Below are 115,343 nucleotides of genomic sequence, written 5' to 3' on the forward strand. Positions count from 1 at the left end.
AGAACAATTGCCAACAGAAGAAAATCAAGATTCTTATATCTCATGGAGACCTGCCAAATTTAATGCAGCAATTAAATATAGTTTTGGTGAAAAAAGAAGCAAATATTGCTATGATGACACGTATAAAGACTTCTTTACCGATGCTTTTGGTGCGCAATTATATTCAGTTTTTAGACCTTTAAGTCAGCAATTCGCTTTTACAGGTTTTTACGAAAAATCCTTTTCAAATAAACTACATGCAAAACTAACATATACTGTCGACGATTTTTCATATTCGAATATTGGCTTTGGAATTTCTACCCAAATATGGAAAATTAATTTCTACGGATTAGTAGATAATATCACAGAATTATCTGATATTTCTTCTGCAAATAATGTTTCTTTACAATTCGGTTTTAACCTTTTATTTAATTAAAATGAAAACAATTTATACACTTATATTTATATTAACTTTTAGTTCGGTATATAGTCAACAGAAAAAAATAAACAATTATAAATACTTAATCGTTCCAGAAAGATTTAGTTTTTTAAAGAAAACAGATCAATATCAAACTAGTTCTTTAACAAAATTTCTTTTTAAAAAGAATGGTTTTAATGTTATGTTAGATTCCGAAGAATTGCCTTTAGAGTTAAAAAATGATCCTTGTAAAGCATTAAAAATTATTATTCAAGATAAATCATCTATGTTTAAAACGGCGGTTCTAATTGAATTAAGAGATTGTTTTAACAAGGTTTTATACACTTCTAAAGAAGGTGGTAGTAGAATTAAAGATTACAAAAAAAGTTACCAAGAATCAATAAGAAGAGCGCATGCTTCGATGTCTAATTTTGTTTATGAGCCAAGTTTAGAAGTTACAATTACTAATAATAATGAAATATTAGAATCAACTAATAATAAAAAGGTAATTGTTAAAAACGATGTAGAAAAAGAAGTAACAGATATAAAGCCTGTAGTTAAAATAGATAATACAGTTACAAAAATTAAGAATAAAGTAAAAAAGGAAACTTTACCTAAAGTAACTAATACTATAAAAACACTTTATGCACAACCAAAGTCAAACGGATTTCAGTTGATTAATTTAAAACCAGAGGTTGTTTTCATCATTTTAAATAGTAAAGTGAAAGATGTATTTATTATTAAAGATAAAAACGGAATATTCTACTTAAAAGATAATCTTTGGATTGCAGAATACTACGAAAACGACAAGTTAGTTCAAGAAAAATATCAAGTAAAGTTTTAATAATCGTATCTATTTTTCCATCTATTTTTTAATATTTCTTTAAATTGATTTTCTCTTTGGTTATTGCCAGGTTCGTACAATTTTGTGCCAGAAATTTCTGAAGGTAAAAACTCTTGATCTATAAAGTTATTAGGATAATCGTGCGAATATTTGTAATCTTTACCATATTCTAAGTCCTTCATTAATTTTGTAGGCGAATTTCTTAAATTTAAAGGTACAGATAAGTCACCGGTTGCTTTAACTAAATTTTGTGCGGCTCCTATTGCCATGTAAGACGCATTACTTTTAGCTGAGTTAGCAAGATAAACAGCAGTTTGACTTAAAATAATTCTCGATTCAGGATTTCCGATAACAGAGACTGCTTGAAAAGTGTTATTTGCTAAAATTAGTGCAGTTGGATTTGCATTACCGATATCTTCAGACGCTAAAATTAGCATTCTTCTAGCTATAAATTTTACATCTTCACCACCTTCAATCATTCTTGCAAGCCAATAAACCGCAGCATTAGGATCGCTACCTCTTATAGATTTAATAAATGCAGATATTATATCATAATGTTGTTCCCCAGTTTTATCATATCTAGCTGTATTTTTTTGAATTTTAGATAAAACCAGTTCATTTGTAATTTCTATTTCCTCATCAGCAGAAACCAATAATTCGAAAATATTTAAAAGTTTTCTAGCATCTCCGCCAGATACTTGAAGTAAAGCATCCGTTTCTTTTAAAACAATTTTTTTAGCAGCTAAATATTCATCTTTTTCAATAGCTCTATTTAATAATGCAATTAAATCTTCTTTATCAAATGAATTTAAAATATAAACCTGACATCTAGACAAAAGTGCAGGAATAACCTCAAAACTTGGGTTTTCTGTGGTGGCACCAATCAAAGTTACCCAACCTTTTTCTACTGCACCCAATAAAGAATCTTGTTGAGATTTGCTAAACCTGTGTATTTCATCAATAAAAAGAATCGGATTTTTAGCAGTAAATAATCCACCACTTTTTTTGGCTTTTTCAATGACATCTCTTACATCTTTTACGCCAGAACTAATAGCGCTTAAAGTATAAAATGGTCTATTAGATGCTGTCGCAATTATGTTTGCTAATGTTGTTTTTCCGATTCCTGGTGGTCCCCAAAGAATCAAAGAAGGAATAATACCTTGCTTTATTAAATTAGTTAATACACCGTTTTTACCGACTAAATGGTGCTGACTGATGTAATCTTCTAAAGTTTTCGGTCTAATTCTTTCTGCCAAAGGTTCATTCATGCTGTAAAAATAGTAAAGTTTTATGACAGATGTTGTTAATTTCTATTTTGGTAAAATTTTTGATATTTTTAAAACTATATGGAACAAGAAAATCAATTAAATACATCAAAATCTATCTTTTTTATACCTGTACTTTATGTAATTGCTATTTGGGTTATATATTGGATAGAAATAAAATTTAATTTCAATTTTAATAAATTCGGAATTTTACCTCGAAATTTTCAAGGATTAAGAGGTGTGTTTTTCACTCATTTTATTCATAGTGATACTAAACACCTTTTTAATAATTCTATTCCGTTATTTGTGTTACTACTTAGTCTTTTTTACTTTTATAGAGATATAGGCTTAAAAATATTAATTTATGGAGGTGTTTTATCTGGTGCTTTAACTTGGATTATTGCCCGAGAATCTTACCATATTGGTGCCAGCGGAATCGTTTATTTATTATTTAGTTTTGTTTTTTTCAGCGGAATTATTAGAAAACATTATAGATTAGTTGCCCTCTCTCTAATAATTATTTTTTTATACGGAAGTATGATTTGGTATGTGTTACCAATTAAAGAAGGTATGTCTTGGGAAGGACATTTATCTGGCTTTATTATGGGATTTCTATTTTCTATTATTTATAGAAAAAAAGGGATTGTTAAAAAAGAATATCAATTTAGTAAAACTGAATTTGATACTTACTTTGATGAAGAAGGAAATTATATTCCTCCAGAACTTAACAGTGAAGTAGAGGAGGAGTTATAATTTATTTATGCCATTCTTTGTCTTACTGTTTCATATAAAAAAGCTCCACAAGCAACAGAAACATTTAAAGAAGCGATTTCACCTAATAAAGGTAATTTTGCTTTATAATCCACCATTTTAAGTATTGACGGGTTCACACCTCTATGCTCAGAACCCATAACGATTGCTATTGGTTGATTTAAATCAACTTGATATAAAGAATCATCTGTTTTTTCAGTTGCCGCAACTGTTTTAATTTCTGCAGATTGAAGAATGAATAATGCATCTTTTATATGATCTACTTTACAAATAGGAATTTTAAAAGCTGCACCAGCAGAAGTTTTAATAGTTTCTGCATTTACAGGAGCACTTCCATTCTTTTGAACAATAATTCCGTTAACACCTGTGCATTCTGCAGTTCTTATTATAGCTCCAAAATTTCTAACATCAGATAGCTGATCTAATAATAAGAAAAGAGGTTTCTTATCACTTTCTAAAGTTTTTTCAATTAAAGTTTCTAAATCATGAAATTCTATAGGAGAAATTTGAGCAACAGCACCTTGATGGTTGTTGTTTTTAGATAAACGATTCAATTTTTCTACAGGCACCATACTTGTAGTTAATTTTTTTTCTTTTATCAATTTATCTAATTCATAGAAAAGATTTCCTCTTAAACCTTTTTGAAGGTATATTTTATTAATTGTAGAACCACTTTCGATTGCTTCAATAATCGCTCTAATTCCAAAAATATTTGTCATTTCATTATTCATTCTGCAAATGTATGCTAATTTAAGAGCAAAAAAAAACCATCTCTAAAAGAGATGGTTTTAATGTTATATATAATATTAAAAAATATTATTTATTTCCTTCAGTAATGTTAGGATTATCTGTAAGTTCTCTTTGTGGAACTTCAAAAGTTAATCTTGGATCATCATAAGCAAAACTTTCTCCAGCTCTGTTTAAGTGAATACTACCTCTTGTGTTTGTTAATTTTCTTCTTTTCATTAGTAAATAACTTTTACCTTCAGCTAAGAATTCAATTTTAGTATTAAACACTATTTCATCAACAAGATCTTGACCTGATAAACCATCAACGTATGCATAGTCAGCAGCGTCATCATAACGATTAGCTAAAACTTGCTTTAATCTAGTTCTTGCAGCAGTATCATCTCCTTCTACAGCACTTAATTCAGCAGAAAGTAAGTACATTTCTGTAACTCTCATGTAAACATAATCATCTGTCATAGGATTTTGAGAAAAAGGAGTTCTTGCAGCATTATAGAATTTTCCGATAGGAATTAACGGAGATTCACCTACAGCAACAGTACCACCACTTGCTGGAGCACCAAATTGTTGTTTTCTTATATCATTATCATTGATTTTAGCATATAAACCATCATCAATACCTCTAAAGTTTCCTACTGCTTGGTAAGAATAACTATAGTAGTCCATAAAACCATGCCAAGAAACTAAACCTAAGTCATTTGCAACTGTAAGGTCAAATCCCCACATCCATCCTGGAGTGCTTAATTGTGTAAAACCACCAGTAACTTCATCTTGATTCATCATTGTGAATTCACCAGAATTAATTACTTCATCAGCTAAATCCCTAGCCATTATGTTTTTATCACTTTGCCCCATTGAAGCATAAACATAAGCTAATAAACCTTTAGCTACATTTTGATTTATAGAAGCTTTGTTTGGTCTTGTATACGTACTCATAAAGCTCTAATTGCAGAATTTAAGTCTGAAATTATTAGGTCATATACTTCACCCATTGTAGACTTTGCTTTTCCAGATTCACCTGGGTTTACATAGATAGGTAAAATTTCTGCATTAGCATCATACTCAATTGCGTAATACTGGCTTAAATAAAAATAACCAAACGCTCTAATAGCTTTTGCTTGCCCTACAACACCCTTAACAGCATCAGATGCTGGTACTGCATCATTACCACCATTAGCAGCAATAATTAAGTTTGCACTGTTAATGATTCTGTAATAAAATCTCCAAGCAGTATAATTTGGTAGTGTTATAGACGGATCATTTGTCCATAAAAGATTTGATAAATTTACAAATCTATTAAATCTAGCACCAATTTGTGCCATATCACTAGATAGTAAATCACTCATTAAATCAAAAGATTTATGTCCAAAATCTTCCTGATTACCTGTTCCACCTATGTATGCAGTAACCATTTGGTTATAAATACCTCTTAAGTTACCTTCAACAATGCTTGGGTTAATTAAGGCAGTTTCTCCTAAATCTTCATTCGAGATAAAACTAGTAGGTCTTTGATCTAAAAATTCTTCATCACAAGAGCTCAAGAAGAGACTCGCAACAATAATACATAATATAAAATTTATTTTTTTCATAATTAAAATTGTTTAATTAAAATTTAACTCTAACACCTAAAGTGTAGTTTGATATTGGACTATAGTTATATCTTTCAGAAGTACCAGTAAGAGATGTTGTTGGGTTGTACCCGTCTCTAGCAGAGATTAAAAATAAATTATCTCCAGATACCCATAAGCTTACAGAAGAAAGACCTATGTTTTCTAAATACTGAGTCGGTATACTATATCCTAACCTTACATTATTTAAAGATAAATAATCAGAACTTGTAATAAATCTTGTAGAAGCCGCATTTACTCTAATGTTTTCGTTAGAATAAAGTCTTGGTACATCTGTAATATCACCAGGATTCATCCATCTATCTCTCATATCTGCATTGTAACTGTAAGAACCTACTTTTCCATTACTCATTTGAGTAGCGTACTGTTGGTCATAACCATAACCTCCTAAACTATAACTAAATTGAGCGCTTAAGTTAAAATCTTTATAAGAAGTGTTAAGTCTAAATGCTCCACTTACTGTAGGTATTAAAGATTTATTGTTGTATTTACGTGTTGCGTCTGCATATTCAGTTGTAACACGTTCTTGAATGCTTGCTCCTGGATTTGCAGCTTTGTATACTTCTAAATCATTAATTCCTTCATTAGTATCGTATTGACCATTGTTATTTTCATCAACCCAGCTTTCTAACCATTGAGCATTACCTGTAGCAGGATCAACACCAGCCCATTCTCTTAAGTAGTAGTCAAATCTACTACGACCTGCAGATTGTGCAAAATTACCATCGATATTAATAACTTTAGCTTCACCAGTTGCATTTTCAATTGGCATTTGAGTTATTTCGTTCTCGTACATTGATCCATTTATAGATAAAGATAATTTAAAATCTTCATTTCTGATGATGTTACCAGTTAAATCAAATTCTAAACCTTTATTTACCATTTCACCATCGTTTGTTAAGATAACAGCATCCCCTGTAGAAGGTGATAATCTTTTGTTAACGTATAAATCAGTTGTAGTTTTAACAAAATAATCTAAACCAAAATCTATAGCGCCATTAAAAAATCTAGCTTCAATACCTGTTTGGAAACTTTGACTAGATTCCCAAGTAATGTTTGGATCTACAACTGCTCTTGGAGCTAAAGAAGGTAATCCTAATAAGTTTTGTACATCAAATCCTAATTGACCAGCAAAAGAATTATTTCCTTGGTCTCCTAAAACACCATAACTAGCTTTTAACTTTAAGAAATCGATAGTCTCACTAGAGCTTAAGAAATCTTCTTCACTAATAACCCAACCTGCACCTACAGATCCAAATGTTCCCCATTTGTTTTTAAAGAATCTTGAAGATCCATCTCTTCTTAATGTACCAGATAAGTAATATTTACCTGCGTAGTTATAATTAGCTTGAGTAAAGTAACTTTCTAAGCTTCTACCAATTCTAGAACCATTAGACACACCATTTTGATCGATGTAATTTTCTGGAACAATTACTGCATTAGGGTTTAAGTTAACAACTCCTTTTTTGCTTAAATCAAAATCCTCAAATGAAGATTCAAAACTTTCATGTGCGATTAAAGCATTAAAGTTATGGTCGTTTCCAAAAGTTGTTGCGTATCTTAAAATTTGATTAAAGTTTTGAGCAGAATATGTAGTATTAGACTTGTATAAAGTTCCTCCTAAAGCAACACCTGCACTACCTTGAATAGAGTTTCTTACTTGGTCGAAGTTACTACTATAAATATTTACACCATAAGTAGTTTCGAAAGTTAATCCTTCTAAAATATCAACAACAAAATTTACGTTACCGTTTATGTTATGTCTTTTAGTTCTATTAATGTTATAAATAGCTTCTCCAATACCGTTGTATGTTGCAGAAAAATCTCTACCATTACCAGCAGAGTTATCTGCAAAATCATAAAGACGATTTCCTGTGTTAGGATCTGTTAAGATGTTACCATCTGCATCTCTTAAAAATAAAGAGTAAATTGTTGGGATATAATCTAACATATAAGTTACAACTCCACCACCATAACCAGTAGCATCATTATATTCACTGTAAGAATAATCTAAATTAGTGTTTATCTTAACTCTATCCATAGGCTTAGTGTTAACATTTAATCTAGCACTATATCTATCAAATTGAGATTCTTGCACGTAACCTTCGTCAGATAAGTAACCTAAAGAAAAGTAATGTTTTGTATTCTCAGTACCACCAGATGTTTTAAAGTTGAATTCATTTCTGATTCCGTCTCTATAACCTGCGTCAGCCCAGTCAGTAGGAGTAAATTTTCTTGTTACGCCTGGTCTAACTTGACCTGTAGAAGGATCTATTAATTCATTACCGTCAGCAACGTTCCACATGTTATATAAAGGAGCGATACCTCTATCAGAAAAAACATTATCTAAAGCATACTGAGATGGGTTTGCTTGACCAGTTAACTCTGCACTGTTTTTCAATCCATCATAAACCAATCCTATGTACTCTTCTTCACTATGAATTAAGTCATAAAATGGTAATGTTCTACTGTTGATAGATGTTTGAAAATCAAATTCTACAACACTTTTTCCACTCTTACCTCTTTTAGTTGTAATTAAAACAACACCATTCGCACCACGGGCACCATAAATAGCTGTTGCAGATGCATCTTTTAAAATTGTAGTTGATGCAATATCATTAGGATTAATTGAGTTTACATCTCCTGTATAAGGAACACCATCCACAACATAAAGTGGCGAACTATTTCCTTCAATTGAACTAAAACCTCTAATTCTAATGTTAGCACTTCCACCAGGTCTACCATTTGTTCTTACAACAGATACACCAGAAGCTTCACCAATTAAAGCTTGAGCAACATTTGATACTGCTTTTGCATCAATATTTTCTGCTGAAACAGTACTAACACTACCTGTAAATGATTTTTTTGTAGTTGTACCATATCCTACAACAACAATTTCGTCTAGAACATTAGCATCTTCTACTAAGGTAACATTAATTGAGTTTGAGTTACCAACTGTTTTTTGAACAACTTTATAACCAAGATATCTAAATACTAGCACATCTCCAGTATTTGCTTTAATTGTGTACTCACCATTAAAGTCAGTCTCAGTACCGGTATTTGTTCCTTGTATTAAAACACTAACTCCAGGTAATAATCCAGAGCCGTCTTTAACTTTACCAGTAATAGTCTTTTGTTGAGCAAATGATATTTGCACAACTAACGCCAGTAATAGCGTTAAAATTCCATTAAACTTTGTCTTCATTGTATAATTATTTGAATTAATTAATTCCAAAAGGCTTAAAATTATCTTAATAAAACAATTTTTTAACATAAAATATTGAAAGTATAATTTATTATTTTTCCAAAAAAAAAGCACTCAATCTAACTAGATTGAGTGCTTCTCTATAAAATAATAACAGTGATTATTTAAATAACCATAGTTTAGTGTCGAGATTATCAGCACCTTGAGCGCTAACAGCTGCGTTGTAGTTTTCTTCATTTAATGCACCTGCGGTTGCAGAGTAACCGTGTCTTTGAGGAATGTCTGTAGCATTTGATAATAAGTTTGCTGGGGCAACTAATGCTATTCGTCCATCATTACCTTCGGCTTTGAATCTTCTCCATTCAGCCCAACTATTATATCCTTGAAAAAATAAAGATACATATTTTTCATATGCAATATCCTCAATTCCAGTGTATGGGTTTGCAGTTAAATATACTGTAGCATCCGCTGAATCAACTCCCCATTGTTCCATACTAGCAGTAACTGCTTGGTTGTATAGTGTAGCTGGATCTTCAGTTGTCCAACCTTTAGCAGCAGCTTCGGCTCTAGCAAATAAAACTTCAGAATAAGTATAAATCATTAATGGTGCTTCGCTATTACTAATAATATCACTTGTAATGAAAGAATAATCTGCTGTTGCAGAGTTTGAAGCTCCGTAAGGTGCTCCAACAAAAGTAGCTGAAGTAGTTGCAGGTTCTGCAAACTTAGCTAATCTCGGATCTTCTGGTAATGTATTTGTTCCTGTACCAATTAATTTGTCAACAAAAACATCACTCATTAGGTAATCTTTTCTTGACTCAAATCTATCTTGCCAAGGATTATCATTAGAATCTTCTGATAGGTATGTGTATTTAATATTTTCATCATTAGAAGATATTACTCCAGATAATGCTTCGTTAAATTTAACTTGACCTTTCGCAGGATCTGCTTTAGAAAGTCTTAATCCCATTACCATCTTAATAGTATTAGCAAAAGTCCTCCATCTATCCATATCTCCTCCGAAATAAATATCACTATCAGGACCATTGCCACCATCAATAGAAGCTAATGCAGCGTCTAATTCATTAAAAAGACCATCGTAAATAGCTTCTTGAGAATCATATGCTGGGTAGATATTGTTAGAAACATCTAGAGCTTCTGAATATGGTAAATAACCCCATCTATCTGTCATCCCATGCATAATGTATACTCTTAAAATTGATGCAGCAGCAATTTGATTTCCATTTGAACCATATGCTTGAGCAGCTATTTTAGTATCATCATTAGAATTTATTTCAATAATTTGACGTAAATCTTCTAATAGACCATAAGATCCATCAGGGCTCCAATTTAGTGTTTGATAACGAGATTCTTCATCATATTGACCGTTCGACAAATATTGAACGTATAAATTTGATGTAGTGCTAGCTATATAACCACTTGTTCCTCTTTGAACATTCGCTAATAAGGATGCCGTTACTGGAGTACTTGGGTTATTTGGGTTTTGGTTTGTGTCACCAAAATCCACTGTATCACATGCTGTAAATGAAACCGCTACAGCAAGAATAAGGGTTTTTATTTTATTAATTTTTTTCATTTCTTAATTTATTTTTTAATTAAAATGACATTCTTACGTTAACACCAACGGTTCTAACGTTTGGTAATTGTCCACCTTCAGTCCAATTTACTCCATTTCTTGTTTCAATTTCAGAAGGGTCTAATCCTGGTAAAGCTGAGTGAATTAGCCATACATTGTTTGCAAATACACCTAAATTTAATGTTTTGAAAGGAGTTTTTTCTAAAATGTTATTTGGTAAATCGTAGTCTAAACGTACAGTTCTTAACTTAACATAAGAAGCGTCATACAACCATCTTTCATGTAAAGCAAATAAACGACCCCAGTAAGTACTAGATTCAATATTATAAGATACAGGTGCTCCAGAAGTTTCATCTACTCCTTCTATTAATTCACCACCACCATTGGCTACAGCGTCTCTTACAGGGTTTCCTAAGTTGTTATTACCAACGGTCTCTATTCCTAAACCAGAATAATTGTTAAACATTCTTGTTACAGAAAATACTTTTCCTCCTTTTTGAAAGTCAATATCAAAACCTAAGTTAAAGTTTTTGTAACGTATATTGTTAGAGAATCCTCCAGTGAAATCAGGCAATACATTACCTAAATATTGATTTGTGTCGTAGATTGGTGCTCCAGAAGCTGTTAATATTTTGTTACCATCAGCATCTCTTCTGAATGCTCTACCGTAAATAGCTCCCCATTCTTCTCCAACTCTTTCCTGTAATTGAATACCTCTCCAAGAACTAGATAACACATTTACATCAATTCCTTCAGAAATTTTATTTACTGTTCTTTCTAAAGTAGCAAAACTTAAAGTTGCATCCCATGCGATATCTTCTTTTTTAATAATATCATAATTTAAAGCAACTTCTATACCATTGTATGTTTGCTTACCATCATTTTTAAGAGTACTTGTGTAACCCGTAGATCCGTCTAAAGTAACAGATACAGGCAGTTCTTCATCTATTTTCTTAAAGTAAGCAAAATCTACTCCTAATCTACTGTTGAATAATCTTAATTCTGTACCAATTTCGTAATCTTTACGAACTCCACCTTGTAAGAAAGGGTTAGCAAACGTTCCTTGAGCAGATAAAGTACCTGTACTTCCGTAAGGAGTACCAATTCCATATACAGCAGATAATTGATATGGAGAAGGGAATTTAGGTGCTTGAGCTGCACTCATTCTTAATTTTCCAAACCTTAAAAAATCGTTTTGTGGAATTAATTTAGAGAATATAAAACTTAAAGATCCACCATATGTTTCAATTCTATTTTCTTCTGAATATGCAGATGATCCCCAGTCAAATCTTGTAAATCCATCTAAAAATAATATGTCTTTATATCCAACAGAACCTTTTACAAATATAGATTTAGATTTAAATTTAGATGAAGAGTTATTTACTGTTGGTCTATCTACTGAAGTACTTAAACTGTAGAAACCTAAAGTGTTTAATCCTCCAACTGTACTACCGCTTAAACTTTCAGATCCTATTGTAGATAATTCAAAACCGGCAGATGCTGTAATGTCAAAATCTTCATTTAAATCTTTAGAGTAATTTACAATACCAAAAAGTTCTTCTCTAAAGTCCATGTTTTCAGTTTCACTGTAAGAAGGTAATGTTTGCCCTCCTAAGCTACCAAAAGCTGTTCTATTATTATATTCATAAGAGTTAAATGTTTTTCTTAAATCTAAACTCATGTTTAAATTTTCATTAACTTCATATTTTAATCCAATCTTACCGTAGATTGCATTTTTTGTTTGAAAGTTTAAGTTTTCATTAGTTTCAAAAAATGGAGAATCCCAATATAATGGTGCTGAGTTTGTTGGACTATTAATATTCCAAGATACAAACTGACCGTTTCTTTCATAATTTCTTACTCTGTCCATGTCTAGTTGACGTTGCCACCATTGGTTTAAGTTAGAAACTACATTTCCATAACCATTGTCTGGAAAGTTATTAGTTCTTCTATCTTGATAGTTGAAGTTAGCGTATGCAGTTAACTTGTCTGTAATATCTAAACTCGCATTAATTGTAGCTTGTACTTGTTTTCTTTTAGAATTAGGAAAAACACTATTTCTGTCAATATTTGTTAAACCAACTCTTACGTTGTAGTCATCACCACCTTTAGCAAAACTTACAGAAGTGTTGTTGATAATACCTGTGTCGAAAAAGTCTTGAATGTTATCTGGGTTAGCTTCAAAAGCTCTTAATTTTCCAAATTCAGGATCTCCCTGAATCCAAGAATCCCAATGACGAACCATTTGTCCATCTAATTTTGGACCCCAGCTTTCATCAGCATAATATTCAACCATTTTTTGACCATTAAAAGAAGCCCATGAAGCTGGGTGTCTAGAAGGGTCATAGTTAAATGTGTTAAATTCTTGAGAGTAACCACCACCATATTCATTTTGGTATTCTGGTAAAATGTAAACATTTTCCATTGCCGTACTATGGTTTAATGTAACAACACTTTCACCACTTTTTGCAGACTTTGTAGTAATAATAACTACACCATTAATTCCTTCAGGCCCGTATAATGCAGTTGCTGCAGAACCTTTTAAAACAGATAAATCAGCAATATCATCTGTGTTAATGTCAGATGTAGAACTAATTTTCACATTGTCTACAATGTATAATACATTAGAGTTACCTCTTAATCTTATTCCAGAATTACCAAAACCTGCAGAAGGAGCACCTACTGCCTGTACACCAGCAACTCTACCTGCTAACGCGTTGTTGACATCTGTTTCTCTTGATCTCACTAAGTTTTCTGGTTTAACAGATTGTTGAGCAAAACCAATAGATTTTTTGTCTCTTTTAATACCTAATGCAGTTACTACAATTTCGTCTAGTACACTAGCATCTTCAATCATAGTTACATTAACTGTATTTGATGATCCGATTGTTTTTTCAATAGTTTTGTATCCTACATAACTAAAGCTTAAAACGTCTCCGTTGTTAGCTTTAATAGTAAATTTACCATTGAAATCAGTTTCAGTTCCTTTAGTAGTCCCTTTAATTAGAATGCTTACTCCAGGTAGTGATCCTGTGGCATCCGAGACTGTTCCAGAAACTGTTTTTTCTTGCGCAAAACTTATTTGCACAACAAACGCCAGTAATAGCGTTAAAATTCCCTTTAACTTTGTTTTCATTATTTATTTGATTTGAATTAATTATGCCAAATATATAAATATTTTATTAATTAAACAATGAAAACGTTAATAATTGTTAATTTTAGAACTAAAATGTAAAATTTGGTTAGAAATAATTTTTCCAATTTATTGTTAGCTGAGTGTTTTCAGGGGTTGACAGGCGTTTATTTTTTAATATAGTTGTTATAGAAAAGTTAATTTTAGATTTATTTGTGTTAAATAAATAACCTATTCCAATACCAATTAGTTTTTCGCTATTTTCTTTATTGTAGATTATTCCTAAATCAGATATTGTGTACAAGTAAGCGTCTTTTTTAGTTAGGTATCTGTATTCTATATTTTGTGTTATATAGTTTTCAGTAAATATGCTTTTCTCACTGGCTCCTCTTATCGTATTTTTACCTCCGATTCTAAATAATTCGTTGTTTACATAATTTTCAGAATTTAAAAATCCCATATTGTTTTGAAGATATATTTTGTTTCTGTTGTTTAAATTAAATAAATAACTAATTCTAGATTCAATTTTAATTTGTGATGTGTTTTCTGTTCTTGTTTTCCTTTTTCCAATGGATGGGTTTATCAAAAGCGAAAATTTATCAGAATTGAATTCATCGTAATTTGGAACTGTAAATTCATAACCAAATCCGAAGAAATTATTATTAAATGTTTCTATATTGTCGCTTTTAATAATTTCTGCCGAAGATTCTGTGGTGTAGTTAACTGATATTTTTGAATATTCAGATAATTTGTATTTTAAATTAGTTTCAAATCTAGTATTTGTGAATGTTGAATCTTGTCTGTAAATGTTAAATTTTATTTCTGGTGATATTTTTGAATTGAAAATATAAGGATTTATGAAATTTAAAGAAAATTCACTTCTGTCATTATTTAAACTTTTCCATTCAAGATTTATTTCTTCTCCTTTGTTAATTGTGTTTAATAGATTTAATTCTAAATAACCATTAAATTTTATTTTACCGTTTTCGTTGTTTGCAAAATTTATCAATCCATCAAAACTACTTCTGTTTATTTTTTTTAAATACATATATAATAAGGTAGAGTCTTTTGTGAAAAGTATTTCTGGTTTTTTAATTTCTTGAATGAATTTTAAAGGTTTCGTGTTTTTGCTTATTTTGTTTAATAATTTATTGTTGTAAATCGTTTTAGTGTTGATGTTGTAATGATTAGTTATGTATTTTGTTGGGAAATTTTCATAACCTTTTATTATCGTGTTGTTTATTTTTCTTTCTTTTAAGTTTCTTATTACTAAGGAGGCTTTTATTGTTTTATTTGACGTTTTGTAATCCTCTAAATAAATTTTAGAGAAGCTTAAACCATTTTGTTCTAATTTGAAGGATAGCTTATTTAGGTATTCTTCAATTTTATTGCTTTGAACAATTGCTTTAGTGTTGGGTAGTTTTAGTACTTTTAATGTTGCGGGATTTAGTTTCGAAAAAGATATGATGATATTGTTTACATTTTTATTTAGACTCATGTAAATATTAAAAATTTTATTTTGTTTTTTTACACTGTCAATCATATAGGCGTAGTATCCTTTTTTTTGTAATTCTTTTTCGATTTTTTTTAATTCTTTTGATATTATTGTCGAGTCTTGAAATTTTCTCAAATAATTTATTTTATTTAAGATTTTGTTTTCTGTTTTATTTATTGATGTAATTTTCAATTCATAGTCTTGTGCTTTCACTGTGTAGTTCACAAGAAGTGTGGAGAGAATTATAAAAAATGTTTTTTTAAAAGACATTAACAATGATAAGGTTTGTAGATGTCAAATGTATAAGTTTTACTGATAATGGTTCTCCTAAAAAAATGTTTTTTGAAAAATAACTCACTGATATTTGAATAATTAGAAATTAGTTGTACATTTGCGGACTCTTAAAAAAGAGATAATGTTTAATTATAAACGAAAAACAGTAATTATTTAGTATGCCAACTATTCAACAATTAGTTCGTAAAGGAAGAACCAAAATAACTAAGAAGAGTAAATCGGCTGCTTTGTCGTCTTGTCCTCAAAGACGTGGAGTTTGTACTCGTGTTTATACTACAACACCAAAGAAACCTAATTCAGCAATGCGTAAAGTTGCCAGAGTTAGATTGACAAATGGTAATGAGATAAACGCATACATTCCAGGAGAAGGACATAACTTACAGGAGCACTCGATAGTATTAGTTAGAGGTGGAAGGGTAAAAGATTTGCCAGGAGTTAAATATCACGTAGTACGTGGTGCATTAGATACTGCAGGTGTTGAGGGTAGAACCCAACGTAGATCTAAGTATGGAGCAAAACGCCCAAAAAAGTAAATTAGTAACTTTTTTAATGTAAAGACATGAGAAAAAGAGCAGCAAAAAAAAGAGTCTTATTACCGGATCCAAAGTTTAATGATCAGTTAGTAACACGTTTCGTGAATAACTTGATGTGGGATGGTAAGAAGTCAGTAGCTTTTAAAGTATTTTATGATGCGTTAGATATCGTAGAAGAAAGAAAAGGTGAAGAAGAAAAAACAGCTTTAGAGATTTGGAAAGATGGTTTATCAAATGTAATGCCTCACGTAGAAGTAAGATCTCGTCGTGTTGGTGGTGCTACGTTTCAGATACCAATGCAAATTAGACCAGATCGTAAGGTTTCTATGGCTATTAAATGGATGATTTTGTACACTCGTAAAAGAAACGAGAAAACAATGGCACAGCGTTTAGCTGCTGAGATTTTAGCTGCGGCTAAAGAAGAAGGAGCTGCTGTTAAAAAACGTACTGATACTCATAAAATGGCAGAAGCAAATAAAGCTTTCTCTCACTTCAGATTTTAATAGAAATGGCTAGAGATTTAAAATTTACAAGAAATATTGGAATTGCAGCACATATTGATGCTGGAAAAACTACAACAACAGAACGTGTATTGTATTATACAGGTGTTTCTCATAAAATTGGAGAAGTACATGATGGTGCAGCAACAATGGACTGGATGGAGCAGGAGCAAGAAAGAGGTATTACAATTACTTCTGCAGCTACTACTTGTACGTGGAACTTTCCAATAGAAAACGGAGAAAAAACTCCAGAAACAAAAGGATATCACTTTAATATTATTGATACTCCAGGACACGTTGATTTTACTGTAGAAGTAAATAGATCATTACGTGTTTTAGATGGTTTAGTTTTCTTATTTTCAGCTGTTGATGGTGTAGAACCTCAATCTGAAACTAACTGGAGATTGGCAGATAACTATAAAGTACCAAGAATTGGTTTTGTTAATAAAATGGACCGTCAAGGTTCTGATTTCTTAGGAGTTTGTCAGCAAGTAAAAGATATGTTAAAGTCAAATGCGGTGCCAATCGTTTTAAATATTGGTGACGAGGATGAGTTTAAAGGTATTATAGATTTAGTTAAGAATCGTGCTATTGTATGGCATGATGAAACTCAAGGAGCTACTTTCGATGTTATCGAAATTCCTGAGGATATGAAAGAAGAAGCTCGTAAGTACCGTGCACTTTTAATTGAAGAAGTAGCAAGTTACGATGAGAATCTTTTAGAAAAATTCATGGAAGATGAAGATTCTATTACAGAAGAAGAAGTGCATGCTGCACTTAGAGCTGCTGTAATGGATATGGCAATTATTCCTATGATTTGTGGTTCTGCGTTTAAAAATAAAGGAGTTCAGTTCTTATTAGATGCTGTTTGTCGTTATTTACCTTCACCAACTGATAAAGATGGTATTGTAGGTGTAAACCCAGATACAGAACAAGAAGAATTACGTAAGCCAAGTGTAGATGAACCTTTTGCTGCTTTAGCATTTAAAATTGCTACAGACCCTTTTGTTGGTCGTTTAGCATTTTTTAGAGCATATTCTGGTCGTTTAGATGCTGGTTCTTATGTTTTAAATAACCGTTCAGGTAAAAAAGAACGTATTTCACGTATTTATCAAATGCATGCTAACAAGCAGAATGCAATTGATTTTATCGAAGCTGGAGATATTGGTGCGGCAGTAGGTTTTAAATCTATCAAAACAGGAGATACTTTGTCTTCTCAAGAGCATCCAATTGTTCTAGAATCTATGGATTTTCCAGACCCAGTAATTGGTATTGCTGTTGAGCCTAAAACTAAAGCAGATGTAGATAGATTAGGTATTGGTTTAGGTAAGTTAGCTGAAGAAGATCCAACATTTACTGTTCGTTCTGATGAAGCTTCTGGTCAAACTATTATCTCAGGAATGGGAGAATTACACTTAGATGTAATTGTAGATCGTTTAAAACGTGAATTTAAAGTTGAAGTTAACCAAGGTCAGCCTCAAGTAGAATATAAAGAAGCTATTACAGCATCTGCAGATCATAGAGAAGTTTATAAGAAACAATCTGGTGGTCGTGGTAAGTTTGCTGATATAGTATTCACTATGGAGCCTGCAGAAGAAGGTGTTCAAGGATTAGTTTTTGAATCTGTAATTAAAGGTGGTAATGTTCCTAAGGAATTTGTACCTTCTATTGAGAAAGGATTTAAAGAAGCTATGAAAAATGGACCATTAGCTGGATACGAAATGGATTCTATGAAAGTAACTTTAAAGGATGGATCATTCCACGCAGTGGATTCTGATCAACTTTCTTTTGAGTTAGCTGCAAAATTAGGTTTTAAAGCTGCTGCAAAAGCTGCTAAAGCTAAAATTATGGAGCCATTAATGAAATTAGAAGTGTTAACTCCAGAGGAGAACATGGGAGATATCGTTGGTGATTTAAATAGAAGAAGAGGACAAGTAAACGATATGAGTGATCGTAACGGTGCAAAAGTTGTAAAAGCATTAGTGCCATTATCAGAAATGTTTGGTTATGTTACAGCTTTAAGAACTATGTCTTCTGGTAGAGCAACTTCTACTATGGAATTTTCACATTATGCTGAAACTCCTTCGAATGTATCTGAAGAAGTGATAGCAAAATCTAAAGGTTAATCGACTAAAGAATATAAGATGAGTCAAAAAATTAGAATAAAATTAAAGTCTTACGATTATAATTTAGTAGATAAATCTGCTGAGAAAATCGTTAAGACGGTAAAAAGTACTGGTGCTGTTGTAAACGGACCAATACCTTTACCAACACATAAAAAGATTTTTACAGTTTTACGTTCTCCACACGTAAATAAAAAATCTAGAGAGCAATTTCAATTAGCTGCTTACAAAAGGTTATTAGACATTTATAGTTCTTCTTCGAAAACTATCGATGCTTTAATGAAACTTGAGTTACCAAGTGGTGTTGAAGTTGAGATCAAAGTTTAAGTAAAATATTAACTTTCGGTTTAATTTTGTTAAACCGAAAGTTTTTTATACTTTTGCAACCCGAAATAGAGTAGGGAACTGCTATTTTTGATATAATTATCACTAATAGTGACATGTCTGGAGCGTTTCGCGAAGGAAAAACGGAAAAAACAAAATCAGCGTTGAATTTGTTTGCGCTGTTTTTTTTTATGAAATTTTAAGGATGTGTACTGAAACATTTGTTTCAAAAAATATAAGTATTAATATAGACGCGCTGGATAAATATCTATTCGTCTAAAATTTTAACTAAATGTCTGGGTTAATAGGAAGAAAAATTGGAATGACCAGCTTATTTGATGAAAACGGGAAGAATATTCCTTGTACAGTAATCGAAGCGGGTCCTTGCGTTGTTACCCAAGTCAGAACCGAAGAGGTTGACGGCTACAATGCGTTACAACTTGGTTTCGATGACAAGAAGGCGAAGAGCTCTAACAAAGCGTTAGACGGTCACTTTAAAAAAGCTGGCACCACTGCAAAGAAAAAAGTCGTTGAATTTCAAGGGTTTGAAGGTGAGTATAAATTAGGAGATTCTATATCTGTAGATCACTTTGAAGAAGGTGAGTTTGTAGATGTTTCTGGTGTTTCTAAAGGTAAGGGTTTTCAGGGTGTTGTAAAACGTCATGGATTTGCTGGTGTTGGTCAAGCTACGCATGGTCAACATAACCGTTTAAGAGCTCCGGGTTCTATTGGTGCTGCATCTTATCCTGCAAGAGTATTCAAAGGAATGCGTATGGCAGGTAGAATGGGTGGAGATAAAGTGAAAGTACAAAACTTAAGAGTATTAAAAGTAGTTGCTGAAAAGAACTTACTTGTTGTTAAAGGGGCTGTTCCTGGACACAAAAATGCTTTTGTAACTATTCAGAAATAATGAAAGTAGCTGTTTTAGATATTACAGGAAAAGATACAGGTAGAAAGGTTGAGCTTTCTAAAGATGTATTCGGTATTGAGCCTAATGATCATGCTATTTATTTAGATGTTAAGCAATACTTGGCAAATCAACGTCAAGGTACGCACAAATCTAAAGAAAGAGCAGAAATTGCTGGTTCTACAAGAAAGATAAAAAAACAAAAAGGAACTGGTACTGCAAGAGCAGGTTCTATCAAGTCTGGTGTTTTTAGAGGTGGTGGACGTATGTTCGGACCAAGACCAAGAAATTATTCTTTTAAATTGAATAAAAACTTAAAGCGTTTAGCACGTAAGTCTGCTTTAAGTATTCAAGCAAATGATGAGAATTTAGTAGTAGTTGAAGATTTTAACTTTGAAAATCCAAAAACTAAAAACTTTTTAAGCGTTTTAAAAGCGTTAGAATTAGATACTAAAAAGTCTTTATTTGTTTTAGGAAGTGATAATACAAATGTGTATTTATCATCACGTAATTTGAAAAATTCTAAAGTAATTAAAGTTTCAGAAATTAACACATATGGTTTGTTAAACGCAAACAAAGTAGTGATTACTGAAGGTTCTTTAGAAGGTATAAACACTAATTTAAGCAAATAGGGATTCGAAATGAGTATTTTAATAAAACCTATTATTACGGAAAAAGCTACAAACGATAGTGAATTATTTAATCGTTATGCATTTGTAGTAGATAAAAATGCTAATAAATTAGAGATTAAGTCAGCAGTTGAATCTGCTTACGGGGTTTCTATATCTAGTGTAAGAACTTTAAATTATCCAATTCAAAGAAATACTAAGTTTACTAAAAAAGGTTTAGTTACTGGTATTAAGAGTGGGTATAAGAAGGCTATTGTACAGTTAGCAGAAGGAGAAAGTATTGATTTTTATAACAATCTTTAAAAGACAAAAATGTCAGTTAGAAAATTAAAACCAATAACACCAGGTCAGCGTTTTAGAGTTGTAAATGGGTTCGACACCATAACAACTGATAAGCCGGAGAAAAGTTTACTTGCTCCGAAAAAACGATCTGGAGGTCGAAACAATCAGGGAAGAATGACAACACGTAATATAGGTGGTGGTCATAAACAAAAGTACCGTATTATCGATTTTAAAAGAGATAAGCAAGGTATTCCTGCTACAGTAAAAACAATAGAATACGATCCAAATCGTACAGCTTTTATAGCGCTATTAAGTTATGCTGATGGTGAAAAACGTTATGTAATTGCGCAAAACGGTTTAAAAGTAGGTCAAACTATTATTTCAGGTAAAGATGTTGCTCCAGAAATTGGAAATGCAATGACTTTAAGTGAAATTCCTTTAGGAACTACGATTTCATGTATAGAATTACGTCCAGGTCAAGGAGCTGTTATGGCTCGTTCTGCTGGTTCTTTTGCTCAATTAATGGCAAGAGATGGTAAGTATGCTACAGTTAAGTTACCTTCTGGTGAAACAAGATTAATCTTGTTAACTTGTATGGCAACTATTGGTGTTGTATCTAATTCAGATCATCAATTACTTGTTTCAGGTAAAGCTGGTAGATCGAGATGGTTAGGTAGAAGACCTAGAACAAATGCAGTAAGAATGAACCCGGTTGATCACCCAATGGGAGGTGGTGAAGGACGTTCTTCTGGAGGGCATCCAAGATCAAGAAATGGTATACCTGCTAAAGGATTCAAGACTAGATCTAAAACCAAAGCTAGTAATAAGTATATTATAGAACGTAGAAAGAAATAATAAGTTATGGCAAGATCATTAAAAAAAGGACCTTACGTTCACTATAAGTTAGAGAAAAAAGTGTTAGCTAATGTAGAAGGTGGAAACAAAACTGTAATCAAAACTTGGTCTAGAGCAAGTATGATTACTCCAGATTTTGTTGGACAAACAATTGCTGTTCATAACGGACGTCAATTTGTACCGGTTTACGTTACAGAAAACATGGTAGGGCATAAATTAGGCGAATTTTCACCAACTCGTTCTTTTAGAGGACACGCTGGTGCAAAAAATAAAGGAAAAAAATAGTAGGAAATGGGAGTTCGTAAAAAAAATATGGCAGATCAGTTAAAAGCAGATAGAAAGCAACGTGCTTTCGCTAAGCTTACTAACTGTCCTACATCACCAAGAAAAATGCGTTTAGTAGCAGATCAAGTAAGAGGTGTTGAAGTTGAAAAAGCTTTACAAATCTTAAAATTTAGCCCTAAAGAAGCATCTATAAACTTAGAGAAATTATTGTTGTCTGCAATTGCAAACTGGCAAGCTAAGAACGAAGATGCAGCTATAGAAGATGCTGGATTATATGTGAAAACTATTTATGTAGATAGCGCAGGAATGTTAAAAAGATTAAGACCAGCTCCACAAGGTCGTGCTCATAGAATTCGTAAGCGTTCTAATCACGTTACTTTAGAGTTAGGTACTAAAACAATAAGCAAATAATCAAAGTAGAAATGGGACAAAAAACTAATCCAATAGGAAATCGTTTAGGAATCATCAGAGGTTGGGAATCTAACTGGTACGGTGGTAATGACTACGGAGATAAAATTGCTGAAGATGATAAGATAAGAAAGTATATACATGCTAGATTATCTAAAGCAAGTGTTTCTAGAGTAATTATAGAGCGTACTTTAAAACTTGTAACCGTTACTATCACTACTGCTAGACCTGGTATTATTATCGGTAAAGGTGGTCAAGAGGTAGACAAGTTAAAAGAAGAGCTTAAGAAAATTACAGGAAAAGAAGTTCAAATTAACATTTTTGAAATCAAGCGTCCAGAATTAGATGCAAGATTAGTAGCAACTAGTGTTGCTCGTCAAATTGAGAATAGAATTTCTTATAAGAGAGCTATTAAAATGGCTATTCAAGCTACAATGAGAATGAATGCTGAAGGTATTAAAATTCAGATTTCAGGACGTTTAAATGGAGCTGAAATGGCACGTTCAGAGCACTTTAAAGAAGGTAGAATTCCTCTTTCTACTTTTAGAGCTGATATTGATTATGCACTTGTAGAAGCTCATACTACATACGGAAGATTAGGTGTGAAGGTATGGATTATGAAAGGCGAAGTTTATGGTAAAAGAGAATTATCTCCATTAGTAGGATTGTCTAAGAAACAATCTGGTTCTAAAGGTGGTGACAGATCTAAACGTCAACCTCGTAGAAGAAAATAATTTTTAAAATTAGAAATTAAAAATGTTACAGCCAAAAAGAGTAAAATACCGTAAGGTACAGAAGGCGAAAGGAAATATGACAGGTATTTCTGGTAGAGGAAATCAACTTTCTAACGGAATGTTTGGTATCAAATCTTTAGACCAGAATTTATTAACTTCGCGTCAGATAGAAGCAGCTCGTATTGCGGCTACTCGTCATATGAAAAGAGAAGGTCAGTTATGGATTAAAATATTTCCAGACAAGCCTATCACTAAGAAGCCTTTAGAAGTACGTATGGGTAAGGGTAAAGGAGCACCAGATCATTTTGTTGCAGTTATTAAACCAGGTAGAATTTTGTTTGAAATTGGTGGAGTGCCAATGGATGTTGCAAAAGAAGCTTTACGTTTAGCAGCACAAAAACTTCCAGTAAGAACGAAGTTTGTAGTAGCAAGAGATTTTGATATTAACGCTTAATTCTAAATACAATGAAACAATCAGAAATAAAAGAATTATCTATAGCAGATCTTAATGAAAAGCTTGGAGCGTTGCAAAAGAATTATACTGATCTTAAAATGGCTCACGCAATAACTCCTTTGGAGAACCCATTGCAGTTGAGAAGTTTAAGAAGAACTGTAGCAAGAATTGCAACAGAATTAACAAAAAGAGAATTACAATAATTCTATAGTCAGTTTTAAAGATGGAAAAAAGAAATCTTAGAAAAGAGAGAATTGGTGTTGTTTCTAGTAACAAAATGGAAAAATCTATTGTTGTTGCTGAAACTAAAAGAGTTAAGCACCCAATGTACGGAAAGTTCGTATTAAAGACTAAGAAGTACGTTGCACACGACGAAAAGAATGATTGCAACGAAGGAGATACAGTTAGGATCATGGAAACAAGACCTATGAGTAAATCTAAACGTTGGAGATTAGTAGAAATCCTAGAAAGAGCTAAATAATATGTTACAGACAGAATCAAGATTAAAAGTAGCAGATAATACTGGAGCTAAAGAAGTTTTAGTAATTAGAGTTTTAGGAGGTACAAAAAAGCGTTACGCAAGTATTGGAGACAAGATTGTTGTATCGGTTAAATCTGCAACTCCTAACGGAACTGTAAAAAAAGGTCAAGTATCTAGAGCAGTTGTTGTAAGAACAAAGAAAGAAGTTAGACGTAAAGACGGATCTTATATTAGATTTGATGATAATGCTTGTGTACTTTTAAATCCTACAGAGGAAATGAGAGGAACTCGTGTTTTCGGACCAGTTGCACGTGAACTTCGTGAGAAACAATTCATGAAAATAGTATCATTAGCACCTGAAGTGCTTTAACATTATAATAAAATGAAGAAGTTTAAATTAAAATCAGGAGATACTGTAAAAGTAATTGCAGGAGATCATAAAGGATCTGAAGGTAAGGTTTTACAAATTATCAAAGATAAGGATAGAGTTTTAGTAGAAGGTGTAAATTTAGTTTCTAAACACACTAAACCTAATGCTCAAAATCCTCAAGGTGGTATTGTAAAGAAAGAAGCTTCTCTTCATATATCTAACGTAATGTTAGTAGAAGAAGGTGTAGCTGTAAGAGTAGGTTATCAGGTTGATGGAGATACTAAAACTAGAATCTCTAAAAAAACTAAAAAATAAGAGTAATCATGAGTTACGTACCAAGATTAAAATCAGAATACAAAGAAAGAGTTGTTAAAGCTCTTACTGAAGAATTCAGTTATAAGAATGTAATGCAAGTACCAAAATTAGAAAAGATTGTTGTTTCTAAAGGTGTTGGTGCTGCAATTGCAGATAAGAAATTAATAGATTATGCTTTAGAAGAGTTGACTAAAATTACAGGTCAAAAAGCGATATCTACAATGTCTAAAAAAGATGTTGCATCATTTAAATTACGTAAAGGAATGCCAATTGGAGCAAAAGTTACGTTAAGAGGTGATAAAATGTATGAATTTTTAGACAGACTAGTTACAGCTTCTTTGCCACGTGTAAGAGACTTTAACGGTATTAAAGCTAATGGATTTGATGGTAGAGGTAATTACAATTTAGGTATTACTGAACAAATCATTTACCCAGAGATAAATATTGACCAAGTGAAGAAAATTAACGGTATGGATATTACTTTTGTAACATCTGCAAATACTGATAAGGAAGCAAAGTCATTATTAGGAGAATTAGGTTTACCATTCAAAAAAAATTAAGAAATGGCTAAAGAATCAATGAAAGCTCGCGAACGTAAAAGAGCAAAAACAGTTGCAAAATATGCAGAAAAGAGAAAAGCTTTAAAAGAAGCTGGAGACTATGAAGCATTGCAAAAATTACCAAAAAATGCATCACCAGTAAGAATGCACAACAGATGTAAATTAACTGGACGTCCAAAAGGATATATGAGACAATTTGGTATCTCTCGTGTAACGTTTCGTGAAATGGCAAATCAAGGATTAATACCAGGTGTTAAAAAGGCAAGTTGGTAGAAATTTTAAATAAAGCTTAAAAATAAAAATAGAATGTGTATCTTTGCACGCTCTATTTTTTTTGAGTATAAGAATTTTAACTGATTATAGGTTCATTTATCACAGAGAAATCTGTAGCATAAATAGAGGTATTTGAAAACCGTAATCGCAATATAAATAAGTATGTATACAGATCCAATTGCGGATTTTCTAACAAGAGTTAGAAATGCAATCGCTGCAGGACACAGAGTAGTAGAAATTCCAGCTTCAAACTTGAAGAAGGAAATGACTAAAATTTTGTTTGACCAAGGGTTTATTTTAAGTTATCAATTTAATGATGATAAAGTTCAAGGAACTATCAAGATAGCTTTAAAATATGACAAGGAAACAAAAGAGTCAGTAATTAGAAAAATCCAACGTATCAGTACGCCAGGTTTAAGAAAATATGTTGGTTCTTCAGAGATGCCAAGAGTATTAAACGGACTAGGTATTGCTATTGTTTCAACATCTAAAGGTGTTATGACAAACAAAAAAGCACGTCAAGAAAATGTTGGAGGAGAAGTTTTATGTTACGTTTATTAATTTTTAAGAAATGAGTAGAATAGGAAAAAATCCCGTTAGCATTTCACAAGGTGTAGATGTAAACATAAAAGACAACGTAATTACTGTAAAAGGGAAATTAGGAGAGTTAACTCAAACTATTTCTGAAGGAATTACAGTAAGTATTGAAGATGGAGTTATCACGTTAGATAGAGCGTCGGAAAGCAAAGACCATAAAGCACAACATGGTTTAATGAGAGCTTTAATCAATAACATGGTTGAAGGTGTAAGTAAAGGTTGGACTAAAGAATTAGAGCTTGTAGGAGTAGGTTATAGAGCTTCAAATCAAGGTCAGAAATTAGACTTAGCTTTAGGTTTCTCTCATAATATTGTTTTAGAATTAGCTCCAGAAGTGAAAGTAGAAACAGTATCAGAGAAAGGGAAAAACCCAATCATTAAATTAACTTCTTTTGACAAACAGTTAGTTGGTCAAATAGCTGCAAAGATTCGTTCTTTTAGAGCTCCGGAGCCATATAAGGGTAAAGGTGTTAAGTTTGTTGGTGAATTATTAAGAAGAAAAGCAGGTAAATCTGCATAATAATATAGCAATATGGCATTATCAAAGCTAGAAAGAAGAGCTAGAATAAAGCGTAGAATTAGAAAAATTATTTCTGGTACTGCTACAAAACCAAGATTATCGGTTTATAGAAGTAACAAAGAAATTTACGCTCAAATAGTAGACGATGTAAACGGAGTGACTTTAGCTGCTGTTTCATCTAGAGATAAAGATATTAAAGCAAGTTCTAAAATTGAAGCAGCTACTTCGGTAGGTAAAGCAATTGCAGAAAAAGCTACTAAAGCAGGATTAGAAAATGTTGCTTTTGATAGAAATGGTTATTTATACCATGGTAGAGTTAAAGTATTAGCAGAAGCTGCAAGAGAAGCTGGTTTAAAATTTTAAGAAAATATGCAAGGTTATAAAAACGTAGAAAGAGTTAAACCTAGTGGGTTAGAACTTGTAGATAAATTAGTAGGTGTACAACGTGTTACTAAAGTTACAAAAGGTGGTAGAGCATTTGGTTTCTCTGCAATTGTTGTTGTAGGTGATGGTAATGGTGTTGTAGGACATGGTTTAGGTAAATCTAAAGATGTTTCTTCTGCAATTGCAAAAGCAGTAGAAGATGCAAAGAAAAACTTAGTTAGAATTCCTATTTTAGATGGTACTTTACCTCATGAACAAAAAGGTAAATTTGGTGGAGCAAAGATTTTTATCAAGCCTGCATCTCCTGGTACAGGGGTTATTGCTGGTGGTGCTGTACGTATCGTATTAGAATCTGTTGGTGTACATGATGTATTATCAAAGTCTCAAGGATCATCTAATCCTCACAATGCTGTGAAAGCTACTTTTGATGCATTATTACAATTAAGAAGTGCATCTTCTATTGCTAAGCAAAGAGGTATATCTATAGAAAAAGTATTTAACGGATAAATCTAAGAACGATGGCAAGAATTAAAGTTACACAAGTAAAAAGTCAAATCGGACGTCTTCAAAGTCAAAAAAGAACTTTAGAGGCTTTAGGTTTACGTAAAATGAACCAAACTGTAGAACATGAGGCAACTCCTACAATTATTGGTATGGTAAATACAGTTAAACACTTAGTTTCTTTTGAAGAAATTAAATAAGATTTATAAAAAATGAGTTTACATAATTTAACACCTGCAGAGGGTTCCATTAAAAAAGGAAAAAGAATTGCAAGAGGTGAAGGTTCTGGAAAAGGTGGTACTGCTACAAGAGGTCACAACGGACAGAAATCTCGTTCTGGTTATTCTAAAAAGATAGGTTTTGAAGGTGGTCAAATGCCTCTTCAAAGACGTGTACCTAAATTTGGTTTCACAAATATTAACCGTAAGGAGTATCAAGGAATCAATTTAGATAAATTACAATCTTTAGTTGATAGTGGAAAAATAACAGATACAGTAAATTTAGATATTCTAATTGCTAACAGATTGGCTGGTAAAAACGACCTAGTTAAAATTTTAGGAAACGGAGAGTTAAAAGCTAAATTAAATATAACTGTACATAAATTTACAGCATCAGCAAAAGCAGCTATTGAAGCAGCTGGAGGAGAAGCTGTTGCTTTATAAGAACACGTAAATGATGAATTTTATTAATACGCTAAAGGATATTTTCAAAATTGAAGAATTAAAAAACAAAATTCTTCTTACTATCGGTTTAATTGCTGTGTATCGTTTTATGGCTGCTGTACCATTACCTGGTATAGATCCATTACAGTTATCAGCTTTAAAAGAAAGTACTTCTGGAGGTCTTTTAGGATTATTGAATGCATTTACAGGTGGGGCATTTGCTAGGGCGTCAGTAATGGCTCTTGGTATAATGCCATACATTTCTGCTTCTATTGTAGTTCAGTTAATGGGAATTGCTGTTCCTTATTTACAAAAACTACAAAAAGATGGGGAAAGTGGTAGAAAAAAAATTACACAAATTACAAGATGGTTAACAATAGTTATTACGTTAGTACAAGCACCAACGTATATTACTGCTATTAAGACTCAATTTAACTTACCACCAGAAGCTTTTTTAGTTAGTGGTTTAACTTTTTGGGTATCATCAATCATAATCTTAACTGCAGGTACAATTTTTGCTATGTGGTTAGGTGAGCGTATTACTGATAAAGGTATAGGTAATGGTATTTCATTATTAATTACTGTTGGTATTATTGCTAATTTCCCAGCTGCTTTTTTACAAGAGTTTGTTTCTAAAACAGAAAATGCAGGTGCAGGTGGTTTAATGATGATTTTAATTGAAATTATCGTTTGGTTTGTAGTGATTTTATTAACTGTTTTATTAGTTACAGCTGTTAGAAAAATTGCTGTACAATATGCAAGAAGAACAGTTGCAGGTAATGTACAAAATGTTGCAGGTTCAAGAGATTACATTCCTTTGAAATTAAATGCAGCAGGTGTAATGCCAATTATTTTTGCTCAAGCAATTATGTTTTTGCCTTTAGCTTTAGGTCAAAGATTTCCAGCTTTAGTTGGTTTAACAGATCCTAATGGTTGGCAGTACAATGTTATATTTGCTTTACTAATTATAATTTTTAGTTATTTTTATACTGCAATTACAATTCCTACCAATAAAATGGCTGAGGATTTGAAGAGAAGTGGTGGTTTTATTCCTGGTATTAGACCTGGAAAAGATACTGCGGATAGATTAGATAGTGTATTATCTAGAATAACTTTCCCTGGATCGTTATTTTTAGCTGCATTGTCTATATTACCTGCAATTGTAGTTCAGTTTGGAGTACAACAGGGATGGGCAATGTTTTACGGTGGTACATCATTAATCATTATGGTAGGTGTAGCAATTGATACAATGCAACAAATTAACTCGTATTTATTAAATAATCATTATGATGGTTTAATGAAAACAGGAAACAGCAATAGAAAATCAAATAAATAGTATGGCTAAACAATCAGCAATTCAACAAGACGGAACAATCACAGAAGCATTATCAAATGCTATGTTTCGTGTAGAATTAGAAAACGGACATATTGTAACGGCTCACATTTCTGGTAAAATGCGTATGCATTATATCAAGCTTTTACCTGGAGACAAGGTAAAGTTAGAGATGAGTCCGTATGATTTATCAAAAGCAAGAATTACTTACAGATACTAAAAAAAAACTAAACAGATGAAAGTTAGAGCATCAGTTAAAAAAAGAAGTGCCGACTGCAAAATAGTGCGCAGAAAAGGTAGATTATACGTAATTAATAAACAAAATCCTAGATTTAAACAAAGACAAGGGTAATGGCAAGAATAGCAGGTATTGATATTCCAAAGAATAAAAGAGGGGTTATTGCTTTAACTTACATCTTTGGTATTGGAAGCAGCAGAGCTAAAAAAGTTTTAGCAGAAGCTAAGGTAGACGAGAGTATTAAAGTTCAAGATTGGACTGATGATCAAATCGCTGCAATTAGAGAGCAAGTTGGATCTTTCACAATTGAAGGAGAATTAAGATCTGAAGTTCAGATAAACATCAAACGTTTGATGGATATTGGATGTCAGAGAGGAATTCGTCATAGACTTGGTCTTCCTTTAAGAGGACAAAGAACTAAAAACAATTCTCGTACAAGAAAAGGTAAGAGAAAAACTGTAGCTAACAAGAAAAAGTAAGTTAGACAAGTAACATAAGATCTATCAATTGGTTTTACCAATTATTAATAGAAAACTAAGTTACTAAAACTAAATAATTATGGCAAAAGCAAGTTCAAAAAAACGTAAAGTAATAATTGAAGCAATAGGAGAAGCTCATGTAACAGCATCTTTTAATAACATCATTATTTCTTTAACTAATAAAAAAGGAGATGTAATTTCATGGTCATCTGCAGGTAAAATGGGTTTTAGAGGTTCTAAAAAGAATACTCCTTACGCAGCTCAATTAGCAGCAGAAGATTGTGCAAACGTTGCAAAAGAAGCAGGTTTACGTAAAGTAAAAGTTTATGTAAAAGGACCAGGAAATGGTAGAGAATCTGCAATTAGATCTATTCATAATGCAGGTATCGAAGTAACAGAAATTATCGATGTTACTCCAATTCCTCATAATGGTTGTCGTCCTCCTAAGAGAAGAAGAGTATAATTAAATATTTTAACTTGATAGGAACAAGATTATCGAAGGAGTAAGCCTTAATTCATAATCCCTATCTATAACACAAATGAAATGGCAAGATATACAGGACCAAAAACAAAAATAGCCCGTAAATTCGGTGAAGCTATTTTTGGAGAAGATAAAAACTTCGAAAAAAGAAATTACCCTCCAGGACAGCATGGTAATGCAAGAAGAAGAGGAAAAAAATCTGAATATGCTACTCAATTAATGGAGAAGCAAAAAGCTAAATATACTTACGGTATTTTAGAACGTCAATTCAGAAACTTATTTAAAGATGCTTCTGCTTCACAAGGTATTACAGGTGAGATTTTATTACAATTATGTGAGTCTCGATTAGATAATGTTGTTTACAGAATGGGTGTTTCTAAATCAAGAAGTGGTGCACGTCAATTAGTTTCTCACAGACATATTACTGTTAATGGAGAATTAGTAAACGTACCATCTTACAGATTAAAAGAAGGAGATGTAGTTGCTGTTAGAGAAAAGTCTAAATCTTTACAAGCTATTGATGATGCTTTAGCATCTAACAATAATGTTTATGAATGGTTAACTTGGAATTCTGATAAAAAAGAAGGAACTTTTGTTAAAGTACCAGCAAGATTACAAATTCCAGAAAACATTAAAGAGCAGTTAATCGTAGAATTATATTCTAAGTAATAAATTAATCATATTGGTATTTAGCCAAAGGATTTATAAGTATTTCTTCACACTCATATTTCGCGCAACTAAATAACAATTAAAACGAAGAAAAAATGGCAATTTTAAATTTTCAAAAACCAGATAAGGTTATAATGATAGAATCTACAGATTTCTCTGGAAGATTCGAATTTAGACCTTTAGAACCAGGTTTTGGTTTAACAATAGGAAACGCTTTAAGAAGAGTACTTTTATCTTCTTTAGAAGGTTTTGCAATCACATCTTTAAGAGTTGATGGTGTAGAACATGAATTTTCTACTGTATCTGGTGTTGTAGAAGATGTAACTGAAATTATCTTAAACTTAAAGCAAGTTCGTTTTAAGAAACAAATAGACGAAACAGATAGAGAAACTGTATCTGTTTCTATTTCAGGTCAAGAGCAGTTTACTGCTGGAGATTTACAGAAATTTATATCGGGATTCCAAGTATTGAATCCAGATTTAGTTATTTGTAACATGGATAAATCTGTTAAATTAAATGCAGAAATTACAATAGAAAAAGGTAGAGGGTTTGTACCTGCAGAAGAAAATAAAAAAGCTTCAGCACCAATAGGTACAATCTTTACAGATTCTATTTACACACCAATTAAGAATGTAAAGTACGCAATCGAAAATTACCGTGTAGAACAAAAAACGGATTACGAGAAATTAGTTTTCGATATTGATACTGATGGATCTATAAATCCTAAAGACGCTTTAACAGAAGCTGCTAAGATTTTAATTCACCACTTTATGTTATTCTCTGATGAGCGTATCACTTTAGAGGCAGATGAAATTGCACAGACAGAAACATATGATGAAGAATCATTACATATGCGTCAGTTATTAAAAACTAGATTAATTGATATGGACTTATCAGTAAGAGCATTAAATTGTTTAAAAGCTGCAGAAGTTGATACATTAGGCGATTTAGTTTCTTTTAACAAAAGTGATTTAATGAAGTTTAGAAACTTTGGTAAAAAGTCTTTAACAGAACTAGAAGAATTAGTTATTGTTAAAGGTTTAAGTTTCGGAATGGATTTAAGCAAATACAAATTAGATAGAGATTAATTTTCATATTTTGCTCCTCAAAGAGAGTTGATGCAAGATGAATAATAAAACAAGGTCATGAGACACGGAAAAAAACACAATCATTTAGGAAGAACAACTTCGCATAGAAAAGCGATGTTAGCTAATATGACTTGTTCTTTAATAGAACATAAGCGTATTAACACAACAGTGGCTAAAGCAAAAGCATTAAGAGTTTTTGTTGAACCATTAGTAACAAAGTCTAAAACTGATACTACTCACAATAGACGTATTGTTTTTTCTTACTTACGTGATAAATTTGCTGTTACAGAATTATTTAAAGAAATTTCTGTAAAAGTAGGAGATAGACCAGGTGGTTACCTTCGTATTATCAAATTAGGAAATCGTCAAGGAGATAACGCTCCTATGGCAATGGTAGAGTTTGTTGATTACAACGAAATCTATAACCCTAATGGTAAAAAAGCGAAAAAATCTACAAGAAGAGGAAGAGGAAAAAAATCTGAATCTGCTCAAGTAGAAGGTACTGCAACAGAAGCAAAATCTGAAGAATAAAAAATGAAAATTTTTTAATTTATATAAAAGGGATAAACGTTTACGTTTATCCCTTTTTTTATATTTTTACAACAACAACAAACACAATTATATATTAATGAAATATCAAACAAGAAAAAAAGCACTAGTTTTATTAGCTGATGGAACTATCTTTTATGGAAAATCTGTAGGTATAGAAGGAACTTCAACAGGAGAAATTTGTTTTAATACAGGTATGACAGGTTATCAAGAAATTTTTACAGATCCATCTTATTTTGGTCAAATAATGGTTACTGCAAATGCTCATATTGGTAATTATGGAGTAAATGATGATGAAGTAGAATCTGATGGAATTAAAATATCTGGTTTAATATGTAGAAATTTTAGTTTTACTCACTCTAGAGTAGATTCTAACGGTAATTTAAAAGATTGGTTCGAAAAGCATAATATTGTTGCAATTTCTGATGTTGATACTAGAGCTTTAGTAGCTTATATTAGAGACAATGGTGCTATGAACGCAATCATATCTACAGAAATAGATAACATCGAAGAACTAAAAAAACAACTTGCATCTGTACCAAGTATGGAAGGATTAGAGTTAGCTTCTAAAGTTTCTACAAAAGAACCATATTTTGTAGGTGATGAAAATGCTTTAATTAAAATATCGGCATTAGATATTGGTATTAAGAAAAATATTTTAAGAAATTTAGCTAAAAGAGGTGCTTATATTAAAGTATTTCCTTACGATTCTAAGTTCTCAGAATTAGAATCATTTAATCCTGATGGGTATTTCATTTCTAACGGACCAGGAGATCCAGAGCCTTTAATAAATGCACAAGAAGTTGCTAAAGAAATTATAAAACGAGATTTACCTTTATTCGGTATTTGTTTAGGTCATCAAGTTATTGCATTGGCAAATGGTATTTCTACATATAAAATGCATAATGGTCATAGAGGTATTAACCATCCTGTTAAAAATATTGCAACTGGTAAAGGTGAAATTACTTCTCAAAACCATGGTTTTGCAATCAATAAAGAAGAAACTGAAAGTAATAAAGATATTGAAATAACACATGTTCATTTAAATGATCATACGGTTGCTGGTATCAAAATGAAAAATAAACCTGTCTTTTCTGTACAATATCATCCAGAGGCTAGTCCAGGACCTAATGATTCAGAATATTTATTCGACCAGTTTATAGAAACTATAAAAAGCAATTCATAAACTTAATTGTTAATCTATAAATATTGAAATCGTTTTCGTAAGAATCCGTTTAAACTCAAATAAATGAGTATCATATTTTGTAAATTAGCAATATAGAATAGTAAATTAATTAAATAAAATATACAATGAGTATTATTATTAGCGTTCACGCACGTCAGATTTTTGATTCAAGAGGAAATCCAACAGTTGAAGTAGATGTAACTACTGAAAATGGAATTTTAGGTAGAGCAGCAGTTCCTTCTGGAGCATCTACAGGAGAACATGAAGCAGTAGAGTTACGAGATGGAGGAGATGCTTATATGGGGAAAGGTGTTTTAAAAGCTGTTGATAATGTAAATAATATTATTGCTGCAGAACTTTTAGGAGTTTCTGTATTTGAACAAAATAGTATTGATAAATTAATGATTGATTTAGATGGTACTCCAAATAAATCTAAACTAGGTGCAAACGCAATTTTAGGAGTTTCTTTAGCTGCTGCTAAAGCTGCTGCAAATGAGTTAGGAATGCCTTTATATAGATATGTTGGTGGTGTTTCTGCAAACACATTACCAGTACCTATGATGAATATAATTAATGGTGGTTCTCATTCTGATGCACCCATTGCTTTTCAAGAATTTATGGTGATGCCAGTTATGGCAGAAACTTTTTCTCAGGCTATGCAAATGGGATCAGAGATTTTTCATAATTTAAAGAAAGTATTACATGACAGAAATTTATCTACTGCTGTAGGTGATGAAGGAGGTTTTGCACCAACTTTAGATGGTACAGAAGATGCTTTAGATACAATTGCGTTAGCAGTTAAAAATGCAGGTTATTCTTTCGGAGACGAAATTATGGTTGCATTGGATTGTGCTGCGGCAGAATTTTATGTTGATGGAAAATACGATTATTCTAAATTTGAAGGTGAAACTGGTAAAATTAGAACTAGCCAAGAACAAGCAGATTACTTAGCTGAATTAGCTGCTAAATATCCTATTATTTCTATTGAAGATGGTATGGATGAAAACGATTGGGAAGGTTGGAAATATTTAACTGAAAAGATTGGTGATAAAGTACAATTAGTTGGAGATGATTTATTTGTAACAAATGTAGAACGTTTATCTAGAGGAATTGAAAACGGCATTGCAAATTCTATCTTAATTAAAGTAAACCAAATTGGTACTTTAACAGAAACAATTGCAGCAGTAAATATGGCTAAAAATGCTGGTTTTACATCTGTAATGTCTCATAGATCTGGTGAAACAGAAGATAATACAATTGCAGATTTAGCAGTGGCATTAAATTGTGGACAAATAAAAACAGGTTCTGCTTCTCGTTCTGATAGAATGGCGAAGTACAACCAATTATTAAGAATAGAAGAAGAATTAGGCGAAGTTGCATATTTCCCTAAAGAAAAAGCTTTTAAAATATAATTTTTTAAGTTTTATAAACATTACAAGCCTCGCATTTTATGCGAGGTTTTTTCGTTTTTAAACTATAAGTTAATATTATTTTAAAATATTGAAAAACTATAAAAAAGTAATATAAATTATCTATAAAATATGGTATCTTCGTGGAATTGAGAAAAACACAATAAAATCATTATAAATGTCAGATATAGCTAAATTACAAATCGGAGAAGATTCATATGAATTTCCTCTTGTAAAAGGAACAGAAAATGAAGTAGCAATAGATATTAAATCGTTGCGTGGAGCTACCAATGGGGTTATTACAATAGATCCTGGATACAAGAATACAGGTTCTTGTGAAAGTGCTATTACTTTTTTAGATGGTGAAAAAGGAATCTTAAGATATAGAGGGTATTCTATTGAAGATTTAGCAGAAAAAGCAGACTTTTTAGAAGTTGCATATGCTTTAATTTTTGGTGAGTTACCAACAAAAGAACAATTAGAAAAATTTCATTCTGATATTAAATCTAAGTCTGTTGTAGATGATGATGTTAAAAAAATATTAGATGCTTTTCCTAAGACAGCTCACCCAATGGGTATTTTGTCTTCTTTAACAAGTGCATTAACAGCTTTTAATCCTTCTTCAGTAAATGTAAATTCAGAAGAAGAAATGTACAATGCAATTGTAAAAATACTAGGTAAATTTCCTGTGTTAGTTGCTTGGACAATGCGTAAGAAAACAGGTTTACCTTTAAACTACGGATCTAAATCTTTAGGTTATGTTGAAAATATCATGAAAATGATGTTCGAAGAGCCAAATGAAGAATACGTAATCAATCCAATAATTAAAGACGCAATAGATAAATTATTAATCTTACATGCCGATCATGAGCAAAACTGTTCTACTTCTACAGTAAGAATAGTAGGTTCTTCTCATGCAGGGTTATTTGCTTCTTTATCTGCAGGAATTTCTGCACTTTGGGGACCATTACACGGTGGTGCTAATCAGGCTGTTTTAGAAATGTTAGAAGCTATTAAAGAAGATGGCGGAGATACAAAAAAATACATGGCTAAAGCAAAGGATAAAAACGATCCTTTCCGTTTAATGGGATTTGGTCATAGAGTTTATAAAAACTTTGATCCTAGAGCTACAATTATTAAAAAAGCAGCCGATGAAGTTTTAAAAGATTTAGGTATCGAAGATCCTATTTTAGATATTGCAAGAGGATTAGAGCAAGAAGCACTTAACGATCCTTACTTTGTAGATAGAAAATTATATCCTAATGTAGATTTCTACTCTGGTATTATTTATAGAGCAATGGGAATTCCTGTAGAGATGTTTACAGTAATGTTTGCTTTAGGTAGATTACCAGGTTGGATTGCACAATGGAAAGAAATGCGTTTAAACAAAGAGCCAATTGGTAGACCTCGTCAAATTTATACTGGCGAAAACTTAAGAGCTTTTACATCTATAGAAAATAGATAATAAAAACACTAACAATAAAAAGCTTCATAATTATATGAAGCTTTTTTTTTTACATTTTTTATATGTTAAAACTAAATATCAAAAATGAAACAGCTAAACTTAAAGCTGTAGTATTAGGAATAGCAAATAGTGTTGGTCCTACGCCCAAAGTAGAAGATTGTTACGACCCTAAAAGTAAGCAGCATGTTCTTGCGGGTACTTACCCAAAAGAAGCAGATATGGTTGCTGAAATAGATGCGGTTGCAACTGTTTTAGAAAAATATAATGTAGAAGTTTTTAGACCAAAAGTTATAGAAGATTATAATCAAATATTTTCTAGAGATATAGCATTTGTAATAGAAGATAAATTGGTAAAAGCAAATATTTTGCCAGATAGAGATCAAGAAATTGATGCGATAAATCATGTGTTATCTCAAATTGATGCTAAAAATATTATAAAGCTACCTGAAGAATGTCATGTAGAAGGTGGTGATGTAATGCCCTGGAATGATTATATTTTTGTGGGTACTTACTCAGGAGAAGATTATCCAGAATTTATTACAGCAAGAACGAATACAGATGCTGTAATTGCGTTGCAAGAATTGTTTCCAGAAAAAACGGTAAAATCTTTTGAATTAAGAAAAGATAATGTGAACCCTAAAGAGAATGCTTTACATTTAGATTGTTGCTTTCAACCAATAGGAAAAAACAAAGCTATACTTCATAAAAACGGATTTTTAGTTGAAAAAGAATATCAATGGTTAGTAGATTTCTTTGGAAAAGAGAATATTTTTGAAATTGATAAGGAAGAAATGTATAACATGAATAGTAATATTTTTTCGATTTCAGAAGATGTAATCATTTCAGAAAAAAACTTTACTCGCTTAAATACGTGGCTTAGAAGTAAAGGATTTATAGTTGAAGAAGTTGCTTATTCAGAAATAGCCAAACAAGAAGGCTTGCTAAGGTGTTCTACAATGCCGTTAATAAGAGAATAAAGCTTGTAATAAATTTAGTAAAAACCGTTTTCAAAAAAAGAAAACGGTTTTTAATTTTAATACGTATTCTATTATAATATGTGTTTATATTTGTACTTTATTTAAAATTTATGCAACAAACTACAAATACCATATTAATGATTCGTCCTATCAACTTTAGGATGAATGAACAAACCGCAGTAAACAACTATTTTCAGGAAGACATTGATTTAAAAAATGCTGAAATTAATAACAAAGCTCAACAAGAATTTGATGCTTTTGTTTTTAAATTAAAAAGTTTTGGTGTTAATGTTGTAGTAGTTTCTGATACTGATAAATTTGACACACCAGATTCAATTTTTCCTAATAATTGGATTTCTTTTCATTCTGATGGAACTGTAGGATTGTATCCAATGTTTGCAGAAAATAGACGTTTGGAAAGAAGAGATGATATTTTAAATGAGTTAGAAAAAAATGATTTTTTAATCGAAAATATTGTTGATTATACTTCTGCTGAAGAAGAAGATTTATTTTTAGAAGGTACAGGAAGTATTATTTTAGATAGAGTAAATAGAAAAGCATACTGCGCTTTATCTGCCAGAGCAGATGAAGATTTATTTATAGAGTTTTGTGAAGATTTTGAGTATACACCTGTAGTTTTTGTTGCTAATCAAACTGTAGAAGGAGAGAGAGCAGCAATTTATCATACAAATGTGATGATGTGCGTTGCAGAAACTTTTGCAGTAATCTGTCTTGATACCATAGATAATAAAGCCGAAAAGAAAAATGTCTTAAAGCATTTAAAAGAAGATGGTAAACAGGTCATTGAAATTACTGAAGCTCAAATGCATAATTTTGCCGGTAACATGTTACAAGTTAGAGGAGCTAATGATGAGTTGTTTCTTGTGATGAGTAAAACTGCACACGATTCGTTAACACAAAGTCAGGTAGCTAAAATAAATAATCATTGTAAAATTATTTCTAGTTCTTTAGAAACAATAGAAACTTGCGGTGGTGGTAGTGCACGATGTATGATGGCAGAAGTATTTTTACCAAAAAATTAAAATCAAGTTTAAATTGCTGCGGATAAATGAATTTACTACTCTTGGCTATTGCGCCAGTAACTATTATAATTTTATATATTTACTTTAAAGATAAATATGAAAAAGAGCCTGTAACAATTTTAGTAAAAACATTTCTATTAGGTGCAACTGTAAGTGTGACTCTAACTTTTGCTATTGGCTATGCTGCTACCTTATTATTTCCAGAATTAAATTCAAAAGATATATTTCATCAGTTTTTAAAAGCTTTTGTAGTAGTTGCTTTAGTTGAAGAATTTTCTAAATATTTAATAGTAAGGTTTTATTCGCAAAAAAATAAAGAATTTAACGAACCCTTCGATGGAATCGTCTATGCAGTGATGGTTTCTATGGGGTTTGCAGCTTTAGAAAATGTAATATATACTTTTCAATATGGTGCTGGGACAGGTTTAATTAGAGCTTTTACGGCTGTTCCTGCACATGCAACTTTCGGAATTTTGATGGGATATTTTATGGGAAAAGCTAAGTTTTCTAAGAATAGAGTTCAATTGAATTTAATTGGTTTGTTATTAGCTACAATATTTCATGGAGCTTATGATTTTTTTCTATTCATAAATTTTATTCCGGGAATTTCAATTGGTGCTTTTATATCGCTTATAATAGGAATTGTTCTTTCTAGAAAAGCTATTAAAAAGCACCAAGATAATTCTGTTTTTAAATTGTAATTATTTCTCTAAAACTTCATCTATAATTTTTCCTGATGTTCCGTTTGGCGCTTCAATTTTAAGTAAATTAGAAATTGTAGGTGCAATATCTATAATATCATATTTCTTAGTAGATCTTCCTTTTTTAATTCCGTTACCATAAAATATAATTGGTACGTGTGTATCATAAGAGTAACCAGAACCGTGACTTGTACCTTTTCTACTGCTAATTAATGTTGCAGGATAAGGAATCATTAAAACGTCTCCAGAAAATTTCTGATTGTAACCATTTTGCAAAGAGCTTAAAATACCGCTAGTAAAATTAGTTGTTTGTAATGTTCTAGCAGTTACAGCTTTGTATATTTTATCAAAATTTACAACTTCATCAGCAATTCTTTGTGCAACATCATTTTTATCTAAACCTAAAGATTCAATTTTATTTTTATCTAAAAAGATTTGATAATTAGAAACATTTTCTATCAATTCTTTAGAATTAAAATACTTTTGGGTAACACCTAATAAGAAGTCGCTAAAATCTTTAGTGCTCATATAATGTGCAGGTATTTTTAGTGATTGAAGGTAAGATGGTACATGAACCGCTGCATGATCTGCAGTTAAAAATAAAGTGTAATTTCCTTTACCAACTTCAGTGTCTAAAAAATTAAAAAATTCTTCTAAATCTTTATCAAGTCTTAAATATGTATCTTCAGTTTCTACAGCAGCAACACCGTATCTATGACCAACATAATCTGTAGATGAAAAACTAACACTTAAAAAATCTGTAAATTCAGTAGTACCTAATTGTTCTCCTTTAATCACTGCTTTTGCAAAATCTACAGTATAAGTATTACCAGCAGGAATAGTTTTGATCAAGCTAAAATTCCCATTTTTTTCTCTTAATTCTTTTAAGTTTTTAGGAAAGTCTGGTTTTTCTTTTCCGTTTAAATTGTTTTCGTAAATATTATTATCGGCTCTACTTTGTGTATATGTTTCGATATCATATAATGTTTCCCAAGTAGTATTTAAATAAGAATCTGCTTTGTTATTTTTATTAAAATCTTTTACCCAACTTGGTAATTCATCCATATAAAAAGAACTAGTTATCCATTGATTTTTATCGCCTCCATCGTACCAATATGCAGCATTAGCTGTATGCCCAACTGGTAAAATTGCAGATCTATCTTTAATAGAAATACCAATTGTTTTTCCTTGCATATTTTGTGCTAATTGTAACTGATCGGTTATTGTTGTAGTGTATAATCTATGTGGAGATTTTTTTCCAACATAACCATCATTTCCTACCGTTTTGTAGTTATCATCATCTACACAGTAGATCGTTTCTTTTAATTTTTTATCGTACCAATTGTTAGAAATTATACCGTGATTATCTGGTGTTGTACCTGTATATATAGATGTGTGTCCGACAGCAGTATATGTTGGTATATAATTAAAATGGGCATTTTCAAGAGAGAATCCGTTTTTTAAAATTCTATTAAACCCGCCTTCAGAATACCTGTCTGCATATCTTGTTAAATAATCATATCTCATTTGATCTATTACAATACCAATTACCAACTTTGGTTTTTTTGAGGTTTTTGTACTACTTCTAGTACAACTAGAGATTAAAATAATTGATGTTAATAGGTAGAAAATAGCTTTCTTCATTAGTTGAAAAATATTATAAATTTCATCAAAAGTAATTATTTTTTATTTTGAAGTTGTATAATTAACATTCAATTAATCATATTTTAATACTTTAGCCTAAAATTAGTTTAAATGACGTATTTAGAACATGTGGGTAAGTATTTTATGATGTTAAAGCGTGTTTTTAGAAAACCGCAGAAACGTCGTGTTTTTTACCAAGCATTAATGAAAGAAGTTGAAGATTTAGGTATTAAATCTTTAGGTATTATTATGTTTATCTCATTTTTTATTGGAGGAGTGATTGCATTACAAACTGCCTTAAATTTAGATAGCCCATTTATACCAGATTCTTTAATTGGTTTTGCCGCAAAAAGATCTATAATTCTAGAATTTGCACCTACATTTTGTTGTATTATTTTGGCAGGTAAAGTGGGTTCTTATATAACTTCTAGTATTGGTACAATGCGAGTTACAGAGCAAATTGATGCTTTAGAAGTTATGGGAATTAATTCACTTAATTTTTTAGTATTACCAAAAATTATAGCGGCTCTTTTTTTCTATCCTTTTTTAATAACGTTAGCAATGGCTCTTGGTATTTTTGGAGGTTGGATTGCAGGTGTGCTTTCTGGTTTGTTTGCAGGTACAGATTACATAACAGGTATTCAAACAGATTTTAAACCATTTTTAATAGTTTATGCATTAATAAAAACGATAATCTTTTCTTTTTTAATAGCTACTGTGCCTTCATATCATGGTTATTATGTAAAAGGAGGATCGATTGCTGTAGGAAGAGCAAGTACACAAGCTGTAGTTTGGACAACCATTTTAATAGTTATTGCAAATTATTTTTTAACTCAAATGCTATTAACATAAAATATGATAGAAGTAAAAAATTTACATAAAGGATTTAATGGTACAGAAGTTTTAAAAGGGATTACAACAACTTTTTTACCTGGTAAAACAAATTTAATTATTGGACAAAGTGGTTCTGGTAAAACAGTATTTTTAAAATCTTTAATTGGATTGCATGTTCCAGAGAAAGGAACAGTTGCTTTTGACGGAAGATTAAACACAGAATTTACTCAAGAACAAAAAATGCAGTGGAGACAAGAAATAGGCATGGTTTTTCAGGGAAGTGCTTTGTTTGATTCTCAAACGGTAGAAGAAAACGTAATGTTTCCTTTAAAGATGTTTACTAAGAAATCTCAATCGGAAATGTTAGATCGTGTAAACACAGTTCTTAAAAGGGTAAATTTAGAAAATTCCAACAAAAAATTACCTGCAGAACTATCTGGAGGAATGCAAAAGAGAGTTGCAATTGCTAGAGCAATTGTTATGAACCCTAAATATTTGTTTTGTGATGAACCAAATTCTGGTTTAGATCCTCAAACTGCAATTGTAATTGATAATTTAATTCAAGAAATTACAGATGAATATAAAATTACGACAGTAATAAATACACATGATATGAATTCTGTAATAGAAATTGGAGAAAAAATTGTTTTTTTAAATAAAGGAGTAAAAGCTTGGGAAGGTTCTAGTGAAGATATATTTTCTACTGAAAATGAGTCGGTTGTAAGTTTTGTTTATTCTTCTAATTTATTAAAGAAAGTTAGGCAAGTTTATTTAGATGAAATAAAATAAAAAAAAACTTGTTTTATTTAAATTAAGGTGTATATTTGCACCCGCTAAGCGAAAAGAATGACCTGGTAGCTCAGTTGGTAGAGCATCTCCCTTTTAAGGAGAGGGTCCTGGGTTCGAGCCCCAGCCCGGTCACTTGATTATAAAACTCCACACTTTGTGTGGAGTTTTTTTTTAACACTACTTCAACATAGTTTTGCTTTTAAACTAGTATTTTTGTTTAAATAATTACAAGTAATGATAAACAAAATATTTTTAATCATTTATTTTAGCACTATGAATTTATCAAGCCAAATACTTTTCGACTTTAAAAAATCTGTAAACATTGAAGATTGGAAAATAGTAGATGATGTTGTAATGGGAGGAAAGTCTTATGGCAGTTTTATCTTAAATAATTCTGGTTATGGAGAATTTTATGGAAAAATCTCTTTAGAAAATAATGGCGGATTTTCATCATTAAGAAATAAAAATATAAACTTAAAAACTATTGGCTATACAGAGGTAGTTATAAAGGTAAAAGGAGATGGTAAAAAGTATCAATTTAGATTAAAAGATAATTTAGATAATGCTCATTCCTACATATCGCCTTTTACAACCTCCGGAGAGTGGCAAACTATCAGAATAAAGCTTTCAGAAATGTACCCTGCCTTTAGAGGAAGAAAATTATCAATCGGAAATTTTTCTGCTAACAGTATTGCTGAAATTGCATTTCTAATAGGTAATAAAAAACAAGAAGCTTTTAAATTAGAGATAGATAAAATTTATCTACAATAGTATATATTTTAAGAATCAAATCACTTTTTTTGTATCTTTCCAAAGTTATAAATTAATATAAATGGAAGAAGATCTTAAAAACCCTACACCTAATGCAGCAGAAAATTCTAAACAAAATGTTCAGAAAGATGCAAAAGGTTTGCTAGAAAGTGTAAAAAAGTTTTTAATAGAACTTTTCGACTTTAGAGATGATACAGATCACGAAGCAACTATAGAAGCTATAAAAGCAGATATACCATTTAAAGGTGCTACAGCTTGGATTTTACTTTTTGCCGTTTTTGTGGCCTCTATCGGTTTAAATGCAAACTCTACAGCAGTTGTAATTGGTGCCATGTTAATATCGCCATTAATGGGGCCAATATTAGGTTTAGGTATGTCTTTTGCATTAAATGACATCAATACTTTTAAAAAGTCTTTGATGAACTTAGGAACCATGATTGGTTTAAGTTTATTTGCTTCGTTCTTGTTCTTTTACTTTTTTCCTTTAAGTGAAGATAATTCAGAATTATTAGGAAGAGTTAGTCCAGATATTCGAGATGTTTTAATTGCCTTTTTTGGTGGATTAGCCTTAATGGTTGCAAGAACAAAAAAAGGTACTATAGCTTCAGTTATTTTTGGTGTTGCAATTGCAACAGCATTAATGCCACCTTTATGTACAGCTGGTTATGGTTTAGCTAAAGGTAAATTTTCTTACTTTTTTGGTGCTATGTATTTATTTACTATAAATACTATTTTTATTGCATTGGCAACATTTTTGGTGTTAAAATTATTACGTTTTCCTATGCATAAATATGCAAATGCGGCTAAACGTAAAAGATACTCTACCATTGCAACAGTAGTTGGTATTGCTGTAATGATACCTGCCATATTTACTTTTATAACTGTTTTTAAAGAAAACCAAGTAAAAACACAGGTTAATAATTTTATTAAAAACGAAGTTAAAACTGTAAAGTCTTTTCAATTAATTGATGATTCTTACAGTTATGAAAATAAAATTATTAATCTTAATTTCTTTAATGAAGTAAGTGATGGCGAAGAAAATATTTTAAATAATCAATTAGCAAATAACGTTAGCTACGATAAAATAAAGGATTTTAAAATAATTATTAAGGGTAGCGATACCAAAAGTTTTGAGTTGATTACAACAGCTTATAAAGAGAAAAGAGAAGAGCTCAAGGAAAGTAAAAATATTATTGCAGGTTTACAAAAACAAATAGCAGATTTAGAGGAAACTATATCTAGTTTAAATAACAGAATAGAACAAGATGCTTTAAATAAAAATCAAAAAGTAGTAGCTTTTAGTAGAATAGCAAAAGATGCTAAAATAAGATACGTAGATATCGAAGAAATTGGTTTTGCAAGTGTTTTGTCTTCTAAAGATTTTATTAAAATTGATACAATTCCGGTTGCAACAATTAAATGGAATCTAAAGATACCAGATAGTATTATAACACCTAAAGAAAGGGAATTAAGAAATTGGTTGCAAAAAGAAATGAATTTAGATACTTTATTTATTAAAAGAGATTAACTAAAAAAAGCTCCTTAAAAAAGGAGCTTTTTTTATATCATTATAAATCTTTGTAAAGTTTTACTTCTACATTTTGATTAAATAAATAGACTTTTTTATTAGACATATTTAAGCATTCGTAACGAGTTCTTCTTTTATTACCGCGTTTGTAAATAGTATTTTTAAAAATAAAGAGTTCGTTTAAAGGAATGTCAAAAATAAAATGTTTGCCATTTTCTGCAACATTTCCTCTTAAAGCTAGAGATAAATTTACATCAGAATCTGTGCTTGCTTTCGGGTTTTTTAAATAATTGGCTAAATGAGGTAAAATTTCATTCGGATAAATATTTGGATTTAAAAAAGGCAACATCAAATGCTGAAAAATAGCTTTCCATTCTTTACCATGTGCTTGAACTACTCCAAATTTTTGATGCGTAACATGATGTGCTATTTCATGCACCAAAGTCAATAGAAATTGATATTTATTTAAATTATTATTTACGGTTATTTGAAATTTACCATTTGGTAAACTTCTAAAATCGCCATGTTTTGTGGCTCTTTGGTTTACAATTTTTAATGTGAAATTATGTTCATTAATTAAAAATTCTAAAAAAGGAATTGCTTTTTGGGGTATGTAATTTTTATATTCTGTATCCAAAATTGAAATGAAATTACGGAGTTGTAGAAGATACCTGTAAAACTTTACCGTTATAAAATTTATTACCTGTTAAAGCAAAGTTATATATATAATCTGCCATTTCTGTAGCTGTTAAAGGTGCTTGATAATCAGGAAAAGCTTCTGCTAACATTTCTGTTTGTACGGCTCCTAAAGCCAAAACATTAAAAGCTATTTGTTGTTCTTTATATTCTTCTGCTAACAATTCTGATAAGGTAATAACAGCACCTTTGGCAGATGAATATGCAGCCAATCCTGCAAACTTCATGCTTCCTTGAATTCCGCCCATAGAACTAACAGTAACTACATGACTTCCTTTCTTTAAATAAGGAATCATAATTTTTGTGATTTCTGCAACTGCAAATACATTTACTTTATAAACATCTAGAAAGTCGTTAGAAGAAAGCTCTGTAAAAGGTTTATTTACAAGTTTACCAGCATTGTTTATTAAAATATCTACACTTTGCCAATTGTTCTCTACAAATTCAGAAACTTTTTTTAAATCATTAGAGTTCGATAAGTCAACAGAAATTACTGTAATATTTTTATGGTTATAGTTTAACAAAGGTTTTGTATTTCTAGACAAAGCCAAAACATTATGACCATTTTCTGCAAACTGTTTGGCAAGTTCAAAACCAATTCCTCTACTTGTACCTGTAATAACTACGTTTTTCATTATTTAAGTTTAAAGCAAGCAAATTAGGTATTTTTTCATACATTTAAAGATAAAATTTATACAAATGAAGAAATTACTTTTACTTTTTACAACACTTTTTATGTTACAAAACGTTAATGCACAAACAACATATATTTTATGCGGAAAATTATTAGATACAAAATCTGGTGTAATTTCTTCTAAAAAAACAATTGTTGTAAAAGGAGATAAAGTTTCTAAAATTTTAGATGGTTATGTTGCTCCTAAAAGTTCTACTGCAAATGTTATAGATTTAAAAGATAAAGTGGTTTTACCTGGTTTAATTGATTTTCATGTTCATATAGAGCAAGAATTTAATAGAAATACAAGGCTGAATAATTATATTTTAAACGAGGCAGATGTTGCATTTAATTCTGTAGGTTTTGCAAAAACAACCTTATTAAATGGCTTTACATCTGTAAGAGATTTAGGCGGGACAGGTGTAAATATTTCTATAAAAAATGCTATAAATTCTGGTAAAATTATGGGACCAAGAGTTTTTACAGCGGGTAAATCTTTGGCAACTACTGGTGGTCATGCAGATCCTACAAACGGAAGTAGTAGAAAACTAATTGGAAATCCTGGACCAAAAGAAGGTGTCGTAAATTCTGTAGATGATGCAAAAAAAGCTGTTAGACAGCGTTATAAAAACGGAGCAGATTGTATAAAAATAACAGCAACAGGAGGTGTTTTAAGTGTTGCAAAATCAGGCGATAATCCGCAGTTTACAATAGAAGAGATTAAAGCTATTTGTGAAACGGCTGAAGATTATGGAATGCATGTTGCTGCGCACGCGCACGGAGATGAAGGAATGAAAAGAGCAATAATAGGAGGTGTTAAAACCATAGAACACGGAACTTATATGAGTGAAGGGACAATGGGGTTAATGAAAAAACACGATACATATTTAGTGCCAACAATTACTGCAGGTAAAGAAGTAGAAGAGAAAGCTAAAATTGAAGGTTTTTATCCAGAAATAGTTGTTCCTAAAGCTTTAGCAGTTGGTCCACAGATTCAAGGAACTTTTGCAAAAGCGTATAAAAAAGGTGTTGGAATTGCTTTTGGTACAGATGCAGGTGTTTTTAAGCATGGTAATAATGGTAAAGAATTTGGTTTTATGGTTGAGGCCGGTATGCCAGCTATAGAAGCAATTCAATCTGCAACAATTACAAATGCGATGTTATTAAAGATGTCAGATGAAATTGGTCAGATTCAAAAAGGATTTTATGCAGATATTATAGCTGTAGATGAAGATCCAACAAAAAACATTAACACAATGGAAAATGTAGTTTTTGTGATGAAAAACGGTGTTGTTTACAAGGAAAAATAGCTCTTGAAAAGCGTAACAAAAAAAAATGGGAAAGCCAAGTGCTTTAGAATGAATAATAGTTTTTTTATGATTGGTAAAATTAATTTTCGAAGTAATTTATTTGTTTTCGGTATTCCGTTATTAATGTTTCTATTATTGGTAACAATTACAAAAAGATCTAATCTTGTTTCAGAAATTTCAGTATTTGTACTTATAGATTTGTTAATAACAGTTCCTTTTGTCTATTATTTATTAATTAGGAGTAAAGACATTTCTAATAAAACAATAATTATTGTTGCTTTGCTAGGTTCTTTTATTGCGTGCTCTATTCTTCCAAAAGAAAATCTAAAAATTTATGCATTGCCCTTTGTTGAGGTTTTAGTTGTTTTTTTGTGATAATAAAAAGTAGTAGTGAACTAAAAAAAGTAAAAGAAAACAAAAATAATTCTTTAGATTTTTATGAGATAGTTTAAAGAATTTGTACGAAAATAATGCCTCAAATTATAGGAAATATTCTAGCTGCTGAAATTTCTGTTGTTTATTACGGTCTTTTTAATTGGAGGAAGAGAAAGTTAAAAGAAAATGAGTTTTCTTATCATAAAGAAAGTACAGCTAATAGTGTAATTCTGGGGTTTCTATTGGTTATTGTTGTAGAAGCGTTTGTAACACATTCTATGATAAAAGTGGGTAATAGCAAGGGGACATTTATTTTAACGACCTTAAGTATTTATACCTTTTTACAAGTATTGGCGCTTATAAAATCTTTATCGAGAAGACCTGTTTTTATAGATTTAAAAAAGAAACAAGTAGTTTTAAAATTCGGCATTTTAGCAAATGCAATTATTCCTTTTGAAACAATTAAAGAGATAGAGGTTTCTACGAAAGAGTTTTCAGAAAAATCTCCAATAAAGTACTTTTCGCCGTTAGGAAGCTCATCAGGACATAATGTAATTATTTATTTGAATAAAAATATAAAGTTCGAAAGCTTTTACGGTTTTAAGAAGAAAGCAACGTCTTTGGCTGTTTTTATAGATGCTAAAAATGATTTTGTAAATTTAAATTAAAAAAGAAATGATTAATCATTAAAAATAATATGCTGATAAGCGCCAATATCAGGATTTGAAGTTCTGTCTACACCTAAGATATCAATATTAAAAGGAGTAGATAAAGCTTTATTTATAGCGTCACTATTCTCACCAATTATAAAATTACTTTTCTGAGTATCTTTAAAATTAGCATTTCCGTTTAAAATAATATCACTGTAATTTGTGTTGTTGTTAAAGTCTAGTTCTGTAATGCCTTCAAAAGAATTATTGGTATCATTAAAACGAATCATACAATTTTTGATGGCATAATTAAATAAACTCCCATTATTTAAATTATCTAAAATAAACTCTATATTATTATTGCCTTCAAAAATACAATTGGTAAAATTTGCAGCTTTTAAATCTCTAGTTTCTGCAATTTCTTCTCCACTTTCATTTGTATAGGTAAAAAAGTTATTTACTAACACGGCTGGTAATTGTCTTATTCCATTGTTCCAATAATTTGCGAAAGTACTGTGGGTAAAATTATAAGTTCCTCCAATGGTAGCGGCCAAAGAGGCTTGACCTGCAGAACCAATTACAACATTATTTCCTTCAATATTTGTTTCTCTAGCTAAAATTCCGAAGTTAGAATGGTTGTAGATTTCGGTATTTTCTAATTTTAAAGTTGGCGATGTACTGCTGCCTATACTATCAATTAAAATTCCGATGATACCATTTTTTATAATTGTGTTTTTTATTTCGTTTTCTGTACTTCCGGCTCGCATCCAAAGAGTTCCCCATTGTCCAGGAATTTCACTAAAACTATTTTCTAGTCTATCACCTTCAAAAATAACTTTATCATTAAGAGTTCCGTTTACTTTTAAGGTAGCTTTATTGTCTACGATTAAACCCGAATTATCATGAAAATGAACTCTTGCACCAGCTTCTATAGTAAGTGTTTTATTTGCAGGTACCGCAGCATAACCATAAATTACAGTTGGTTTTGTTTTATTAAAAATAAGTTCATCATCATTTAAAAAACGACCTTTAATTGTCGTTGGTTCTCCGTCTAAAGTTAAACTATCAATTTTCATAGAGATAGCATCTTTACCCGGATAAATAAAGTTTGCATCTTCAACCAAAGTAACCAAATCTACGTTTTGTTCTTTATCTCCGTTATCAAATAAAATTCTGTCTGTATACAGCGGATTTGTTTCTGCCGAAACATCTACTGTGGTTTCTATAAATACGTAGATACTATCTTTAGCAAGTATATCTATATTATTAAATGTTTTACCGGCAATACCATCTACGTTTAATCTATAATTAGAACTGTTTCCTTTTTCTAAAGTAATATAAGGAATGGTGATTGCATTATTACTTCTATTATATACTTTTAAATTATAAGTTGCAGAACCAATATTTGTAAAAACAGTATCTAAAAAAACGGTGTCTTTAGAAAATTCTAAAGCTCCAAAACTTTCTATTGTAGAGAAATCTTTTCTGCAAGAACTTACAGAAATTAAAGCAATACAAATAACGAAAGAAATAAAATAACGCATAAATTAATGTTTTGTAAGTATAAGTTCTTATATACGTAAAAGTAATATAATTATTGCTTAACCAATTCTATTTCAAATAATTTGCCCCAATATTTACCGGTAACAAACAATCTGTTATTTTCTGCATCGTATGCAATACCATTTAAAACCTCATCGTTTTCTACTAATTTCTGAGTTTTAGACATCACTTTTTCTAAACCTCTTAAGTCGCCTAAACCTTCTACAATACCAGTTTCTGCATTAATAATTGCAATGGTGTTTTTTTGATACTTATTAGCGTAAATTTTACCATTAACTAACTCTAATTCGTTTAGATAATTTACAGAACGATCATTAGTATATGCTTGTATAAAACGTTTTTCTTTAAGTGTGTTTGGGTCTAGAAACCAAATTTTATCAGAACCATCAGATTTTATAAGTTCTTTATCGCTGTGCGTTAAACCCCAACCTTCTTTACTTTTATTGTAAGCAAATTCCTTTTCTAATTCAAAAGTTTCTAAATCGTAAACAAAACCTTTGTTACTTTCCCAGGTAAGCCAAATTATTTTGTCATCCACAATTGTCATTCCTTCACCAAAATATTTGTTGTCTAAATCTATTTTTTGTAAAACTTTACCCGTTTTTATATCTACTTTTCTAAGAGTAGATTCACCTCTACGACCCGTAGTTTCATATAAATAACCCTTATAAAATTCTAGCCCTTGTGTGTAAGCTTTTGTGTCGTGCGGATATTCATTAATAATTTTAAATTTATAGATGGCAGGTTTTGTATTGGCAAAAACTTCAATAAATCCATTCGTTTTTTTAGTTTTACCATCAAAAAAAGCAAGTGCATTTACAGCATGTTTACCTACACCCAAATCTTTGGTATTTATGGTAGCAGTATTACCGTTACTTTCTACTTGTTTACCGTTTACGTAAAATTGTACTTTTTCAATTTCTTTGCTGTCTTTTTCTGTTAGTTTTAAGGTAACAGATTCATTTAAAACAGCTTTATTTGGTTTTTCTAGAATAAATTTATAATCATTAGAACAAGATATTGTTAAAAATAACGTTGTTAAAAGTGTTACTAAAGTAGAAAATTTCTTCATTATTTATATAGATTTCAATATATTAGAACGTAAAGATTCAAAAAAATCAGCATAAAAAACAACTTTTATGTATTAAAAGAAGCATAAAAAAGAACTTTATTAAAATAAAAACAATTTATTTATTTGTAAATTAAAAAATAAGCTTAAATTTGCATCCTCAAAATAGTTATTAACAGCTATTTAGAATTTTGAGTAAAACTTTACCAACTTTACTCTTACAAACATAACATTAAAGTATTAAATATATTAAAAATGAAAAAAGGAATTCATCCAGAAAATTATAGACTGATTGCTTTTAAAGACATGTCCAACGGAGACGTATTTTTAACGCGTTCTACTGCAGATACAAAAGAAACTTTAGACGTTGATGGTGTAGAGTATCCTTTAGTAAAATTAGAGATTTCTAGAACTTCTCACCCATTTTACACTGGTAAATCTAAACTTATTGATGCTGCAGGACGTATTGACAAGTTCAAAAACAAATATGCAAAATTTAAGAAATAATTTTCTTAAGTTTTTCAAACATATAAAAAGCTCTAACATTAATTTGTTAGAGTTTTTTTTGGGGCGTTACCTTACAGGTCGGGCTTTACTTTTCAATCTTTTTATTCATTCTTCATAAAAAGGATTTCCAATTCAATCCCTAACGCAAACTATTTGCCAAAGCAAGTACAATTTTCGTGCTAATTTCATTATTTTTAAACCTTTTTAAAATATACTTTATATAATGAGAAATACCATACTTGCAATATTATTTGCAATCACAATTTTAGCTGGAGTTTTAGTTTATTTTATTCCTCAAATAGGCACAATAATATTACTATCAATATCTGGTTTGCTAAGTTTAATTGCTATTTATGATAGTTTACAAACCAAACACTCGTTATTAAGAGCATTTCCGTTAGTAGCTCGTTTACGTTGGTTTTTCGAAGAAGAAAGAGATAAAATTCAGCAATATTTTATAGAAGACAATTTAAACGGAACTCCCATAAATAGAGAAAAAAGAAGTATTGTTTATCAAAGATCTAAATTAGAAAAAGAAACCATTCCTTTTGGTACACAACATAATGTTTATAAAAAAGGATATGAATTTGTAAAACATTCACTTTTTCCTACTGCACACCACGATATAATTGGCGATAAAATTACTTTTGGTTCAGATAAGTGTACTCAAAAATATAAAAGTTCTATCATAAATATTTCTGCAATGTCTTTTGGTTCGCTTAGTAAAAATGCAGTTATGGCGTTAAATCAAGGAGCAAAAATGGGCGATTTTGCACATAATACTGGCGAAGGTGGAATTTCTCCTTATCATTTACAAGGCGGTGATTTAATTTTTCAAGTAGGAACGGGTTATTTTGGTGCAGGAAAATCTATAAATGGCAAACGTGTTTTTGATGATGAAATTTTCAAAAAAAATGCTGTTAGACCAGAGGTTAAAATGATTGAAATTAAGTTTTCTCAAGGTGCAAAACCAGGTCATGGCGGAATTTTACCAGCTAAAAAAAACACACAAGAAATCGCAGAAATTAGATCTGTAACTCCGGGTACTCAAGTTGATTCTCCTCCAGGTCATTCGGCATTTTCTAACTATGATGAGTTAATTCAGTTTATTCAAAAAGTAAGAGAGTTAGCGAATGGTAAACCTGTCGGAATTAAATTATGTGTTGGTGATAACCAAGAAATATCAGAAATGATTACTGCATTTGCAACGCATAATAATTACCCAGATTTTATTTCTGTTGATGGTGGAGAAGGAGGAACTGGTTCTGCTCCTTTAGAATTTACAAATTACATTGGTACGCCTTTAATAGAAGGTTTGGTTTTTATCAATAAACAATTATTAAAACACAACTTAAAAAATCAAATTAAAATAATTGCAAGTGGTAAAGCCGTAGATGCTTTTGATGTGGTAAAATATCTAGCTTTAGGTGCAGATGCTGTTGGTATGGCAAGAAGTTTTATGTTAAGCTTAGGTTGCATTCAAGCAAGAGAATGTAATTTAGATACTTGCCCAGTTGGTGTTGCAACCCAAGATGAAGATTTGGTGAAAGCGCTTGTTGTAGAGAAGAAAAATGTTCGAGTAAAAAATTATCATTCAAAAACGGTAGTAGCAATTAAAGAAATTATTGCAGCTTTAGGTTTGCATTCTATTTCCGAATTAGCACCAAACCATATTTTTAGAAGAAGGAAAGATGAAGAGGTAGTTAGTTTAGATGAAGTTTATTACAACTAAAAATAGTTTTATGAATTTGTATGATGTTATTATTGTTGGCGGAGGCCCAATAGGAATTGCTTGTGGTTTAGAAGCTAAAAAGAAAGGATTAAAATATCTAATTATAGAAAAAGGTCCAATTGTAAATTCTCTATACAATTATCCTGTTAACATGCAGTTTTTTTCTTCTTCAGAAAAATTAGAAATAGACAATATTCCATTTATAAGTAAAGAAGCCAAACCAAGAAGAAACGAAGCTTTGGAGTACTATAGAAGAATTGTAACTTCAAATAAATTAAAATTACATTTATTTGAAACGGTAAATTCTATAGATAAAAATGAAAAGGAGTTTACATTAAATACTTCAAAAAATACATACAAAGCAACTAATATTATAATTGCAACTGGCTTTTACGATCTGCCAAATACTATGGATGTTGAAGGTGAAAATCTACCTAAGGTTTCCCATTATTATAACGATCCTCATTTTTATGCAGGTCAGAAATTAGCTGTAATCGGTGCAAGTAATTCTTCTGTTGATGCTGCATTAGAATGTTACAGAAAAGGTGCTGAGGTAACTTTAATAGTTAGAGGAGAAGAAATTGGGCAACGTGTAAAGTACTGGGTAAGACCAGATATTATTAATAGAATTAAAGAAGGAAGTATAAACGTTTTTTACAATACAACAGTGAAAGAAATTACAGATAAAAATGTAATTGTAAATACTAAAAATGGTATTAAAACAATAGAAAATGATTTTGTATTAGCCTTAACTGGTTATAAACCAAATTTTAAATTTTTAGAACATGTAGGTGTTCAGTTTTCTAAAGACGATAAGAAAATACCCGTATATAATGATGAAACTATGGAAACAAATGTAAAAGGTGTTTATTTAGCTGGAGTAATTTGTGGAGGTTTAGAAACTCATAAATGGTTTATAGAAAATTCTAGAATTCATGCAAAAATGATTGTAGATGATATTGTCCAATAAAAAATTTATAAAATAAAAAACCACCTAGATTTTAGGTGGTTTTTTTTATAATTATTTAATCAATTATTACATGTAATCTTCAATAGGATTACAAGAACAAATTAAATTTCTATCGCCATAGGCATCATCAACTCTTCTTACAGTTGGCCAAAACTTATTTTCGGCAATGTAGTCTAAAGGAAATGCAGCTTGCTTTCTAGTGTAAGGTAACTCCCATTCATCCGAAGTAAGCATTTCTTGTGTATGAGGAGCATTTTTTAAAGGATTGTTTAAATCTTCTTTCGATGCATTTTTAATTTCTTCTCTAATAGAAATCATGGCATCACAAAAACGATCTAATTCTGCTAAACTTTCAGATTCTGTAGGTTCAATCATCATTGTTCCTCCTACAGGAAAAGAAACTGTTGGTGCATGAAAACCATAATCCATTAAACGTTTTGCAATATCTACAACTTCGATACCTTTTTGTTTAAAATCTCTACAATCAATAATCATTTCGTGTGCTGCACGACCTTTTTCTCCGGTATATAAAGTTGGATAATGTTCTTCTAAACGCTCTTTAATGTAGTTTGCGTTTAAGATTGCATTTTTAGTAGAATTAGTCAATCCGTCTGCACCTAACATTGTAATATATCCGTAAGAAATTAAACAAGCTAAAGCAGAACCCCAAGGAGCGGCAGAAATTGCAGTAATTGCGCTTTTGCCACCAGTTTTAATTATTGGATTTGTTGGTAAAAACGGAACTAGTTGTGGAGCAACACAAATTGGCCCTACACCAGGACCACCACCACCATGAGGAATGGCAAAAGTTTTATGCAAGTTAAGATGACAAACATCTGCACCAATTGTAGCAGGATTTGTTAGACCAACTTGAGCGTTCATATTTGCTCCGTCCATGTAAACTTGTCCACCGTTATCGTGAATAATTTTAGTTATTTCTTTAATTTCTTTTTCGTAAACACCATGAGTAGAAGGATATGTTACCATTAAAGCAGCTAAGTTGTCCTTATGTAGCGTTGCTTTTTCTCTTAAATCTTCTACATCGATATTACCGTTTTCTGCTGTTTTAGTTACAACAACCTTCATACCAGCCATAACTGCAGAAGCAGGATTTGTACCGTGTGCAGAAGCAGGAATTAAACAAATATTTCTATGGGAATCATTATTTGCTTGATGATAAGCTCTAATAGTCATTAAACCAGCAAATTCACCTTGTGCACCAGAGTTTGGCTGTAAAGATGTACCCGCAAAACCTGTAATAATATTTAATTGATGTTCTAAATTTTTTAAAACTTCTTGATAACCTTCTGCTTGATTTAAAGGAACAAATGGATGAATATTTCCCCATTGAGGATTACTTAAAGGCAACATTTCTGATGCAGCATTTAATTTCATTGTACAAGAACCTAAAGAAATCATAGAGTGATTTAAAGCTAAATCTTTACGCTCTAATTTCTTTATGTAGCGCATCATATCTGTTTCCGATTGATACGTGTTAAAAACTTCATTGTCTAAGAAAGTAGTATTTCTTAATAAAGATTCGTTTAAAATAGTTGTTGTTTCTGGTAATGCTTGTGGTTTTAAATTAAAAGCCTCTTCAAAACAAGAAATTATTTCTTTTAAAGAAGCTTTATCTACAGTTTCATTTATAGATATAGAAACATGGTTTTGATCAACATAATTAAAGTTTATCTCTTTAGATTCTGCTACGGTTTTTAATTTATCTGCTTCAACTTCAATTAAAAGAGTATCAAAATAAGATTTATTAAGTTGTTTAAAACCTAAGTTTTCTAAAGCATTTGCTAATAGATTTGTATGTTGATGAACATTGTTAGCAATATACTCTAAACCATTTTTACCATGATAAACAGCATACATACCAGCCATAACAGCTAATAATACTTGTGCTGTACAAATATTAGAAGTTGCTCTTTCTCTTTTTATATGTTGTTCTCTGGTTTGTAATGCCATTCTTAAGGCACGCTTACCATTCATGTCTTTAGTAACCCCAATTATTCTACCAGGAATACTTCTTTTGTAAGCTTCTTTTGTAGCAAAATAAGCTGCATGAGGACCACCATAACCTAACGGAATACCGAAACGTTGTGTAGTACCCACAACTACAGATGCACCAAAATCTCCAGGAGCTTTTAATTTAACTAATGATAAAATATCAGCAGCAACTGCTATTTTAATGTCGTTATTATTCGCTTTTTCAGCAAAAGATTCATAATCAAATATTTGACCGAATTTACCAGGATATTGCAATATTGCTCCGAAAAAATCATCATCAAAATTAAACTCTTCATGGTTTCCGACAACTAATTCTATACCAATTGGTGTAGCTCTTGTTTCTAAAAGAGAAAGTGTTTGTGGTAAAATTTCATCAGAAACAAAAAACTTATTTGCTTTTGCTTTTTTCTTAGCTCTTTCTCTTACATCGAACAACAAAGCCATTGCTTCTGCAGCAGCTGTAGATTCGTCTAATAAAGAAGCATTTGCAAGCTCCATACCTGTTAAATCACAAACCATTGTTTGGTAATTTAGCAAAGCTTCTAATCTACCTTGAGCAATTTCTGCTTGGTAAGGTGTGTAAGCTGTATACCAACCCGGATTTTCTAATATGTTTCTTTGAATAACACTTGGTACAATTGCTTCGTTATAACCTAAACCAATATAACTTTTAAACACTTTATTTTTTTCTGATAAAGCTTTTATATGTGCTAAGTATTTATACTCGCTCATAGATTCTTCTAAATCTAGTTTGTTTTTTAAAAGAATGTTGTCTGGCACAGTTTCATTAATTAACTGTTCTAAACTATCTGCATTAATAGCTTTTAACATTTTTTCTTGTTCCTTTTTATTAGGACCAATATGTCTAAGTTGAAACGAATTTGTATTCATTAATTAAGTTTTGTGAACGATTGATTTCAATCGATTTAGTGTTGTTTTTTTGATGTCTAAAAATCGTATTTTTTGACCGCTCAAAAATAAGGATTTAATAAATTATTTTCTAACCGAAAACGTATAAAATGATGTTAATTATTAACTAAAAATTAATGTTATGAACAGAAACGTTATTTTTGTTTAATGAAGTTTTTAAAAATATTTTTAAATTTTTACCTAAATGCCAGTATTCATGTGGCTTTGGCAGTTTTTTCGCTTGTAAAAATTACTGAACAATATTTTGAACTTTCTTTACATCAAAACTTATCAATATTTATATTTTTTAGCACAATAACAGGGTATAATTCTGTGAAATATGCAGGTGTTGCTAAATTGCATCATAGAAGTTTAACAAATAACTTAAAGGTAATTCAGGTTTTTTCTTTTTTTTGTTTTTTAGCAATGTGTTTTTATGCTTTTAAACTCCAAAAAGTGACATTGTTATTCACTTTGCCTTTTCTTCTTTTAACTTTTTTATATGCAGTACCTTTTCTAAGTGGTTTCGATAAAACTTTAAGAGAAGTTAGTTATTTGAAAATTGTTGTTGTAGCTATTGTTTGGGCTGGTTTTACGGTTTTAATTCCTTGTGTAGAAGCAGGTATTCAATTTAATTTTAAACTATTTTTAGTAATGTTCCAACGTTTCTTAATTGTGATAATTTTAATACTTCCTTTTGATATTAGAGATGTAAAATATGATGCAATTTCTTTGCAAACTATTCCAAAAAAAATAGGAGTTGAAAAAACAAAAAGGGTAGGTTTAACCCTTATGATTCTTGCTTTGATTGTAGAATATGCTATAAATGTAAACGGTATTTCTAAAAATGCCTTTATGATTTTCTTTTTTCTAGTTATCATTTTATTAATGCGATCTAAAATCAATCAATCTAAATACTATAGTTCATTTTGGGTGGAATCATTACCTATAATTTGGTGGTTATTTCTTTTAGGATTCCGTAATTTATAACAACATTTACAAGGTTTTTTATCAACTTTAATATTATTGATGTTAATTATAATAGATATCATAAAACTTTAGTTGGGCTTTCGATTAAGCTACTATATTTGTAGATTTACAGAGAATAAATCAATCAAGATTTTTATAATGATCACTACAAAAAGAAACTATATTTTCGATTTTGACAGCACACTTACTAAAGTGGAAGCTTTAGATGTTTTAGCCGAAATAACATTAACCGATAATCCTAAAAAAGAAGCTATAATTCAAGAAATTATAGATATTACAAATTTAGGTATTGATGGCGAAATTTCTTTTACAGAATCTTTAGAAAGAAGAATTAAGTTATTAAAAGCAAATAAGGCAGATTTAAGTAACTTAGTAGTTGCATTAAAAAAGCAAGTTTCTAAATCTATAGAAAGCAATAAAGAATTTTTTGAGAATTTTGCAGATGATATTTATGTAATTTCCTGCGGATTTAAAGAATTCATAGATCCTATTGTTAAAGAATACAATATTCCTTCTGAACGCGTGTATGCAAATACATTTACGTTTGCAGAAGACGGAGAAATAATTGGTTTTGACGCTGATAATCCGTTATCAAAACATAACGGAAAAATTGAGTGTTTAAAAGACATGAATTTAGACGGAGAAATACAAGTGATTGGCGATGGTTACAGCGATTATGTAACTAGAGAAGCAGGTATTGCTGATAAGTTTTTTGCTTATACAGAAAATGTTTCTAGAGAAAAAACAACAGAAAACGCAGACCATATTGCCCCAAATTTAGATGAATTTTTATACGTAAACGATTTGCCAAGAAATATAAGTTACCCAAAAAATAGAATTAAAATATTATTATTAGAAAACGTACATCCAGATGCTTTTAAGAAGTTATCTAAAGATGGATTTTCTGTAGAAACTGTATCTAAAAGTTTGTCTGAAGACGAATTGATAGAAAAAATTAAAGATGTGCATGTTTTAGGTATTCGTTCTAAAACAAATGTTACACAAAAAGTTGTAGATGCAGCAGAAAAATTAATGGTTGTAAGTGCTTTTTGTATCGGTACAAAACAAATCGATTTAGAAGCTTGTAAAGAAAAAGGTATTGTGGTTTTTAACGCACCTTACAGTAATACACGTTCTGTTGTAGAATTAGCAATTGGAGAAATTATTATGTTAATGCGTAGTGTTTTTCAAAGAAGTACAGAAATTCATAATGGGCAATGGAATAAAACAGCAGAAGGGTCTAAAGAAGTTCGTGGTAAAAAATTAGGTATTGTTGGTTACGGTAATATTGGTAAGCAATTATCTGTTTTAGCAGAAGCTTTAGGTATGGATGTTTATTATTATGATGTTGAAGATAAACTAGCTTTAGGAAACGCAACAAAAATGAGCACTTTAGAAGAGTTGTTGGCAATTTCTGATGTTGTTACTTTACATGTTGATGACAATGCGGCAAATAAAAATTTCTTTGGCGAAAAAGAAATTTCTCAAATGAAAGATGGTGCTCATTTGGTAAACTTATCTAGAGGTTTTGTTGTAGATATAGAAGCTTTAGTTGCTGCTTTAAAAAGCGGTAAAATTGCAGGAACAGCAGTTGATGTTTATCCGTCTGAACCAAGAAAAAACGGAGAATTTTATACTGAATTAAAAGGATTGCCAAATGTTATTTTGACTCCGCATGTTGGCGGAAGTACAGAAGAAGCGCAAAGAGATATTGCAGATTTTGTACCAAGTAAAATAATGGCGTACATCAATTCTGGTAATACTGTTGATGCAGTAAACTTTCCTAACATTCGTTTACCAAGACAAACAAACGCACACAGGTTTTTACATATTCATAAAAATGTACCTGGTGTAATGGCTAAAATTAATAAGGTTTTAGCAGAATACGAATTAAACATTAACGGTCAATATTTATCTACAGATCCTAAAGTAGGTTATGTAATTACAGATTTAGATAAAGAATACAATAAAGAAGTTATAGACGAGTTAAGAAAAATTGAAGGAACAATTAGATTTAGAGTTCTGTATTAACAATCAAAATCACAATCAACACAACAAAAAAGCCTTTCAATATTTTATTGAAAGGCTTTTAATTTTTTTAGACGATTTCTTAGAATTTAAATTCTTCTTTAAGATTGATAATCTCTTTATCTTTTATACCTAAATAGCGTTTGCTACCTAAATATCTATTTTTATTAAATGCATTAAAATGTGGTTGTAAAGAATCCATAGAACTTATATGTACGTTGCCAGATGCATGTATAAATTCTTGCTTATTATTACCCAACCAAATACCAACATGTACAACTCGTCTTTTTTTAGTTTCTGTAGCTTCAGTTCCAAAAAAGAGTAAATCGCCTTTTTCTAAATTCTCGAAATTTAGTTTTTCGTCAACTTGTTTACCTGCATTAATTTGTTGTGAAGCATCTCTAGGAATTACAAAGCCATTCATTAAATACACCATTTTCGTAAAACCACTGCAATCAATTCCTTTAGAAGAAGTTCCGCCCCATAAATAAGGAAAACCTTCTAGTTTTTTTGCAACTTTTTCTACATTTTCTTTTGATGGTTGCAGGTTTTTTAACCAATTTTCATAAACAACAGCCTCACTTTTTTTAACAAAACCAGTTCTATTGTCAGGATATTTAACTTCGTAAAAACTGGCATCTTCAGAAAGATATTTTAAAAGTCCGCCCAAAGTAATATCAGAAACTATTGCTGCATTTTGTTGTTTTGAATTGTAAACATATCCAAAATTCTTTGTAAAAATTATTTTTTTAGAAGCATTCCAAGTATCAAATTCACCTTTATTCATTTTCTGTATTCCACCTTTATCAACCCAAGAAATGTAATTATCTGGAGTTTGAATTCTATAGAAATCGCCAGCTTTATCTAAAATTTTTAAAGACATACCTAACAAACCTTGCGTGCCTAACTCTGCAGAATGTTTTGGTGCGGATCTAATATTTATTACAGAATTTCTTGCTACAGCAAACATTTTATTTCCAACAATCGTGTCTGGTAAAACTCTAATATTATTAATGTAAGAAACATCTAAAGACTGCAAACTATCAACTAATTTTTGATACGCTTCTTTAGAATTTGTCATTCCTGTAGCAATTATTTTATCATCAGAATTATCAAAATTAATATCAAAAATTGCCACTCTTTTGTCTGGTGCATATTGTTCTTTTATACTTTTACTAACACCTTCTAAACCTGTTATAAGAATACCGTTATTGCTACAAGATATGTATATTAAAAGCGAAAATATAATAGCTAATTTTTGAAATTTCATTGTTTAATTTTTCTAATTATATAAAAAATAAAGGTAGTAATTTATTCAGATTAATTTAATTCTAAATTTAGATTGTTTTATATTTGAAGACACTCATTTTTTTATAATTGATGAAATATCAAAACAACTTAGCATTTGCAAAAGAGCAAGATAAAGAAGATTCACTTTCTTATTTACGCAATCGATTTCTTATACCTAAAGATAAAAATGGTAACAATTGGTTGTACTTTACAGGTAATTCTTTAGGCTTACAGCCAAAATCTACCAAAGATTATATAAATCAAGAATTAGAAGATTGGGCAAATTTAGGCGTAGAAGGACATTTTGAAGCTAAAAATCCTTGGTTAAATTATCACGAGTATTTAACCGATAAAATGGCGAAAATTGTAGGCGCAAAACCTTTAGAAGTTGTTGTAATGAACACACTTACAACCAATTTGCATTTGCTAATGGTTTCTTTTTATAGACCAACAAAAACAAAGTATAAAATTGTTATTGAAAGTGATGCTTTTCCTTCGGATAGATATGCTGTACAATCTCAATTAGAATTTCACGGTTTTTCTAAAGAAGATGTTATAGAGTGGAAACCAAGAAAAGGCGAAGAACTTTTAAATATTGAAGATTTAGAAACAATTGTAGCAGAACATGGAGATGAAATTGCGTTATTATTAATTGGAGGTGTAAATTATTATACTGGTCAGTTTTTAGACTTAAAGAGAATTGCAGAAATTGGGCATGCAAAAAATTGTATTGTTGGAATTGATTTAGCACACGGAGCAGGAAATATTTCTCCGGATTTACATAATTCTGGAGTAGATTTTGCAGCTTGGTGTACCTACAAATACTTAAACTCTGGACCAGGAAGTTTAGCAGGTTTGTTTGTACATGAAAAACATGCAAGAAATAAAGACTTACCACGTTTTGCAGGTTGGTGGAATCACAATAAACAAACTCGTTTTAATATGCGACAACCATTTGATGTGATGGAAGGTGCAGAAGGTTGGCAATTATCGAATCCGCCAATATTATCTATGGCAGCCATAAAAGCATCTTTAGATATGTTTGATGAGGTTGGTATGGATGCTTTACGAGAAAAATCAGAAAAATTAACAGGTTATTTCGAGTTTTTAATCAATGAAATTAATTCTGATGATATTAAAATAATTACGCCCTCAAACCCTAAAGAAAGAGGTTGTCAATTATCTATTCAGGTTAAAAATGCCGATAAAAGTTTGCATAAAAAACTAACCGAAAACAATATTATTACAGATTGGAGAGAACCAGATGTTATACGTTGTGCGCCAACACCAATGTATAATTCTTTTGAAGATGTTTACAAAATGGTAGCTATCTTAAAAGGATTGTTGTAGGATTATGAATGTAATATTTCACATAACAGCAGGTGTAACTATTTTTTCAGTAGTTTCTAAAAAAGAAACTAAAGAGGATAAAATTAACTTACTTGTCTATGTATTTAGTTTTGTTCTTGGAGTTATATCTCACGGGATTTTAGATTATATACCTCACTGTTATCCATTAAATTCTAAGGTTGATGTAATCTTGGGTTTATTTATTATCCTTATTTTACTTTATGTTGTAAAAAAACATGTTAAACTATTAATAGCAATAATTTTATTAGGATGTATTTCTCCGGATATTATTGATTTATCACCTAAAATTTTGAATTCAATTTTTAATATTAATTTACCATTTTTTGATAATATTTTTCCTTGGCATTTTTATGATTATTCAGGTTCTATTTATAATAATAATTGTAAAGTTTCAAGTGTAAATCATTTATTAACATTGGTTTTTTGCACAATAATTATTTTTTTTAATCGTACGAATTTGCAAAAAGTTTTAAACAAAATATAATGAACAAAAATGATAAAATATTAATAATTGGTGCAGGGTTATGCGGAAGTTTGTTAGCTTTAAGACTTGCACAAAGAGGTTTTAAAGTTGATGTTTACGAAAGTAGACCAGATTTAAGAACTGTTGATATTTCTGCCGGAAGAAGTATAAATTTAGCATTATCAGACAGAGGTTTAAAAGCATTGCGCTTATGCGGTATGGAAGAGAAAGCACGCGAAATTTGTTTACCAATGTATGGTAGATTAATGCATGATCGAGAAGGCAATACCTTTTCTTCTAATTATTCTGGAAGAGAAAATGAATACATAAATTCTATTTCTAGAGGAGATTTAAATGCAATTTTATTGGATGAAGCAGAAAAACATGAAAATGTAACCATTCATTTTAATAAAAAATGTAAAAATGTAGACATAGAAAATAAAATTGCACATTTTAAAGATTACAAAACCAAAGAAGAATTTTCTATTGAAGCAGCAGTTATTTTTGGTGCAGATGGTGCAGGTTCTTCTTTAAGAAAAAGCTATATATCAGAACGTAAATTTTTGTTTAGTTATTCTCAGAATTATCTAAATCACGGTTATAAAGAATTAGAAATTCCTGCAGATTCATCAGGAAAACACCAAATTAGTAAAGAGCATTTACATATTTGGCCTCGTGGAGATTTTATGTTAATTGCACTGCCAAATATGGACGGAAGCTTTACCGTAACTTTGTTTTTAAGTTATGATGAAGGAGAATATAATTTTGAAAATTTAATATCCGAAGAAAAAATTACAGCGTTTTTTGAAAAAGAATTTCCAGATGCTTTGGCATTAATTCCTAATATAAAAGAAGAATTTGTAAACAATCCAACGGGTCCTTTAGGAACCATAAAATGTTCTCCTTGGTCTTATCAAAATAAAACGCTTTTAATTGGCGATTCTTCGCATGCAATTGTACCGTTTTACGGACAAGGAATGAATGCTTCTTTTGAAGATGTTTTTGTGTTAGATGAAATTTTAAATCAAGATTTAAAAGATTGGAAATCGATTTTTAAAACCTATCAAAAGACTCGAAAGAAAGATACAGATGCTATTGCAGACTTAGCGATAGATAATTTTCATGAAATGAAAGACCATGTTGCAAATCCGCTTTTTAAAGAAAAAAGAAAAATTGAAATGGATTTAGAAAAAACATTTCCAAAACAATATTCATCTAAATATTCTTTAGTTACTTTTAATGAAAACATAGGATATTATGAGGCTTTAAAACGAGGTAGAGCGCAAGATAAAGCTTTGTTAAATTTAATTGCTGATGAAACTATTCACACGCATTTAGACATGACAAAGCAAGAGTTAGAAGTTATTTTAGATAAAGTAATTAAAGAAACGAATGAGATTTTAGAAGAGGATAAAATAGCAGGTTTATAAATGAAAAAATATATCGTTTTATTACGCGGAATTAATGTGTCTGGAAAAAATAAAATTCCGATGGTAACATTACGAGAATTATTAAACGATTTAGAATTTCAAAATGTACAAACTTATATTCAAAGTGGTAATATAATTCTAACTTCAGAACAGTCGAAACTAGAAGTTTCTAAACGTATTAAAAAAGGAATTTTAAAAAAGTTCGATTTAGATATTCATGTAATTGTAAAAACTGTTTTAGAGTTAAATGAAATTATAAAAAACTATCCTTTTTCCCTTGAAAATGAAAAAATTGTAGCATTCACATTTTTAGATAAAATTTCTGATAAAGAAACCATTGAGGTTAAAAATATTGGTGAAGATTTATATAAAATAGTAAAAGATGTAGTCTATTTAAATTGTAAATCCGGTTTTGGAAAAACGAAACTTACCAATAATGTTTTAGAGAAAAAATTAGATGTAAATGCTACCACAAGAAATTTAAAAACTACATTAAAATTAGCAGAATTAGCAAAGTAAATATGTCAGAAAAAAAAGTAACACCAAGAGGCGCTTATCCGCATGTAAAAGTTGTTGGAGATTTCATTTTTGTATCGGGTACAAGTTCTAGAAGACCAGACAATACAATTGCCGGAGTAGATATTATTGATGAAATGGGAACCAAGTTTTTAAATGCAGAAACGCAAACCAGAGAAGTTTTAAAAAACATAGATAAAAATTTACAAACGGTTGGGGCAAGTATAAAAGATGTAGTAGATGTTTCTTCTTTTTTGGTAAATATGAATGATTTTGCAGGTTACAATAAAGCGTACGCAGAGTTTTTTGACAAAGAAACTGGCCCTACAAGAACTACAGTAGCTGTGCATCAATTACCGCATCCAGATTTGGTTGTAGAAATTAAGGTTACGGCATACAAAAAACAAGCTTAATCAAATGAAAATACAAAACTACATCAACGGAGAGTTTGCAAACCCAGTTTTAGACAATTGGATAGATAATTACAATCCTTCTAAAGGAGAAGTATATGGGCAAATTCCTAATTCAACAATCGAAGATGTAGAAAATGCCTATTTAGCTGCAGAAAATGCTTTTGCAAGCTGGTCTCAAACAACTTTAGCTACAAGAAGTAAAATCTTATCTAAAATTGCAGATTTAATTAGAACAAAAGTTACTTTTTTAGCAGAAGCAGAATCTAAAGACAATGGTAAGCCAATAAGTTTGGCAAAAGCTATAGATATACCAAGAGCAGCTGCTAATTTTCAGTTTTATGCGAATGCAATTACACAATTTTCATCAGAAGCACATGAAAGCGTTGGTTTAAATGCTATAAACTTTACTTTACGTGAACCAATTGGTGTGGTTGGTTGTATTTCTCCGTGGAATTTACCGTTATATTTATTTACTTGGAAAATTGCACCTGCAATTGCAGCAGGAAACTGTGTTGTAGCAAAACCAAGTGAAATTACGCCATTAACAAGTTATCTTTTAGGAGAAATTTGTACAGAAGCTGGTTTACCTAAAGGAGTTTTAAATATTGTTCATGGTTTGGGTACAAGTGCGGGACAAGCAATTGTTGCACATCCTAAAATTAAAGCTATTTCTTTTACTGGCGGTACAAAAACCGGAGCTCATATTGCAAAAGTTGCAGCACCAATGTTTAAGAAATTATCTTTAGAATTAGGAGGCAAGAATCCGAATATCATTTTTGCAGATTGCGATTACGAAAAAATGTTAACAACCACAGTTCGTTCTTCTTTTGCAAATCAAGGACAAATTTGTTTATGCGGAAGTAGAATTTTTGTTGAAGAAAGTATTTTCGAAAAATTTAAAAGAGATTTTATCAAAAAAGTATCAGAATTAAAAGTAGGAAATCCGTCTGAAAGCGATACAAATATCGGCGCTTTGGTTTCTAAAGAACATTTAGAAAAGGTGAAAAGCTATATTGATATTGCAGAGAATGAAGGTGGTGAAATTTTGTTTGGAGGAAATAAATTAACTGTAAAAGATAGTGAAAATGGATACTTTTTAGAGCCTACAATTATAGAAGTTAGTAGCAATAAATGTAAATTGAATCAAGAAGAAATTTTTGGTCCAGTGGTAACTTTAATGTCTTTTAAATCTGATAAAGAAGCTTTAGAATTAGCAAATGATACAAAATATGGTTTGTCTGCAACTGTTTGGACAAATAACTTAAATAGAACAATGCAGTTTTCTAAACAATTAAAAACAGGAATTGTCTGGGTAAATACTTGGATGATGCGAGACCTAAGAACACCTTTCGGTGGACAAAAAGCAAGCGGGATAGGAAGAGAAGGTGGTTTTGAAGCTTTGCGTTTTTTTACCGAACAAAAAAATATATGCTTACAATATGAATAAAGTGATAAGAGCAAAAATTGTTGAGGTTTGTGATGATAAAATCGCTAAAAAAGGAGAAAATGTTGGTTTGTCTTTTTATGCTTTTTTCAAAAACAAAAATGATAATCCGAAGTTGTTAATGCAAGTTGCCACTTGGTGGATTGAAACACATCAGCTAGATCATTTTGAAAAAGCAGCTAAGATTAAACAAATGATGATTGATAACAAATAATAAAATTGAATTAAAAGAATATATTAATTTGATTTTTTAAAGCTATAAGAATGAATTTAAATTTAAAAAATAAAAACGCATTAGTTTGCGGTAGTACACAAGGTATCGGTAAAGCAACCGCGATTCTTTTAGCAGAAGAAGGTGCAAATGTTACACTTATTGCTAGAAATGAAACTAAATTGAAAGAAGTTTTATCCATTTTACCAAGCAACAATCAGCATCATAATTATTTGGTGGCAGATTTTTCGAAACCAAATCAATTAAAAGATGTTTTAGAAAGTACTAGTTTAAATTTTCATGTTTTAATCAATAATACTGGTGGTCCTGCTGGCGGTCCAATTTTTAACGCAAAAATAGAAGAGTTCGAAAATGCTTTTACGCAACATTTAAAATGCAATCATATTTTGGTTCAGAGTCTTGTTCCGTTTATGAAAGAAGAATGTTTTGGTAGAATTGTAAATGTAATTTCTACTTCGGTAAAACAACCTTTAGATGGTTTAGGAGTTTCAAATACTATTAGAGGTGCAGTTGCCAGTTGGTCTAAAACAATGGCAAATGAACTTGGTCAGTTTGGTATAACAGTAAACAATGTGTTGCCAGGAGCAACAAACACAGAGCGTTTAAATGAAATTATTAAAAATAAAGCAAATAAATCAGGCTTAACAGTAGATGAGGTTGCAACAAATATGAAAAATTCTTCTCCTGCAAAACGCTTTGCAAAACCAGAAGAAATTGCTGCGGCTATAGTTTTTCTTACCAGTGAAAACGCAAGTTTTATTAACGGAATTAATGTACCTGTTGATGGTGGTAGAACAAAAAGTTTATAGTTCGATTCATATAAAATTAAAAACACTAACTTTAAAGAATAATTAACCAAACTTTAAAATATTATGAATCGTAGAAAATTTCTATTTTCATCTGCAATTACTGCGGGTGCTTTATCAATTACACCAACCGCTACATTAGCAAGTAATAACTATAAAACCTATGCAGGTTTAAAAAGTTTTGCTGGTTTTAGCAACAACTTGTCATTATCTAGCTTACCTAGTAGCTTTCTAAAAACATGTAATAATTTAATTACAGATTTAAAAAGTAAAGGTTATAGTGTTTCTAATCATGCGATTAAGCTAAATAGTAATTGTTATGCTATTTCTATTCAAAAGAGTTCTTTATTAGGATTTAAGTCTAATGAATTGGCTTTATTAATTAATGAAAAAGGGAATAGCAATTATTATATTTTAGAAGAAGAATTAGCAACTGAGTTTACTAGTTTAATAGAAAATTATAAGTACAATATGAATGCCTTAAACTTTAATTATAGTTTATCTGATTTTGCTTTTCCTGTAGAGGTTTTAGAAAGTAAAAAAGGTCTTATTAGTATTTTTTCTTTTAAAAATAAGTTGAATAATACAATCACTTTAAAAAGAGTTAAAAAACAATCAAAAGCTATTGTTTGTTAAAATAATAATTAATGTATGAGTAATTTAGTACAACCTATAAATTTTAAAAAATGGATTGATGAACATCGTCATTTATTAAAACCACCTGTTGGTAATAAACAGGTTTGGGATAATGGCGAGTATATTGTAATGGTTGTTGGTGGGCCAAATAATAGAAAAGATTATCATTACAATGAAACTCCAGAGTTTTTCTATCAATTAGAAGGAGATATGATTTTAAAAATTATAGATTCTGATGGAAAACAAATTGATGTTGAAATTAATGAAGGTGATATTTATTTATTACCAGGTAAAGTACCACATTCACCACAAAGAAAAGAAAATACAGTTGGTTTGGTGATCGAATACCCAAGATCTGAAGGTATGTTAGATGCTTTAGAATGGTATTGCGAAAATTGCGGAAATCAATTGTATAGAGAAGAATTTCCTTTAGATAACATCGAAACTGATATGCCAATAATTTTCGATAAATACTATTCTGATAAAGAAAAATGTACTTGTAGTAATTGTGGTACTGTAATGTCTGCACCAAATAAAATATAGTAAATGAAACGCAAATTACGTATTAACGGTCATTCTCATTTATTACCTTATCCAGAAGAAATTCCTGAATTTATGAAAGAAAAGGAAATTTTTTGGGTAGATGATGAGCGTAAACACATGTTACAAAAAGGTTGGCGACGACCTGTAACAGATTCTAGTTTTTTCTTAGATGAAAAATTACTTTGGATGGAGAAAAATAAGATAGACCATGCGGTTGTTCTAAATCTTTCTCAATTGTATGGTAATGGTTTACGTTTAGAAGAAATGAAAAAAGCATTGCGTTTTCAAAATGACTTTAACGCAAAAGTGCAAAGAGAACATCCTTCTAAATTTACTTGCGGATTTGTTGTGCATCCGGGGTTTATTTATGGTGCGTTAGATGAAATGAAACGTTGTGTAGAAGAATTAGATTTAAAAGTTTTGTGTTTACCAACACATTTTATGGATTCTATTGGGCAATGGCGTTGTGTTTTTGATGAAGAAAATGATCGAATTTTTGAACTAGCAGATAAATACAAGTTGGCAATAGAAATTCATCCATATGATGGTGATAAGATGATTAAATTAGAAAACACCAATTGGCGTTTTCATTTAATTTGGATGTTAGCACAATGTGGTGATGCTTACCATTTTTATACGTTAAATGGTATGCAGGAGCGTTTTAAAAATATTAGAACTTGTTTTGCGCATGGTGGGCAATTAGCACAAATGAATTTGGGTAGAAGAATTCAAGGTTTCGACGGAAGGCCCGATTTGTTTGAGGGTAAAACGCATCCTAGAAAAGCTGTAGGACATAAAAACATATTTTTTGATACACTTGTACACGATACAGATTCTTTAAAACTAATGTTTAAAAGACAAGGAACAAATCAAGTTTTAATGGGCTTAGATGATCCTTATCCTTTAGGTGAAATGGAAAGTGATAAACAATCTTCTTACCCAGGAAAAATATTAGATTTAGCAATAGATCAAAAAATAATTTCTGAAAGTGAAAAAGAAGAAATCTGGGAAGACAATGTTTTACAATGGCTTTTTGGTGAAGATGAGAAAGCCAAACAAGACTTAATAAATAAAATTATAGGATAATGTCTAAATGGCTACTTAGAAAAGCTTCTGGCTCTAGAGCTAAATTTAAAGAAACCGGAGACTTTTCGAGTAGAAGAGGAGGTAAGTTTTCAAATTTTGAAGATTTACCTACTAAAGAATCTATGCAAGGTAAAAATTCTAAAAAAACATATTTAGATACAACTTTGGTAAATAGATGGTTACAATCTAAAATAGATCAAGATTTTGATGAGGTGTATTCCGAATTTCTAACTCGTATTCAACCAAAATATTTAGATGCTTATAGAAATTGTATTTATGAGTATTTAGAGCCAAGAAATTCTGTAGTTATTGATGGGAAAACTATTTTTGGTACTTTTCATGATGCAAAAATAAAATTACCAAATGGTAAAAAGAAATTGTATGTAGACCCAGTATCTAATAAAATTAAAAAAGCATAAAAAAAACTTGAGAATATTCTCAAGTTTTTTTTATGATTAGTTTTAGATGTTGTTATTCGCATTGTTTTAAAACTTCTTCAGCTCTATCTTGCATAAACTTCGGATAAAATTCAATTTCAATTTTTTCTTTTTTACCAAGTTCAATTGCGCGCTTAATTTCAGAACAATATGGTTTTGTAGATTGCCCAAAATATTTTGCAGTTCCCATATTCCACTCTGCATTTCCTAAAATAACTCTTGGGTTGTTTGGTGCAATTTCTAATGCTTTTGCATATAATTGATTTGTTTTGCCAGACAAGGTCATTCCGTATTTTTGACCATCAAAAGCAATATATCCTAAATTTAAAAGTGCTTGCGTAATTAATATTTCTGGGTTATTTTCTGAGTTAGCTTTTGCAATGTCTAAAAATTCTTGAGCCTTTGTTAATTTTGCTTTTAAAGCTGTTTCGTCTTTCAAACCAAAACTGCTTAATATCTCTACGTTTGCGGTGTAATATGCTGGCAACCATTTTGTAGGTTCTGCTTTAGAAATTCTTTCAAATAATTGAGAGCTCTCTGTCATTTTACCTTGTTTCCAAAGCGAGAAAGCTTTTTGCATTCCTTTTTGATATTTTGTTTGCGCAGCAATTCCTGTCGCAATGAAAATTGCGATAATTAAAATAGATTTTTTCATTTTAAAAAGTTTTTGTGGTTTGGTTAATTTTATATTTCGATGTGTATTGTTTTATCTTCAGAAAGTATAAACTTTGCATCGCTGTATTTTGGTGGTCCCATAAATCCAGTAGCGTTATTAGAGCAACCGTAATCCTCTTTTGGTATTCCAAAGAAATTGGTGTCCATTTTTTTATTATTATTTTCATCATGCACAAAAGAAACGGCATATTCTCCTTTAGGTAAGTCTTTAAAAATAACTACAGATTTTTTATTTTTTATTTTAGCAAGACTTCCTTTAAATTGTTTTTTTAGAAAAAGTTCTTCCTTATTGTAAACTCCTACCATTAAAGTTCCTTTATCAGAATTTAAACCAGAAATATTAATAGTTAAATTTACTGTAGATTCTTGTGCTTTTGTAGTTGATAAACCTGTAAAAATAAGTGCGATTATTAGAAGAATGTTTTTCATAATATTTTTTTAATTTGTTTAACACTGTAAATATCGAATGTTTTTTCAAAATTAAAACAACAAACATACCGAATTGTTGTTTTTTATAACTGAATTGTAATTTTTATAAGTTATCTAACTGATTTGTGTTTTTGTTATTACTAATTGTCCAGAAGAAACCAATAAAAAAGAAACGATCTGCGTTTGGTATAATTGCTTGTCTGTTAAAGTTTCCGTTTGGTTCTGGCGTGTTTTTGTAATTATAACCAAATACATTTTGAGTGCCCAAAACATTATTTACAGAAAAGTAAAGTATCTTTTGTTGATCTATTAAATACGCCCAATTTACACTTAAAGAGTTGTAGTTTTTTGTTTTATTATTAAGAAAACCAACTTCGTTGGGGTTTGTATAGTTTCTCCCTGATGCAAAGTTGTACGTAAAACCAAGTTGACTTTTCCAACTTTCTACCCAATGCTTTGCTACTAAAGATATATTATGTTTTGATGCAAAACTTGGTGTGGCAGCTGTTGGATAATTTCTATAATCTCTTTCTGTATCTAAATAAGAGTATGAAACCCAATAATCTGTATTTTTAATTTTTCTATTCTGTCGCCAGAATATGTCGAAACCTTTTGCATAACCATTACCATTATTGTTATAATTACTAGAAAATGCAGGTGTATTTCCATCAAATTTAACAAGATTATCGTAGTTTTTTAGATATGCTTCAATTCTAAAGATTTGACCTTGTTTGGTTGCTTGATAATTTGCAATTACATGCGATGTGTTTTCTGCTTTAAAATTTTGGTTGAATTTTAAATAGTCATTTTTCGGATTTTGGTAAAACTGTCCGTAGGCTAAAGAAACTTGAGAGTTTTTACTAATTTTATGCGCAATAGAAATTCTAGGGGAAACGGTAAATTCATTTAGAAGTTCAGAGTTTTCTAATCTTAAACCTACTTTTGCAGCTAAACTTTTAGAAAAGAAAATATCTGTTTCTACAAACGATGCAAAAATATTATTGTCAAAATCAAATTCATAAAAATCGTTTGTGTTAGAAATGTAATCTTCATTAAAATTTGTAATAAAATATTCAGCACCAAAGCTTAGTTTAAATCTATTAGAAAACCTTTTTCTTAATTTAACCTTTACATGCATTGAGTTTTCGTTGTCTAAAACTGTATCATCAAAAATGTTTATATCAGAATAATCGTTTGTAAAACTTAAACCAGTTTCTAACCTCCAATTGTTTTCAAATTTATTTTTGTAAGATGCATTAAAATATAAATTTCGGTTTCTTAAACCAAACTGAAATCCGTTTTCGAAGTTAATATCCTCTTGAATTAAATCGAAAGAAGTATAACTAAAAGCACCATATAATTTGAGTAAAGATTCATTTTCGAATTTGTGTCTATACACCATTTCTCCGCTTAAAGATTGTACAGGTTTTGTCCAAGTATTTCTATCTGGAAAAGCTGCTTGATAAGGCGCTAGATTGATATATGAAGCATTTATACTGAAAGAATTTTTACCCCAAATTTGAGTGTTTCCAACACCTAAACCTAGTGTCATAAAAGATATATCTGTTTTTTCTTCTAAAGGCTCATCAATAGTATTTAATTGTAAAACACTTGACAATGCTTGTCCGTATTCGGCAGAATAACCTCCTGTAGAAAAAGAAATTCCTTTAAATAAAAACGGAGAAAATCTACCTCTGGTTGGTATATTTCTAGCTGCCGGTGCATATGGTGTAAATACTCGCATTCCGTCGATAAAAATCTGAGTTTCTTCTGCTTCTCCACCACGCACAAACAACCTGCCATCTTCGTCTACAGTGGATGTACCAGGTAAAGTTTGTAGAGCGCCCATAACATCGCCTAAAGCACTTGCAGTAGTTACAATATCTAAAGGTTTTAAGACGGTTACTTTTGCTTTTTCGCCAGCTTCAAAAGTTCCAGCGTTAATAGTAACTGCATCTAAAGAATTTACATCTTCTCTTAGTTTTACTTTTAAATCTTTTAATGAAGTAACATTGGCAGTTTTAATAAATGTTTCAAAAGAAATATAAGAAATAACAATTGTTTGATTTCCTTTTTCTGATGTAGAGAAAGAAAACTCTCCTTTTTCGTTTGTCGAAGATCCATCATAAGTTCCATCTAAATACACGTTAGCACCTTCTATAGCTAAATTTTTAGAATCTGTTACTTTGCCAGAAATTGTTGTTTGTGCAAATAATGATATTTGACTTACTGTAAGTAGAAAAAATAAAATACGTTTCATCGGTTTAGGTTTTTTGATATTACAAAGATGAAACGACATCGGTTATAAAAATAAAATGAAATACCGAGTTGTAATTTTTAAAAGACGAATTGTAAAATTATTTGATAGGAATACATAAATCTACAATAAACTTGTTCTCTGGATGCTCTGCAGCATTATTATAATAGATTTCAAAAGTATCTATATTCGATTTTTCGTAACCGTTTTTTACCATAAAAGCAAATGAAGCTTCCCAAGCTTGCTGAAATTGATGTGGAGTAATTTCTAACCTAGAAACAATACATTTTGTTGGACTTAAAATTCTAAGGTCAATTTCTCCATCCAAATCAATCGGATCATCTAAAACCATGCACGCACTCATTCTAAGATTATTTGGATCTGTAATTTTAGGACTATCATGATAAATTGTTACCATTCTAGTTTTTTCATTTATCAATCCTTTTGGCGTTGCCCATTTTACCAATTTATTATAAACACTGCCAATGGCTTCCATTTTACCTTTATGAGAAATATATGCTAAATCTAATCTTGGTATTTTTTTTATTTCTGGTGATGTTTTCATCTTTAACCAATTTATAGTTTTGTTTAGATTGCAAATATATTGTTCAAATGTTACAGTAACTTTACCAATCTTGCTTTCTGTTTTAGATATTTTAATAAACTTTTGTAAAGTTTCGGTTTTAAATTTGTTCGGTGAAATTCCGTAGAAATTTTTAAAAGATTTAGAGAAGGAAGATAAACTCTCAAAACCAACTATTGTGGCAATATCGGTAATGCTTTTTTCTTTTTGATGAATTAAAATTGAAGCTGCTTTTTCAATTCGACATCTAATTATAAAATTTTGTAAAGTCTCGCCAACCACAATCTTAAATAACCTGTGAAAATGAAAAGGCGAAGAATATACTTCTTTAGAAATAATATCTAATGACAGTTTTTCTGATAAATTATTTTCTATAAATACAATTGCTTTATTTAATCGAGCAATATTATGGTTAGCTATTTTTGCTGAATTCATGTTGTATTTTTTGAAGAATATAAAACGTAATTCCGCTAGTAAAATAAAGAATAATATCTATAAAATCTTCGGTATATCTTGCTAAATATTTAGGAAAAACAAACTCGAACAATACACTATATAGTGTACATAAATATAAAATTATTGCTAAACTTAAAGTAAAATTTTTATCATTCCTAGACCATTTTAGCACAACCAAACAACTATATAAAACAATTGGTATTATTAAAAAATCATTTAAATAATAGCGAATAATTCTGGGTAATGGTACAGAAAAACATTGTAAAAAATAAACAGTTGTACCTGTAATTAAAGAGAAGATAAAATAATAAAATAATAGTTTTTTCATGTTAACCAGCAGCAACCATTGCTATTAACCAAGCTAAACCAGCGCCAATTAAACTAACAATTGTAATTACAGAATATAAAATCCAACCGAATATTCTATAAAAAATATTAGAATGATTTTTAAGCCTTTCTGCTAAATTAGGATTCTCTTTTTCGTAAATTACTTTTTCTATTTCTTGCTGCTCAACTGCTTGTTTTTTTAATTCTCTCTTTTTTTGATGAGAAATTAAGGTGTTACAATTTTTACAGTACTCTCTGTTTGTATTAAATACACCACAATTAGGGCATTTTACGATTCTTTTAGAAGCCATAATTAATCTTTAAAAGAGTAAAAGTTTTTCTTTTTAAAAGGTCTTATTATTAAACGAGTTTCTCTATCGAAACGTATATAATTATAAACCCAATTTAAAAATACAATAGCTCTGTTTCTAAAACCAATTAAAGAAAAAAGGTGAACAAACATCCAAACGAACCAAGCAAAAATTCCTTGAAATTTCCATTTTGGTAAATCTACAACAGCTTTGTTTCTTCCAATCGTAGCCATCGAACCTTTGTCATTATAAACAAATGGTTTTAACTCTTTATTAAACAATTTTGCAATGATATTTTTAGCAACTAATTTACCTTGCTGTATTGCAGGTTGCGCCATCATGGGATGCCCGTACGGATTTTTTTCGTTTGACATACAAGCAACATCTCCAATCGCATAAATATTTGTATAATTTAAAACCTGATTGTACTCGTTTACCTTAATTCTTGCCGCTCTTTCTATTACGCATTCTGCTTCTAAACCATCAATAGTTTGTCCTTTTACACCAGCCGCCCAAATTACGGTTTCTGCTTTAAAATGATCTTCTCCGTTAGTGGTTACAGTTTTACCATCGTAATCTAATACACGTAAATTTTTCCAAACATTAACGCCTAATTTTATTAAAAAATCTTCTGCTTTTTCAGAAGCTTGTGAGCTCATTCCTTTTAAAATTTCACCAGAACTTTGTATTAAATTTATTTGCATTTGGCGAATGTCTAAATCTGGATAATCTTTAGGTAAAATTCCTTTTTTCATTTCGGCCAAAGCACCAGCTAACTCAACACCTGTTGGTCCGCCACCAACAATTACAAAATTCATTAAAGCTTTTCTTTCTTCGTAATTAGAAGTTAAAAGTGCTTCTTCAAAGTTTTCTAAAATTAAACTTCTAATGTTTAAAGATTGTGGTACAGATTTCATTTCCATGGCATATTTTTGGATGTTTGTGTTTCCAAAAAAATTGGTCGTAGAACCTGTTGCAATTATTAATTCGTCGTATTCTAAATTTCCAATAGAGGTTTCTATCGTATTTGTATCAGTATTTATTTTATCTACTTCTGCTAATCTAAAATAGAAATTATCTACATCATTAAATCTTTTTCTTAACGGAAAAGCAATAGAATCTGGTTCTAAACCACCTGTTGCTACTTGATATAGCAAAGGTTGAAAAGTATGATAATTATGCTTGTCTAATAAGACAACTTGCAATTCTTGCTTTTCTAATCCTTTTGCTGCAGCTAAACCTGCAAAACCGCCACCAATAATTACAACTCTTGGAAAACTAGTTTGTGGTATGTTCATATTGATGTTAAAACTTTTAGATTTTATATTGAGAAAGACAAATTTACAGAAAACAGATGATTTCTTATTTGAATCTTTTTTTTATTTCTTGCAATGTTTTATCAGAATTTATAAACTCTGAAATAATGTTCTGTCTAATAATTTCAACATCATCGTCAAAATATTTAGCCCATTTATCATCTTTAAATAAATGAGTTATTTGTTTGATTCTTTTTTGAGATTCAGAAAAAGAAAATAAATAATTGGTTGTGTTTTCTTTTTTAGGGTTGATTTTAGCTGTTTTTTTATCAAAATTTACATTAATAAAAAAAGTTTTTTCTGATGAATTAATAGGGTAAAAGCAGCTCCATTTTGCATAAGCAGTAACCGTATTCTGATTTTTATAATTTTTATCTGCAATTAATTTCCATCTGCAATTGGCAACTCTTCCCCAATGGTTTGATTTTCTGTAAACTCCTTCACTTGTATAAAAATACATGCTATTAGATTTGCTTACATAGATTGTGCTTTCTGGAAAATCAAAATTATCAATTTGTGTAAATTCACAAAAAGTATGTTTAAAAAAATTTGTTTTGTTATAGGTTTTCAATCGTAATTATTTAATCACTAGTTTTCTAGAAGGTTCTCTGTAAAAACCGTTTACAATAATCGTATCTTTTTTGAATTCTACATTTGCAAAGGCAGATTCATTTTCTGTATCTACCATACCTTTAAAGGTTAAATAATGCACGTTGTCTTTTAATTCATATGCTCCGGCATGATTATGTCCGTTAAAGAAAAATTTAACATTGGTATAGGGTTTAATTAGTGCTAAGAATTGTTCTCTGTTCCAGATATTATGTTGATCGATTGGATAAATAGGGAAGTGACAGTAAAAACCAACTTTCTCATTATTTTTTGTTGCAATATCTAGTTCATTCTTAATCCAACTTAATTGTTTTAAGCTTAATGCACCATTCCATTTTTTTACAAAAGGCAGGTTATTATCCTTTAGTAAATTAAAAATTGAGTCAGTTTGTCTTTTTTTATCCTTAGAAAGAGCGCCAAAAAAACTTAAGTCATTACCATCTAAAACAATAAAACGCCAATCGTTTTTTACAATACTGTAATATCTGTTTTTTAAATTTAATTTTTTAATAACTTCTTTTTTCAAGGAATCTTTTACTTCAAAGTCATGATTTCCTAAAACATGATATGTTTCTGATTTTAATTTATGCCAAGTTGGTAAAATACTATCTAAACTCTTAAAATCTTTGTCTATAAAATCACCTAAATGAATTGTGTAACTTAAAGTGTCTTTATTTAAAGTATGTACTGCTTCTTTTAATCTTGTGGGTGATTTTTTGTAATAACGATCCCATTTTACGTCGCAATGGCAATATTGGCAGTCTGAAATTACACCAATTTTAAAGTTAGTATTTTCTTCTTTTTTACAAGAAACAATACTGATTATTGAAATTAAAAAGAAAACTATTTTTTTCATTAGAATATGTTTTTTACAAATATATCACATTACAAAAAAACGCAATCAAATTAATGATTGCGTTTTAGTATCTTTTTCTTTTTTTTGGGGATTTTATTCTTTTACAAATCTCTTTAAACCAATATTATTATCGGTTGTTGTTATTTTTAAAAGGTAAATGCCGTTACTAAGTTTGCTAGTATTTATTGTTTTTAGTTTGCTAAAAAGTACTTTTTGTCCTTGTAAGTTGTAGATTTCTGCTAATTTGATATCTTCATTTAACTTGATGTTTAAAACATTTACTGTTGGATTGGGATACACAGAAAACGCTATTTTATTAATGTCGCTTAAACCTGCTACTGCAGATGCGCCAAACTCATAAGCTCCTAAATCTACAGTGGTATCAAATATTCTTGTATTGCCAAGTATATCTGCATTAATATCTGCAGGTACTTTAGAATTATCACCCATGTTTATGGCAGGAGAATTTGCTTGTAAACTAAAATCTGTTGCACTAGTAAATAATGGGTCTGAAGTTATAATGTTTTGTTTATATGTAACTTTAGAAAAACCATCTGAATCTAAACTATTACTTACTAACATATTTGTTATATCTGGGTATGCATCATTTCCGTTTCTACCCAAGGCAGGTACAATATTGCCGTTACCATCTGTATTGTTCCAGAAAATACTGTTAGAAATATCTGTTTTTATAACTCCTTTGGTTTGCCCAACGGTTATAACAGGTAAATCATTACCGGCAGAAGGCACTCTATTACCTGTATTATTAACAAAAGTATCATTTATAAATTTTGCATTTACTGTACATGCACCATGATCATTTCTAAACCAAAATACACCAGAGCCGTTTACATTATCTATTATGTTACTATCATATAACATATTTACACTGGTAAAATTTAATATTTTTCCAGAAAGAGTTCTGCTGTACAATGCATTTGCAAATGCTGCTAAATTATTTTTAAAAATTGAATTTGAAAATAATATTGATACGTTAGCCGAAGGATCTATACTTTTAATACTACCAGCTCTTTTGTTGATGTTATTAGAAATAGTACTATTATTTAGCACAAAGTTTTTTACAGTTGGTAAAAGCGTTATAGCGCTTCCTTCTTGTTCATTTTGTGTACTACCATTTGCATTTGCATTTGTAATTGTAAAACCATCTAATAATACATCTTCTGCACTTACTTTTACAATGTTGTAAGTGTTTTCTGCCATTGTAGTATTGTTAAATGCCAATGCACCAGAATCATCATTATTTAAATCGCCAGATAATATTGTTGGATTACTAGAAATATCTCTTTCAGAAATAGAGGTTTCTGATCCATCAAAACCACCATATAGTTTTAAGTTATTATTAGATATAATGTTAAAAGATTCACTTCTGTCTGTTGTACTTGCATAATATGTGCCTTTTGCAACCCAAATTTCTTCAGTTAAACTAGTAATATTTTGTAAAGCACTTTGTAAACTAGGGTTTGCATTTGCCCAAGAGCTACCGTTTCCATTTACATTCGGCGAGTTTTTATCTACATATATTATAGATTGATTAGCAGGTTTAATTATTGTAAATTTCTTAACGGAAGCTTTAGAACCATCTAAATATACTACATAAATAGAACCATCTATTTTATCGATAGCCATGTTTATAAAGAAGTTGGCGCTACTATTACTATCAATACTAGTTGTTGGTAAATTAGACCAGCTATCTGTAATAGAATTATAACTCTGAAAAGCAATATCAGCAGAATTTTTTTCTGCATACATAACATATAATTGATTATTTACAAAGTTTTTTCTGAATTGAACAATGTCATTTACTGCACCAATTCTTTTTACCTCTGTTGTATTATTGTAAATTACAACCTCATTAGCAGGTTCTGTTATACCTGTAGTGCTGTTATATCTTGCAGATACATCAAAGGCGGCAACAAAATCATTATCAGAAATTCCAGAAATATTTTTTAAAGTGATTTCTGTTCCTCCACCGTAAGAACGTGGTCTTATCGTAAAATCTGTTATACCATATCTATCTACTGATATTTTATGAATTTCCCATTCACTTCTAGATTGATAGACTCTATTTGCAATGTAGTATTTGTTAAAAGCATTAAAATCAAATTTATTTTCGGTACCATAATATTTCGGAGTAGTATATTTAGTAATTGGACCCGAAATTTTCTTTTCAACTACTACCAATCTATCATTGCTTTCATGTCCAGAAAATCGCATGTCACCCGCGGCGTTAAATTGAATTTGAACTTTATGGTTTTTAAGCGTAACATTATAATTCATTATTAAAGACCATGCTGTTCCATCAAATGTATAGGCGTACAAAGTAGAATCTGTTGTGTCTCTATATGCAACAACAGGTTGATTGTTAATCGGATTAATGGCTAAAGCGATATTTATTGCATTTTCACCAACTAAAGTGCCTTGAGAAACCCAATTTGTACCATCAAACTTTTTAACAGATATTTTGCTAGAACTTAGAGGTTCTACAATAGCAACATATGGATCACCGGTAGATGGGTCTGTTGCTATGACGGCGTCAGAAGCAAAGTTGGTAAATTGTGTTGTACCAACTTGAGACCAGTTTTGTCCAAAAGTTGTTACCGTTACAAATAACACTAATAATAGTAATTTTAATTTCATTTTTTCTTTTTTTAATTTGTTGATGTAAAAATGAAAAAAGTACTAGTCGTTAGAGTAAATTATTTAGTGAACCGTTTAAAAAATTTAGTGAACTGTAATTTTTAATTAAATTGTTTAAAATGTATTGTTAATCATTTTTAAGAATGCATCTTTTCTATCTCTAGCAATTGGTATGGTTCTTTTATTTTGCATAACAATGTGTATTCCGTCTTTTTTAATAAGTTCGTCCATAAATTTTAAATTAATTAAGTAAGAACGGTGTGGTTTGTAAAAAAGAGGTTTGTCTGCTAATTGATCTGTAAAATGCTTTAAAGTTTTACAAATAGTTTCAGATGATCCATTTACCAAGTGTACTTTAGTGTATACACCATCTGCTTCAAAAAATAAAATTTTGTCATGCGATATAAACTTAATACCACGAGGTAAGTCTAACGCAATTTTATTAAGTGCTAATTGCTGAAAAGATTTTTCTAAAGTTAATATTTTATCTTTTACCGATAAGTTTTCTGATATTACTTTTACTTTATTTACAGCAGATTTTAGTTCATCAGAATCTATGGGTTTAAGTAAATAATCTACCGCAGAAGTTTTAAAAGCCTCAATTGCATATTGATTGTAGGCAGTTGTAAATACTATTTTAAAATCTATAGGTTCACCTTTAAAATAATCTAAAATTTCTAAACCAGATTGTTGTGGCATTTCTATATCTAATAAAATTAGTTGAGGTTTTTTTGATTTTATAATAGATACACCTTCGCTTAAATTAGTAGCCTGATAAATATTTTCTACACCATTGCATTCTTCTTCTAGTAATGTAGCTAAAACATTTCTAGCATGACTTTCATCATCTATTATTAAAACTTTCATAAAATTATTGTATTGGTATTGTAAGAATTATTTTAGTTCCCGTTGGTTTGTTATCATCGGCTACTTTATCTATAATTTCTATTTCTATTTTTTCTGTTGTTGTAGAGTTTATTAGATCTATTCTTTTTTGATTTGCTCTTGTTGCAAAAGATTTAGGAAATTTAGTTCTTTTCTTTATAATCTCAGAAGCATTTCTACCAATTCCGTTATCATCAACAACACAAATAATTTTTTTGTTGGTTGAATTTAATGAAAAATTTAAATTTAAAATTTTGCTACCTTTTTTATGTAATAAACCATGTTTTATGGCATTTTCTACATAAGGTTGTATAAATAACGACGGTACAAATATTGTTTTTGTGTTTATTTCATCATCTATAAAAATGGTAAAAATAAGTTCGTTATTAAATCTATCTTTTTCTAATTCTAAATAGAGTTTTAAAGCTTTTATTTCTTCTTCTAAAGTGATATTTGTTTCTTGACTATGTTCTAAATAGGTTCTAATTAATCTAGAAAATTTAACTAAATACTGTCTCGCTAATTTTTTTTCGTTTAAAATGATGTAATCCTGAATGGAATTTAAAGCGTTGAATATAAAATGAGGATTCATTTGAGATCTAAGGTTTTCTAATTGAGAAAAAACCAAAGCTTTACTAATTCTCTCTTTTTCTAATTCTTTTGCTTGTAATCTTTTTAGCCTTTTTGTTTTTGTGTTTACATAAGTAATCGTTAGCAATACAATTAAAAGGAAACCTATTAAAATAAACCACCATCTTTGATAAATTGGGGCAAGTACTTCAAAATTTAGTTCTATTGTTTTCGAGTAATTTTTACTGAATTTGTTTTTTGCGCGTAATTGAAAGATATAATTGCCAGGTGCCAAATTTATGAATTTAACAAAATCTACTTCTTCTCTTAAAATCGTCCAATCTTTATCTTTTGCAAATTTGTATTCGTAAATAATGTGTTTTACAGATTGAAATTCTTTGGTATTAAAACTAATATCAACATTGCTTTTATTGTGGTCTAAAACATATTTATTTTTAATTTCTACTGGTTTTTCTTGAATAGAAATCTTTGTAAGATATATAGAAGGTGGTTCTTTTTGCTTAAAAATTTTAGTTTTATTAAAGCCATAAACACCTAGATTATTGGTGTAAATTAAAAAATCTCCTAAAATTTCTAAATCTTTAATTTTGTAAGAATTTATACCGTCTTGCTTGGTTAGTACTTTTACTTCGTTTAAGTTGCTGTTATAGTATTGTAAACCTTTATCTGTAGAAATCCATAAACCTTCATTATCTGCAGTGATACAATTAATGTCATTAGATGCAAGACCATTCGTTTCATTTAAATGATAAATAACTTTATTGTTTTTGATACCTAAAATACCGTTATCATAAGTAGCAACCCATATTAAACCATTGTTTGTTTCTACAATATTAAAACTATAAATAGGTTTGTTTTTGTAGGTAATATTTGGTTCTTTTAAATAATTTTCATCATATACTTTTAAACCTTCTACATCTGCCAAAAATATTTTTCTATTTATTACAGAATATATAGACTCATGTGATCTAATATTACTTATTGTATAATTATTTTTAGGATTCACAATTTTTGTACCTGATGAAGAACTTATAAGAAACGTAGTGTCATTAACAAAAGCAACAGATTTTATAGATCCAAATTTAGTTATCTCTTTTTTCTTGCTATAATTATTAGAATACACCAAGTTTTGATAATCGGAAAAGTATAAAAGTGTATTGTTGCTTTTATTATAATCTAAAGCTCGTATAGGTGTTTCATCTATAATTAAATTTTTATGTAGCTTATTAGTTTTGATATTTAACTCTAATAATTCGCCATTTCTTTTAGCTAAATAACAAATCGAATCATTTTTTTGCTCTATTATTTGTACGTTTTTAAAAGTATTAAACTGCTTTAAGTTTTTATTAGGTATTACAAAAACACCGTTTTTTAATGTGGCAACCCAAATGATATTATTTTTATCTTCAATAATATCTGTTATCATTTTATCTTTTAAAAAATGAGTTATAAGAATTAATTTACCTTGATGAGATTCTGTTATAAAAACTCCTTTATTTGTAGCTAAGTATAATTGATTATTGATGTTTGTAATCCTACTAATTTTAGAGTTTTTAATTTTTTTAGGAAGTTTAATTTGTGTTGTAGATTTATGTTCTATATCTACAGAAACCAATAAAGACCTGTTTAATATATTGTCTCTAAAAGCAATAAACACCTTATTGTTTGCTTTTGTAAAATGAGAGAAAAATGTAATATTTTCTTTGGTTTTTAATTTAAAACTAGATTTTTTAAGTAGAGTATCTAGTAAAACAATATTATTATCTCTATTTAAAAACAGATATTGATTAGGCATTGTGATTCCAATACTTGTTGTATTTGCATTTTTATAAATAGATTTGATTTCTTTTGTTTTAATATTTACAGAGAGAATGTTGTCTCTTTGTCTTATTAAAAGTTTTTTATTGAAAAAAATATAATCTGCCAGTTGACCTTTTAATTCTTTTTGATAGTCATTAAATAAAACAAGTTTATTATTTTCTACATAGAAAAACTGGCCTGCAATATTATTACACCAAACTCTTCCTTCTGGACCAATTTTTAGATTAAATAGAGATCTACCTTTTTTATCTGGATGAGAAAATTGTTTAAAAACTTTACCATCATATCTATGCAATCCTTTATCAGATGCAAACCAAATAAATCCTTCTTTATCTTCTTTCATAGAATAAAATTCTATGTCTGGTAAACCATCTTTATCTGTTAAATGTATAGATACTGGTTCTTGTGCGTTACTAGAAATAGCATTACAAATAATAAGAAATAGATATAAAATTCTTAATAATTTCAATAGGATTTATATTTGGTTATAAATTTACTAATTTAAATATTTTAGTTTTCAATTTTTTAGTGAAGCGTTTATTTCTTGTAATGAGTAGTTATTTATCTTAAATTATTTAAGAATTTAAAGTTTGTTAAAAGAAAAAACGCAATCAAATTAATGATTGCGTTTTAAAATATTTAAAGAATATAATTTTCTTTTTTTGAATAAGTGCTAAAGTTAAATTAGCAAAAGCGATTTACTTAAAATTTCTAATGAAATTTTGTAATCTGCTTACTTTACTTCTTCGAAATCTACATCTTCTACATTGTCACCTTGATCTGCATTACCAGCTTCTGGTTGACCTTGTTGTGCACCTGCATCTGCGCCACCTGCAGCTTGTTCAGCAGCATACATTTCTTCAGAAGCAACTTTCCAAGCTTCATTTATCTTTTCCATAGCAGCATCAATTTGAGCTAAGTCTTTAGATTCATGTGCAGCTTTTAATTCTACTAAAGCAGCTTCAATTGGTCCTTTTTTATCATCAGATAATTTATCACCAAATTCTTTTAATTGCTTTTCTGTTTGAAAGATCATAGAATCAGCTCCATTTACTTTTTCCGCAGTTTCTTTAGCAGCTTTATCAGCTTCAGCATTAGCTTCAGCATCTTGTCTCATTTTTTCGATTTCTTCTTCAGATAAACCAGAAGAAGCTTCGATTCTAATTTCATGAGATTTGTTTGTACCTTTATCTAAAGCAGAAACTTTAATAATACCATTGGCATCAATATCAAAAGTTACTTCAATTTGAGGTACACCTCTTTGTGCTGGTGGTAAACCATCTAAATGGAAACGACCAATTGTATTGTTGTCTGCTGCCATTGCTCTTTCACCTTGTAAAACGTGAATTTCTACAGAAGGTTGGTTGTCTACAGCAGTAGAAAATACTTGAGATTTTTTTGTAGGAATAGTTGTGTTTGCATCTATCAATTTAGTGAAAACATTCCCCATTGTTTCGATACCTAAAGATAAAGGTGTAACATCTAATAATAATACATCTTTAACATCTCCAGATAAAACTCCACCTTGTATTGCAGCACCTAAAGAAACAACCTCATCTGGGTTTACTCCTTTACTTGGTGATTTTCCAAAGAATTTTTCTACAGCTTCTTGTATTGCAGGTATTCTAGTAGAACCACCCACTAAAATAATTTCATCTATTTCAGAAGTTGATAAATCAGCATTTTTTAATGCAGTTTTACATGGCTCAATAGTTCTTTTAATTAAATCATCAATTAACTGCTCAAATTTAGATCTGCTTAAAGTTCTAACTAAGTGTTTAGGACCGCTTGCAGTTGCAGTAATATAAGGTAAGTTAATTTCTGTTGAAGCAGAAGAAGATAATTCTATCTTCGCTTTTTCTGCAGCTTCTTTTAAACGTTGTAAAGCCATAGGATCTGTAGTTAAATCCATGTTTTCATCAGCTTTAAATTCTGCAGCTAACCAATCGATAATTTTAGCATCAACATCATCTCCACCTAAGTGTGTATCACCATCTGTAGCTAAAACTTCAAAAACTCCGTCTCCTAATTCTAAGATAGAAACATCATGTGTACCACCACCAAAATCAAAAACAACAATTTTTTTATCATCATTAGCTTTGTCCATACCATAAGCTAAAGCAGCTGCAGTAGGCTCGTTAATAATTCTTTCTACTTTTAAACCAGCAATTTCACCTGCTTCTTTAGTAGCTTGTCTTTGTGCATCGTTAAAATATGCAGGTACTGTAATAACTGCAGAAGTTACATCAGATCCTAAATAATCTTCAGCAGTTTTTTTCATTTTTTGAAGAACCATTGCAGAAATTTCTTGAGGTGTATATAAACGACCATCAATATCTACTCTAGGTGTATCATTATCTCCTTTTACTACTTTATAAGGTACTCTTTTAACTTCGTTAGAAGATTCAGAAAATTTATTACCCATAAAACGTTTAATAGAAGAAACTGTTTTTGTTGGGTTTGTTACTGCCTGTCTTTTTGCAGGGTCACCAATTTTACGTTCTCCTCCTTCTACAAAGGCAACAATAGATGGTGTAGTTCTTTTTCCTTCAGCATTAGGAATTACAACTGGCTCATTTCCTTCCATTACAGAAACACAAGAGTTTGTTGTTCCTAAATCGATTCCAATTATTTTACTCATAATAATTATTTTATATTAATTTTTTAAATTCAATTTTACATTCACACTATAGTCAAAGGGTGTGCCAACTGGTTATTTATTATGAAATGTCAGTTTTTTTTAAAAATGACGAATTATTTATGTGACATTATGACATAAATTGCGTCTAATTTATTGAACACAAAGAATATTTGAATACAATTTTAAATTCCTTATATTTGGATAGTTCAATTAATTTTTTAAAAAATAAAGAAAAAATCATGAGTAAATTTGACGAGAAAGTAGCACAGTATTCTAAGTTTATGGACGAAAAAGGTCTAAGTTATGATGCTGATTTATTAAAAGCAGTAACTAAAGGTTTAGGGCCATCTATTTATAAAAGAGATGCAGAAACTGTGTCTGGTTCTGATGCAAAAGAATTATTAACTGTTAAGAAAAATTTCTTAATGAAGAAGTTAGGTTTAGAAGATGGACCAAAATTGGACGAAGCTATTGCTAAAGTTGTAGATGCAATAGGTAAATCTGAAAGAAATAAATACAGAGCAGTTGTTTACTATATGTTAGCTAAAGAGTTTAATAAAGAGTCTGTTTACGGAATGTAGAAATATATCTTTTTAAATTATATAAAAAAATCCAACTCATTGAGTTGGATTTTTTACATTTACAGCATATTTATTAATCATTTTTACGAATGTCGCAATTTATTAGTGTTTTTGATATGTTAAAGATTGGCGTTGGCCCTTCTAGTTCACATACTTTAGGTCCTTGGCGCGCTGCAGAACAGTGGGTTAAAACGTTAAGAGAGCATAATTTTTTAGAAAAGTTAGATGCTGTTAAAGTAGATTTGTACGGTTCTTTATCTTTAACAGGTAAGGGGCACGCCACAGATTTGGCAATTTTATTAGGTTTAAGTGAAGCAGATCCTGAGTATATACCTATCGAAGACGTTTTTATTATTGTTGATAGAATTAATACACAAGAAGAACTTTATTTTAAAGGAGGTAAAACAATACCTTTTTACAAAGATTCTATAGTTTTTAATAGAGATTTTTTACCTTTTCATTCTAACGGTGTTACTTTTCGAGGTTTTTGTAAAGGTGAAGAAATTTCTACAGAAACTTATTTTTCTATTGGTGGAGGCTTTATTGTGCAAGAAAATGATCATTTAGAAGAAGAGATAGAAATCAATAAAAAGAATTTTCCGTATCCAATAAACAGAGCGATACAGTTAGAAGAATATTGTGAAAAAGAAAACTTATTAATTTCTGATATTGTTTTTAAAAATGAATTAGAAATAAATTCCGCAGATAAAATAGACGCAGAATTATCTAGAATTTGGGATACAATGTTAGAGTGTATGTATATTGGTTGTCATACAGAAGGTACATTACCCGGTGGTTTAAATGTAAAGAGAAGAGCTTTTGGTACACATCAAAAATTAATAAAAGACGCTACTTATAAAAATCCACAAGAATGGATTAAGGCAATTCGAAGTACAGAAGTTAAGTTTAGAGAAATTTTAAAATGGGTAAGCTGTTTTGCATTATCTGTTAACGAAGTAAATGCATCTTTAGGAAGGGTGGTTACAGCCCCAACAAACGGAAGTGCAGGTGTTATTCCGGCAGTATTGATGTATTATTTGGTTATTGAAAATCATGAAGCAGATTTTAAACAAATTAAACAATTCTTATTAACTGCGGGCGAAATTGGTAGTATTTTTAAGAAAAATGCTACGATTTCTGCAGCTATGGGTGGTTGTCAAGCAGAAATTGGTGTTTCTTCTGCAATGGCTGCGGGTGCATTAACAGAATTGTTAGGCGGTACACCAGCTCAATCTTTATCAGCAGCAGAAATTGCAATGGAACACCATTTGGGTTTAACTTGCGATCCTATTGCTGGTTTGGTACAAGTGCCTTGTATAGAACGTAATTCTATGGGCGCAATTAAAGCGATTCATGCAGCAGAAATTGCATTAGAAACCAATCCTAAAGAATCTTTAGTGCATTTAGATAAAGTGATCGATACTATGTGGGAAACTGCGAAAGACATGAATAAGAATTACAAAGAAACATCAGAAGGTGGTTTGGCTGTAACCGTAAGAATGGTAGATTGTTAATTTTTAGGAGTAATTAATTTTTTATCAATAAAATAAGAAATTAAAACTCCTAAAAGATATGCTAAAAGATCTAACCAATCGAAAGTTGCGCCTAAAACTGTAACCGCTATTTTGTTATTTTGTAAACCAAGAATTTCTATCAATTTTAAATACTGTAAAAACTCTATGGCAAATGAGAATATTAAAACGCCAAGAGCTAATTTTAAAGCGTTACCCTTGTAAAATATTCTACAAAAAGCAAACAGTAAAACGGTTACCAATACATCGCCTATAAAAGGTCTAATAAATTGATCTCTTACAAATAAAGCAATTAAAATTTCTACAAAAAATATTAGTAAAAAGAATAAAAGATATTTTTTATTGATTTGCATTATCTAGTAAAAACCAAATCGTTACCAGAAGACATTTCTTCAGAAAAACGATATTTATCAACATTAAAGCCTTTTAAATCTTCTATGGTTTCAACATCGTTTTCTATAATGTAGCGTACCATTAAACCACGAGCTTTTTTGGCATAGGTCATAATAGTTTTATATTGTCCGTTTTTAAAATCTTTAAAAACAGGTGTTATCATTGGTACTTTTAATGTTTTTTTAGGTAAAGCCTTAAAATACTCTGAGCTTGCTAAATTTACAAGTAATTCGTCATCAGTTAATTCGTTATTAAGAGAATCTGCTAAGTCATTATCCCAAAACTTATATAAGTTTTCTGTTCTACCTACCTTTAATTTTGTTCCCATTTCTAAGCGATATGGTTGAATTAAATCTAAAGGTTTTAATAAACCATACAAGCCAGAAAGAATTCTAAGCTTATCTTGTAAAACGGGTATTTTATCTTCTTTTAAAGTTGTTACATCAATTCCTTGAAAAACGGCTCCGGTAAAAGAATAAATTGCTTGTTTGGCATTTTCTTTTGTGAAGGGAGTGCTCCAAGCTTGGTTTCTATCATAATTAAGTGCAGCTAAATCATCAGAAATTTTCATTAATTCTGATAATTTATTTTTAGAAATCGATTTTAATTTTTTACTCAATTTTTCAGATTTATCTAAAAAACGTGGTTGTGTAAAGATTTCTGTAGATGCTTTGCTTTCAAAATCTAAAGACTTTGCTGGTGATATTATGATTTTCATTTTATTTAAAATTGAAAAATTAGAATTGTAATTTTGTTTGATAAAAGTACAAATGATTGTGTTAAATTTAAAAGATTATAAGTAGTAAATTCTGATATTTGTATCGATAAAATTTATTTATCTTCACTAATAAAAATTATAGTTTTTAATGATAAGGATTAGTAAAAACATTACGTACAAAGAGTCTCGTTTTTATCAGTATATAAAAAGACATCAAAAATACGCGCCTTTACTTTTTTTTATAGGTGGTTTTACTTGGGATTCTTTAACACTTGGTAGAATTGATCGTGTTTATGATATCGTAATACTATGCACTTATATAACGCTTTTAACAGCTAGTATTTACATTTATAATTTGGTTGATGGTGAGAAATGGAAAAATACTTTTTTTAGAAAAAATGAAGCGTATTTACCTTTAGCCATTCAGTTTTTTTTAGGAGGATTAACAAGTGCGTATGTAATTTATTTTTCTAGAAGTGTTTCTTTATCTAAGACCGCATCTTTTTTTCTCATTTTACTTTTTTTATTATTTGCAAATGAATTTTTTAAGAAAAGAGTTTCAAATAAATACTTGCAATTTGGCGCTTATTTTTTTGTAAATTTTACTTTTTTGAGCTTTTTTATTCCGGTGATTTTAAAAAAAATGAATACAGAAATATTTATTATTTCTGGTTTAATAAGCCTTGTATCTACATTTTTACTAATAATTTTAGTTTATAAAAATAGTTACTCTACAAGAGTAGCAATGGTAAAGTGGAAAATGTTTGGTTTAATCTTTAGTATTTACATACTTATAAATACTTTTTATTATTTCAGATTAATTCCGCCTGTGCCACTAGCACTAGATAAAGGTGTAGTTGCACACAATATCCAAATACAAAATGGTAATTATAAAGTTTCTTATGAAATAGACAATTGGTATATCTTTTGGCGAGATCATAAAATAGATTTCAATAGAACTATAAACAAACCTGTATATGTTTTTACTTCGATATTTGCACCAACAGATTTAAAAAAGAAAATATATCATCAATGGAAATGGTATAATAAAACTTTAGATAGTTGGCAAAATCTCGATAAAATAGGATTTGAAATTACTGGCGGAAGAGACAATGGTTATAGAGGCTACAGTTATAAAAACAACGTAAAAGATGGTATGTGGAAGGTAGAGGTAGTTACAGAAGAAGATTTGGTTTTGGGTGTAGTAGATTTTAACATAAAAACAGGTAAATCTTCAAGAAAAACCAATTTAAAAGTTAGAGAATTTTAATACAATATAATTTGTAGATTTTCTATCTGTTTAAAAATTCATATTTTTAACAAATCATTCAAATTCATTCAACTTTATAGATTTAAAAAAAATCATTTTAAATCTTAAATACATCAATCATGAAAAAAATTACAATGCTACTATTCTTGTTTGTTTCAGTATCACTTTCAGCACAAACAGACGCAAAAATTTACGATATTATAAATGCTGTTTCTGCAGATAGAATTAAAGCTGATGTTAAAAGGTTAACAGAATTTGGTACTCGTAATACATTTTCTGATACTATTTCTAACACACGTGGTATTGGCGCTGCAAGAAGATGGATAAAATCTGAATTCGAATCTATTTCTAAAGACTGCAACAATTGTATTGATGTGTTTTATCAGAAAGATTTTGTTACTAAAAAAGGAAACGGAAGAGTGCCACATGATGCTTGGGTTGTAAATGTTGTTGCGGTTCAAAAAGGAACAAAATATCCAAACAAATATGTTATTATGAGTGGTGATATAGATTCGAGAGCTAGTAATACTATGGATTTTACAACGGATGCACCCGGAGCAAACGACAACGCATCTGGAATGGCAGGAACCATTGAAGCGGCAAGAGTTTTAAGTAAATATAAATTTGAAAGTAGTATTATTTATGTTGGTCTATCGGGTGAAGAGCAAGGCCTTTTTGGAGGTGCAGGTTTAGCCAAATATGCAAAAGATAATAATTGGGATATTATCGGAATTTTAAACAATGATATGATTGGTAATATCGAAGGAGTTGATGGAGTAATTGATAACAGATCTTTTAGAATTTTTTCTGAACCAGTGCCAGCAAATGAATCTGAAAGACAAAGAAGAATGAGACGTTTTTATGGTGGAGAAGTAGATGGTATTTCTAGACAGTTGGCAAGATATATTCATAATAATGTAAAAACATATATGCCAGAAATGAATCCGATGATGATTTATAGATTGGATAGATTTGGTAGAGGTGGGCATCATAGACCTTTTAACGATTTAGGTTTTGCAGGAATTAGAATTATGGAAGCTCATGAAAATTACACACAGCAGCACCAAGATATTAGAACCGAAAACGGAATTAATTATGGTGATACTTTTGAGCATGTTAATTTTCCGTATGCTAAAAAATTAACGGCTGTAAATGCAATTAATTTAGCAAGTTTAGCGTGGGCACCAGAAGCTCCTAAAGAAGTTGCCATTGGCGGAATTGTACAAGCTAGTGCAAAATTAAAATGGAGTAAAGTTGACGGAGCTAAAGGTTACAAGATTTATTGGAGAGATACAACTTCACCAACCTGGGATCATTCTAGATATGTAGAAACTACAGAGTTTACTTTAGAAGGTATTGTTATAGATAATTTCTTTTTTGGTGTTTCTGCAGTAGGAGAGAACGGTCATGAAAGTGTTGTAGTTTTTCCGAATAAAATATGGAGATAAAGTGAATTTTAGAATTTTAATTATTGGTTTTTTATTAGTCTCGTGTTCAGAAACATATAAAAAACCAAATTATATTAAATTCAATCTAACTACAGATTCAATTTTTGTAACTACCAAAAACAAGAATGTTTCTCCTATATTTATTAAAATAGTAGATAGAGCTGCCAAAGAACAATTTATAGATATTGATAAGAAGAGTGAAAAAATCTTATTAAAATTCAATAAATCTGTTGTTGATACCAATTATATATTAGAGCACTACAAATTCTATGGTTATTATGGTACTTCTAATTTAAAGAATTATGATACGCTTTATAATTACCAATTGCCTTTTTTAAAAGGGAAACGTTATAGAGTTTTACAAGGTAATTTTGGTAGTTATTCTCACAATAAAATAACATCAAAATATGCTATAGATTTTAAAATGAAAATTGGGCAAGAAGTATGTGCTATAAGAGATGCCATAGTTGTAGATGTAAAAAATCATTTTGAAAAAAATGGTACAAGTAAAAAGTATCTAAACAAAGCAAATGTTGTTTTTGCAATACATAAAGACGATACTTATGTTCAATATGCGCACTTTAAGAAAGATGGCGTGTTAGTTAAATTGGGTGATACTATAAAGAAAGGTCAAATTATTGGTTATTCTGGTAATACAGGTTTTTCTTCAGAACCGCATTTGCATTTTACTATTTATAAACCAACAAAAAATGGTTTGGTTTCAATTCCGTTTATATTAGATAGTATACCAAGTTCTAAATACAAGAAAGGTAAATACGCATTGCATAATTAATGTAATAATTATATCAAACTAAAAGCATTAATTTCTTTTGCTGTAATAACAGGATTTGCACCTTCATTTGCAGCTACCAAAGCACCAACAGCACAGGCGAAGTTTATAGAATCTTGTGGTGTAGCACCATTTCGCAATTTACTAATTAAAGAAGCTAAAAAAGAATCGCCAGAACCTACAGTATCTTTTACTTTAATTCTATAACCACTATTGTAAAATAAACAATTGTTGTAAAATAAAACGGCTCCGTGTTCTCCTTTTGTAACACAAATATGTTTTGTTTTTGTTTTTTCTGATATAAAATGAATATTCTGTTCTAAATTATTAAATTTTGAACCTAGAAAATCAGAAATTTCATAGAGTTCTTCATCATTAAATTTAATAAAATCTGCTTTGTGCATTAAATCTATTAAAACCTCCTTCTGATAAAAAGGAGCTCTTAAATTAACGTCGAAAATTTTATAATTAGATACTTCTAATAGTTTAAATAAAGTTTCTTTAGAAACGTTGTCTCTTGTTATTAAACTTCCAAAAACAAAGGCATCAGCTTGTTTTACTAAGTTTTCTGATGCTTTTGTATAAGGTATTTTGTCCCATGCTTTTGGTTGTGGAATGCTATAAGTTGCCGAACCTTTATTATTTAATGTTACATTGACTTCGCCAGTATTGAAATCATTTAAAATAGAAACTGCGTCTAAATTAATTTTTAAATCTTCTATTAATTTTAAGATAGGTTTTGCTAACTCATCATTACCAACGGCAGTTATTATAGCTACATCATTATGAAAAGACTTTAACCTATTGGCAACATTTAAAGGAGCGCCTCCAATTTTTTTATGAGTATCAAAAACATCCCATAAAACTTCACCAAAACACACAAATTTTGTCATAGAATATTAAAATATATTAGTTTCCATTGTTTGTTGATTTATAGAGCTGTTAAAAATAGTCAACATTCTTTTAGCAATACCTGTCCAACCAAAATTTCTTCTTGCAAAACGAGCTCCTTCCACAGACATTTCGTTTCTTAAATTAGGGTACAAGAGTGGCATTGCCATCATTGCGCCAAACTCTGTTGGTCTATGCGGATCTGCAAATAAAGCTTGATTTCCAAAATCTATCAAATCGCACAAACCACCATGCACAGTTACAACACTTGGTGTGCCACAAGCCATTGCTTCAATTGCAACCATACCAAAAGGTTCGTATCTAGAAGGCATTACAAAGATACTTGCAGATCTGTATACGTTTGCTAAATCTTCATCAGAAATATAATTTTTCCATTTTATTTTATCTGTAATACCAAGTTCTTCTGCCAATTCTTTTAATTTTTCAATACCATCTCTGTCTTGCTGAGAATCTCCACCAATTGCAGCGACCAATCTCGCTTCCGGACACAATTCAAATACGGTTGGTAAAGCATGTAAAAGTAAATCGTATCCTTTGTTATGCGCCATTCTTCCTAATGCTAAAATATCGGTAGGTTTTATATCGTATTTTAAACGAATCTTGTCATTTTCTTTTGAAGGAACAGGAAAAAATCGATTCTCGTCTATTCCCGGAGGTATCATACTACAATTTCTAGACAAAACGTCGTATTGCTGAATTAATAAATCTACTTGAGGTAACGTTGTTGCAATTACATAATTACACATTTGATAGACAAAATATTCTTTTCTAATACGTTCTTTAAATCGGTAGGTTTTTTCCATTTCTATTTCGTCCATATCACTTCCCATGGTGTGCTGTTTCCACCAACCCAAAGAATGTGGTGTATGAACGTGACAAATACCTAATTCTTCTGCTATTTTCTGTCCTGCCCAACCAGCATCCCAATAATGAGAATAAACAACATCATATTTTTTATTCTCTTTTTTGATGGCAGCTAAAGTGTTTGTAACAAACTTTTTAAGATGGTCGTGCATATCTTCTTTTCTGATGAATTTTTTTCCACCAAAAGGAATCCTCCAAATATTAAAATTATCATCTACATGATCATATTCTGGTTGGTCTTCAAATTGTCTTGTTACTAAATCTACACGTTTGCCTAATCTACTAAACCTGTCTGCTAATTCTAAAACATATACTACTTGGCCTCCTGTATCTGGTTTTCCTAGTTCTGCATTTGCTCCAACATACCCATGTAAAGAGATCATTAAAATCGATTTCATATTTTTATTTTTTTGTATTGATTATTTTTAAATTACTACACGCAGAAATATATTGTGCTGCAGACCAAGCTTGGTAAGCTTTACCCATTGGTTTACCTGTTGTGCCATGAGCCCATTCTGTAAATTCCCATTCGTCTGTTATACCTTCTTTATTTATAAGTGCAAGCTTGTAAAGTTCTGCAATTGCGATATCTCTAAAACCAAGTTTGTTAACAAATTTCACCCAAAAGCCACCAACAAAAGGCCAAATTCCGCCGTTGTGGTAATGGTTTGGTAGATTTAAAAGATTTACGGTATAGTAAGGTTTCCAATCTGGGTCTCCAGGACTAACTACTGGGTAAACGTTGGCAACAGGAAAAGGATCATTTACACCAACACCCAACATAAATTTAAATGTTTGATGCGCTTTTTCTGCATCTATTGTGCCGTGTAAAAAGGCTAAAATATTACCTAAAGTATCACAACGCCAACTAAAATCGAAAGGAGTAGTTTGTGCTATTAAATAAGAAGTATCACCAAGTGTAAATTGTTTTTCTGCAAATGATACAGATTGAAATAATTTTTGCTGCGTAGAAGGCCAAAAGTTTTGAACGATTTCTTTTTTAATTACTTGAGACCACCTAATATATTCACCAGCTTCTTCATGATTACCCAGCATTTCTAACATTCTACCAAAGCAAACGTTAGATCTGTACCATAAAATCTCATCATATAAAATGTTATAACTTCTTCCAAATAGATCGGTCCAATCACCAGCTTCTGGTATTTCTAAAAGTGCATCGTTATTACTATCGTGTGCACCTAACCAACGCATGGTTTCTTTAATGGCATCAATGTATTTTCTTAAAAAGGCAATATCTTTTGTAACGTTTACATATTCATAAAATGCAATAACTACCCAAATTCCGCTATCGATAGAGCAAATTCCGCCTACACCAGAATAATCTGGTTCTTCATTTTTTAAGCGAACATTGGCAGGTATTTGTCCGTTTCTAGAAATATGTTCTAATAACGTAATTAATGTTTGTCTTTGACATTGATGAATTTCTTCATCATCTATTAAAGAAAGAGAACCAATTACTGTAATTGCGCCATCTCTTGCCCAAACGCTGTGGTAATTTTCGTCGGTGCCATTTGGTATGTTATCTTTAATAGAACAAGCAGAAAAACCAAGTGGTGTAATATTTTTCTTTAAAGCTTCTATCGCTTTTATGTATCCTTCTTTAATTAAGGCAATTTTTTCGTCTGTGTCTTCTTGTGCTATGTTTTCCTTTTCTCTTTTTATAAAAAAGTCATCAGAATGATCTATAACTATATCTTTTATGGCTTTTTCAGGAAATATTCCGTAGAAAATTAACCCTTCTATAACACCGTCTCCTTTTGTTTTTTCTGTGTGATAAACTTTTTTATGTTTTGTATAAATATATAGTTCTTCATGTGCATTAGAAACAACAATACCATAGACGTTTTTAAGGTCGAACATTGCAGAATCATTACCACTATCTCCAGCAACTAAAACTTCGTTTGTAGAAATTTCTAGTTTTTTAAGTAGCCATTGCAAGGCGTTACCTTTGTTTGCCCATTTTGGTAAAATATCTAAAAATTTATTACCAGAATATACAACGTTAACATCCATGTTGGCATCTATAAAATCTTGCTCTATACTTTCTATAAGTTCTGTGTTTGCATCATGAAAAAAGTAACTTCTCTTATAAGAATGTTGAAATTTACTTGGTTGATCGCTAATAGGGTGTTCTATTTTTTTAATAATGTTTTCTACAGCATCTAAATTCCACCCATCATCTAAAACATCATTAAACTCTTTAATTACAGCTTTGTCTTTAAAATTATAAATATGTGTACCAACACCAGAAATAATATAATCGGGTTTTGGTAAAATGTTTTTATTAATAAGATGTAAAACATCATCTATTAAACGCCCAGTGTTATATGTAAGAATTGTTTTGTTATTTTTTCTGTACTTATCCCAAACTTTTTTGAAATTACTTTTGTAGGTATGAAAATCGATTAATGTGTTGTCTATATCAAAGGATAATAGCTTGATTTCATTTTCAATTTTTAAGTTATTTACGCTCATTTTAGTGTAATTTTTAAGTAGAAAATTATATTTTTCTCTTAAATTATTAAAAATTAACAGGTTAGGCAAGACGTAAAGAGCTTAAGATTTAATTTTTATGATTGTGATAATTAAGCCCATCAAAAAATATTATATAAGGAATATTAAGTGGAGTAGAATCGTATTTTAAAAATGAGGAAGAATTGTGTGTTTAGTAATTAAGTATCTTTATTTACCTAATTCTTAAAACTCTTTAGATTGAAAAAATAAGTGCCTTTTTTAAGCTGATAGTAATATCAATTTAAATAAAAGTATAGAAGAGGTTGTGAAGTCTTTTATTTCGGTTTTAGATATAGATTATCCGAAGGTATTTAATTCATTAAAAAGACCTCACAAATTTTTATATCTGTGAGGTCTTTAAGTAAATTATAATCCGTTTATAAAATTACCATAAGGATCTTTAAATTGAGTACCTTCTGTAAAACGTTGTTTGCTTAATTTTTTATACTCTACCAAAGCCCAAAGAACAAATTCTTTCATAAAATAAGTATCTGTATCATTCATGTTTGGTTGATACTTTGTAATTAATTTTTGCAAGGGTTCTATTTTATCTAATTCACTTTTGTATCGTTTATCAGAATAATCATCTAATAACTCAAAATCAGTATCAATATTAAAAAACCAAGAAACAATAGTGTCATAAGGAGATTCTTCTTCTTGTTTTTCTAATTTTTTAATTTCAGGAAAATAATCAGGAAAAAGATTTTTAATAGCAGTTCTAATTAATTTCTCTGCAACTACGTGTGCACCTTCCTGTTCACCTTCATAAACCAATTCTACTTTACCAGTAATGGCAGGTATTATTCCGTCAAAATCGCTTAGACGAATCATTGTTTTTGAATCGCCAGATATAATGGCTCTTCTTTCTGCTGTACTTAATAAGTTTTCGAATGCAGAAATACTTAATCTTGCACTTACACCACTTTTAGCATCTATATATTCGCTATCTCTTGCTTCAAAAACAATTTGCTCTAATAAATCTTTAGCTAGTTCTGGTACTTCTATAAACTCTTTTTGTGATGCTACTTTATTTGCTTCTTGTGCAGTAATTATTTTAGCTGTTTCTATATCTGCAGGATAATGTGTAAGAATTTGAGAACCAATTCTATCTTTTAAAGGTGTAACAATGCTACCTCTGTTTGTATAATCTTCTGGATTCGCAGTAAATACAAATTGCATATCTAAAGGTAAGCGTAATTTAAAACCACGAATTTGAATATCTCCTTCTTGTAAAATATTAAATAAAGCAACCTGAATTCTAGCTTGTAAATCTGGCAATTCATTAATTACAAAAATACAACGGTTTGCTCTTGGTATCATTCCGTAATGAATAACTCTGTCATCTGCATAACTTAGTTTTAAATTGGCAGCTTTAATAGGATCTACATCACCAATTATATCTGCTACAGTAACATCTGGTGTTGCTAATTTTTCTGCAAAACGTTCGTTTCTATGCAACCAAAAAATAGGTGTGTCATCTCCTTTTTCTTTGATTAATTCTACTGCAAATCTAGATATTGGGTTTAAAGGATCGTCATTAATTTCAGAACCTTCTACTACCGGAATGTATTCGTCTAACAAGGTCAACATCAATCTTGCCAATCTAGTTTTTGCTTGACCACGCAAACCTAATAAATTGATGTTATGTTTACTTAAAATAGCTCTTTCTAGTTCTGGTATTACTGTATTTTCGTATCCATGTACACCCTTAAAAATGGTTTCTTTATTCATCATTTTACTGATGAGGTTTTCTCTTAATTCATCTTTTATAGATTTCGATTCGTATCCAGATTTTTTTAAATCTCCTAATGTATTTATGCCGCTTATATTCATTTGAGTTTTCTTTTACTTGCAGTAATTAATATTTTATAGTTCTATTTTTACTACTTGTATTATTTATCCTTTAATTCTTTTTTTTCTATTGGTTTCGTAGTCTTCAAAAATCATTTCTCCTAAACCTTTTAAACCGGTATAAAATGCTTTTCCTTGATTTGCTTGGGTAAATGCTCTAACAAATTGCATTAAATACGGATCTTGTGCAATCATAAAAGTTGTAATAGGAATGTGTAATTTTCTTGCTTGTTGTGCCATTGCATAACATTTGTTTACAATGTATTTATCTAAACCATTACTGTTTTTATAATATTGACCATCGGGTAAACGCAAGCAACTTGGTTTTCCGTCTGTAATCATAAATATTTGTTTGTTGGTATTTCTTTTTCTTCTTAACAAATCCATAGCTAAATTTAAACCCGCAACCGTATTTGTGTGATAAGGACCAACTTGTAAATATGGTAAATCTTTAATTTTGATAGACCAAGCATCGTTACCAAAAACGATAATATCTAAAGTGTCTTTTGGGTATCTTGTTGTAATTAATTCAGCCAAAGCCATGGCAACTTTCTTAGCAGGCGTAATTCGGTCTTCGCCATATAAAATCATAGAATGACTAATGTCTATCATTAAAACAGTACTCATTTGACTTTTATGTAGTGTTTCTTCTACAACCAAATCATTCTCTGTAAGATTAAAATCGTTAATTCCGTTATTAACTTGTGCGTTTCTTATACTTTCTGTCATAGAAACCTTGTCTAAGGAGTCTCCAAATTGATATGCTCTAAAATCACCTGTATGTTCATCTCCAATTCCTGGCGATTTACTTTTATGATTACCAGCACCGCTTCTTTTAATTTTACCAAAAATATGATTTAACGCTTGTTGTCTAATAGCACGCTCTGTTTTTGCAGTAATTTTTGTTCCGCCAACTCCATTACCATCGATTTCTTCTTTGATGTAGCCTTTCTTTTTTAGGTCTTCTACAAAATCATCAATCGTATAATTTTCATCGGTTAATTTGTACTCTACATCCAAAGATCTTAACCAATCGATTGCTTCGTCAAAATCACCAGAAGTATGTGTAATTAGTTCTTTAAATATTTCGAAAAGTTTTTCAAAAGGAGAGATGTTTTCTGCTTCGTAAGTTTTAAAAACAAATCCTTTTCTTATTTTATTTTTTTTCATCATAATAAAAATACAACTTTTAGTTATTTTAAATCTTTCTAAAAAGTTAATTTAAAAACCTTATTGTTTTACAAAAATACAAAAAGATTAAACAAAATTCTATATATTTGTCGTATGTCTATAATATTAATTACAGGAGGTACAGGTTTAGTTGGTAGTAAATTAACAGAAGTTTTACTAGCTAATAATCATGAAGTAAGAATTCTTAGCAGAAACCCTTCAAATAAGAATGAATTTAAATGGGATATTTCTAAAGGATTTGTTGATGAAAAAGCATTGACAAATATCGATTATATAATTCATTTAGCCGGAGCTGGTATTGCAGATAAAAGATGGACTGATAAAAGAAAACAAATTATTATTGATAGTAGGGTAGAGACTGCAAATTTACTTTTCGATAAAATTAAAAAATTAGATATTCAATTAAAAGGCTTTATCTCTGCTTCGGGTAGTAATTACTACGGAGCAAAAACAGTGAATAATGTTTTTAAAGAAAGTGATGAATCTGGAGATGATTTTTTAGGAGAGGTTTGTTTAAAGTGGGAAAATGCGGCAAATAAATTTAAAGAGTTAAATGTATCCGTAACAATATTAAGAACAGGTATTGTATTGTCTAAAAAAGGTGGTGCGTTAGAAAAAATGAAAACACCTATAATTTCTCCGTTAGGTTCTGGAAACCAATATATGTCTTGGATAGATATCGAAGATTTATGTAATTTATATTTAAAATCTGTTGAAGAAAATTTTGAAGGAGTTTTTAATGCCGTTTCTCCAGAATTTCACACAAGTAAATCTTTTTCTAAAATATTAGCAAAATCTATCGGTAGACCTTTTTTACCAATAGCCGTACCTGGTTTTTTGTTAAAATTAGTTTTCGGAGAGTTGGCAGTTATCCTTTTAGAAGGTAATAGGTTATCTAGTAGTAAAATTTTAAATACTGGTTTTAAATTTAAATTTGAAAGTTTAGAGAAAGCATTGCGTAAAATGTAATAGAAACAAGCTTATTTTATATAAATTAAGTTTATGATATATTAAATGTAACGTTTGGGGGAATGTTATGTTTGGTGTAGTTTAAAGTAAAAAGACGAACTGATAAGTTCGTCTTTTTTGTTTTTTATAACCTATAAAATATATGGGGGTATAACTTATAGGTAATAAAAGCTAGGGGATTTATGTAAATGAAGTTAGGGCTTCGTTTGAAATCTCTATAGTCTAACATGGGGGTTTTTAATAGAGTTTTTTTAATTAATTTCCTGATTAATAGTCTTTTGTTTCTACGATGTAAAATTATTATAGTTTTGTGAATCAAAAAAAAAAAATTAAATCGAAAACGTTTGCGGAAAATCGAAAACGTTTTCGATTTATTTTTTAACCTACTTTAGTATGTTAATTTTTGATTGTTTAATTATTTAATACAGGAAAAACACCCTTTAATTTATCTTTTTGCTATTTTTTAGGATGGCAGTAAACTTATTCATAAAAAAACATTTAAAAATTATCAATTTCGTAGCTAGTAGTTATTCTAAAATAATATTCTAAAAAAAAAGACGAACTATAAAGTTCGTCTTTCTCTTTATGATTTTAAAAAGTATCTGGGGTTTATTAGACTTTTAAAAATCATGTGTAAAAATTGTTTTAAAAATTTGAACCAGGTGCTTCAGGCAGTGGTGATTGCGCTTGCGCTTTCTGCGGATTTAAAATCATATAGGTTCCTAAAGCAGTTAAAGCAGCGTATTTACCATAATTACCAATTTTTTTTATGGCTTCTTTTCTTGTAATGTCTTTATTGTTTTCCATTTATTGAATGTATAGGGATTATTCTAAAATTATTTTTTTTGTGATGTTATTTGTGCTACTCTTTATTTGTAAAAGATAAACTCCTTTAGATAATTTTGGTAATGTAATTTCTGATCTACCATTAGATGTAAAGTTTGTCTTGTAAACTTTACTACCAAGAATAGTAAAAATCGATAAGTTAATATCAGAATTAACAATACCGTTAATAGTTACTTTACCTTTAGAACTATAAATAGATATGTTATCTAAAACTTCTGTTTCTGTAGCTAATACTTTGGCTCTAGTATGTATGTAGAAATTACCAGTTCCGTTTAAATCTTCTTCTAAAACAATTTTATGTTTGCTGTTACTATCGCTTAATTTTGTAAATGTATTTTTAGATGTATCTTCTAAATAAACATTTAAACCAGCTGGTAGGTTTTTAATTTCTGTTGAAAATTCAATTTCTGTTCCAGATTTTGCATTAATTCCTATTGGTATAATCATTGCTTCATGATTACTATTAGGTAAAGATTGGATACTTAATTTTTTCTCATCAGTTTTAGAAACTAAACCGCTAAAAACTTGAAAATTAGAGCTAACTCCGTTAAAGATTTCTCCATCATAACCATTGTCAAAACCTGTTGTTGTTCCGTCTATATAATAGATTTCTGTAAATTTAATATTTGTACCGTCTGTAATATTCAATTTAATTTCTGGTCTCTCAGATTTTAAGAATGTATCTGTATTTTGGTGACTTTGTGCAGCCGCAGAAAAATTGATATCATTAGTATTTTCAACTTCAACAAAAAAGGCTTGTCCTGGTGCTATCTCAAAATTTTGAACAGTTACTCTTGTATCATAATCACCTAATCCACCGTTTAAATTTTGATTCCATACCCATAAAGTTTGTGTTTTTAAACTTTTTCCTACACCAGAATTTTGAGTTAAGAAATCGGCACTACTTAAATAAGAAGTATAAGGATTCGCAACTAAGTTAAAAGAGTTTGTACCCTGAGTTACCGTTCTTGAAACATTTTCGGTATTTATTGTACCTGTAAAGGCTAAAGTTCCATTGGAAGTTAATCTAGTGGTAAAACCCTTTCCTGGAGCTAACAAATCTGCAGTATCATCACCATTAATTTCATCAACTTGACCAACTTTATAATAAGACCATCTTAAAGAATTTGCTTTTGAATTGTCAAAAGGAGCCAAAGCAATGTTTCTATCAGTTCCAGATCCAGATCCTTTAGCAATACTTGGGTGATTGTTTGCAAAGTCTACAATAGTCTGTCCTGCTAGTGGAGATCCTATTAAATACCATTTATTTCCATCAATATTTCTATTGTAAACCAGGTTACCTGTTGCGGTACCATTTACAATTAAAGATGCACCAGATGCTATTGTAAAATTACCTGTATTATCTAAATTACCAGCAACTGTTAAGGATTTATCTGAATTTATAGTTAAGCTTCCTTCTACAGTAATATCATTAATCGATTTTTGATTGCCATCTAAATATACAGTATTTCCAGAAGGAATTAAAACATTATCTGTTGCTATTGGTTCTCTATTTAAACTCCAATTAGAAGGTTCAGACCAATTACCAGAAGTAACTGTAAACTCATTAGTAACTTCATCTGTATTAATGGTAATTTCTGTTTCTTTTTTATAAAAACTACCTACGTTTGGTGCAGTATATGCAATTGTATACGTTCCTGGGGTAGAAGAAGCAACGTTAATTTCTCCGGTAGTAGTGTTTAAGGCTAAACCAGAAGTTGAAGAAAACTCTCCACCCGAAATTCCTTGTATGATTGGTGTTGTATTAACTCCTTTGATAGAGTAGCTAGTGTTATCATAAGAAAAATTAGAAAAATCATTATAATGTAAATCGATAAATTTTTCTAACACTTTAGCGTAATCTCTAGAAAAATAAGGAATTGTAGCTGATCTTCCATCATTTGCTCTACCGTATAATGATACATATTCGGCACCTACATCTCTAACTCTTCTATTAACTTCTGTCATAATACCATCAATAGTACCACCACCACCGTTTACAGTTCCACCACCGCCTACAACAGAGTTTGCGTTACTTGTATTACCAGAACCATGTCTAATATTACTATAATAGTCTCCAGCAAAATAAGCATTACTACCAGGATTCGTATCATCACAAGAACCTTGTCCACCATTTCCAATATGACTTGGTACAGTTCTGTATCCTTCAGTTCTTCCACAACCAGCATGTCCTAAAGCAGCATATTCCGAACCTCCGGTAACTTGCATTAAACCTCCAAAACTTTCAGATCCTCTAACTAAATCTTCAAAAGTTAAATTTTGTAAGTTATTTTCAATTAAATTTTTGATGGTAACTCTTGCTAATTCTGCAGCATTAGTTGATGTATTATTTAAATCCTCATCAAAAGAGCTACTTGGTAAATTATAACCAGCTTCTATTCTTGGTATCGAGTGACTTTGTCCGTGTAAATCTATATACAAACCTTTACCAAACTTAGTATTCACATCTGCACTTGCTTGATCTATAAAATCATGGTAAGCATCAAAGTATTCGTTTGCACTTGTATTATTACATGTTGCTACACTTTTAGTTCTGTTTGGATCTAGTTTATTTCTTCTAAGATTATTGATGATTATATAAGGGTAAACTCCAAATTCATCAAAACACTTTTTTTGTATTTCTCTAATTAAAATATCTGTATTATCATCCATTTCACCAGTACCACAACTTCTAGTGGTTAATTCACTCCCCGTAATAGTTCCACCGTGAGGAGCCGAAATAATTACAGGCATTGTACCCGGAATGTATTCTATATATTTTTTTGAAGTATTATGGTATTGAGATGTAGCAAAATTGATTGTAATGTTTTGCTGAGAACTACTTTGATCTGGATCGTTTGTAGTATACGTTATTGTATGATTAGCAATAGTAGATTCTGAAAGATCGATAACACCTGTTGTAGCATTGATTACCAAACCGGCTGTTGCAGTAAAAGTACCACCTGTTTCTCCGGTAATTGTAGGAGTTGGGTCTGTGTCTGAAATTGAATAACTACTATTTGTGTAAGCAAATGATGCATCATCTAAACCTATATCAAATGCAAAATCAAATTGAATAGCTGTGTTAGCTGAGGCGTTATTAGGAAAGTTTCCGTCGAAACTAAATGTTTCGGTGTTATTTACAAAAACTTTTCCGTAAGGCCCAGTTCCGTTCCAATCATCACCATATTGATCATAAACTCTTATGGTATAATTTCCGTTAGGAAGGTTTACAACTGATGAGTTCTGATTTAAAAAACTTGTGTTTGTTCCATTCCCAAAATTATCATCAATTGATAAAACAACTTGATTGGATGAGTTAATAATTTCCATTTTATTTTCGCCGGAATAACTTGGCCAGTTTACGTTTAAATAAACATTGTTTTGCGAAAAGAAACTTAATGATTGTGAAAAAATAATTAAGACAAGACAGTGCCTTAAAAAATTAGGGGTAATTTTTTAAGGCATTTATATTAGGGGTAAAAAAGGTTAATTTAGACTTATGTTAGAGCAAAAAAAAGGCTGTTAACATAAATTTAACAGCCAAATATAATATATTTTTTGAATTATTGTTACAAATTTTTAGAATTTTGTAGTGATGTTTAGTGCAACTTCGCTCCAAGTCTTAGAAACTCCGTCAGAACCAGTATGTAAAGCTTCACAAACTTTATTTAAAGAAGCTAAAGCATCTAAGGCATTCCAATTACTAACGTCCATTTTACCACTCATGGCAAAAGTATTGTTTACAATTGTGTATTTAAAAGGTACTTTGTTAGATACACCGTTCATTTTAATTGTTGCACTACCAATAGAATCATTTTCAATATTTAATTTCCCAGAAAGTAATTTTGTGTCAGACATTACTCCGAAGAAAAACTTCTGAATTTTGTAATCTCTACTAGAATCTTTTGTAAAAATACTACTAACAGGAATAGAGAATTCTGTATTGTTAATTGCTTCTTTAATTGTTTCTCCAGTACCACCAGAAATTACATCTACTTGTCTAAATTGACCCCCTACAGGTGTTTTTTCTGTAAATTTATATGCTGTAAAATTAATTTCTTTTTCAGCTTTATTTACAGAAAACTTAGCGATGTCTTCTTTTTGTGTTGTTTTCGCTGTTGTTTTATCAGATTTACAAGAGATAAAACTGATGTTTGTTGCAACTAATAATAATAAAATAAATGCTTTTTTCATTTTGATTGTTTTTTATTTAATACTGCGTTTGCTAATTTTATATATTCTTGTTTTGCTTCTTCAGAAGACATGTCTTTTAATTGCATCCAAGCATTTAATTTAAATGCATTTCTAACATTTAAATCGTTTTCAAAAGGTAAATTACTTCCATAATTAGCTTGTTTGTAATACGCATAAAATTTAAGCATAATATCTGGTGTAACTGCCTCTTTAAGCTCAGATATTTTAATGAAAGCTTCTTTAAACTCTTTGTCTAAATCACTATTCATATTATTTATTTTCTTGCTACAATTTGTGTGCCTCCTTTTACTTTATCACCTAGTTTTACAGCCAATTCTGTACCTAATGGTAAATATAAATCTACTCTAGATCCGAACTTAATAAAACCAGCATCAGTACCTTGCACCACTTCTTCTCCTTCTTTTGCGTAGTTTACAATTCTTTTAGCTAAAGCACCTGCAATTTGTCTGTATAAAACTTCTCCTATTACATTGTTTTCGATAACAACCGTTGTTCTTTCATTTTCTGTAGAAGCTTTTGGATGCCATGCAACTAAATATTTACCTGGATGGTATTTGCTGTATTTAATTATACCGCTCATTGCATATCTAGTAACGTGTACATTTATAGGAGACATAAAGATAGATACTTGTAATCTTTTATCTTTAAAATATTCTGGTTCTTCTACCTCTTCTATCACAACAACTTTACCATCAACTGGCGCAATGATAGTTCTTTCATCTAAAGTGGTAACTCTTTTAGGGTTTCTAAAAAATTGAAGTACTGTAAAAAGCAATATTAGTATCGCTATTTGAATAACTTTTACAAGCCAAATAATTTCAATGAATTTATCTGCCAATAAAATACCTGCAATAGATAAAATAAAAGCAATTACAATAATTTTATACCCTTCTTTATGAAAACGAATCATACTTAAATAATAAAGTTAATATACAAATATACAAACGGAGCCGCAAATAATAAACTATCTAGCCTATCTAAAATACCTCCATGACCTGGCATAATATTACCACTGTCTTTAATTTTTGCTTGTCTTTTCAATTTAGATTCTACCAAATCACCAATTGTACCAATTACAGAAACAATTGTAGCTATGATAAACCAATTTAGTAAAGAAAAATCGTTGTTTAATCTACTAATAAAATATGCTGCCACTAAAGAAAATACAAAACCACCTATAAAACCCTCGATGGTTTTTTTAGGAGAAACAGAAACAAACAATTTTGTTTTACCAAAGTTTTTACCGACCAAGAAAGCGAAACTATCGTTTACCCAAATAAGGATTAAGATAGATATCATTATATAAGGTCTGTACTCTTCATTTACAAAAGGTAATAAAATTAAGAAACAAAAAGAAAAAATAAGATATCTTATTGTTAAGCCTAGTTTATCTCTTTCTGTTTTAAATTTAATTTCTTTCTTTTTAAATAACTGAAAAATTAAAAATAATGAAGATGCAATATTTATAGCCAAAATAATATTGATAGCGTAATTGTAAGGTCTTTTAATTATTAGAAATAGCGAAAAACCAAAAAGTAAATAAGCACCTATACTTTTTAATTGAATCATTTTTGAAAGTTCCCAAACGGCAACAAAACCAAAAAATGCAATTAAAGCCATATAAGATTCTTTAGAAAAAAGAATAGCAGATATAAAAATTAAAACATATATGATTCCAGAAAAACTCCTTCTTAAAAGGTTGCGCATATTATAAATCTTCTAACAGCAGCAAATATAAGTTTTTTGTATTACTGTTGCCATAATTTAAAAAATTATCATCTTTTTTATTAATTTCATAATTTTTTACTGAAGATATATTTGTTGGCAAAGTATCTTTAGAGTTTGTTTTGATACCTGTTAAACCCTCGCCAGTGTTTCTAACTAGTTGACTAGTTGTGGCGTAAACAATAAAGTTTTCTGATAATTCTGATAATTTGGTACTCTTTAATTGATTGGAAGAAAATAAAACTTCTCCTTTATCTGCAATTAAATGTTCGCATGAAGTAAGAAAAGGAACCGATTTTTTAAAATTACTGTGTATTGCAATTTTATCTTCGTCTATAAATCTGCGTAAATTGTCATTTATTAGTAAAATTTCTTTCCAATCGTTTTCAGAAAGTATTCTTTTTAGGTTCTCTAAAACCTCTTCTTTCTTTAAACAATATAGAAATTTACCACCTTTTTCTATGAAATTATGTACAAAAAGATCATCCAAAGACAAGTTTACTTCTTGTCTTTGGATTTCTTTATCTTCTTTAACCGGTATGTTAAATATCTTTTTTAAAAAATTCATTCTTAATTGTCGAATATTAGATTATTCCTCAGTGCTTTCTGCTGCTGGGGGAACATTCGCTTCTTCTTCAATCAATTTTTCTACTTTTACTTCTGCATCTAATGCTTCAAATGGTCTTTTACCAAATACTTTTTCTAAATCGTCTTTAAAGATAACTTCTTTCTCTAAAAGCAACTCAGCTAAAACTGTTAATTTTTCCTTATTATTATGTAATAACTCAATAGCTCTTTGGTATTGATTTTCGATTAATTTAGAAATTTCTTCGTCAATTCTTTTTGCAGTATCATCACTATAAGGCTTCACAAAAGAATCGTTTCCAGAAGAATCGTAATAGGTAACATTACCAACTTCTTCATTTAAACCATAAACCGTTATCATTGCTCTTGCTTGCTTAGTAACTTTTTCTAAATCACTTAAAGCACCTGTAGATATTTTATTAAAGATGATTTTTTCTGCAGCTCTACCACCAAGTGTAGCACACATTTCATCTAACATTTGTTCTGTTTGCACAATTAACCTTTCAGCTGGTAAATACCATGCAGCTCCTAAAGATTGTCCTCTTGGTACAATAGTTACTTTTACTAAGGGTGCAGCATGTTCTAACATCCAACTTACTGTTGCATGACCAGCTTCGTGATAAGCAATTACTTTTTTCTCTTTTGGTGTAATTACCTTGTTTTTCTTTTCTAAACCACCAACAATTCTATCTACAGCATCTAAAAAGTCTTGATGATGAATCGCAGTTTTACCATTTCTGGCAGCAATTAAAGCAGATTCGTTACACATATTAGCAATATCTGCACCCGAAAAACCAGGTGTTTGTTGTGCTAAAAACTCAACATTTACATCATCTGCTAATTTTAAAGGTTTAATATGAACCTCAAAAATTGCTTTACGCTCATTAATATTAGGTAAGTCTACATAGATTTGTCTGTCAAATCGACCAGCACGCATAAGTGCACTATCTAAAACATCTGCTCTGTTGGTTGCAGCAATAACAATTACGTTTGTATCTGTACCAAAACCATCCATTTCTGTTAACAGTTGGTTTAATGTGTTTTCTCTTTCATCGTTACCACCTGTCATGCTATTTTTACCACGAGCTCTACCAATTGCGTCAATCTCATCAATAAATATTATTGAAGGCGATTTTTGTGCAGCTTGTTTAAACAAATCTCTAACTCTAGAGGCACCAACACCAACAAACATCTCTACAAAGTCTGAACCAGATAATGAAAAGAAAGGTACTCCAGCTTCACCTGCAACAGCTTTTGCTAATAAAGTTTTACCTGTTCCCGGAGGTCCTACTAATAAAGCACCTTTTGGTATTTTACCACCAAGTGAAGTATATTTCTCTGGGTTTTTTAAGAAATCTACAATTTCTTGCACTTCTTCTTTAGCGCCTTCTAAACCTGCTACATTTTCAAAAGTTGTTTTTACTTTCGTGTCTTTATCAAATAACTTAGCTTTCGATTTACCAATGTTAAAAATTTGGCCACCACCACCAGAACCAGCACCACCGCCAGACATTCTACGCATAAAGAATAACCAAATAGCAATTAAGATAATAAAAGGTAAAAAACCAATTAAGGTATCTAACATGCTTGTTCTACTTTCGTTTTTTAAATCGAAAGTTAAATCGTTTTCTTTTTTAGCTTCTTGTAAGCTGTTTTCAAAATTTTGTAAATCACCAAAATTATATTCGTACAAAGAAGATCCTTTTCTGTAAAATGTAGAATTTATTAATTTTTGATATTTCTCTTTCTTAATAGCTTCTTCTTTTATAAAAACCTGAGCGACGTTGTTATTAACTACAATTATTTTAGAAATATCGTTATCTCTTAAAACTTCATTAAACTCGTTTTTCGAGATGCTTTTAGTAGCTAAGTCACCACTGCTAAAAAACTGAAATCCAATTAGTAATACTAAAATTGCACCATAAATCCAATAAGCGTTAAACTTAAATTTTGGTGTATTTGTGTTGTTGTCTTTTTTATTTTCGTTCATTTTTTATAAAATCTAAAAATTTAAGCTGGTTTTATTTCTGTAATTTTTGCATCTCCCCAAAGACCTTCAATGTCATAAAAATCTCTTGTTTGTTTTTGAAAGATATGTACTGCAACGTTTACGTAGTCCATTAGAATCCATTCAGCAATATTTTCACCTTCTATGTGCCAAGGCTTATCTTTTAGCTGTTTGCTTACCATTTTTTGAACCGAACCAGAAATTGCTTTTACTTGTGTGTTGGAGTTACCAGAGCAAATTATAAAATAATCGCAAACGGTATTTTCAATTTCGCGTAAGTCAAGTAATTGAATATCTTCTCCTTTAACTTCCTCAATTCCCTGAATTATAACAGATATTAAATCATCTGTACTTACTTGTTTATTTGTCATTAATTTTTTTCTAATTTAAACGCAAAGTTATTATTTTTTTGCGACTATTTTATGTAATATTGAACTTGTTTACACTTTATTTAACACTTGAAAATAATCAAACTTAGTGCCATCGATTCTACCAATTCTTTTTTAAAAGAAATGGCATCTAATTCTGTTCTAGAAAATTACACAATTGTTGTTACAGATAGCCAAGTAAATGGTCGTGGGCAACAAGGCAGTGTTTGGGTTTCAGAACCTTATAAGAACTTGATATTTAGTGTTTTTGTTCGTTTTTCTGATTTGGATATTTCGAAAAGAAGATACTTGAATTTTGCAGTTTCTTTGTCCATTTATCAAGTTTTAACAGCTTTAGAAATTCCGAAAGTTACCATTAAATGGCCTAACGACATTTTGGCAGTAAACAAGAAAATTTGCGGAGTTTTAGTTGAAAATAGTTTAAAAGGGGCAAAAATAGCATCTTCTGTAATCGGAATAGGACTCAATGTAAATCAAACTGTTTTTCCTAAGCACTTAGAAAAAGCGAGTTCTTTAAAACTGATAAGACCCAAACCTTATAATTTAGAAGAAATTTTAGATTTACTTATTTTAAAGTTGAAAGAGAAGATAGCAGTTTTAGAATCTGATCATTTTGAGACTTTAGAAAAAGACTATTTACATGTGTTGCATAAAAAAAACATTCCTACTATGTTTAAAGATAGTAAAAATGCTTTATTTATGGGTGTAATTCGAGGTATTTCTATAGATGGTAAGCTTCAAGTAGAAGTAGAAGATGAAACCATTTTAGAATTTGGCATTAAAGAAATTTCTTTACTTTAAAGTTTCGAAATATTTTCTGTCAAAGTATCTACAAATTTAGATAATGGTTTTTTTACCATCATAGCCATCATTGGGTTAAAATCTCCATTAAAATTTAAAGAAACCTCACTTTTAGTATCTTCAATTTTAACAATATCCGCAGCCAATGCAAAAGATAATTTACTGCTAGCAGCACCAAGGGTAATGTTAGAAAATTCAGTTTTTTCTTTTAATACCAATCTTATTTCTGGCATTCCTGGTAAGCTAAATAAAAAAGAATCGCCATCAACTTCAAACTTTTGTGTGTTTTCTGGCATTATTTTTTCAAAATTATTTAATTCGCTAAAAAAGTTAAATAATTCTTCTTGCGATTTATCAATCACAACTTTGTTTCCTGTAATATTCATGTTTTTAATCTTTTTTTTTATTGATTCCAAGTACTAGGCTCTCTTCTCCATTCGTGCAAGGTAATCAATTCTTTTTCAGAAATATAATTACTTTCTAGTGCTTGTTCTAACAAGTTGTCGTAGTTGCTTAATGTAGTAAGTGCAACGTTCTTTTCTTTAAAATTGTCTGTTGCAACCTCAAAGCCATAAGAAAAAATAGCGACCATACCTTTAACAACAGCGCCCGCTTCTTTTAAAGCATCTACTGCATTTAAGCTACTTTTACCAGTACTTATTAAATCTTCTATAACCACTACATTTTGTCCGCTTTCTAAATGCCCTTCAATTTGGTTTTTTCTACCATGTTTTTTAGGTTCTGGTCTTACATAAATAAAAGGTACACCTAATTCTTGCGCTACTAAAATACCAATTGCTATTGCACCCGTTGCAACACCAGCAATTACATCTGGTTTACCGTATTCTTTCTCTACAATTTTTGCAATTTCTTCTTTTAAGAAAATACGAACCGGAGGATATGAAAGCGTTACTCTGTTATCGCAATAAATTGGCGATTTCCAACCCGATGCCCAATTAAAAGGATCGCTTGGGTTTAGCTTAATTGCTTTTACTTGTAGTAAAAGTTCAGCTGTTTTTTTTGCCGTATCTTTGTTTAAAATCATACCGCAAATGTATAAAGTTTTTGTAAATGATAAGCCAATAATTGTAACATCTTCTCAAAAAAAAGAGAATGATTTTCCTTTGTATATTTTAAAAAATTCTGTAACAGAAGAAATTATACACAAACTTAAAAGTAACAGTGTTAAGGGGATAACGCTTTATACGCCCAATTTAGAGGAAGGTTGGCGCGCTTTTTTAAAAACTTTTAATATCGTTTCTGCAGCCGGTGGTTTGGTTTTAAATACCCACAAAGAAATATTGTGTATTTACAGGTTTGATAAATGGGATTTACCTAAAGGAAGAATCGAAAAAGGCGAGTCTGTAGAAGAAGCTGCTGTAAGAGAGGTAGAAGAAGAATGTGGTATAGATGGCTTGCAATTGGAACAACCATTACTTACTACCTACCATGTTTATTTTCAAAACGGAATGAAACTAAAAGAAACCTTTTGGTATTTGATGACGACGACGTATGCGGGCGCTTTAACACCACAATTAGAAGAGGGTATTACAAAGGTTGTTTTTAAGAAACAAAAAGAGGCAGCAATAGCGTTAACAAATTCGTATAAAAACATCGCTTTAGTTTATGATACTTACCTAAATATGTAATATTCTCAAAAAACATTCTATCTTTGCCGACTTCTAAAAAGCTACAATAAAATGACAGGATTTATCAAAAAAATAATGCCAAATGCAAAAGATGATGCATTAGCAGGTATAACGGTTTCTTTAGCAATGATACCAGAGGTGGTAGCCTTTGCTTTTGTAGCGCAAATTAGCCCAATTGTGGCCTTGTTTGGTGCTTTTGTTATTGGATTAATTTCTGCTGTTTTTGGTGGTAGACCAGGATTAA

The 115,343-nt window shown here is 30.2% G+C and carries 120 protein-coding genes and 1 tRNA gene (2 of these 121 running past the window's edge); 75 read left to right on the top strand and 46 right to left on the bottom strand.

Features of this window, described 5'->3' with window-relative positions:
* A protein-coding gene (locus tag WG950_RS13210; protein WP_340932996.1) for a DUF5723 family protein crosses the window boundary here: on the top strand, positions 1–415 show its end. Its footprint begins 953 nt before the window's first position; the window shows 415 of its 1,368 coding nt (coding positions 954–1,368); its start codon lies off the left edge, out of view; the stop codon is at positions 413–415.
* 1 nt (position 416) lies between these two features.
* The gene (locus WG950_RS13215) at positions 417–1,241 is read left to right on the top strand and encodes a hypothetical protein (RefSeq protein WP_340932998.1); all 825 of its coding nucleotides are present in this window, start codon (positions 417–419) and stop codon (positions 1,239–1,241) included.
* On the opposite strand, the gene WG950_RS13220 is transcribed toward WG950_RS13215, so the two are convergent.
* Positions 1,238–2,509 (bottom strand): replication-associated recombination protein A, encoded by a 1,272-nt coding sequence (locus WG950_RS13220; RefSeq protein ID WP_340932999.1) that lies wholly within the window; start codon positions 2,507–2,509, stop codon positions 1,238–1,240. The two genes, WG950_RS13215 and WG950_RS13220, sit on opposite strands and share 4 nt — an antisense overlap.
* A gap of 78 nt (positions 2,510–2,587) precedes the next feature.
* Between WG950_RS13220 and WG950_RS13225 the strand changes: the two genes are divergently transcribed.
* A complete protein-coding gene (locus WG950_RS13225; RefSeq protein WP_340933000.1) occupies positions 2,588–3,259 on the top strand; it encodes a rhomboid family intramembrane serine protease in 672 nt (223 codons plus the stop codon).
* 5 nt (positions 3,260–3,264) lie between these two features.
* Here the strand turns inward: WG950_RS13225 and rlmB are convergent, their stop codons facing one another.
* The 7 genes from rlmB to WG950_RS13260 all read right to left on the bottom strand — a co-directional run bounded on the left by rlmB (position 3,265) and on the right by WG950_RS13260 (position 15,352).
* Complete coding sequence (rlmB, locus tag WG950_RS13230) at positions 3,265–4,008, bottom strand: 23S rRNA (guanosine(2251)-2'-O)-methyltransferase RlmB (protein ID WP_340933001.1); 744 nt, start codon at positions 4,006–4,008, stop codon at positions 3,265–3,267.
* 85 nt (positions 4,009–4,093) lie between these two features.
* Positions 4,094–4,960, bottom strand: a complete 867-nt coding sequence (locus WG950_RS13235; protein WP_340933002.1) for a RagB/SusD family nutrient uptake outer membrane protein — start codon at positions 4,958–4,960, stop codon at positions 4,094–4,096.
* Positions 4,957–5,613 carry a RagB/SusD family nutrient uptake outer membrane protein gene (locus WG950_RS13240; RefSeq protein WP_340933004.1) on the bottom strand — a complete coding sequence of 219 codons (657 nt, stop codon included), beginning with the start codon at positions 5,611–5,613 and terminating at the stop codon, positions 4,957–4,959. The genes WG950_RS13235 and WG950_RS13240 overlap by 4 nt, the downstream gene beginning before the upstream one ends.
* Positions 5,614–5,629: 16 nt before the next feature.
* A complete protein-coding gene (locus WG950_RS13245; protein ID WP_340933006.1) occupies positions 5,630–8,857 on the bottom strand; it encodes a SusC/RagA family TonB-linked outer membrane protein in 3,228 nt (1,075 codons plus the stop codon).
* Positions 8,858–9,017: 160 nt separating this feature from the next.
* Entirely contained in the window at positions 9,018–10,454 is a 1,437-nt protein-coding gene (locus WG950_RS13250) for a SusD/RagB family nutrient-binding outer membrane lipoprotein (RefSeq protein ID WP_340933008.1), read from the bottom strand.
* Between the two features lie 19 nt (positions 10,455–10,473).
* Positions 10,474–13,590, bottom strand: coding sequence for a SusC/RagA family TonB-linked outer membrane protein (locus tag WG950_RS13255; RefSeq protein WP_340933010.1), 3,117 nt, complete (start codon positions 13,588–13,590; stop codon positions 10,474–10,476).
* 106 nt (positions 13,591–13,696) lie between these two features.
* A complete protein-coding gene (locus WG950_RS13260) occupies positions 13,697–15,352 on the bottom strand; it encodes a ShlB/FhaC/HecB family hemolysin secretion/activation protein (protein WP_340933012.1) in 1,656 nt (551 codons plus the stop codon).
* 182 nt (positions 15,353–15,534) lie between these two features.
* Between WG950_RS13260 and rpsL the strand changes: the two genes are divergently transcribed.
* From rpsL to WG950_RS13450, 38 genes are all read left to right on the top strand, one after another.
* Positions 15,535–15,909: a 30S ribosomal protein S12 gene (gene rpsL / locus WG950_RS13265; protein WP_018943587.1), complete on the top strand. Its 375-nt coding sequence runs from the start codon at positions 15,535–15,537 to the stop codon at positions 15,907–15,909.
* 26 nt (positions 15,910–15,935) lie between these two features.
* Positions 15,936–16,412 carry a 30S ribosomal protein S7 gene (gene rpsG / locus WG950_RS13270; protein WP_077809839.1) on the top strand — a complete coding sequence of 159 codons (477 nt, stop codon included), beginning with the start codon at positions 15,936–15,938 and terminating at the stop codon, positions 16,410–16,412.
* Positions 16,413–16,417: 5 nt separating this feature from the next.
* Positions 16,418–18,535: an elongation factor G gene (gene fusA / locus WG950_RS13275; protein WP_079737042.1), complete on the top strand. Its 2,118-nt coding sequence runs from the start codon at positions 16,418–16,420 to the stop codon at positions 18,533–18,535.
* A gap of 18 nt (positions 18,536–18,553) precedes the next feature.
* Positions 18,554–18,859: a 30S ribosomal protein S10 gene (gene rpsJ / locus WG950_RS13280; RefSeq protein WP_068363283.1), complete on the top strand. Its 306-nt coding sequence runs from the start codon at positions 18,554–18,556 to the stop codon at positions 18,857–18,859.
* Positions 18,860–19,148: 289 nt separating this feature from the next.
* Positions 19,149–19,766: a 50S ribosomal protein L3 gene (rplC, locus tag WG950_RS13285; protein WP_077809837.1), complete on the top strand. Its 618-nt coding sequence runs from the start codon at positions 19,149–19,151 to the stop codon at positions 19,764–19,766.
* Entirely contained in the window at positions 19,766–20,395 is a 630-nt protein-coding gene (gene rplD, locus WG950_RS13290; RefSeq protein WP_340933014.1) for a 50S ribosomal protein L4, read from the top strand. The genes rplC and rplD overlap by 1 nt, the downstream gene beginning before the upstream one ends.
* 9 nt (positions 20,396–20,404) lie before the next feature.
* Entirely contained in the window at positions 20,405–20,695 is a 291-nt protein-coding gene (gene rplW / locus WG950_RS13295) for a 50S ribosomal protein L23 (protein ID WP_077809835.1), read from the top strand.
* Between the two features lie 9 nt (positions 20,696–20,704).
* Complete coding sequence (rplB, locus tag WG950_RS13300) at positions 20,705–21,529, top strand: 50S ribosomal protein L2 (RefSeq protein ID WP_077809834.1); 825 nt, start codon at positions 20,705–20,707, stop codon at positions 21,527–21,529.
* A gap of 6 nt (positions 21,530–21,535) precedes the next feature.
* Positions 21,536–21,814, top strand: coding sequence for a 30S ribosomal protein S19 (gene rpsS / locus WG950_RS13305; protein WP_077809833.1), 279 nt, complete (start codon positions 21,536–21,538; stop codon positions 21,812–21,814).
* Between the two features lie 6 nt (positions 21,815–21,820).
* Positions 21,821–22,225, top strand: a complete 405-nt coding sequence (gene rplV, locus WG950_RS13310; RefSeq protein WP_077809832.1) for a 50S ribosomal protein L22 — start codon at positions 21,821–21,823, stop codon at positions 22,223–22,225.
* Between the two features lie 11 nt (positions 22,226–22,236).
* Positions 22,237–22,956 carry a 30S ribosomal protein S3 gene (gene rpsC / locus WG950_RS13315; RefSeq protein ID WP_077809831.1) on the top strand — a complete coding sequence of 240 codons (720 nt, stop codon included), beginning with the start codon at positions 22,237–22,239 and terminating at the stop codon, positions 22,954–22,956.
* 22 nt (positions 22,957–22,978) lie between these two features.
* Entirely contained in the window at positions 22,979–23,410 is a 432-nt protein-coding gene (rplP, locus tag WG950_RS13320; protein WP_079737041.1) for a 50S ribosomal protein L16, read from the top strand.
* 11 nt (positions 23,411–23,421) lie between these two features.
* Positions 23,422–23,613: a 50S ribosomal protein L29 gene (rpmC, locus tag WG950_RS13325; RefSeq protein ID WP_077809829.1), complete on the top strand. Its 192-nt coding sequence runs from the start codon at positions 23,422–23,424 to the stop codon at positions 23,611–23,613.
* 20 nt (positions 23,614–23,633) lie between these two features.
* Complete coding sequence (gene rpsQ, locus WG950_RS13330; RefSeq protein WP_018943599.1) at positions 23,634–23,891, top strand: 30S ribosomal protein S17; 258 nt, start codon at positions 23,634–23,636, stop codon at positions 23,889–23,891.
* A gap of 1 nt (position 23,892) precedes the next feature.
* Entirely contained in the window at positions 23,893–24,261 is a 369-nt protein-coding gene (gene rplN / locus WG950_RS13335) for a 50S ribosomal protein L14 (RefSeq protein ID WP_015482230.1), read from the top strand.
* 12 nt (positions 24,262–24,273) lie between these two features.
* Positions 24,274–24,576 carry a 50S ribosomal protein L24 gene (gene rplX, locus WG950_RS13340; RefSeq protein ID WP_077809828.1) on the top strand — a complete coding sequence of 101 codons (303 nt, stop codon included), beginning with the start codon at positions 24,274–24,276 and terminating at the stop codon, positions 24,574–24,576.
* Positions 24,577–24,584: 8 nt separating this feature from the next.
* Complete coding sequence (gene rplE / locus WG950_RS13345) at positions 24,585–25,136, top strand: 50S ribosomal protein L5 (RefSeq protein WP_077809827.1); 552 nt, start codon at positions 24,585–24,587, stop codon at positions 25,134–25,136.
* A gap of 3 nt (positions 25,137–25,139) precedes the next feature.
* Positions 25,140–25,409, top strand: a complete 270-nt coding sequence (gene rpsN, locus WG950_RS13350; RefSeq protein ID WP_068363324.1) for a 30S ribosomal protein S14 — start codon at positions 25,140–25,142, stop codon at positions 25,407–25,409.
* A 162-nt stretch (positions 25,410–25,571) separates the two neighbouring features.
* Positions 25,572–25,970 (top strand): 30S ribosomal protein S8, encoded by a 399-nt coding sequence (rpsH, locus tag WG950_RS13355; RefSeq protein WP_077809826.1) that lies wholly within the window; start codon positions 25,572–25,574, stop codon positions 25,968–25,970.
* Positions 25,971–25,980: 10 nt separating this feature from the next.
* Positions 25,981–26,526: a 50S ribosomal protein L6 gene (gene rplF / locus WG950_RS13360; protein WP_077809825.1), complete on the top strand. Its 546-nt coding sequence runs from the start codon at positions 25,981–25,983 to the stop codon at positions 26,524–26,526.
* 12 nt (positions 26,527–26,538) lie between these two features.
* Positions 26,539–26,889 (top strand): 50S ribosomal protein L18, encoded by a 351-nt coding sequence (gene rplR / locus WG950_RS13365; RefSeq protein WP_340933026.1) that lies wholly within the window; start codon positions 26,539–26,541, stop codon positions 26,887–26,889.
* Between the two features lie 6 nt (positions 26,890–26,895).
* Positions 26,896–27,417: a 30S ribosomal protein S5 gene (gene rpsE, locus WG950_RS13370; RefSeq protein ID WP_077809823.1), complete on the top strand. Its 522-nt coding sequence runs from the start codon at positions 26,896–26,898 to the stop codon at positions 27,415–27,417.
* 11 nt (positions 27,418–27,428) lie between these two features.
* Positions 27,429–27,611: a 50S ribosomal protein L30 gene (gene rpmD, locus WG950_RS13375; protein WP_077809822.1), complete on the top strand. Its 183-nt coding sequence runs from the start codon at positions 27,429–27,431 to the stop codon at positions 27,609–27,611.
* A 12-nt stretch (positions 27,612–27,623) separates the two neighbouring features.
* The gene (gene rplO / locus WG950_RS13380; RefSeq protein WP_077809821.1) at positions 27,624–28,073 is read left to right on the top strand and encodes a 50S ribosomal protein L15; all 450 of its coding nucleotides are present in this window, start codon (positions 27,624–27,626) and stop codon (positions 28,071–28,073) included.
* Between the two features lie 13 nt (positions 28,074–28,086).
* Entirely contained in the window at positions 28,087–29,409 is a 1,323-nt protein-coding gene (gene secY / locus WG950_RS13385; RefSeq protein ID WP_077809820.1) for a preprotein translocase subunit SecY, read from the top strand.
* Between the two features lies 1 nt (position 29,410).
* Positions 29,411–29,626: a translation initiation factor IF-1 gene (gene infA / locus WG950_RS13390; RefSeq protein ID WP_004568721.1), complete on the top strand. Its 216-nt coding sequence runs from the start codon at positions 29,411–29,413 to the stop codon at positions 29,624–29,626.
* A 15-nt stretch (positions 29,627–29,641) separates the two neighbouring features.
* Positions 29,642–29,758 (top strand): type B 50S ribosomal protein L36, encoded by a 117-nt coding sequence (gene ykgO, locus WG950_RS13395; protein ID WP_004568720.1) that lies wholly within the window; start codon positions 29,642–29,644, stop codon positions 29,756–29,758.
* Positions 29,758–30,123 carry a 30S ribosomal protein S13 gene (gene rpsM / locus WG950_RS13400; RefSeq protein WP_077809819.1) on the top strand — a complete coding sequence of 122 codons (366 nt, stop codon included), beginning with the start codon at positions 29,758–29,760 and terminating at the stop codon, positions 30,121–30,123. Before ykgO ends, rpsM begins: the two co-directional genes overlap by 1 nt.
* Before the next feature lie 79 nt (positions 30,124–30,202).
* Positions 30,203–30,586, top strand: coding sequence for a 30S ribosomal protein S11 (gene rpsK / locus WG950_RS13405; RefSeq protein WP_077809818.1), 384 nt, complete (start codon positions 30,203–30,205; stop codon positions 30,584–30,586).
* A gap of 81 nt (positions 30,587–30,667) precedes the next feature.
* Positions 30,668–31,273 (top strand): 30S ribosomal protein S4, encoded by a 606-nt coding sequence (rpsD, locus tag WG950_RS13410; protein ID WP_077809817.1) that lies wholly within the window; start codon positions 30,668–30,670, stop codon positions 31,271–31,273.
* A 95-nt stretch (positions 31,274–31,368) separates the two neighbouring features.
* Positions 31,369–32,361, top strand: coding sequence for a DNA-directed RNA polymerase subunit alpha (locus WG950_RS13415; protein WP_077809816.1), 993 nt, complete (start codon positions 31,369–31,371; stop codon positions 32,359–32,361).
* A 57-nt stretch (positions 32,362–32,418) separates the two neighbouring features.
* A complete protein-coding gene (gene rplQ / locus WG950_RS13420) occupies positions 32,419–32,892 on the top strand; it encodes a 50S ribosomal protein L17 (protein WP_077809815.1) in 474 nt (157 codons plus the stop codon).
* A 97-nt stretch (positions 32,893–32,989) separates the two neighbouring features.
* On the top strand, positions 32,990–34,096 hold the full coding sequence (gene carA, locus WG950_RS13425; protein ID WP_340933033.1) for a glutamine-hydrolyzing carbamoyl-phosphate synthase small subunit: 1,107 nt from the start codon (positions 32,990–32,992) through the stop codon (positions 34,094–34,096).
* 125 nt (positions 34,097–34,221) lie between these two features.
* A complete protein-coding gene (eno, locus tag WG950_RS13430) occupies positions 34,222–35,508 on the top strand; it encodes a phosphopyruvate hydratase (protein WP_340933035.1) in 1,287 nt (428 codons plus the stop codon).
* A 175-nt stretch (positions 35,509–35,683) separates the two neighbouring features.
* Entirely contained in the window at positions 35,684–36,970 is a 1,287-nt protein-coding gene (locus WG950_RS13435; RefSeq protein ID WP_077809812.1) for a citrate synthase, read from the top strand.
* A 62-nt stretch (positions 36,971–37,032) separates the two neighbouring features.
* A complete protein-coding gene (locus tag WG950_RS13440; RefSeq protein ID WP_077809811.1) occupies positions 37,033–37,947 on the top strand; it encodes a dimethylarginine dimethylaminohydrolase family protein in 915 nt (304 codons plus the stop codon).
* A gap of 110 nt (positions 37,948–38,057) precedes the next feature.
* The gene (gene ctlX / locus WG950_RS13445; protein WP_340933039.1) at positions 38,058–38,990 is read left to right on the top strand and encodes a citrulline utilization hydrolase CtlX; all 933 of its coding nucleotides are present in this window, start codon (positions 38,058–38,060) and stop codon (positions 38,988–38,990) included.
* A gap of 26 nt (positions 38,991–39,016) precedes the next feature.
* Positions 39,017–39,691, top strand: coding sequence for a PrsW family intramembrane metalloprotease (locus WG950_RS13450; RefSeq protein WP_340933041.1), 675 nt, complete (start codon positions 39,017–39,019; stop codon positions 39,689–39,691).
* On the opposite strand, the gene pafA is transcribed toward WG950_RS13450, so the two are convergent.
* Positions 39,692–41,335 (bottom strand): alkaline phosphatase PafA, encoded by a 1,644-nt coding sequence (gene pafA / locus WG950_RS13455; RefSeq protein ID WP_340933044.1) that lies wholly within the window; start codon positions 41,333–41,335, stop codon positions 39,692–39,694.
* 111 nt (positions 41,336–41,446) lie between these two features.
* On the opposite strand from pafA, the gene WG950_RS13460 reads away from it, so the two are divergent.
* The 5 genes from WG950_RS13460 to WG950_RS13480 all read left to right on the top strand — a co-directional run bounded on the left by WG950_RS13460 (position 41,447) and on the right by WG950_RS13480 (position 45,257).
* Positions 41,447–42,187, top strand: a complete 741-nt coding sequence (locus WG950_RS13460; protein WP_077809807.1) for an MlaE family ABC transporter permease — start codon at positions 41,447–41,449, stop codon at positions 42,185–42,187.
* 3 nt (positions 42,188–42,190) lie between these two features.
* A complete protein-coding gene (locus tag WG950_RS13465; RefSeq protein WP_077809806.1) occupies positions 42,191–42,958 on the top strand; it encodes an ABC transporter ATP-binding protein in 768 nt (255 codons plus the stop codon).
* Positions 42,959–43,017: 59 nt separating this feature from the next.
* Positions 43,018–43,090 (top strand) — tRNA-Lys (locus WG950_RS13470).
* Between the two features lie 141 nt (positions 43,091–43,231).
* Positions 43,232–43,729 carry a CIA30 family protein gene (locus WG950_RS13475; protein ID WP_340933047.1) on the top strand — a complete coding sequence of 166 codons (498 nt, stop codon included), beginning with the start codon at positions 43,232–43,234 and terminating at the stop codon, positions 43,727–43,729.
* Positions 43,730–43,790: 61 nt separating this feature from the next.
* On the top strand, positions 43,791–45,257 hold the full coding sequence (locus WG950_RS13480; protein ID WP_079737032.1) for a DUF389 domain-containing protein: 1,467 nt from the start codon (positions 43,791–43,793) through the stop codon (positions 45,255–45,257).
* Positions 45,258–45,297: 40 nt separating this feature from the next.
* On the opposite strand, the gene WG950_RS13485 is transcribed toward WG950_RS13480, so the two are convergent.
* Positions 45,298–45,894 (bottom strand): SprT-like domain-containing protein, encoded by a 597-nt coding sequence (locus WG950_RS13485; RefSeq protein ID WP_340933048.1) that lies wholly within the window; start codon positions 45,892–45,894, stop codon positions 45,298–45,300.
* Positions 45,895–45,907: 13 nt separating this feature from the next.
* Positions 45,908–46,588 carry an SDR family oxidoreductase gene (locus WG950_RS13490; RefSeq protein WP_340933049.1) on the bottom strand — a complete coding sequence of 227 codons (681 nt, stop codon included), beginning with the start codon at positions 46,586–46,588 and terminating at the stop codon, positions 45,908–45,910.
* A gap of 64 nt (positions 46,589–46,652) precedes the next feature.
* On the opposite strand from WG950_RS13490, the gene WG950_RS13495 reads away from it, so the two are divergent.
* From WG950_RS13495 to WG950_RS13505, 3 genes are all read left to right on the top strand, one after another.
* Positions 46,653–47,936, top strand: a complete 1,284-nt coding sequence (locus WG950_RS13495; protein ID WP_340933051.1) for a metal-dependent hydrolase family protein — start codon at positions 46,653–46,655, stop codon at positions 47,934–47,936.
* A gap of 48 nt (positions 47,937–47,984) precedes the next feature.
* Complete coding sequence (locus tag WG950_RS13500) at positions 47,985–48,311, top strand: hypothetical protein (protein ID WP_340933053.1); 327 nt, start codon at positions 47,985–47,987, stop codon at positions 48,309–48,311.
* A gap of 95 nt (positions 48,312–48,406) precedes the next feature.
* A complete protein-coding gene (locus tag WG950_RS13505; RefSeq protein ID WP_340933055.1) occupies positions 48,407–48,979 on the top strand; it encodes a hypothetical protein in 573 nt (190 codons plus the stop codon).
* Between the two features lie 11 nt (positions 48,980–48,990).
* Here the strand turns inward: WG950_RS13505 and WG950_RS13510 are convergent, their stop codons facing one another.
* Both WG950_RS13510 and WG950_RS13515 read right to left on the bottom strand, forming a co-directional pair.
* The gene (locus WG950_RS13510; RefSeq protein ID WP_340933057.1) at positions 48,991–50,505 is read right to left on the bottom strand and encodes a hypothetical protein; all 1,515 of its coding nucleotides are present in this window, start codon (positions 50,503–50,505) and stop codon (positions 48,991–48,993) included.
* A gap of 50 nt (positions 50,506–50,555) precedes the next feature.
* Positions 50,556–51,596: a glutaminyl-peptide cyclotransferase gene (locus tag WG950_RS13515; RefSeq protein WP_340933059.1), complete on the bottom strand. Its 1,041-nt coding sequence runs from the start codon at positions 51,594–51,596 to the stop codon at positions 50,556–50,558.
* A 252-nt stretch (positions 51,597–51,848) separates the two neighbouring features.
* On the opposite strand from WG950_RS13515, the gene WG950_RS13520 reads away from it, so the two are divergent.
* From WG950_RS13520 to WG950_RS13530, 3 genes are all read left to right on the top strand, one after another.
* Positions 51,849–52,100 carry a type B 50S ribosomal protein L31 gene (locus WG950_RS13520; RefSeq protein WP_077809799.1) on the top strand — a complete coding sequence of 84 codons (252 nt, stop codon included), beginning with the start codon at positions 51,849–51,851 and terminating at the stop codon, positions 52,098–52,100.
* 223 nt (positions 52,101–52,323) lie between these two features.
* Entirely contained in the window at positions 52,324–53,832 is a 1,509-nt protein-coding gene (locus WG950_RS13525) for an FMN-binding glutamate synthase family protein (protein ID WP_340933062.1), read from the top strand.
* Positions 53,833–53,842: 10 nt separating this feature from the next.
* Positions 53,843–54,802: a YpdA family putative bacillithiol disulfide reductase gene (locus WG950_RS13530; protein ID WP_340935265.1), complete on the top strand. Its 960-nt coding sequence runs from the start codon at positions 53,843–53,845 to the stop codon at positions 54,800–54,802.
* Between the two features lie 66 nt (positions 54,803–54,868).
* Here WG950_RS13530 and gcvP read toward each other — a convergent pair whose 3' ends face one another.
* On the bottom strand, positions 54,869–57,706 hold the full coding sequence (gene gcvP, locus WG950_RS13535) for an aminomethyl-transferring glycine dehydrogenase (RefSeq protein ID WP_340933064.1): 2,838 nt from the start codon (positions 57,704–57,706) through the stop codon (positions 54,869–54,871).
* 186 nt (positions 57,707–57,892) lie between these two features.
* On the opposite strand from gcvP, the gene WG950_RS13540 reads away from it, so the two are divergent.
* Positions 57,893–58,714 carry a hypothetical protein gene (locus WG950_RS13540; RefSeq protein WP_340933065.1) on the top strand — a complete coding sequence of 274 codons (822 nt, stop codon included), beginning with the start codon at positions 57,893–57,895 and terminating at the stop codon, positions 58,712–58,714.
* A gap of 138 nt (positions 58,715–58,852) precedes the next feature.
* On the top strand, positions 58,853–60,745 hold the full coding sequence (gene serA, locus WG950_RS13545; protein WP_340933067.1) for a phosphoglycerate dehydrogenase: 1,893 nt from the start codon (positions 58,853–58,855) through the stop codon (positions 60,743–60,745).
* Positions 60,746–60,824: 79 nt separating this feature from the next.
* Here serA and WG950_RS13550 read toward each other — a convergent pair whose 3' ends face one another.
* On the bottom strand, positions 60,825–62,012 hold the full coding sequence (locus tag WG950_RS13550) for an SH3 domain-containing C40 family peptidase (RefSeq protein WP_340933070.1): 1,188 nt from the start codon (positions 62,010–62,012) through the stop codon (positions 60,825–60,827).
* Positions 62,013–62,122: 110 nt separating this feature from the next.
* Here WG950_RS13550 and kynU point away from each other — a divergent pair, with 110 nt between their 5' ends.
* The 12 genes from kynU to WG950_RS13610 all read left to right on the top strand — a co-directional run bounded on the left by kynU (position 62,123) and on the right by WG950_RS13610 (position 71,391).
* Positions 62,123–63,382 carry a kynureninase gene (kynU, locus tag WG950_RS13555; protein WP_340933072.1) on the top strand — a complete coding sequence of 420 codons (1,260 nt, stop codon included), beginning with the start codon at positions 62,123–62,125 and terminating at the stop codon, positions 63,380–63,382.
* 4 nt (positions 63,383–63,386) lie between these two features.
* A complete protein-coding gene (locus WG950_RS13560) occupies positions 63,387–63,887 on the top strand; it encodes a hypothetical protein (RefSeq protein ID WP_340933073.1) in 501 nt (166 codons plus the stop codon).
* Positions 63,887–65,296 carry an NAD(P)/FAD-dependent oxidoreductase gene (locus tag WG950_RS13565; protein ID WP_340933075.1) on the top strand — a complete coding sequence of 470 codons (1,410 nt, stop codon included), beginning with the start codon at positions 63,887–63,889 and terminating at the stop codon, positions 65,294–65,296. The genes WG950_RS13560 and WG950_RS13565 overlap by 1 nt, the downstream gene beginning before the upstream one ends.
* Complete coding sequence (locus tag WG950_RS13570; RefSeq protein ID WP_340933077.1) at positions 65,297–65,815, top strand: DUF1697 domain-containing protein; 519 nt, start codon at positions 65,297–65,299, stop codon at positions 65,813–65,815.
* A gap of 2 nt (positions 65,816–65,817) precedes the next feature.
* A complete protein-coding gene (locus WG950_RS13575; protein ID WP_077809788.1) occupies positions 65,818–66,225 on the top strand; it encodes a RidA family protein in 408 nt (135 codons plus the stop codon).
* 4 nt (positions 66,226–66,229) lie between these two features.
* Positions 66,230–67,672, top strand: coding sequence for an aldehyde dehydrogenase (locus WG950_RS13580; protein WP_340933080.1), 1,443 nt, complete (start codon positions 66,230–66,232; stop codon positions 67,670–67,672).
* A complete protein-coding gene (locus WG950_RS13585; RefSeq protein WP_340933082.1) occupies positions 67,665–67,883 on the top strand; it encodes a DUF6500 family protein in 219 nt (72 codons plus the stop codon). Before WG950_RS13580 ends, WG950_RS13585 begins: the two co-directional genes overlap by 8 nt.
* 50 nt (positions 67,884–67,933) lie before the next feature.
* Entirely contained in the window at positions 67,934–68,710 is a 777-nt protein-coding gene (locus tag WG950_RS13590) for an SDR family oxidoreductase (protein ID WP_340933083.1), read from the top strand.
* 63 nt (positions 68,711–68,773) lie between these two features.
* Positions 68,774–69,343 carry a hypothetical protein gene (locus tag WG950_RS13595; protein WP_340933085.1) on the top strand — a complete coding sequence of 190 codons (570 nt, stop codon included), beginning with the start codon at positions 68,774–68,776 and terminating at the stop codon, positions 69,341–69,343.
* A gap of 15 nt (positions 69,344–69,358) precedes the next feature.
* Positions 69,359–69,886 (top strand): 3-hydroxyanthranilate 3,4-dioxygenase, encoded by a 528-nt coding sequence (locus WG950_RS13600; protein ID WP_340933086.1) that lies wholly within the window; start codon positions 69,359–69,361, stop codon positions 69,884–69,886.
* A gap of 3 nt (positions 69,887–69,889) precedes the next feature.
* Positions 69,890–70,972 (top strand): amidohydrolase family protein, encoded by a 1,083-nt coding sequence (locus WG950_RS13605; RefSeq protein WP_079737009.1) that lies wholly within the window; start codon positions 69,890–69,892, stop codon positions 70,970–70,972.
* Entirely contained in the window at positions 70,972–71,391 is a 420-nt protein-coding gene (locus WG950_RS13610; RefSeq protein WP_340933087.1) for a hypothetical protein, read from the top strand. Before WG950_RS13605 ends, WG950_RS13610 begins: the two co-directional genes overlap by 1 nt.
* A 52-nt stretch (positions 71,392–71,443) precedes the next feature.
* On the opposite strand, the gene WG950_RS13615 is transcribed toward WG950_RS13610, so the two are convergent.
* From WG950_RS13615 to dnaK, 13 genes are all read right to left on the bottom strand, one after another.
* A complete protein-coding gene (locus WG950_RS13615) occupies positions 71,444–72,064 on the bottom strand; it encodes a hypothetical protein (RefSeq protein ID WP_079737007.1) in 621 nt (206 codons plus the stop codon).
* A 29-nt stretch (positions 72,065–72,093) separates the two neighbouring features.
* A complete protein-coding gene (locus WG950_RS13620) occupies positions 72,094–72,513 on the bottom strand; it encodes a DUF2141 domain-containing protein (RefSeq protein WP_077809779.1) in 420 nt (139 codons plus the stop codon).
* Between the two features lie 103 nt (positions 72,514–72,616).
* The gene (locus WG950_RS13625; protein ID WP_340933090.1) at positions 72,617–74,773 is read right to left on the bottom strand and encodes a TonB-dependent receptor; all 2,157 of its coding nucleotides are present in this window, start codon (positions 74,771–74,773) and stop codon (positions 72,617–72,619) included.
* 97 nt (positions 74,774–74,870) lie between these two features.
* Positions 74,871–75,788, bottom strand: coding sequence for an AraC family transcriptional regulator (locus WG950_RS13630; protein ID WP_340933092.1), 918 nt, complete (start codon positions 75,786–75,788; stop codon positions 74,871–74,873).
* Positions 75,766–76,137 carry a hypothetical protein gene (locus WG950_RS13635; protein WP_340933094.1) on the bottom strand — a complete coding sequence of 124 codons (372 nt, stop codon included), beginning with the start codon at positions 76,135–76,137 and terminating at the stop codon, positions 75,766–75,768. Before WG950_RS13635 ends, WG950_RS13630 begins: the two co-directional genes overlap by 23 nt.
* 1 nt (position 76,138) lies before the next feature.
* Entirely contained in the window at positions 76,139–76,447 is a 309-nt protein-coding gene (locus WG950_RS13640) for a hypothetical protein (RefSeq protein WP_340933095.1), read from the bottom strand.
* Positions 76,448–76,449: 2 nt separating this feature from the next.
* The gene (locus WG950_RS13645; protein WP_340933098.1) at positions 76,450–77,745 is read right to left on the bottom strand and encodes an NAD(P)/FAD-dependent oxidoreductase; all 1,296 of its coding nucleotides are present in this window, start codon (positions 77,743–77,745) and stop codon (positions 76,450–76,452) included.
* Positions 77,746–77,809: 64 nt separating this feature from the next.
* Complete coding sequence (locus WG950_RS13650; protein WP_340933100.1) at positions 77,810–78,334, bottom strand: hypothetical protein; 525 nt, start codon at positions 78,332–78,334, stop codon at positions 77,810–77,812.
* A 6-nt stretch (positions 78,335–78,340) separates the two neighbouring features.
* A complete protein-coding gene (locus WG950_RS13655) occupies positions 78,341–79,228 on the bottom strand; it encodes a metallophosphoesterase (protein WP_340933101.1) in 888 nt (295 codons plus the stop codon).
* A gap of 93 nt (positions 79,229–79,321) precedes the next feature.
* The gene (locus WG950_RS13660; protein WP_340933102.1) at positions 79,322–81,886 is read right to left on the bottom strand and encodes a T9SS type A sorting domain-containing protein; all 2,565 of its coding nucleotides are present in this window, start codon (positions 81,884–81,886) and stop codon (positions 79,322–79,324) included.
* A 114-nt stretch (positions 81,887–82,000) separates the two neighbouring features.
* Entirely contained in the window at positions 82,001–82,753 is a 753-nt protein-coding gene (locus WG950_RS13665; RefSeq protein WP_077809770.1) for a LytR/AlgR family response regulator transcription factor, read from the bottom strand.
* 4 nt (positions 82,754–82,757) lie between these two features.
* A complete protein-coding gene (locus tag WG950_RS13670; protein ID WP_340933104.1) occupies positions 82,758–85,652 on the bottom strand; it encodes a sensor histidine kinase in 2,895 nt (964 codons plus the stop codon).
* A 264-nt stretch (positions 85,653–85,916) separates the two neighbouring features.
* Positions 85,917–87,824: a molecular chaperone DnaK gene (gene dnaK / locus WG950_RS13675; RefSeq protein ID WP_077809768.1), complete on the bottom strand. Its 1,908-nt coding sequence runs from the start codon at positions 87,822–87,824 to the stop codon at positions 85,917–85,919.
* A gap of 239 nt (positions 87,825–88,063) precedes the next feature.
* Here dnaK and WG950_RS13680 point away from each other — a divergent pair, with 239 nt between their 5' ends.
* Both WG950_RS13680 and WG950_RS13685 read left to right on the top strand, forming a co-directional pair.
* Positions 88,064–88,405: a DUF2853 family protein gene (locus tag WG950_RS13680; RefSeq protein ID WP_077811369.1), complete on the top strand. Its 342-nt coding sequence runs from the start codon at positions 88,064–88,066 to the stop codon at positions 88,403–88,405.
* Positions 88,406–88,494: 89 nt separating this feature from the next.
* The gene (locus WG950_RS13685; protein WP_340933108.1) at positions 88,495–89,919 is read left to right on the top strand and encodes an L-serine ammonia-lyase; all 1,425 of its coding nucleotides are present in this window, start codon (positions 88,495–88,497) and stop codon (positions 89,917–89,919) included.
* Here WG950_RS13685 and WG950_RS13690 read toward each other — a convergent pair.
* Both WG950_RS13690 and yaaA read right to left on the bottom strand, forming a co-directional pair.
* Positions 89,916–90,290 carry a DUF2809 domain-containing protein gene (locus tag WG950_RS13690; RefSeq protein ID WP_340933110.1) on the bottom strand — a complete coding sequence of 125 codons (375 nt, stop codon included), beginning with the start codon at positions 90,288–90,290 and terminating at the stop codon, positions 89,916–89,918. The two genes, WG950_RS13685 and WG950_RS13690, sit on opposite strands and share 4 nt — an antisense overlap.
* The gene (yaaA, locus tag WG950_RS13695) at positions 90,290–91,048 is read right to left on the bottom strand and encodes a peroxide stress protein YaaA (RefSeq protein ID WP_340933112.1); all 759 of its coding nucleotides are present in this window, start codon (positions 91,046–91,048) and stop codon (positions 90,290–90,292) included. Before yaaA ends, WG950_RS13690 begins: the two co-directional genes overlap by 1 nt.
* A gap of 148 nt (positions 91,049–91,196) precedes the next feature.
* Between yaaA and WG950_RS13700 the strand changes: the two genes are divergently transcribed.
* From WG950_RS13700 to WG950_RS13710, 3 genes are all read left to right on the top strand, one after another.
* The gene (locus WG950_RS13700) at positions 91,197–92,318 is read left to right on the top strand and encodes a DUF2914 domain-containing protein (RefSeq protein ID WP_340933116.1); all 1,122 of its coding nucleotides are present in this window, start codon (positions 91,197–91,199) and stop codon (positions 92,316–92,318) included.
* A 119-nt stretch (positions 92,319–92,437) separates the two neighbouring features.
* Positions 92,438–93,766 carry a M28 family metallopeptidase gene (locus WG950_RS13705; RefSeq protein WP_340933118.1) on the top strand — a complete coding sequence of 443 codons (1,329 nt, stop codon included), beginning with the start codon at positions 92,438–92,440 and terminating at the stop codon, positions 93,764–93,766.
* A 1-nt stretch (position 93,767) separates the two neighbouring features.
* The gene (locus WG950_RS13710) at positions 93,768–94,559 is read left to right on the top strand and encodes a M23 family metallopeptidase (RefSeq protein WP_340933121.1); all 792 of its coding nucleotides are present in this window, start codon (positions 93,768–93,770) and stop codon (positions 94,557–94,559) included.
* A gap of 8 nt (positions 94,560–94,567) precedes the next feature.
* Here WG950_RS13710 and WG950_RS13715 read toward each other — a convergent pair whose 3' ends face one another.
* From WG950_RS13715 to WG950_RS13735, 5 genes are all read right to left on the bottom strand, one after another.
* The gene (locus WG950_RS13715; RefSeq protein ID WP_340933124.1) at positions 94,568–95,449 is read right to left on the bottom strand and encodes a carbohydrate kinase family protein; all 882 of its coding nucleotides are present in this window, start codon (positions 95,447–95,449) and stop codon (positions 94,568–94,570) included.
* A gap of 6 nt (positions 95,450–95,455) precedes the next feature.
* A complete protein-coding gene (locus WG950_RS13720; RefSeq protein ID WP_340933126.1) occupies positions 95,456–96,730 on the bottom strand; it encodes a glycosyltransferase in 1,275 nt (424 codons plus the stop codon).
* Between the two features lie 4 nt (positions 96,731–96,734).
* A complete protein-coding gene (locus tag WG950_RS13725) occupies positions 96,735–98,828 on the bottom strand; it encodes an HAD-IIB family hydrolase (RefSeq protein ID WP_340933128.1) in 2,094 nt (697 codons plus the stop codon).
* 405 nt (positions 98,829–99,233) lie between these two features.
* Complete coding sequence (locus tag WG950_RS13730) at positions 99,234–100,700, bottom strand: magnesium chelatase (RefSeq protein ID WP_340933130.1); 1,467 nt, start codon at positions 100,698–100,700, stop codon at positions 99,234–99,236.
* 63 nt (positions 100,701–100,763) lie between these two features.
* Positions 100,764–101,888: a vWA domain-containing protein gene (locus WG950_RS13735; protein ID WP_340935267.1), complete on the bottom strand. Its 1,125-nt coding sequence runs from the start codon at positions 101,886–101,888 to the stop codon at positions 100,764–100,766.
* A 114-nt stretch (positions 101,889–102,002) separates the two neighbouring features.
* Between WG950_RS13735 and WG950_RS13740 the strand changes: the two genes are divergently transcribed.
* Complete coding sequence (locus WG950_RS13740; RefSeq protein ID WP_340933132.1) at positions 102,003–102,878, top strand: TIGR01777 family oxidoreductase; 876 nt, start codon at positions 102,003–102,005, stop codon at positions 102,876–102,878.
* 645 nt (positions 102,879–103,523) lie between these two features.
* Here WG950_RS13740 and WG950_RS13745 read toward each other — a convergent pair.
* The 9 genes from WG950_RS13745 to rsfS all read right to left on the bottom strand — a co-directional run bounded on the left by WG950_RS13745 (position 103,524) and on the right by rsfS (position 112,631).
* On the bottom strand, positions 103,524–103,685 hold the full coding sequence (locus WG950_RS13745; RefSeq protein WP_172830846.1) for a hypothetical protein: 162 nt from the start codon (positions 103,683–103,685) through the stop codon (positions 103,524–103,526).
* An 18-nt stretch (positions 103,686–103,703) separates the two neighbouring features.
* Entirely contained in the window at positions 103,704–107,057 is a 3,354-nt protein-coding gene (locus WG950_RS13750; protein WP_340933133.1) for a T9SS type A sorting domain-containing protein, read from the bottom strand.
* A 249-nt stretch (positions 107,058–107,306) separates the two neighbouring features.
* Complete coding sequence (locus tag WG950_RS13755; RefSeq protein WP_340933134.1) at positions 107,307–107,921, bottom strand: YceI family protein; 615 nt, start codon at positions 107,919–107,921, stop codon at positions 107,307–107,309.
* Positions 107,918–108,190, bottom strand: coding sequence for an acyl-CoA-binding protein (locus WG950_RS13760; protein ID WP_079736984.1), 273 nt, complete (start codon positions 108,188–108,190; stop codon positions 107,918–107,920). Before WG950_RS13760 ends, WG950_RS13755 begins: the two co-directional genes overlap by 4 nt.
* A gap of 5 nt (positions 108,191–108,195) precedes the next feature.
* On the bottom strand, positions 108,196–108,852 hold the full coding sequence (locus tag WG950_RS13765; RefSeq protein ID WP_340933138.1) for a phosphatidylserine decarboxylase family protein: 657 nt from the start codon (positions 108,850–108,852) through the stop codon (positions 108,196–108,198).
* A 2-nt stretch (positions 108,853–108,854) separates the two neighbouring features.
* Positions 108,855–109,649 carry a phosphatidate cytidylyltransferase gene (locus WG950_RS13770; RefSeq protein WP_340933141.1) on the bottom strand — a complete coding sequence of 265 codons (795 nt, stop codon included), beginning with the start codon at positions 109,647–109,649 and terminating at the stop codon, positions 108,855–108,857.
* Between the two features lies 1 nt (position 109,650).
* Positions 109,651–110,235, bottom strand: coding sequence for an LUD domain-containing protein (locus WG950_RS13775; RefSeq protein ID WP_077809752.1), 585 nt, complete (start codon positions 110,233–110,235; stop codon positions 109,651–109,653).
* A gap of 21 nt (positions 110,236–110,256) precedes the next feature.
* Positions 110,257–112,242: an ATP-dependent zinc metalloprotease FtsH gene (gene ftsH / locus WG950_RS13780; protein ID WP_340933145.1), complete on the bottom strand. Its 1,986-nt coding sequence runs from the start codon at positions 112,240–112,242 to the stop codon at positions 110,257–110,259.
* Between the two features lie 20 nt (positions 112,243–112,262).
* Positions 112,263–112,631, bottom strand: coding sequence for a ribosome silencing factor (gene rsfS, locus WG950_RS13785; RefSeq protein WP_077809750.1), 369 nt, complete (start codon positions 112,629–112,631; stop codon positions 112,263–112,265).
* An 87-nt stretch (positions 112,632–112,718) separates the two neighbouring features.
* On the opposite strand from rsfS, the gene WG950_RS13790 reads away from it, so the two are divergent.
* A complete protein-coding gene (locus WG950_RS13790) occupies positions 112,719–113,450 on the top strand; it encodes a biotin--[acetyl-CoA-carboxylase] ligase (protein ID WP_340933146.1) in 732 nt (243 codons plus the stop codon).
* On the opposite strand, the gene WG950_RS13795 is transcribed toward WG950_RS13790, so the two are convergent.
* Positions 113,447–113,836, bottom strand: coding sequence for an SRPBCC family protein (locus WG950_RS13795; protein ID WP_340933147.1), 390 nt, complete (start codon positions 113,834–113,836; stop codon positions 113,447–113,449). The two genes, WG950_RS13790 and WG950_RS13795, sit on opposite strands and share 4 nt — an antisense overlap.
* Before the next feature lie 17 nt (positions 113,837–113,853).
* Positions 113,854–114,495, bottom strand: coding sequence for an orotate phosphoribosyltransferase (gene pyrE / locus WG950_RS13800; RefSeq protein WP_077809748.1), 642 nt, complete (start codon positions 114,493–114,495; stop codon positions 113,854–113,856).
* A gap of 7 nt (positions 114,496–114,502) precedes the next feature.
* Between pyrE and WG950_RS13805 the strand changes: the two genes are divergently transcribed.
* Together WG950_RS13805 and WG950_RS13810 are read left to right on the top strand one after the other, a co-directional pair.
* The gene (locus WG950_RS13805; RefSeq protein WP_340933148.1) at positions 114,503–115,099 is read left to right on the top strand and encodes an NUDIX domain-containing protein; all 597 of its coding nucleotides are present in this window, start codon (positions 114,503–114,505) and stop codon (positions 115,097–115,099) included.
* Positions 115,100–115,150: 51 nt separating this feature from the next.
* Positions 115,151–115,343, top strand: partial view of a SulP family inorganic anion transporter gene (locus WG950_RS13810; RefSeq protein WP_340933149.1) — the start only. Its footprint extends 1,700 nt past the window's final position; only the first 193 of its 1,893 coding nucleotides appear in the window; its start codon is at positions 115,151–115,153; the stop codon falls past the right edge of the window.

The organism is Polaribacter marinaquae (assembly GCF_038019025.1).
Classification (GTDB): Bacteria; Bacteroidota; Bacteroidia; order Flavobacteriales; family Flavobacteriaceae; genus Polaribacter; species Polaribacter marinaquae.

Bases quoted from the DNA above. Each gene is read 5' to 3' on its own strand.
- serA (WP_340933067.1), top strand. From the start codon at position 58,853: ATGATCACTACAAAAAGAAACTATATTTTCGATTTTGACAGCACACTT.
- rpsG (WP_077809839.1), top strand. From the start codon at position 15,936: ATGAGAAAAAGAGCAGCAAAAAAAAGAGTCTTATTACCGGATCCAAAG.
- ftsH (WP_340933145.1), bottom strand. From the start codon at position 112,242: ATGAACGAAAATAAAAAAGACAACAACACAAATACACCAAAATTTAAG.
- WG950_RS13595 (WP_340933085.1), top strand. From the start codon at position 68,774: ATGAATCGTAGAAAATTTCTATTTTCATCTGCAATTACTGCGGGTGCT.
- WG950_RS13440 (WP_077809811.1), top strand. From the start codon at position 37,033: ATGTTAAAACTAAATATCAAAAATGAAACAGCTAAACTTAAAGCTGTA.
- WG950_RS13740 (WP_340933132.1), top strand. From the start codon at position 102,003: ATGTCTATAATATTAATTACAGGAGGTACAGGTTTAGTTGGTAGTAAA.
- rpsH (WP_077809826.1), top strand. From the start codon at position 25,572: ATGTATACAGATCCAATTGCGGATTTTCTAACAAGAGTTAGAAATGCA.
- ctlX (WP_340933039.1), top strand. From the start codon at position 38,058: ATGCAACAAACTACAAATACCATATTAATGATTCGTCCTATCAACTTT.
- WG950_RS13600 (WP_340933086.1), top strand. From the start codon at position 69,359: ATGAGTAATTTAGTACAACCTATAAATTTTAAAAAATGGATTGATGAA.
- WG950_RS13795 (WP_340933147.1), bottom strand. From the start codon at position 113,836: ATGAATATTACAGGAAACAAAGTTGTGATTGATAAATCGCAAGAAGAA.
- WG950_RS13635 (WP_340933094.1), bottom strand. From the start codon at position 76,137: ATGAAAAAACTATTATTTTATTATTTTATCTTCTCTTTAATTACAGGT.
- WG950_RS13260 (WP_340933012.1), bottom strand. From the start codon at position 15,352: ATGTCTTTTAAAAAAACATTTTTTATAATTCTCTCCACACTTCTTGTG.
- rpmD (WP_077809822.1), top strand. From the start codon at position 27,429: ATGGCAAGAATTAAAGTTACACAAGTAAAAAGTCAAATCGGACGTCTT.
- WG950_RS13225 (WP_340933000.1), top strand. From the start codon at position 2,588: ATGGAACAAGAAAATCAATTAAATACATCAAAATCTATCTTTTTTATA.
- rplR (WP_340933026.1), top strand. From the start codon at position 26,539: ATGGCATTATCAAAGCTAGAAAGAAGAGCTAGAATAAAGCGTAGAATT.
- rpsD (WP_077809817.1), top strand. From the start codon at position 30,668: ATGGCAAGATATACAGGACCAAAAACAAAAATAGCCCGTAAATTCGGT.
- WG950_RS13700 (WP_340933116.1), top strand. From the start codon at position 91,197: ATGATAAGGATTAGTAAAAACATTACGTACAAAGAGTCTCGTTTTTAT.
- WG950_RS13805 (WP_340933148.1), top strand. From the start codon at position 114,503: ATGTATAAAGTTTTTGTAAATGATAAGCCAATAATTGTAACATCTTCT.
- WG950_RS13480 (WP_079737032.1), top strand. From the start codon at position 43,791: ATGGAAGAAGATCTTAAAAACCCTACACCTAATGCAGCAGAAAATTCT.
- WG950_RS13680 (WP_077811369.1), top strand. From the start codon at position 88,064: ATGAGTAAATTTGACGAGAAAGTAGCACAGTATTCTAAGTTTATGGAC.
- eno (WP_340933035.1), top strand. From the start codon at position 34,222: ATGAGTATTATTATTAGCGTTCACGCACGTCAGATTTTTGATTCAAGA.
- WG950_RS13550 (WP_340933070.1), bottom strand. From the start codon at position 62,012: ATGAAATTTCAAAAATTAGCTATTATATTTTCGCTTTTAATATACATA.
- rplX (WP_077809828.1), top strand. From the start codon at position 24,274: ATGAAGAAGTTTAAATTAAAATCAGGAGATACTGTAAAAGTAATTGCA.
- WG950_RS13705 (WP_340933118.1), top strand. From the start codon at position 92,438: ATGAAAAAAATTACAATGCTACTATTCTTGTTTGTTTCAGTATCACTT.
- rpsC (WP_077809831.1), top strand. From the start codon at position 22,237: ATGGGACAAAAAACTAATCCAATAGGAAATCGTTTAGGAATCATCAGA.
- WG950_RS13250 (WP_340933008.1), bottom strand. From the start codon at position 10,454: ATGAAAAAAATTAATAAAATAAAAACCCTTATTCTTGCTGTAGCGGTT.
- WG950_RS13580 (WP_340933080.1), top strand. From the start codon at position 66,230: ATGAAAATACAAAACTACATCAACGGAGAGTTTGCAAACCCAGTTTTA.
- WG950_RS13525 (WP_340933062.1), top strand. From the start codon at position 52,324: ATGAGAAATACCATACTTGCAATATTATTTGCAATCACAATTTTAGCT.
- rlmB (WP_340933001.1), bottom strand. From the start codon at position 4,008: ATGAATAATGAAATGACAAATATTTTTGGAATTAGAGCGATTATTGAA.
- WG950_RS13685 (WP_340933108.1), top strand. From the start codon at position 88,495: ATGTCGCAATTTATTAGTGTTTTTGATATGTTAAAGATTGGCGTTGGC.
- WG950_RS13725 (WP_340933128.1), bottom strand. From the start codon at position 98,828: ATGAGCGTAAATAACTTAAAAATTGAAAATGAAATCAAGCTATTATCC.
- WG950_RS13690 (WP_340933110.1), bottom strand. From the start codon at position 90,290: ATGCAAATCAATAAAAAATATCTTTTATTCTTTTTACTAATATTTTTT.
- rpsN (WP_068363324.1), top strand. From the start codon at position 25,140: ATGGCTAAAGAATCAATGAAAGCTCGCGAACGTAAAAGAGCAAAAACA.
- WG950_RS13465 (WP_077809806.1), top strand. From the start codon at position 42,191: ATGATAGAAGTAAAAAATTTACATAAAGGATTTAATGGTACAGAAGTT.
- WG950_RS13625 (WP_340933090.1), bottom strand. From the start codon at position 74,773: ATGAAACGTATTTTATTTTTTCTACTTACAGTAAGTCAAATATCATTA.
- WG950_RS13645 (WP_340933098.1), bottom strand. From the start codon at position 77,745: ATGAACATACCACAAACTAGTTTTCCAAGAGTTGTAATTATTGGTGGC.
- WG950_RS13500 (WP_340933053.1), top strand. From the start codon at position 47,985: ATGAATAATAGTTTTTTTATGATTGGTAAAATTAATTTTCGAAGTAAT.
- WG950_RS13215 (WP_340932998.1), top strand. From the start codon at position 417: ATGAAAACAATTTATACACTTATATTTATATTAACTTTTAGTTCGGTA.
- gcvP (WP_340933064.1), bottom strand. From the start codon at position 57,706: ATGAATACAAATTCGTTTCAACTTAGACATATTGGTCCTAATAAAAAG.
- rpsE (WP_077809823.1), top strand. From the start codon at position 26,896: ATGCAAGGTTATAAAAACGTAGAAAGAGTTAAACCTAGTGGGTTAGAA.
- WG950_RS13240 (WP_340933004.1), bottom strand. From the start codon at position 5,613: ATGAAAAAAATAAATTTTATATTATGTATTATTGTTGCGAGTCTCTTC.
- WG950_RS13505 (WP_340933055.1), top strand. From the start codon at position 48,407: ATGCCTCAAATTATAGGAAATATTCTAGCTGCTGAAATTTCTGTTGTT.
- WG950_RS13540 (WP_340933065.1), top strand. From the start codon at position 57,893: ATGAAGTTTTTAAAAATATTTTTAAATTTTTACCTAAATGCCAGTATT.
- WG950_RS13570 (WP_340933077.1), top strand. From the start codon at position 65,297: ATGAAAAAATATATCGTTTTATTACGCGGAATTAATGTGTCTGGAAAA.
- WG950_RS13245 (WP_340933006.1), bottom strand. From the start codon at position 8,857: ATGAAGACAAAGTTTAATGGAATTTTAACGCTATTACTGGCGTTAGTT.
- pafA (WP_340933044.1), bottom strand. From the start codon at position 41,335: ATGAAGAAAGCTATTTTCTACCTATTAACATCAATTATTTTAATCTCT.
- WG950_RS13490 (WP_340933049.1), bottom strand. From the start codon at position 46,588: ATGAAAAACGTAGTTATTACAGGTACAAGTAGAGGAATTGGTTTTGAA.
- fusA (WP_079737042.1), top strand. From the start codon at position 16,418: ATGGCTAGAGATTTAAAATTTACAAGAAATATTGGAATTGCAGCACAT.
- rpsM (WP_077809819.1), top strand. From the start codon at position 29,758: ATGGCAAGAATAGCAGGTATTGATATTCCAAAGAATAAAAGAGGGGTT.
- WG950_RS13665 (WP_077809770.1), bottom strand. From the start codon at position 82,753: ATGAAAGTTTTAATAATAGATGATGAAAGTCATGCTAGAAATGTTTTA.
- WG950_RS13605 (WP_079737009.1), top strand. From the start codon at position 69,890: ATGAAACGCAAATTACGTATTAACGGTCATTCTCATTTATTACCTTAT.
- WG950_RS13760 (WP_079736984.1), bottom strand. From the start codon at position 108,190: ATGAATAGTGATTTAGACAAAGAGTTTAAAGAAGCTTTCATTAAAATA.
- WG950_RS13720 (WP_340933126.1), bottom strand. From the start codon at position 96,730: ATGAAATCGATTTTAATGATCTCTTTACATGGGTATGTTGGAGCAAAT.
- WG950_RS13775 (WP_077809752.1), bottom strand. From the start codon at position 110,235: ATGAATTTTTTAAAAAAGATATTTAACATACCGGTTAAAGAAGATAAA.
- yaaA (WP_340933112.1), bottom strand. From the start codon at position 91,048: ATGAAAATCATAATATCACCAGCAAAGTCTTTAGATTTTGAAAGCAAA.
- infA (WP_004568721.1), top strand. From the start codon at position 29,411: ATGGCTAAACAATCAGCAATTCAACAAGACGGAACAATCACAGAAGCA.
- ykgO (WP_004568720.1), top strand. From the start codon at position 29,642: ATGAAAGTTAGAGCATCAGTTAAAAAAAGAAGTGCCGACTGCAAAATA.
- WG950_RS13515 (WP_340933059.1), bottom strand. From the start codon at position 51,596: ATGAAGAAATTTTCTACTTTAGTAACACTTTTAACAACGTTATTTTTA.
- WG950_RS13640 (WP_340933095.1), bottom strand. From the start codon at position 76,447: ATGGCTTCTAAAAGAATCGTAAAATGCCCTAATTGTGGTGTATTTAAT.
- WG950_RS13630 (WP_340933092.1), bottom strand. From the start codon at position 75,788: ATGAATTCAGCAAAAATAGCTAACCATAATATTGCTCGATTAAATAAA.
- rplF (WP_077809825.1), top strand. From the start codon at position 25,981: ATGAGTAGAATAGGAAAAAATCCCGTTAGCATTTCACAAGGTGTAGAT.
- WG950_RS13220 (WP_340932999.1), bottom strand. From the start codon at position 2,509: ATGAATGAACCTTTGGCAGAAAGAATTAGACCGAAAACTTTAGAAGAT.
- rplE (WP_077809827.1), top strand. From the start codon at position 24,585: ATGAGTTACGTACCAAGATTAAAATCAGAATACAAAGAAAGAGTTGTT.
- WG950_RS13565 (WP_340933075.1), top strand. From the start codon at position 63,887: ATGAACAAAAATGATAAAATATTAATAATTGGTGCAGGGTTATGCGGA.
- rplN (WP_015482230.1), top strand. From the start codon at position 23,893: ATGTTACAGACAGAATCAAGATTAAAAGTAGCAGATAATACTGGAGCT.
- WG950_RS13660 (WP_340933102.1), bottom strand. From the start codon at position 81,886: ATGAAATTAAAATTACTATTATTAGTGTTATTTGTAACGGTAACAACT.
- WG950_RS13610 (WP_340933087.1), top strand. From the start codon at position 70,972: ATGTCTAAATGGCTACTTAGAAAAGCTTCTGGCTCTAGAGCTAAATTT.
- carA (WP_340933033.1), top strand. From the start codon at position 32,990: ATGAAATATCAAACAAGAAAAAAAGCACTAGTTTTATTAGCTGATGGA.
- WG950_RS13460 (WP_077809807.1), top strand. From the start codon at position 41,447: ATGACGTATTTAGAACATGTGGGTAAGTATTTTATGATGTTAAAGCGT.
- rpsS (WP_077809833.1), top strand. From the start codon at position 21,536: ATGGCAAGATCATTAAAAAAAGGACCTTACGTTCACTATAAGTTAGAG.
- WG950_RS13615 (WP_079737007.1), bottom strand. From the start codon at position 72,064: ATGAAAAAATCTATTTTAATTATCGCAATTTTCATTGCGACAGGAATT.
- rplP (WP_079737041.1), top strand. From the start codon at position 22,979: ATGTTACAGCCAAAAAGAGTAAAATACCGTAAGGTACAGAAGGCGAAA.
- WG950_RS13475 (WP_340933047.1), top strand. From the start codon at position 43,232: ATGAATTTATCAAGCCAAATACTTTTCGACTTTAAAAAATCTGTAAAC.
- WG950_RS13520 (WP_077809799.1), top strand. From the start codon at position 51,849: ATGAAAAAAGGAATTCATCCAGAAAATTATAGACTGATTGCTTTTAAA.
- WG950_RS13495 (WP_340933051.1), top strand. From the start codon at position 46,653: ATGAAGAAATTACTTTTACTTTTTACAACACTTTTTATGTTACAAAAC.
- secY (WP_077809820.1), top strand. From the start codon at position 28,087: ATGAATTTTATTAATACGCTAAAGGATATTTTCAAAATTGAAGAATTA.
- WG950_RS13715 (WP_340933124.1), bottom strand. From the start codon at position 95,449: ATGACAAAATTTGTGTGTTTTGGTGAAGTTTTATGGGATGTTTTTGAT.
- WG950_RS13735 (WP_340935267.1), bottom strand. From the start codon at position 101,888: ATGAAAAAAAATAAAATAAGAAAAGGATTTGTTTTTAAAACTTACGAA.
- WG950_RS13765 (WP_340933138.1), bottom strand. From the start codon at position 108,852: ATGATTCGTTTTCATAAAGAAGGGTATAAAATTATTGTAATTGCTTTT.
- kynU (WP_340933072.1), top strand. From the start codon at position 62,123: ATGAAATATCAAAACAACTTAGCATTTGCAAAAGAGCAAGATAAAGAA.
- WG950_RS13510 (WP_340933057.1), bottom strand. From the start codon at position 50,505: ATGCGTTATTTTATTTCTTTCGTTATTTGTATTGCTTTAATTTCTGTA.
- WG950_RS13530 (WP_340935265.1), top strand. From the start codon at position 53,843: ATGAATTTGTATGATGTTATTATTGTTGGCGGAGGCCCAATAGGAATT.
- WG950_RS13655 (WP_340933101.1), bottom strand. From the start codon at position 79,228: ATGAAAAAAATAGTTTTCTTTTTAATTTCAATAATCAGTATTGTTTCT.
- WG950_RS13620 (WP_077809779.1), bottom strand. From the start codon at position 72,513: ATGAAAAACATTCTTCTAATAATCGCACTTATTTTTACAGGTTTATCA.
- rplD (WP_340933014.1), top strand. From the start codon at position 19,766: ATGAAAGTAGCTGTTTTAGATATTACAGGAAAAGATACAGGTAGAAAG.
- WG950_RS13235 (WP_340933002.1), bottom strand. From the start codon at position 4,960: ATGAGTACGTATACAAGACCAAACAAAGCTTCTATAAATCAAAATGTA.
- WG950_RS13435 (WP_077809812.1), top strand. From the start codon at position 35,684: ATGTCAGATATAGCTAAATTACAAATCGGAGAAGATTCATATGAATTT.
- WG950_RS13560 (WP_340933073.1), top strand. From the start codon at position 63,387: ATGAATGTAATATTTCACATAACAGCAGGTGTAACTATTTTTTCAGTA.
- WG950_RS13575 (WP_077809788.1), top strand. From the start codon at position 65,818: ATGTCAGAAAAAAAAGTAACACCAAGAGGCGCTTATCCGCATGTAAAA.
- rplB (WP_077809834.1), top strand. From the start codon at position 20,705: ATGTCAGTTAGAAAATTAAAACCAATAACACCAGGTCAGCGTTTTAGA.
- rpsJ (WP_068363283.1), top strand. From the start codon at position 18,554: ATGAGTCAAAAAATTAGAATAAAATTAAAGTCTTACGATTATAATTTA.
- rplQ (WP_077809815.1), top strand. From the start codon at position 32,419: ATGAGACACGGAAAAAAACACAATCATTTAGGAAGAACAACTTCGCAT.
- rpsQ (WP_018943599.1), top strand. From the start codon at position 23,634: ATGGAAAAAAGAAATCTTAGAAAAGAGAGAATTGGTGTTGTTTCTAGT.
- dnaK (WP_077809768.1), bottom strand. From the start codon at position 87,824: ATGAGTAAAATAATTGGAATCGATTTAGGAACAACAAACTCTTGTGTT.
- WG950_RS13750 (WP_340933133.1), bottom strand. From the start codon at position 107,057: ATGGAAATTATTAACTCATCCAATCAAGTTGTTTTATCAATTGATGAT.
- WG950_RS13730 (WP_340933130.1), bottom strand. From the start codon at position 100,700: ATGAATATAAGCGGCATAAATACATTAGGAGATTTAAAAAAATCTGGA.
- rpsK (WP_077809818.1), top strand. From the start codon at position 30,203: ATGGCAAAAGCAAGTTCAAAAAAACGTAAAGTAATAATTGAAGCAATA.
- rsfS (WP_077809750.1), bottom strand. From the start codon at position 112,631: ATGACAAATAAACAAGTAAGTACAGATGATTTAATATCTGTTATAATT.
- pyrE (WP_077809748.1), bottom strand. From the start codon at position 114,495: ATGATTTTAAACAAAGATACGGCAAAAAAAACAGCTGAACTTTTACTA.
- WG950_RS13745 (WP_172830846.1), bottom strand. From the start codon at position 103,685: ATGGAAAACAATAAAGACATTACAAGAAAAGAAGCCATAAAAAAAATT.
- WG950_RS13415 (WP_077809816.1), top strand. From the start codon at position 31,369: ATGGCAATTTTAAATTTTCAAAAACCAGATAAGGTTATAATGATAGAA.
- rpsL (WP_018943587.1), top strand. From the start codon at position 15,535: ATGCCAACTATTCAACAATTAGTTCGTAAAGGAAGAACCAAAATAACT.
- WG950_RS13590 (WP_340933083.1), top strand. From the start codon at position 67,934: ATGAATTTAAATTTAAAAAATAAAAACGCATTAGTTTGCGGTAGTACA.
- rplC (WP_077809837.1), top strand. From the start codon at position 19,149: ATGTCTGGGTTAATAGGAAGAAAAATTGGAATGACCAGCTTATTTGAT.
- rplW (WP_077809835.1), top strand. From the start codon at position 20,405: ATGAGTATTTTAATAAAACCTATTATTACGGAAAAAGCTACAAACGAT.
- rplV (WP_077809832.1), top strand. From the start codon at position 21,821: ATGGGAGTTCGTAAAAAAAATATGGCAGATCAGTTAAAAGCAGATAGA.
- rpmC (WP_077809829.1), top strand. From the start codon at position 23,422: ATGAAACAATCAGAAATAAAAGAATTATCTATAGCAGATCTTAATGAA.
- WG950_RS13585 (WP_340933082.1), top strand. From the start codon at position 67,665: ATGAATAAAGTGATAAGAGCAAAAATTGTTGAGGTTTGTGATGATAAA.
- WG950_RS13770 (WP_340933141.1), bottom strand. From the start codon at position 109,649: ATGCGCAACCTTTTAAGAAGGAGTTTTTCTGGAATCATATATGTTTTA.
- WG950_RS13255 (WP_340933010.1), bottom strand. From the start codon at position 13,590: ATGAAAACAAAGTTAAAGGGAATTTTAACGCTATTACTGGCGTTTGTT.
- WG950_RS13450 (WP_340933041.1), top strand. From the start codon at position 39,017: ATGAATTTACTACTCTTGGCTATTGCGCCAGTAACTATTATAATTTTA.
- WG950_RS13755 (WP_340933134.1), bottom strand. From the start codon at position 107,921: ATGAAAAAAGCATTTATTTTATTATTATTAGTTGCAACAAACATCAGT.
- rplO (WP_077809821.1), top strand. From the start codon at position 27,624: ATGAGTTTACATAATTTAACACCTGCAGAGGGTTCCATTAAAAAAGGA.